The sequence below is a fragment of the uncultured Ruegeria sp. genome (assembly GCF_947500045.1).
Taxonomy (GTDB): domain Bacteria; phylum Pseudomonadota; class Alphaproteobacteria; order Rhodobacterales; family Rhodobacteraceae; genus Ruegeria.
The window spans coordinates 1-113,391 of the sequence record NZ_CANMQQ010000005.1 but is presented as its reverse complement, the minus strand read 5'-3'; the positions used below and the strand labels follow the sequence as shown (position 1 = coordinate 113,391).

Here is a 113,391-nt window from a genome sequence, read left to right as displayed (position 1 = left end):
GGCGCATCAGCTGGGCGAGATGCTGAACCTGTCGGCCAGTCAGGCGGGTCGCCGCCGGCAACGGCTAGAGGCCGAGGGTTATATCACAGGATACACTGCCCGGCTGGACCCATTGAAACTGGGTCTACAGGTGCAAGGCTTTATTCAGGTGCATCTGGGCACCCATGGCCCCGAACAATCCGCAAGCTTTGCCCGCATGGTCAACACGCGCCCCGAAATTACCAGCGCGTGGACGATGACCGGAGAGGCAGATTACCTGCTTCACGTCTATTGTGACGACTTATCCGCACTCAACAGCTTGCTTCACGAAGTGATCCTGCCGCATCCTGCGGTGGCACGGGTACAAAGCCAAATCGTGATGGACCAATTAAAACGCGACGCGCCGCTCCCGACCTGAGCGGATAAGAAAGAACGATAATGAACGAGTTCCTTTATCAGGCATCGATCTATCTGGCCGCTGCGGTGATCGCAGTACCACTTTCAGCGCGCCTGGGGCTGGGATCAGTTCTGGGATATCTGGCCGCCGGAATTGCAATCGGGCCGGTTCTGGGCCTTGTCGGCGCCGAGACAGAAAGCCTGCAGCATGTCGCCGAGTTCGGCGTTGTTATGATGCTGTTCCTGATCGGGCTGGAACTGGAACCCCGCGCCTTGTGGGACATGCGCGACAAGCTGTTGGGCCTGGGCGGGTTGCAGGTCGGCCTGTCCACCTTCGCCATTGCAGCGGTTGCGTTTTATGCTGGCCACGCATGGTCGGTTGCACTGGCTGTCGGCCTGACCTTATCGCTGTCTTCAACCGCGATCGTCCTGCAAACATTGTCCGAGAGAGGTTTGATGCAAACCAATGGCGGGCGCGCCACCTTCTCGGTTCTGCTGACGCAGGATATCGCCGTTATCCCAATCCTCGCGTTCCTGCCGCTCCTGGCCCTGCCCGCAAGTATCCATATTGAAGATGACGGCTCGATCCAGCGCGGACATGGTGCGGCACAAGGCGCGGATCACCACGCCACGCTGTCGCTGGTCGAAGGGTTGCCCGGCTGGGCCGTTACGTTGGTCACAATCGGAGCGGTTGCCTTTGTCGTATTGGCGGGCATCTATTTAACCCGTCCCTTGTTTCGCTTTATCCACGCCACTCGCCTGCGCGAGATGTACACTGCGCTGGCGCTGATGATCGTGGTGGGCATCTCATTCCTGATGACGCTGGTGGGTCTATCCCCTGCCCTTGGGGCGTTTCTGGCTGGTGTCGTTCTGGCCAGTTCGGAGTTTCGGCACGAAATGGAAAGCGACCTTGAGCCCTTCAAAGGGTTGCTGTTGGGCCTTTTCTTTATCACCGTCGGTGCCGGGATCGATGTGGGGTACTTCTTCGCTGATCCGTTTGACCTGATCGGTCTGGCCCTTCTGGTGATTCTGGCTAAGGGGATTATTCTGTTCATTGTCGGGCGGGCATTCAATCTGCGCGGGCGCGATCACTGGCTGTTCACACTGGGGTTGGCTCAGGCCGGTGAGTTCGGTTTCGTATTGTTGGCGTTTTCGACGCAGCAGAACGTGATCCCCCCGGGCCTTTCGCAGAAATTGCTGATGATCATCGCGCTGACGATGCTGATCACGCCACTGCTGTTCATTCTCTACGATCTGCTTTCGCGCTACGTCGGCGATCACAAACCGCAGGTGGAACCGGACCAGATCGACGAGAAAGGTCCGGTCATCATCGCCGGGATCGGTCGGTTTGGGCAGATCGTAAACCGGCTGGTGCAGGCCAGTGGGTTCAAGACAGTGGTCCTGGACCATGACATCGAAACAATCCAGCTAATGCGCCGCTTTGGGGTCAAGGGCTTTCTTGGTGATCCCACACGCCCCGAACTGCTACGCGCGGCAGGGATCGACAAGGCCGCTGTCCTTGTCGCGGCCATGGATGACTATAAACAGGTCACGCGACTGGTCGGCTATGCCCGCCGTCAAAGGCCCGATCTACACATCATCGCCCGGGCCCGTGACCGCACTCATGTCTACGAGCTCTATCAGGCTGGTGCCAATGATATCGTGCGCGAGATGTTCGACGGATCGCTACGCGCGGGGCGCTATGTTCTGGAAAACATCGGTCTCAGCGAATACGAGGCTGCACAGGCGGAGCAGACGTTCTATCACCATGATCGTGGATCGGTCCGCGAATTGGCCGAGCTGTGGATACCCGGCATGCCAACCGCCGAAAACAAGAAGTATATCGAGCGGGCTCGGCAACTGGAAAAAGATCTGGAAACCGCGCTGCTGGAATTGGCGGAAGAGCACGCAAAAAAATCGGCGTGATCCACCACTTATCTTTAGGCGTCGCCTTACCAGGCTAGAGCGCGCTCTAGCCGCGTCTTCTGTTCAAAAGTACCTCGGGTGGGCCACCCGCTGCGACCGAGGCCGCGACCCCTCTCTAAGCTTCAGCTGTCCGAGACCCCAGCCTCAGCAAAGGTAGCCATGCCGGAATGACAGGCCACCGCGCTTTTCAGGATGTTGATTGCCAACGCACCGCCCGATCCTTCACCTAACCGTAGGCCGAGGCTCAGCAACGGTTCTTTGCCAAGCTTGCCCAGCATCGCCGCATGCGCGCCCTCGGCGCTTTGGTGGCCAGCAACGGCGTGATCGAGAGCCGAGTCAGATACCTGTGCCAAACAAGCCGCGGCAGCAGTACAGATGAAGCCGTCCAGAATTACCGGAATGCGCAACACGCGGGCCGCAGCAATGGCCCCCGCCATGGCAGCAATCTCGCGCCCGCCCAAACAACGCAGGACGTGCAGCCCGTCGCCTTGCCCGTGCAGGGCCACCCCTTCCGCAACAACCCGGGTTTTGTTTGCCAACCCGGCATCATCCACCCCGGTCCCACGTCCGGTCCAGTCAGCGGCGACACCACCGAACAAAGCGCAGGCGATTGCCGCCGCAGGTGTTGTGTTGCCAATCCCCATCTCTCCGACAACCAACAAATCAGCTTTCGGATCAACCGCTTGCCATCCTGTGCGGAGCGCCTGCAGCAGTTCTTCTTCGCTCATCGCCGGACCTTGCGTGAAATCCGCAGTTGGGCGATCCAGTTCAAGCGCATGAACATCCATCTTTGCGCCTGCAGCCTTGGCCAATTGGTTAATTGCTGCGCCGCCATGTTCGAAATTCATAACCATCTGCACTGTGACCTCAGGTGGAAATGCAGAAACCCCCTGCGCCGTGACACCGTGATTGCCCGCAAACACAATAACCTGAGGCGCACTGATCTGAGGCCGCGCGTTCCCGCGCCAGCCCGCATACCAAATCGCCAAATCCTCGAGCCGCCCAAGCGCACCGGGCGGTTTGGTCAGTTGGCCATTACGCTCTTCCGCGCCTTGCGCGGCAGATGTGTCCGGACCGGTCGCGCCGGTCAGCGCGTCGCGGAAACTGTTCAGATCGTTGAATTCAGGCAGCATTGAAAGCCTCGTTGCATCAGAGTGGTCCTGCGTGTTTAACCAAACTTGTCAAAGCAACAAGACCCTGAAAGGCCTGGGAGTGACCAAAAACGACACCACCCCTATTTCCATGTGGGATATTCCCGTGGCCTTGGTCCTGCTGACCCGGTTGCCCTTGCCGCGCTTGCCCAAAGATGCGTTTGCCCGACAGTCGCGCGCCACATGGGCTTTTCCCATCGTGGGCATCATCGTTGGTGCACTTGCATGCGGTATTGCGTGGATTGCAATCTGGGCGCAATTGCCCACCTTTGCGGTCGCAGGCCTGATCGTTGCCGCGCTGATCATCACGACAGGGGCCATGCACGAGGATGGATTGGCCGACACAGTCGACGGGCTTTGGGGAGGGTTCAAGGCAGAACGGCGGCTTGAGATCATGAAAGACAGCCATATCGGTACCTACGGTGTGCTGGCATTGCTGCTATCTCAGCTTCTGCGGGTCACTGCCATAGCAGCCCTTGTTGGTGCTGAGCTGATGACAGGTGTGCTGGCTGCATGTGTATTTTCCCGAGCCCTCATGCCTGCTTTGATGAACATGCTTGAAAATGCCCGGCATTCAGGGCTGAGTCATTCGGTTGGCGCGCCGCCAGTATCTGCAGTTCTGATCGGTTTGATGTTGGCGGCAGTGCTTGCCTTGGGGTTGTTGGGTGGCCTCGCGTTGTTCCCTATGCTTTTTGCAATGATCGCCTGCGGGATTGTGGCCAAGATCGCAAAAGCCAAGATCGGAGGCCAAACCGGTGACATTCTGGGGGCCACACAACAGGTCTGCGAAATTACATTTCTGCTGACGCTAATCGCACTGATTTAACCAGCACCACCCGTTTCGATCCGCAGCGTTGCGCCACAATGTTTGCAATGTACAGCATCTGGATCATGCCGGAACAAACCGCAACTAGGGCATTTGTACCGCACTTTCTGTGGCATAAAGATCGCCTGCGCCAGTCGCACGAACAGCGCCACGCCAACGACCATGATGAAAACCGAAAACAGCTTTCCCGCCGGGGTCGCCAACGTGATGTCGCCAAACCCGGTAGTCGTTAGGGTCGCCATCGTGAAATACAGCGCGTCGATATAGGGCGTCTGAGTGTCCTCGGGCGTGAAAAAGACAAGCACTGCGGTAGCGGTCGCAAAGACAAAAACCAACAGGTTTATCGCGGCAATCACCGCGTCTTCATGGGTTCGGAAAAACCTGCTGTCCCGTCGCAAATCCCGCAGCAAATGGTACGAGTGGATCAGGCGCAAAGCGCGTAGAATACGCAGAAACGCCAGGTTACCGGTCAGGAACGGATCGAGGAAAAGTGACACGATAACAACGATGTCTGCCATCGTATAAATCTTGCGCAATAGCTTCCAACGATCTTTCGCGATCCAAAGACGAGCCGAAAAATCCATGAGAATAAGAAATCCGACGCCAAAACTGGCCACCGTAATTCCCGGGCCGTGCGGAATATGCGCGGTTGCGACAAAGAACACGATGGTCGCGATGTCGAACAGGATCAGGCCATATCGAAACCAGACCGAAATCGGGTCGTGGCTGATGTATAAGAACTTAACAGCCTGCTTCATCCTAAGCTCGCATCCCCTTATTAATGATAAGAAATACCCCTAAACCGGCGGCATACCAAGCGTCAGCTTACAAAAAAGCCGCCCCGGTTACGGAGCGGCTTTGAAATTGGTTGCACCTTTGGTCAAGCAGCGGCGCGCGAGGTCAGTACCTCGTCGACCTGCTTGGCCGCCGAGATTTCATCCGCGCCTGAAACAGCAGCGACCTCTCGCGTCAGACGCTCAAGCGCTGCCTCATAAAGCTGACGCTCGGAATAGCTCTGCTCGCGCTGATCATCGGTGCGGTGCAGGTCACGAACCACTTCGGCGATCGAGATCAGGTCACCCGAATTAATCTTTTGCTCATACTCCTGCGCCCGTCGCGACCACATGGCGCGTTTGACCTTGGCCTTACCCTTCAGGGTTTTCATTGCCTGGCTGATCACATCGGGCGAGCTGAGCGAACGAAGACCGGATTCGGTTGCTTTGTTGGTCGGCACACGCAGTGTCATCTTGTCTTTTTCAAAGGAGATCACGAACAGCTCAAGCGAGAAGCCAGCGACTTCCTGCTCTTCGATCGATACGATCTGACCTACACCATGAGCCGGGTAGACAACATAATCGTTCGGGCGGAACTCAAGCTTTTTCGATTTCGACATTCAGATTCTTCCTTGGTTACGAGACCGGGCTGCGAGACGACAAAATACCCATCCGTGGCCTTATCTGGCCCCGGCAGGTGGCTGTTTTGTCAATAATTTAGAACTCCAAAGCGAGTATACTTACGGAGCACATCCCAATCTCAGTCATCATTCAGGTATTGAGTATATCACAAAACTGAGACACTCAAAAGACCGACCCCCACTAAGCGGTATAATATCCATCTACTTCAGGATGATACGAGAACGTGTTGTACCAAAATCCGGGTGGGGTAAAGCCGAATCGCTTATCCGCCTTCGCCGGGCGCTTCGGAGAAATACTTCTCCATTTTACCCTCTTCACCATCGCGTTCTTCAGCTCCGGGCAACGGGTCTTTCTTGGTGATAATAACCGGCCATTGCTCTGAGAATTTGCGGTTGAACTCGACCCATTGCTCCATTCCCGGCTCAGTGTCGGGGCGGATCGCGTCGGCAGGGCATTCGGGTTCGCACACGCCGCAGTCGATGCATTCGTCGGGATGAATGACCAGCGTGTTTTCACCTTCATAAAAACAATCCACCGGGCATACCTCGACACAATCGGTGTATTTACAGGCGATGCAGTTTTCGGTGACGACATAGGTCATGGTTGGAATTCCCGTTTGCGCATTTGGGCGTCTAGCTAATTCAGTCTGGCCCTCTCTTCAAGGTGGGATCAGTCATCTTGCGTACGAGAAAGATCAAGCGCACGGCGATCTTTCTTGGTTGGACGACCTTTTCCCTCAAATCCGGGGTTTCTGGGCGGTGCGTCCTGCTTTTCCGTCATATCGAAGTACAACGTTTGCGCTTCGGGTGCCGGGCCGCGGCGTTCGCCCAGTTTTTCGATGCGAACGACCCGAACGATCCGCCCCTGAGGGAAAGTCAGAACGTCCCCGGGCGCCACGGCTTGCGCCGGTTTTAGCACCCGGTTTCCATTCAATCGGACATGACCGCCGCTGACCTGTTTGGTGGCCAGGCTACGGGTCTTGAAGAACCGCGCCTGCCATAACCATTTGTCGATCCGCAGCTTGGCCTCTGCCATGGGCGATCAGTTGCCGTCCTTCAAACCCATCAGTGCCGCAGCAAACGGGTTGTCGGGATCGATAGCCTTTTCCTTTTTCGGAGGCCGCGACGAGAAGGATTTGGCCCCTTGTGGTTTGCCCCCCTTCTTGCCCTGCGGTTTGCGCCCGTCCTGAGGTTTACCGCGCGGCTTGCCTTTGCCCTGCCCTTGTTCGCGACGCGGACCACGGTTCTGCTGGCGCTGGCGACCCCAGGTGAAGGTGAAGAACACCTCGACCTCGGGCTCGTCCGATGTGGGTTCTGATGCAGGAGCCTCGACTGTCGCCTTGGTGCTTTCAGTGGCCTCGGCTGGCGCCTCGGCGGTCGCGACAACCTCATCCGTCACACTGTCTGTTGCCAGGGTTTCTTCGGCGACAGAGGCTTCCGGCGCATCAGCAGCAGGTTGTGTAGCCACTGCGGACTTTACCTTTTCCCGCTCGCCGCGTTCAGCCTTATAGCCCAGCCCTTGCATCAGGTCGGCAAACTGTTCCAGCGTCATACCCGTAATCGAAAGCATGTCGGGCTTGGCTTCAAAGCCACCCCGGCTGTCCTCGGACCGCAGCATATCAGCCAGACGTTCCAGCATGTCGATGCGGATCGAACGCTCGCCCGCATCACGGTAGCCACACATGGTATCATACCCTTGCGGCGCGTCCTTGGCGACGGGAACTGTGACCAGACCCGGAGGCGGTGCATCGGGGAATTCCTGCAAACCGCCAGCCAGCGCCCACAGCACCAGACGCAGGCGCGTAGGTGCGGGTTTCAGCAGCAGCGGCATGAATATGGTGAATTGACCGAAGCGGATGCCGTGTTTGCGCAATGCACCACGGGCGTCCTGATCCAGATCCTTGACCTCTTGTGCGACAACAGCGCGGGGCAGCACGCCCAGCGCCTCGACCATGCGGAAGGCAAAACCTCTGGCCAGACCAGTCAGTTCCTCGTCCCGAGACAGGTTCAACAGCGGCTCAAACAGTGCGGCAACTTTGCGGTCGATGAAATGCTGCAGGCGGCGCTGCACTTTCTGCTCGACATCGGGCCCTGCGGCCTCATCCACAAAAACCTCGACCATCGGGTTGAGAGGCTCAGCGCCGGCAACCAGTTTGCCGACGGCATATTCGCCCCACATCAGGCCACCCTGATCAGTGAAATCAATCTCGGTATCGGGCGCGTTATAGAAGCGATCCGCACGCAGATGGAATTGCGGCGCAAGTGCTTGCAGCGAGGCCGATTTCAAAGCTTTCGCCTCGGTTCCCTGCGCGGCTTTGTCCGGCGTGAACCGGAACCCTTCCAGACGACCGACGAATTCGCCTTCGACGGTCACTTCACCCTTGTCATTTACTTCGGCCAAAAGGGCCTCCTTCTGTTTGAGCCGGCGCAGCAACACTGACGTGCGCCGGTCCACAAATCGTTGGGTCAAACGGTCATGCAGAGCGTCCGACAGCCTGTCTTCTACAGTGCGCGTTTCCTCGCGCCAATGGGATTCGTCACGCACCCAGCCGTTTCGTTGCGCAACATATGTCCAGGTGCGAATATATGCCAACCTTTTGGACAGCGCATCAATATCTCCATCTGTCCGGTCGATTCGGCGGATTTGCCGCGCCAAGAAATCATCCGGAATATTCCCCCGCTCGTGCAGGTGGCCATAGATCACTTCAAGCAGGCTGGCATGTTCAGCGTGGCTTATGCCGCGAAAATCGGGGATTCGGCAGACATCCCACAGCAATCGGACCGATGGAGCGTCGCTGGCGCGAGCCATGACTTCGGTGACCTGAGACAGAGATTTCAGCGCATTCAGGTCGTCAGCGGGCCGCGCTTTGATCAGGCTTTCGTTGTCTGGGCTGACCTCAAGCGAGTCGATCAGCGCCTCGATCGAGCCGAACCGCAAAGCGGCATTCCGCCAGTTCAGTTTCTTCATTGGCGTAAAACGGCTGTCCATGATTGCCTGAACGACACCATCGTCCAGCGGTGGGGCCTCACCCGTTACACCGAACGTGCCGTCCGCCATGCCGCGCCCTGCCCGGCCTGCAATCTGTGCCAATTCGTTTGGGGCCAAGGGGCGCATGCGTCGGCCATCGAATTTGGACAGCGATGAAAACGCAACATGGTTCACATCAAGGTTCAAACCCATGCCAATGGCATCGGTTGCCACCAGATAATCAACCTCGCCATTCTGGTAGAGGTCCACCTGCGCATTCCGCGTGCGCGGGCTGAGTGCCCCCATGACCACCGCCGCCCCGCCCTTTTGACGGCGCAGCAATTCGGCGATGGCATAGACATTGTCGACCGAGAACCCAACAATCGCACTGCGCGCGGGCATCCGACTGATCTTTTTGGAGCCGGAATAAACCAGCTGCGACATCCGTTCGCGCCGAACAAACTGCGCCTCTGGCACAAGCGCTGCAATCGCGCCGCGCAGAGTATCGGAGCCCAGAAACAGCGTTTCATGCGTCCCGCGCGCGCGCAGCAGTCGGTCGGTGAACACATGGCCGCGTTCGGGGTCCGTACAGAGCTGAATTTCGTCAATCGCCACAAAATCCGCGCCCATCCCTTCGGGCATCGCTTCGACGGTGCAAACCCAATACTGGGTGCGCGGTGGTACGATACGTTCCTCTCCGGTCACCAGCGCGACGACAGAAGGGCCGCGAATGGCGACGATCTTATCATAGACCTCGCGCGCCAGAAGACGCAGCGGCAGGCCAATGACACCAGTCCGGTATCCCAGCATACGTTCGATTGCGTAATGGGTTTTGCCTGTGTTCGTCGGGCCAAGTACGGCCACTACCCGGGATGACCCGTTCACCTTTGCCCCCTGCGCCCTGAGACCTACAGCGCCTTGCCTTCAACCTGAGGCTTCAGCCGATTCACGGCATTGGTTACTTCTTCGTGATGGGGATGTATAGCCAGCGCGCGCGAATAGGCGTTGAACGCCTGTTCAGGTTTGCCCACGATCTCGAAGATCAGTCCAAGGCCGTAAATCGCCTCATAATTACTGGGGTTCAGGGTCAAGGCGTGTTCCAGATCAGCGGCAGCCATACCGAACCGTTCGATCCCAAAGAAGGCCGAGGCACGTACATGCCAGCCCTCGGCAAACTCGGGCGCGTGATCCGTTAGTGCCGTCAGATGATCAAGCGCAGCTTCGACATCACCGTCCTCAAGCGCTTCGCGCCCACGCTCCAGCAGTAAATCCGCCGAGGCTGATCCCGACTGCGCCCACAGCGCCTGCAACTGCCGGTCCAAACCGATGGACTGCGCGGGCGTGGATTGTGCCAGTTGCTGCAACAGCGTCGCTTCGTCGCGCAAATCCGCCTGCTGCGCAGCGCAACTGGTGGAAAACGTGACTATCGCAGCAAGTGCCGCGACGGTATCTTTGAGATTGTTGATTGCAATACCCATAACAATGCTCAGTGTAGCGTAGCGACCGGGGATGTCCATTCACGGCGCATGAACAATATGAGGAAGACCATGAGCGATATTCTGGAAAAAGCCGCGGCGGCATTGAATGAAAAACTGTCGGGTGGCGATTTTGACGCATCGGCCAAATTCGCAATTGCCGATCTGGGGTCAATCATTCTGGATGCAAGCGGCGCACGGGTCAGCGACGAAGAGGCTGATGTGACCCTTAGCGCTGATGCGGATACGTTCGAACAGATCCTCAGCGGCGACTTGAACCCGACAGGCGCGTTTATGTCCGGCAAGCTGAGCGTGGATGGGGATATGGGAATTGCCATGAAACTTGCTTCGGTGCTGGCCTGATGGAGTACACGCCGGCCCCCTTGTTCGAAGACGTGGCCGGCGGCCCTGCCGGTGGTGCAGCGCATTGGCTGACCACCGAAGACGGCAAACGCATTCGGGTGGCGCATTGGCTGCCCAAAGGTGACGCACGCGGTACGGTGATGCTGTTCCCCGGCCGTACGGAATATGTTGAGAAATACGGCGACACGGCTAAAGAGTTCGTGAACCGTGGCTATGCCAGCCTGTCGGTTGACTGGCGCGGCCAAGGGCTTGCAGACCGCCCGCTGGATGATCCCCGCATCGGTCATGTTGAACAGTTCACCGACTATCAGCATGACGTACGCGCCGTACTTGAACTGGCCGGGCAATTGGACCTGCCCAAACCGTGGTATGTGATCGGCCATTCAATGGGCGGAGCGATTGGGCTGCGTGCCGTTCTGGAAGGGGCCGATTTCGCGGCCTGCGCCTTCACGGGTCCGATGTGGGGCATTTTCTTCACGCCGATCATGAAACCGCTCAGCCAGTTGACGGCCTATTGGGGGCCACGTCTGGGTCTGGGTGAGAAAACACCCCCTACAACATCTCTGGACAGCTATGTGATCTCGCAACCGTTCGAAGGCAACGTGCTGACCCGCGACCCCGAGATGTACCAGATGATGCGCGATCAACTGGCTGCGCATCCGGAACTGGCTTTGGGTGCACCGTCGACGATCTGGCTGCGCGAAGCGTTGGATGAATGCGCCTGGCTGATGGAACAGACCGCACCTGATATCCCTACGCTGACCTTCCTTGGCAGCCATGAACAGATCGTGGACCGCAAGGCAATCCGTGCCCGCATGGCGAACTGGCCCAGCGGCACTCTGATCGAGATACCCGACGGCGAACACGAGGTTCTGATGGAAGGACCCGAAGTTCGCGGCCCGGTCTTCGACCAACTGGCCACGCATTTTGCGGCAGCCACGGCAAAGCCCAAACCTGAACAGTGTCACTAGGGTCTGATCAGACAGGCTGCTTGTGATCCGGGCGTGCCGCGCCTAAATGTTTGCCAACACAGTTTATTCGAGGTGATCCATGCGCGACCTTCCCTTCCCCGTCCGTGACGTAAACGCTGGCGGCGGTGCCGATGATCTGGGCAACTTGCCAGAATGGGATTTGACGGATCTCTATACCTCGGAAGACGCCAAAGAGCTGTCGCGCGATCTGGACTGGCTGGAACAGGAATGTGCCTCTTTTGCCGCCGATTACGAAGGCAAGCTGGCCGAACTGGATGCCAATGGCCTGCTGACTTGCGTGCATCGCAATGAAAAAATCAACGCCATTGCCGGGCGCATCATGTCTTTTGCAGGTCTGCGCTATTACCAGCTGACCACAGATGCGGACCGCGCCAAATTCCTGTCGGATATGCAGGAAAAGATCACTGTCTTCACCACGCCGCTGGTGTTCTTCACGCTTGAGATCAACCGTATCGATGATGACGGGCTGAATGCTCATTTCGATGCCAATGCTGATCTGGCCCGGTATGAACCCGTCTTCCGCCGCATCCGTGCAATGAAGCCTTATCAGTTGTCGGACGAGTTGGAAAAGTTCCTGCACGATCTGGGCGTGGTCGGTGACGCGTGGGAGCGTCTGTTCGATGAAACCATCGCAGGGCTGACCTTTACCGTCGACGGAGAAGAGCTGAACATCGAAGGCACGCTGAACCTGTTGACCGAGCAGGATCGCACCAAACGCGAAGCCGCCGCGCGTGAACTTGCTGAGGTATTTCAGCACAATATCAAAACTTTCGCGCGCGTTCACAATACGCAAGCGAAGGAAAAAGAGATTGTAGATCGCTGGCGCAAAATGCCAACTGCCCAGACCGGTCGCCATCTGTCAAATGATGTCGAGCCAGAAGTAGTCGAAGCCCTGCGCGAAGCGGTTGTGGCCGCTTATCCCAAGCTCAGCCACCGGTATTACGAGTTGAAACGCAAATGGCTGGGTCTGGACGTGATGCAGGTCTGGGATCGCAACGCGCCCCTGCCGATGGAAGATACTCGGATTGTCGGTTGGAACGAGGCCGAGAAGACTGTGATGGACGCATATGACGCGTTTGACCCTCGTATGGGTGAAATCGCAGCGCCCTTCTTTTCAAAAGGGTGGATCGACGCGGCGGTGAAACCAGGCAAAGCGCCCGGCGCCTTTGCACACCCCACCGTCACCGATGTTCATCCTTATGTGATGCTCAACTATCTGGGCAAACCGCGCGACGTGATGACACTGGCACACGAACTGGGTCACGGTGTGCATCAGGTACTAGCAGCCGATCAGGGTGAGATGCTGTCATCCACCCCGCTGACCTTGGCCGAAACCGCCAGCGTGTTTGGCGAAATGCTGACCTTCCGAAAAATGCTGGATCAGGCGGAAACCCCGCAGCAGCGTAAAGTACTGCTAGCCGGGAAGGTCGAGGATATGATCAACACCGTCGTCCGGCAAATCGCCTTCTACGACTTCGAATGCAAGCTCCACGCTGCCCGCCGCGAAGGTGAGTTGACACCGGACGACATCAACGCCCTGTGGATGAGCGTTCAGGCCGAAAGCCTTGGCCCCGCGTTCGAATTCATGGACGGGTATGAGACCTTCTGGGCCTATATCCCCCATTTCGTCCATTCACCCTTCTACGTTTATGCCTATGCCTTTGGCGACGGCCTCGTGAATGCGCTCTATTCGGTTTACGAAAGCGGTGCCGAAGGTTTCGAAGACAAATATTTCGAAATGCTGCGCGCCGGTGGCTCAAAGCACCACAAGGAATTGCTTGCGCCGTTCGGGCTGGATGCCAGCGATCCGGAATTTTGGGACAAAGGCCTGTCCATGATCTCGGGCTTCATCGACGAGCTGGAGGCGATGGAGCGCTAATTGATCAGGGGCAGCCGACAGGGGCTGCCCTTGCTAGGTTCGGGTTTTTTTCAATGTGGTCAGGAAGATGGCCGCAACGATCAAAAGTGCCCCAACAACAGCAGGTGGTGTAATGGTGGCCCCCAGAAACAGCGCCGAGTTTATGAACGTAAATACGACCGACGCGGCGAACATCAACGTCGCCGTCAATGTCGAGACCCGTGCTGCCGCCTCGTACCAGAGGTAATAGGCCAGCGCTGTTGGAAATACACCCAGCAGGATCAGGAAAACCACGTCAATTGCGGTGGGTATCTGTAGCGAAAACGCCGCCAACGGCACCAACAGAATGCCGGAACACAGGAAGATGCCGAACAGGAAATTCAACCGCTCGGGCGTTGTTTTCGACGTCTGCATCGCCCGACTGCTTGAAATCAGAAACACGGCCCAGCTAAGCCCTGCCCCAATTTCCATCAGATCGCCGATCAAGGGTTCCCCGCCACCCTCAAAATCCTGGTAAACCGTCAGAAAAACGCCGAAAATTGCCAGCAAAGTTGCAAGAATTTCGGTGCGACCAATCATTGCATCTGCGAAAAAATACAAGAAGATCAGAACGAAGAATGGCGCGGTATTCTCTAACACCATCGCATTCGCAGCGCCTGTGTGCTCAAGCCCAATATGGAACAGGATGTAATTTACGACCGTTGACAGCACAGCAAGGCGGAAATTCCAATCTCTGAACCGGATCGAGATCCGCGCATCCATCACACGCAACATGCAGAAAATAGCAAGTGCGGCTATGAACAAGCGCGAGACGGCAATCTGTAACCCACCGAGATCACTGGTCAGGTAACGCACGATGACACTGTGCGTGCCCCAGAGAAACGCAGCCAGAAACCCAAGGACCAACCCATTGTGCAGCAGTGATAATCTCTGCGGTTGATCCTGCACCAGATGCTCCTCGCGCTACTTTAACTGGCTGTCTTTCGAACCGCGCCGATTGATCCCACCACGTATCTTAAAGTTACCGTCCCGTTCCTGTTGACACTCCAGACACAGTTTTACCCCCGGCAAAGCGGTGCGGCGTTTTTCAGGGATCGGCTCTTCGCATTCGGCGCAGTGGGTCAAGCTTTCGCCTACGAGCCGCTTTTTCGCCTGCATCCGCGCCAGTTCATCAGAGATCGACGCTTCGATTTGTTCACTTACCGCGCCGTCACGCGCCCAACCGCCCGCCATTGAACCCTCCTGATCCGGTCAGAACAGGTTAATCGAGACACCACAGGCGTGGCAAGCTAGAGCGAAGTTGCGCTGTCAAACACGCGATCAATTACTTCTTGCGTGCCGCGTGCAAATTCAAGCGTACAGGGATAGTCGTCCCCGTCGCGGACCGAGCGGCAAAACGCCTCGACCTGTGTCTTATAGTGGTCATCCCCTGGGAACCGCGTCACCTGCACTTCAAGTCCAGGTCGGTGCAATTCAACCCGTGCCTCGCCAAATACACGCGCATTGAACGGAGCGGTCATGCGGATAACGCCGCCTTCGCCATGAAACACCATCTCCTGATGGGGGTGCATTCGGGTCGACACGTAAGTTGTGTAGGTAAAGCCGGGAAACTGCGCGCTAATTTCAGTGAAGACGTCGACGTCATTCTCCCATCGGATCGCACCACTGACCGAGGTCGGCTCTTGCCCGGTCGCAAAGCGCGCGCTTCCTATGACGTAAACCCCAATATCCCGCAGCCCTCCGCCGCCGGTTTCGGGCCTATTGCGAATGTTGCCCGTATCGGCGCGATTGTCATAGCTGAACGCGCCGGTCACATGCACAAGTTTTCCAATCGCGCCATCGGCGATCAATCTGCGAACCAGTTGCCATTGGGGGTGGTGCACGATCATGTAGGCCTCAGCCGCAAGCAAGCCGGTTTGATCGCGTTTGGCTATCAACGTGTCAAACTCGTCCGCGCGCATCGTCATCGGCTTTTCGCACAGTACATGCTTGCCCGCATCTAACGCCCTAAGGCTCCATTCCACATGCAGGTGATTGGGCAGCGGGATATAGACCGCTTCGATAACTGGATCGGCCAGCAAATCGTCATAACCTTGATAGACGCGGACATCCGGGCAGAACTGTTGAAAGGGTGCCGCCTTGGCCGAATCTGACGTGGCCAGCCCGGCAAGCCGTGCGCCATGGGCGGCGTGTATGGCTGGCCCCATTTGCTGAGCTGCGAATTTCGAGGCACCCAGAACACCCCATTGAACCGGTTTGTGCATGATTGTCTTCTTCCTGCTTGTTAGCGCCACCACCCACTTACCAGCGCAAGCGTGGCCTGTCATACCCCAAGCGCAAGAAAAAACCGGCCTGACAATGGTCAGACCGGTTCTGGAAACGGCATGATGGGTTCAGCTTGATCCCAGCATGCCTTTTTCGCGCGCCAGCTCGCGCATCTTCTTCTGCAGTTTTTCAAACGCACGCACTTCGATTTGGCGAATGCGTTCACGGCTGACATTGTATTGCGTGCTCAGTTCTTCAAGCGTGACAGCCTGATCCATCAGACGTCGCTGAGTCAGGATATCTTTCTCGCGGTCGTTCAGAACATCCAAGGCAGCAGAAAGCAGCTCGCGCCGGGCTTCCAATTCATCGCGCGCCTCGTAATCACCAGCCTGATCGGCATCTTCATCTTCCAGCCAATCCTGCCATTGCATCGTACCTTCGCCTTCGGACCCGACGGTCGCGTTCAGCGAGGCATCGCCACCAGACATCCGGCGGTTCATACTGATCACTTCGGCTTCGGTTACGCCCAGATCGGTGGCGATCCTCGCCACGTTCTCGGGACGCAGATCACCCTCTTCCAGTGCTCCAATGCGAGCTTTGGCCTTGCGCAGGTTAAAGAACAGCTTTTTCTGCGCCGAAGTCGTACCCAGTTTCACCATCGACCACGACCGCAGGACATATTCCTGGATCGAGGCGCGAATCCACCACATGGCATAAGTCGCCAGCCGGAAACCTTTTTCCGGGTCGAATTTCTTGACCGCCTGCATCAGGCCAACGTTGGCCTCGGAAATCACCTCGGCCTGTGGCAGACCATAGCCGCGATATCCCATGGCGATCTTAGCTGCCAGACGCAGATGAGACGTGACCATCTTATGCGCAGCCTCGGTATCCTGTTCCTCGACCCAGCGCTTGGCCAGCATGTATTCTTCTTCCGGCTCAAGCAGAGGAAATTTGCGAATCTCCTGCATATAGCGGTTCAGCCCACCCTCGGGTGTTGGCGCTGGAAGAGTTGTGTAATTTGCCATCTATTTCCGCCCCTTGGACAAATGTTTAAGCCCTTAACATGGGATATGGGTATCTGACCCGATACATTCAAGAGGATCAACTACCAGTCTGAAATTAACCTGATGTAAAGAAAAGCTGAAACTGCCACATTCACAAGCCTTTGCAGATTATTTCATAGGCCTTCTAAGGCTTTCCAGCAGTGCGGTCATATCCTGCGGCAGCGGCGCTTCAAACCGCAAAGCCTCGCCCGTGACCGGATGCTCGAACCCAAGCACCGCAGCGTGCAGTGCCTGCCGGGGGAACGTCCGCACCGCATCAGCGGCCTCGGGCGTGAACGCACGCGCGGCGAGCTTGCGCCGGCCACCATAGACCGGGTCCCCGACAAGACCGTGACCGGCATGGGCCATATGGACACGAATTTGATGCGTCCGACCGGTCTCAAGCCAGCATTCGATCAACGACAGGCCGCCGGGGGTGCCGAAAACCTCGACGATCCTTGCCCGTGTCACGGCATGACGGCCACCGTGAAACAGCACAGCCTGCCTTTGACGATCCGTCTTGTGCCGCGCCAATTGCGTGGTCAGACGCATGATATTTCCCGGCTCGAAACTGACGCCCTTTATCCCGCGTAACCGAGGATCATTGGCATCGGGAACCCCGTAGCACACAGCGCGATAATATCGCTCGACACTATGCGCTTCGAACTGGGCAGCCAGTCCGTGATGCGCCGCGTCCGACTTGGCGACCACCAGCAAACCGCTGGTTTCCTTGTCGATCCGGTGCACAATCCCCGGGCGTTTGACGCCCCCGACGCCCGAAAGGTCATCGCCACAGTGATGCAGCAGCGCATTGACCAGCGTCCCGTTCGGAGACCCCGGCGCCGGATGCACAACCATCCCCGCAGGTTTGTTGACAACGATCAGATCGTCATCCTCATGGACAACCTCAAGCGGGATGTCCTCGGGGCCGATATGGCTGTCTTCGGCCTCGGCCACCGCGATCGCGACCTGCGCGCCCTCGGCTATCCGGGCTTTGGGATCGTTGATGACCGCACCATCAACCATGACAGCCCCTTCGCCGATCAGACGAGCCAGCCGGGTGCGCGATAGGCTCTCTTCCGCTGGCACATCCCGCGCAAGCGCCTTATCAAGGCGAGAAGGCGGCGCAGCCGCGATTTGAAACTCTATCAGGCGGGTGCCCATGACTGTCCCTTCCGAACCTCAGGAACCGCAGGAAACACCGCAGCTTCGGTTGCTGCGGCGCATGGTCATGCTGTTGACCGCGGTGATGATTGGCGGGGTTCTAGTGACATTCGCTTTGATTGTCATCCGCCTATCGGATCGCACCCCAACGCTGCCCGATCAGATTGAGCTACCAGATGGTGCACGCGCGCAGGCACTGACCATCGGCAACAACTGGTATGCGGTTGTGACCGACGACAATCGGCTTCTGATCTTTGACAAGACAACCGGAAAACTAAAGCAAGAGATTGCGCTGAACTAAAGTTACGTCTTGCCCGACAGCCTGTTCAGCTGATTCGTAAACCGTTTGTAGGGCGGATAGAGGTCGCTCGCTTTCTCAAGATAAGGCCGGGCCTTGTTCTTGTTCCCACGCCGCATGTGTATCTGACCCGCCATACCCTGAATGGCGACGGTTACCTCATCCTGATCCGCAGCTTGCAAGATCAGGCTCTCGCCCTTCCCGGTTTTACCCGACCGCTCTAGCATGCGGCCCATTGCAAACAGAAGAAACGGGCTTTCCGGGTCGCAAGCCAATGCCTCGGCCATTGTTCGATGCGCGGCTTCGGTATCCCCTTCTGCTTCATAAAGCTCAGCAAGACGTTTTTGATACAGCGTGCTTTCCGGTACTTCAGCCACGATCTGACGGGTTGTGTCGATGGCTTGGCCACTGGAAATTTCGCCCAGATGTTTTTGCAGAATTACCCGTGCCCCCAGTAGACGCGGATCATCTGTTGGCACGTCCGGCAGATCATCCAAGGCCACATTCAATGCCTCCAACCTTTTGCGTTGGTCAAAAAGCCGTTTAGCGCGTTGATCCAGCGCCAGTTCGGCCCAATCCAGCAGGATGAAATCAAAGTTGCACGGACGCCATGAAACCACCTTGTGCTGAACCAGATACAGGTTGTTGAACGGTGGAAAGCGTCGCTGCCGCACGATCCGTTGCAGCGACCAGTCCACAGGTGGCAGCAGCCTGAGCGCCAGATGAGAGCGGTAGAGCATTCTGGACCCAAGTACGACAACATCAGGTCGTAACGGTTTGGCCCAAAACGCTTTTGCAAAATGACGCGTCGCGGCCCAGCGCTTGCCCTGCACACCCAGAATGGCACCACGCAAGGCACACATGACGGCGTAATCCTCGGGCCAGAGATGCGGGTTTTGCAACCCTTCACTGGCAAGCGTTTCGCTTTCCTGCCACATCTCCAGGTAAAAGCAGTTCAGGGATTGAAGCAGCGGCATAAAGGCGTTGTCGGCCCCAGCATCCAGAATGGGTTTCGCGCTATCATAAGCCTCATCGCAGCGGTCCTGCGCCGCGAGGTATTGTGCCGCCTTTGAGTATATATGAGCGGCCTCGGAAGGGTTCAGAAACGCGTCTGGCCCTCGCGCAACGCGTTCAATGACCCGTGCATTGGCCTCCTTCAGCTCTTCCTCGGTCAGGACATCACGAAACACCTTACGCTGCTGCCCCGATATCCGGGCCGCTGCCATCGAAAAGGCGGAAATGTAAGGTGCAATGACCTGATCCGCCCGCGACATCGCATAGAGCTCTAGAAAATCCCGTTGCGCACGCGTCAAATTCGACAAGTCAGCAATATCCGACATTTGCATGAGCTGCGGAAACCGTTTTTTGAAGCGAACAATCAGCTCAGGCTGGTCCGAGAACATGATCGCCGTCAGGCCCTCGGATTTCTCCAGATGGGCTTCATAAAATTCCTCAGGCTCGACTTTGGCGGGCCAGGTCGAATGCTTCCACGGTAGCCCGTTCAGGATATCACCGCGCCGGATATGGTAGGCAGAAACGCCCTGCCCCGAGAGTTTCTCATCTGCACGATCCATAATCTGGCGTATCGCGTCTATAAACCCGACGCTGCGGATGAAATCGCGGTATCGCGGGCGTATGGCTTCGATATCTTCCCAAGGAAAGGCCAGAACCTCGAATCCCTCTTCTACCAGAACCGAACGGCCAGACGCCAAATGATCAACCAGCCGCTCTGGCGAAGGGTCATTTTGGAAGGCCCAAATCGGCAGGGCGGTTTTGTTCAGCTTGTCGAACTGTGCCTGATCAAGGAAATGCGCATCCATCCAGTCAGAGGTGAACAGCTCATCTGGCTGATCCAGTTCCGGCGCATCCGCACCCTGCGGGAACCAGTTCACCTTGTAGTCGGTCCCAAAATCTTCAGCGAGACGTATGCAAGTCAGGATCATCAGCAGGCGCGCGCCCATCCGATCCTTGCGCTGACCGATGAAGACCCCGCGCTTTCCGCTCATAGCGACATCCGGGCCATCGATCCTAAACCGACTGTGCCAATCACCTGAAACATTAGGGCATTCCCAAACCGCATTCGCCTAATGTCATACACAACCGCAGCAGCGGCGACGAGGTGTGAAATGCGCCACGCTTCGAGATTTGCACCAAACGGATGTCAGATCGACACGACGGGACAGGCCCGTGACAGGTCCGGGGAAATTCGAATAGCTTGCGAGATCATGTTCAGGCGCGAGATCGGGTTTTGTGAAATAAGTTCTGCCGGAATGCGCGTGGCCGCCGCCAACGCGTCAGGCAGCGAAACACCCACGTTCTTCGTCAGAACGCGCAGCGCTGTGGTCAGGTCAAGATCAGCCCCGGCCAGCGTTCCATCCTGCAAGGTCAACCTGCCGTTTTCACGCTGAATGATCCGCCCTTCCAAGCTGAAATCTTTCAGTTCCGTTCCGGCGACAGCCATCGCATCACTGACCAGAAACAGGCACCCGGGACCCTGTTTGGAGGCAAAGGCCGACCGCATCGTCTGGGGATGAACATGGATTGCATCCGCGATCAGTCCGGCAGACATGGCCCCGTTCGACAGGACCGCGCCCACAAGACCGGGCTCTCGATTGCCCAACTGGCTCATGGCGTTGAACAAATGCGTGGCACAATGCGCGCCTGCTTGGGCATAGGCAACGCAGGTTTCGTATGCAGCATCGCTGTGCCCCAGCGAAACCATCACCCCTGCATTGGCGAGCGTTTCAACCTGAGCGATCGTGACACTCTCAGGTGCAAGCGTGACCATCAGCGCAGGCAGCGCCTTGGCCGCATCCAACAACTGCGCCAGATCGGCATCTTCCATCGGCCGGATCAACGCAGCATCATGAGCCCCCTTGCGCCGCTCGGACAGATACGGCCCCTCCAGATGCAGGCCGACAATCCCGGGAACACCGCGCTGGATGGCCTGCATGGCAGCCGCGATGGCAGCGGTCGTCTTCTCTGGTGTGTCTGTGATCAGCGTCGGAAGAATAGAAGTCGCGCCCAGCCCGCGATGTGCCCCGGCGATACACTGTAAGGTTTCTACCGACGGATCATCATTGAACATGACACCTCCGCCGCCATTGACCTGCAGGTCGACATAGCCGGGGCTAAGGATATCGCCCGAAAGATCCTCGACCGCTTCACCCGAAGACAACTGAGCTTCGGGCAGAATTGAATCCAACATACCATCGACGAAACGGACGGCCTGACCGTTCAGCAATGTCTCGCCGTCAAAGATCGGTCCACCGGTGAAAGTGATGGTTGTGCCGGTCATACCGTTTCCGTCACTTTCCGCAGGTGGCGTGGCGCATCTGGGTTAATACCCCTGCGGGTGGCAACCGTTTCGACCAAACCGTAGAATGACGCGATCGAGGCCACCGGGTCTGTCATCCAATGTGATGTGCGCACATGCGGCAGCGATACGGCATCTGAAACCTTGTTGGTCGTCGCAAATACCATTGCGCCCTTGGCCGCAAGCGCATCTGCGACCTCGGCAATGTTGGCCTCGGCCGCGTCACCAGACGCAAAGGCAATCACCGGAAAGCCCTGATCGACTATTGAAACCGGACCATGCAGCACTTCGGCCGAGGAATAGCTTTCAGCGTGGATCTGGCAGGTTTCCTTGAATTTCAGCGCCGCCTCATTCGAAATTGCCCAGGACATCCCCCGCCCCAACGTGAACAGGGATTGTCCGTCAACGGCTTCCACGACGGCACCCCAGTCGCATGTGATCGCCTGCGCCAAAGCTTCTGGCAATTTGTGAACCGCGGACAACAATTCATCATCGCCTTTAACTTCGGCCAGCAGCCATAGCCCGGCAATCAGTGAGGTCACGAAGGTCTTTGTGGCCGCCACACTTAGTTCGGGGCCCGCATGAATCGACAGCGCCGATGAGGCTGCATTGGCCAATGCCGAACCCGTGTTGTTCGTGATTGCAACCGAATATGCGCCGCCTTCTGTTAAGGACTGCGTCAGTTGCACAATGTCGGGGCTTTGGCCCGATTGCGACACCGAGATACACAGTGCGCCGGGGCAGCGCATGTCCACGCCGTAAATCGATTTCACACTCGGCCCGACCGAGGCCATGGGCAAGCCCAGCAGCAATTCGGATGCGTATTTCAGGTAGCTACAGGCATGATCCGACGATCCGCGCGCGACTGAGATCAGAAAGCTGGGATCGTGCGCGCGTACCGCGCTTGCTGTCTTTGCAATGGTATTGGCGCCATCGGTTAGAAGTCGTTCAACAGCAAGAGGTATCTCGTTGATTTCTCGCCGCATTTGAGTGGTTTCGGTGGACATTTGTCCTGCCTTTCAGGTTGACAGACGCAGCTCTGCCACGAAATCGTAGGCCTCGCCGTGATAGATGGATCGGGTTAGTTCAGCGACACGCCCGCTTTCAAGATAAGACGTGCGCTGAATGCGCAGCCCTGCCGTGCCCTCGGCAACGTCCAGTAGACCTGCCTCGGTCGCCTCAAGATTAATGGCTGAAATCTTCTGGATCGCGCGTACAGGGCGGTGCCCGGATTGTTCGAGAAACGCATAAAGCGACCCGGTGACTTCGGTGGGATTTGGCAGGATATCCAGCGGTAGTGCAGCGCGCTCCAGTGCCATCGGCCGCCCTCCGGCTGCACGTAGACGGTGAATGCGGGCGACCTGATCATTGGCTGACAATCCCAGCGCAAGCATCTCATCAGGCGAGGGCAAAAAAACCCCGCGTTCCAACCATGTCGAGGTCGTCTCGAACCCCCGCCGTTCCATGTCTTCGGTGAACGAAGTCAGATGAGAAAGCGATTGCTCGACCCGTGCCACAGGCTGGCGCACGAACGAGCCCGACCCCTGTCGCTGTTCGATGGCGCCCTTGCGTACCAGTTCCTGTATGGCCTTGCGGACTGTCACACGCGACAGATCGGTCAGCTCGGCAATCTCACGCTCGGGTGGAAGTGAACTGTTGGGGGGCAGAATGCCCTCTTCGATCCCTTTCTCAAGCCGTTGGCGCAGTTGCACGTAACGCGGCCCGGCGGTCTGACCCAGCCAACCCTCGGGTCGCAGGAAGTCAGCAACGCTCATGTTCGATCTCCTCTTGAAACGCGCGGGCCAGCGCGATTGCACCATCTAACGGATCGCCCAATGGTTTGGTCAGGTCCTGTTGCATGACTTCTGGTAAATACGCGGCATAGTGTGGACCGATGCCACCCGTCAGGCAGATCGATTGACCGGGCACCCACCCCATCGCTTCCATTTGACCCGCCAGATACCGCGTACTGGCATCCATGATCGAAACTGCAAGCTCATCCCCTCGCCCTGCATGAAGCGTCACGACGGGTGCCAGCGCACCAAAGTCAGTCGGAGACATCCCGGACGCAGCTTTGACAACGCCCGCGGCGTCACCAAAGCGTGACAACAGATCCTCCGCCATCACAGACACCGGCCTTAGATCATCAACGCAATCCAGCGTGCGCGACAGAGCCAGTCGCCCGACCCATTGTGCCGAGGCCTGATCCCCAAGGACCGGCCCCCATCCGCCTGCAAAGATCCTTTGATCGCCCAGCTGTGCCGCCAGAAATGACCCCGTTCCACAATGCGCAACAAACCCGTCTTGCGACCCCAGCGCACCGCGCAAGGCGGCAGGCCTGTCATCTTCGATGCGCACATGATCAAACGGCAGCACAGCCGCCAGACGATCTGCAATTGCTGATCCGGTAACTCCGGCCAATCCCAAATAGGCTGGCGCACGGGCGATCTGCACCGCATCCAATCCGCAATGTTCCGTCAAACTGGCAATACCGCGATTCAACTCGGCGCAGGCCGCGTCGAAATCGGTCGAGACATTCGCCGCTCCGACCTCAAGCTGTTGCGCGAGCGCGCCGCCAGAAACAGCGATACGGCAACGCGTACCGCCGCCATCAACAGCCACAACAATGGTATCAGTGGAACGACTCATGAAGATACCTTTATAATACCTATCTAAGATTTAGAAGAGCCAATTGTACATAAACTTAAGAATTTCCGCTCAATTATTGAAATATACTGACATAAAAAGAAAATGGTAGACTAATGGTATCTAAAAGGTATGATATCTGAAACCGGGGGAGAATCACGTGACAACGCCAGTAACGGAACAGCTACATCAGGAAGCGATCGGGCTTGATGCCCGCCCGCTGACCGAGGTTGCGAATCTACTGGCCCGGTCACAATCCGATGCGGCAGCCGCCCCCCTTGCCTCACTCCCCTCTATTTGCGCCGGCGCAAAGGAAATGGCGCAAACAATCCGCTCTGGTGGGATTCTGCACTACCTCGCGGCAGGCTCGTCTGGTCTTATGGCGGCCGCGGACGCGCTAGAGCTTGGTGGGACATTCTCGATACCGGCAAGCCAGATTCGCATTCACATGGCAGGCGGCTTGCCTTCCGGGGTCGAGATGCCCGGCGATACGGAAGATGCAACCGGCACCCTTGCCCACGATCTTGCCGATCTATCGCCCAAAGACACCCTGATCACCGTTTCCGCCAGTGGAAGCACGCCCTACACGGTCGCTGCAGCCCGTATCGCGCGCGACAAAGGTGCGACGATCATCGGGATAGCAAACAACGACGGCACCGACCTACTACGGTTATCCGACCACTCGATTCTGCTTGCCACACCGCCCGAACTGATTTCGGGCTCGACCCGCATGGGCGCGGGCACGGCGCAGAAAATCGCGCTGAACATGCTGTCTACGCTGATGGCGGTAGAGTTGGGGCATATTCAGGACGGCATGATGATCAACCTGCGCGCTGACAATGACAAACTGCGCGCCCGCGCCAACGGGATTGTTTGCCAACTGACACATGTGAGCCCCGAACAGGCTGCTTCAGCCCTGACTTCAGCAGGTGGAAACCTCAAATGCGCGGCTCTTTTGGCGGCAGGCGCCCAAACGCTGGCGCAGGCGCAAGCCTTGCTGCACGAGACTAACGATCACCTCCGCCCTGCACTGGAGCGGATTAAAAACAAAGAAACAATCAACCTGGGAGACACTAAATGACACGCAAAGTATTAAGCATTGCTTTAATGAGTACGGCGCTCGTCACAAGCGCCTATGCGCAAGAAGCGACGTTAACCATTGAAAGTTGGCGCAATGATGATCTGACCCTGTGGCAGGATAAGATCATTCCAGCGTTCGAAGCCGAACATCCCGGCATCAAGGTGATTTTCTCACCCTCTGCCCCGGCTGAGTATAACGCCGTGCTGAACTCCAAGCTTGAGGCCGGTTCGGCTGGCGATCTGATCACTTGCCGCCCGTTTGACGCCTCGCTCGCACTGTATGACGGGGGTCACTTGTCAGATCTGTCTGATCTTGAGGCCATGGGCAATTTCTCGGATGTTGCCAAATCCGCATGGCAAACAGATGACGGCTCGGCCAGCTTCTGCGTCCCGATGGCGTCAGTGATCCACGGCTTCATTTACAACAAGGATGCCTTCAACGAGTTGGGGATCGAAGTCCCAAGCACCGAGGCCGAGTTTTTTGCCGCTTTGGACAAGATCAAAGAAGATGGCACCTACATTCCAATGGCAATGGGCACCAACGACCAATGGGAAGCCGCCACCATGGGCTATAACAATATCGGCCCGAATTACTGGAAAGGTGAGGAAGGCCGTCAGGCGCTGATCAGGGGTGAACAGAAACTGACCGATCCTCAGTGGGTTGCACCCTATGCGACGCTGGCCAAATGGGCGGATTATCTGGGTGACGGATACGAAGCACAGACATATCCCGACAGCCAAAACCTGTTCACGTTGGGCCGCGCAGCGATCTATCCGGCAGGTAGCTGGGAAATCGCAGGCTTCAACACGCAAGCCGACTTTGAGATGGGTGCCTTCAAGCCTCCGGTACAGAATGCCGGTGACACCTGCTATATCTCGGACCATACCGATATTGGCATCGGCCTGAATGCTGCGAGTGAGAACCAAGAGGCGGCGCGCACCTTCCTGGCCTGGGTTGCAAGCCCGGAATTTGCCAGCATATTCGGCAACGCCGTTCCGGGTTTCTTCCCCCTTTCCAATGAACCGGTTGAGTTGGAAGATCCGCTTGCCAAGGAAATCGTCGGTTGGCGCGATGAGTGCGAAAGCACGATCCGCTCGACCTATCAGATCCTGTCACGCGGGACGCCGAACCTTGAGAACGAAACCTGGGGCGCATCCGTTGCTGCCATCAAGGGTGCCGAGACACCCGAAGCACTAGGTCAGCAACTGCAGGACGGTCTGGCCACCTGGTATGCACCGCATCAGTAACACCTAGGCCACTCACACCGGACGCGGCCAATCGCGCCGCGTCCGGCACTTTTCCCCGGAGATTCCCATGCAAACCCGCCGCATCCGCTGGCACATCGCCGTTTTCCTCGCCCCTGCGGTGCTGGTCTACACGGCGGTGATGATCTTCCCCTTGTTCAACACGCTGCGCCTCGCATTGTTCACCGAGGTCGATCAAACACGCGTTTATGTCGGGTTGCAAAATTTCCGCACCCTGTTTTTCGATCCGATCTGGTCCGAGCAGTTCTGGAACGCTTTGGGCAACAACTTCTGGTTCTTCCTGGTCCACATGCTGGTACAGAACCCGATTGGTGTTGCGCTTGCGGCGATCCTGTCGCATCCCCGCCTGCGCTTTGCTGCGCTCTATCGGTCGGCGATCTTCATCCCTACGATCCTAAGTTTCGTGATCGTGGGATTTGCCTGGAAACTGATCCTGTCGCCACTGTGGGGCATCGCCCCCTCGATGCTGGATGCCGTTGGTCTGAAGTCGCTGTTTGCGCCCTGGCTCGGCAAGGAAGAATACGCGCTAACGACACTGGCGCTTGTCTCGGTCTGGCAATTCGTCGGCATCCCGATGATGTTGATCTACGCCGCCCTGCTGTCGATCCCCGAAGAAATCCTTGAAGCTGGAGAGATCGACGGCATCACCGGAGCCTCTGCTTTCTGGAAGATCAAACTACCGTTGATTCTGCCTTCGATCGGGATCATCTCGATCCTGACATTTGTTGGCAATTTCAACGCGTTTGACCTGATATATGTATCTCAGGGCGCACTGGCGGGGCCGGATTTCTCAACCGATATTCTCGGCACCTTCATGTACCGCACCTTCTTTGGCTTCCAGTTGCAATTGGGTGATCCGCATATGGGATCGGCCATCGCCGGGGCCATGTTCGCGATCATCCTCGTGGGTGTCTGCATCTACCTCTTTGGCATCCAGACCCGGATGCGCCGGTATCAGCTGTAAGGGTATGACGATGAACAAAGCACGCCAAAACCCGCTGAACACAGCCGCCATGCACGGGGCGCTGATCCTATATACACTGATCGCCCTGTTCCCGGTCTTCGTGATTATCATCAACAGCTTCAAAACCCGCCGCGCCATCTTTCGTGAGCCGCTCGCCCTGCCCGACGCCGAGAGCTTTTCTCTGATCGGTTACCAGACAGTGATGAAGCAAGGGGACTTTTTCCTGTACTTCCAAAATTCACTGATCGTCACTGTTGTATCGCTGGCGTTTGTCCTTCTGTTCGGCGCCATGGCCGCCTTTGCGCTCAGCGAATACCGATTCAAGGGCAACATGATTATGGGCCTCTACCTGGCGCTTGGCATCATGATCCCGATCCGCATCGGCACCGTTGCCATTCTGGAAATGATGGTCGCGACTGGTCTGGTGAACACACTATGGGCCCTGATCCTCGTCTACACGGCGCAAGGCTTGCCTCTGGCGGTGTTCATTCTGTCTGAATTCATGCGACAGGTCTCGGACGATCTAAAGAATGCGGGCCGCGTCGATGGCCTGTCCGAATACACGATCTTCTTCCGCTTGGTCCTGCCCCTCGTGCGCCCCGCCATGGCGACCGTTGCTGTGTTCAACATGATCCCGATCTGGAACGACCTCTGGTTCCCACTGATCCTCGCCCCGGCTGAGGAAACCAAAACGCTGACGCTGGGCAGCCAGGTGTTTATTGGCCAGTTCGTGACTGACTGGAATGCGGTTCTGTCGGCGCTCAGCATGGCGATCCTGCCGGTACTGGTGCTCTATGTCATCTTCTCGCGCCAGTTGATCCGTGGCATCACTTCAGGAGCTGTCAAATGACCAAAGTTCTGATCGCTGGCCTTGGCAATATGGGGCTGAGCCACGCGTTGGCCCATCACCACCACCCGGACACGCAGATCGTAGGACTGGTGAACCGGTCTGGTCGCGTGGACCATCCTGATCTGTCAGGTTACCCAGCCTATTCGGATTTTCAGGCCGCTCTGGCCGCGACAAACCCTGATCTGGTCGTGGTCGCCACCTACTCCGACAGCCATGCCGACTTCGCCTGTGCGGCGATAGAGGCCGGGGCCCACGTCTTCGTCGAAAAACCACTCGCCACGACTGTAACAGACGCCAAACGAGTCGTCGCGAAGGCGATCGAGACGAACCGCAAACTGGTGATTGGGTACATCCTGCGTCACCACCCCTCATGGATGCGCCTGATTTCCGAGGCACGCGACCTCGGCGGGCCTTATGTCTTCCGCCTGAACCTCAACCAGCAAAGCAGCGGGGCTGAATGGGAAACGCATAAGGCCCTGATGCAAACCACCTCGCCCATTGTTGATTGCGGCGTACACTATGTCGACGTGATGTGTCAGATCACTGACTCTGACCCGGTTCGCGTCCATGGCATGGGCCTGCGCCTGAGTGATGAGATCGCCGAAGACATGTATAACTACGGCCAGTTTCAGGTGATCTTCGAGGATGGCTCGGTCGGCTGGTACGAGGCCGGTTGGGGCCCGATGATCTCTGAGACCGCGTTCTTCGTGAAAGACATCGTGTCGCCCAACGGCTCGGTTTCGATCACCGACGGCAACAAAGGTGCGTCGGCCGATATCGATGGCCACACCAAAGTCGGAGGCATTCTGGTCCATCGCCCCGAGGGCGACGAGACCATCAACATGCCGTGCGAGCCCGGCCATCAGGAGCTCTGCGACGCCGAGCAAGCCTATATGCTGCGCGCCATAGCCGAAGACATCGACCTGACCCGCCACATGAACGACGCCGTGCAATCACTGGCCATCTGCCTCGCTGCAGATGAAAGCATCCGCACCGGCCAACCCATTTCGCTGAAAGAGGCACGCACATGACCGCCCTGACGCTTACGAACGTGAACAAGTCCTTCGGCACGGTCGAAGTTCTTAGGGATATCAACATCGAAGTCGAAGATGGCGAGTTCGTCGTATTCGTCGGCCCCTCGGGCTGCGGCAAGTCCACCCTCTTGCGTGTGATCGCGGGGCTCGAGGATGTGACATCAGGCGAAGTACGTATCGGCGGAGAGCTGATGAACCTCACGCCCCCCTCTAAACGCGGCATCGCGATGGTGTTTCAAAGCTATGCGCTTTATCCGCATCTGAATGTGCGCAAGAACATGTCACTGGCACTGAAACAGGAAGGCCAAAGCAAACAGGTCATCGAAGAGCGCGTCACCAAGGCGAGCAGGATGTTGAATCTGGAGCCTTACATCGACCGCTACCCGTCCGAGCTGTCTGGCGGTCAACGCCAACGCGTCGCCATCGGTCGCGCCATTGTGCGCGAGCCCAAACTGTTCCTGTTCGACGAACCGCTGTCCAACTTGGACGCAGCCCTGCGCATGAATACACGGATTGAAATCGCCAACCTGCACCAGCAGCTTGATGCCTCGATGATCTACGTCACCCACGACCAGACCGAAGCGATGACGCTGGCCGACAAGATCGTCGTCCTGCGCGACGGACGCGTCGAACAGGTCGGCAGCCCTATGGAGCTGTACAACAACCCCGCCAACCAGTTTGTCGCTGGTTTCCTTGGCGCACCATCGATGAATTTCTTCCCCGCCAGCGTGATCGGAGACAGCGCGGACACGACTCTCGGTATACGCCCTGAAGACCTGTACCTGACCGACGAGGGCCCCCTGACCGCGAACGTAACCCATGTCGAGCATCTGGGCGGGGACACCAACGTGATCGCGATGATGCAAGACCACCAGATCACCGCGCGCCTGTTCGGCCAACACCAGGTCAACGCAGGTCAGGCTGTCCAGTTTGGCTACGCCCAAGACCGAACCTATCGTTTCGACCAGCTCGGCGCGCGCCTTGGTTGATAAAACACGTATCAATTTTTTGGGAGTTTGGTGCGGTCGAGAAGACTCGAACTTCCACGGGTGTTACCCCACAGCGACCTCAACGCTGCGCGTCTACCAATTCCGCCACGACCGCACTGCCAATGACTTGGTAGAAGGGCGTATAGACGCTGATCCGCGCGATGTGAAGAGGCAAAAATACAAGCAATTGAATTCGTGTGTCGCACCCATATCTAAGTTCAACACGAAGACTATCTGGAGCTGCGAATGCCCTCGCCCGATCCCCGCCCCACCCTGCAAATCGATGTGGTATCTGATGTGGTTTGCCCCTGGTGCATTGTTGGCTTTCGCCAGCTTGATGCGGCCCTGAAGCAAGAGAATGTGCTAGCCCAACTACGTTGGCACCCTTTCGAACTGAACCCGACCATGGGCCCTGAGGGACAAAACCTGCGCGAACATATCGCTGAGAAATATGGCTCAACCCCGGACCAGAGTCAGCAGGCGCGTGATCGGCTGACCTCTTTGGGGGCCGAACTTGGTTTTGCTTTCAATTTCAACGATGACAGCAGAATCGTAAACACCTTTGCCGCGCATCAACTGCTGGATTGGGCGGAAACACAGGGGCGCCAACACCCGCTGAAGCTGGCCTTGTTCGAGGCCTATTTTACCAATCAGTTGGACGTCTCGGATCCAGAGGTGTTGCTGGGTGCGGTCGCGGCAGCCGGACTAGATCCGAACACGGCCCGTGCCGCGCTTGTATCGGGTGCACATGTCCAGCCGGTGCGGGAGAAACAACAGTTCTGGACCAGCCGGGGTATCTCGGGTGTGCCCTCGATTGTATTCAGTGGGAAATACCTGCTAACCGGTGCGCAGGGCACCGACACCTACGCACAGGTCCTGCAACGCTGTCTGGCTGAGGCCGCCTGACCTCTTCCCCCTGCCCGGAAGACGGTCTAAGGAATTGACATGGAATGGAAGACCACTGACAGCCTTGTCGACTACGAAGACGCCACTGCATTCATGGAGGCGCGCGTCGCTGCGATTGCAGCGGGTGACGCGGATGAGTGCATTTGGCTGGTGGAACATCCACCGCTTTATACTGCCGGGACCTCTGCAAAGCGTGAAGATCTGACCGATCCGGATCGCTTTCCTGTTTACGAAAGCAAGCGTGGAGGTCAGTACACCTATCACGGACCCGGCCAGCGCGTGGTTTATGTTATGCTGGATGTGGGTAAACGTGGCCATGATGTGCGTCGCTTTGTGCAGCAGCTTGAGGAATGGGTGATTGCTGCCCTGGCCGAGTTCAATGTCAACGGAGAGATACGTGAAGGTCGCGTTGGTGTCTGGGTGCAGCGGCAGGACAAACCCCTGACGGTGACGGACCAGCCTGCCGAGGACAAGATCGCGGCAATCGGGATACGCTTGCGGAAGTGGGTTAGCTTCCACGGCATTTCGATCAATGTGGAGCCTGATCTGTCTCATTTCACCGGCATCGTGCCCTGCGGCATTCAGGAGCATGGGGTGACATCATTGGTCGATTTGGGCTTGCCGGTGACGATGGATGACGTCGACATCGCATTGAAAAAGACATTTGATGATGTGTTCGCAACCGAAGGTGTCTGACGAATAGGTGATTCCACGTAGCGGAAGCGATGCGAGGAAAACGCCCAAACAACAATGCCGAGATTCCGGGCACTCTGTTTCGCTATCCCAGCGGAGATTTCCCTTGAATCACCCCAATTCGTCTCAAATTCAGGGATTCTTCACATCCGCTCCTTACAAACGCCATCCAACCACATAGTATGTAATGACCGTTCATGAGTGAGTGGTGTGTTAACCGGTGATCGCAGGGCTGCCCAGCGAAATCCGTGATTGTGTTTGGTTACGAGTCTGCCGTTCCGACCCCATAATCGGAACGGCAATTCTCGTTTTAGGGCACCCCTATTCCTGCTGATGGCCAAACCGGGACAATCCAACGCAGGCATGATCCCTTCCTTCGATCTCCAGCGTGATATGGCCAAGACCGAATTTATCGCGCAGGGCCTGCTTTACCGAGATGCGGATATCCTCGGCCTGATCCCAAGCGTCAGGCGCAATGACCACATGCGCGGTCAGGGCTGGCTCGCGCTCCTGCATGCTCCACAGATGGACATGGTGCACCCCAGCGACGCCAGTGATGCGTTCGATGGCACAGGCCACCTCTTCCGGGTCAAGTTCCGGGGGCGCGCCCAACATCAGGACACGAACCGTTTCACCGATCTCGGATTTGACGTGCCATAGAATATAGACTGAAATCATGATCGTGACTGCGGGGTCTACCCATGTCCAGTTGAACAGGATGACAGCCGTACCTGCGATGATCACGGCGACAGATCCCAATGCATCGGCCACGTTGTGCAGGAAAGCCGCACGGATATTCATGCTGTCCTTGGCCATGGAATAGGTCAGAGCAGCGGTGATCAGGTCAACCACAAGGGCGATCCCTGCAATCCAGACGACGATCCAGCCGTTGACCGGCTCGGGCTCGAAGAACCGCATCACGCCTTCGTACATCAGATAGACCGACAGGACGACCAGTATCGTGTAATTGACAAGCGCCGCGACCACCTCGGCGCGGCCATATCCGAAGCTCATGCGTGAGTCGGCAGGACGGCGGGCGATCTTGCGGGCAAAGAACGCGATGACCAGTGCAACCGCATCCGACAGATTGTGCAGCGCATCTGCGATCAGGGCGAGCGAGCCGGAAAGAACCCCGCCAACGATCTGCGCCAACGTCAGAAACACATTCACGGCAATGGCCCAGGCAACACGGACATCTCCCGCCTGCGGGTCAATGTGGGTGTGACTGTGCCCGGAATGAGAATGCTGATGTGCCATGTGAATCGCCGTCCTTGTTTTGGTTCACAATGCAAAGTAATTCCTCTAGTCACTAGAGGTTCAAGGGGGGCTGCCGAAAAATGTATTCGATCGGAGAACTATCCCGTCAGACTGGCGTCAAAGTTCCCACCATCCGGTTTTATGAGGATAAAGGGCTGCTGCCCAGACCAGCGCGGACTGCAGGTAATCAACGCCGCTATGACGGGGCTGCACTGCAGCGCTTGCAGTTCATTCGACACACGCGTGATTTGGGTCTGCCGCTTGCGGATATCGAAGCGCTGCTAACGCTTGAGGGCGCGCAAGGGGACGATCTGAACCGAGCCCACGAAATTGCCGAGCAGCAGCTGTCCGAACTACGCGGCCGGATTGCTCGGTTGAGAAAGCTGGAAAAAGAACTGGCCCGTATCGCCAAAGCCTGCAACGGGCAGCACGATCACGTCTGCGCCGTACTACATGCATTTGCCGATCACGGCACTTGCGCGGGGTCGCATTAACCTCAGGCCAGCGCCGCCCGAATTTTCTCGGCATGTTCGGCAATCAAATCAAAATCGCCCATATTCCCGGGAGGGCGCATTGAAATGCCTTCATGCCGCGGCAACACATGGACATGCAGGTGAAACACTTCCTGCCCTCCTGCAGCCTCGTTGAACTGCTGGACCGTGACGCCATCCGCGTCAAATGCTGATTTCACCGCATGCGCCATTTTCTGGACCGTCGCCATCACCGCCGCCAATTGTTCTGGCGAGGCATCCAGTATGTTGCGGCACGGTGTTTTCGGTATGACCAGAACGTGCCCGTCGGAACGCGGCATGATATCCATGAGGGCGACGGTATGATCATCTTCATAAACCCGATTTGACGGGATTTCCCCGCGCAAGATCTTGGCAAAGACGTTTTCGGGATCATAGGCGGTCATCTGAGGCCTCCGGTAATGTGACTTTCTCTTGTTCTGATCCTCAGTCCAGAGGGGGTCAAGCGGGTTTCCCCTGGCGACACTTGAAATCATGGATAGAACACCCGAATCCTTCGCATCTGAGATTAGATCGTGGCGCAACACAGCCTGCCCGCGACAATTAATCTTGATCCAGATCAAACTCGACCATTGAAGGTCGCCCCTACGCCCTCTAAAACCAGCAGGAATCCCGCGCGTTGGAGAGGTCCGACTGCGCGGTGCAGTTGCAACAGGAGGCACCTAATGGCAGACGCAGCCATTCATGGTCATGATCATGAAGACCAGCGCGGGTTCTTTACCCGTTGGTTCATGTCGACCAACCACAAGGATATCGGGATTCTGTACCTGATCGTTTCGGCTATTGTCGGTCTGATCTCGGTTCTGATGACCATAGTCATGCGGATCGAGTTGATGGAACCGGGGGTGCAGCACATGTGCCTGGAAGGATTCCGACTGTTCGGCAGCGGTGCCGAGCTTTGTACGCCCAACGGGCACCTGTGGAACGTGATGATCACCTACCACGGTGTTCTGATGATGTTCTTTGTGGTCATCCCTGCCCTATTTGGTGGATTTGGCAACTATTTCATGCCGTTACAGATCGGCGCGCCGGATATGGCGTTCCCGCGGATGAACAACCTGTCCTTCTGGCTCTATGTTGCTGGTACGTCGCTGGGTGTGGCCTCGCTGCTCAGCCCCGGTGGTAACGACCAGCTTGGTTCGGGCGTGGGTTGGGTTCTGTACCCGCCCCTGTCCACGACCGAGGGCGGCATGTCCATGGACCTTGCGATTTTCGCTGTGCACGTATCGGGCGCCTCCTCGATCCTCGGCGCGATCAACATGATCACCACCTTCCTGAACATGCGTGCCCCGGGCATGACCCTGTTCAAGGTCCCGCTGTTCAGCTGGTCGATCTTCATCACTGCATGGCTGATTCTTCTGTCGCTGCCGGTTCTGGCGGGTGCCATCACCATGTTGCTGATGGACCGCAACTTTGGTTTCACCTTCTTTGATCCGGCTGGTGGCGGCGATCCGATCCTGTATCAGCACATCCTGTGGTTCTTTGGCCACCCGGAAGTGTACATCGTGATCCTACCGGGATTTGGCCTTATCAGCCATGTCATTGCTACATTCTCACGCAAACCGATCTTTGGCTATCTGCCGATGGTCTGGGCGTTGATTGCGATCGGTGTTCTGGGCTTCGTCGTATGGGCGCACCACATGTACACCGTTGGCATGTCGCTGCGTCAGCAGGCCTATTTCATGCTGGCGACGATGGTCATCGCGGTTCCAACCGGAGTTAAGGTCTTCTCTTGGATCGCGACCATGTGGGGCGGCTCGATCGAGTTCAAGACGCCGATGCTGTTCGCCTTCGGCTTCCTGTTCCTGTTCACCGTTGGCGGTGTGACCGGCGTTGTGCTGTCACAGGCCGGTGTGGACCGTGCCTATCACGACACATACTACGTGGTTGCACACTTCCACTACGTGATGAGCTTGGGTGCCGTCTTTGCGATCTTCGCGGGCGTGTACTTCTACTTCTCGAAGATGACAGGCCGTCAGTATTCCGAGTTCTGGGGCAAGGTTCACTTCTGGCTGTTCTTCATCGGCGCCAACCTGACCTTCTTCCCGCAGCACTTCCTGGGCCGTCAGGGCATGCCACGTCGATACATCGATTACCCTGAGGCTTTCGCCCAGTGGAACTATGTATCGTCGATTGGTGCATTTATCTCGTTTGCTTCGTTCCTGCTGTTCTTCGGCATCGTGATCTACGCCCTGCTGCGCGGCGCGAAAGAAACACGTCCGAACCCGTGGAACGAATACGCAGATACACTGGAATGGACCCTGCCCACCCCGCCGCCTGAACACACGTTCGAGCAGCTGCCCAAGCAGGAAGACTGGGACAAGGGCCACGCCCACTGATCCCACCAACCAATCCGAATACATCAAAGCCCCGACCCGCGCGGGGCTTTGTGCTTGAAAACGCGCAGTTTCAAAATTGCTGTCCGGTGATCGTGGACAGGCAAAAGAACGGGTCGCTAATATCCCGGCATCCGCTTTCTGATCCTGATTGTTTATGAAGACCCACATCCCATGATACTCCATAACGGCATCACCATCCGGCAAATGGCCAAAGGGTCTGTTGGCTTCATCTGCATTGTTCTGGTGTGGATATTCCTGCTCGAACTGCTGGATGCACTCACGCAAATTGATCTGATTTCCGGCTCTAGCCCTCCGGTCACGGTTTTGGGTTTGGCGGTGGCGTTCTTTCTGGGCTTCAAGAACACCTCGGCCTATGGCCGTTGGGTCGAGGCACGCAAGATTTGGGGGGATCTGGTCAATGCCAGCCGGGACTGGGGCAATACGATCAGCAATCTGGTGCAGACCGACGGAACACCGATTGATGCCGAAATCCGCCGCGAACTGCTGGAACGTCATGTCGCGTGGCTGAACCTGTTGGCGTTTCAGCTGCGCCAGCCCTCGGCAACAGGCCGAACCCGCAGGCCGTGGATGTTCGGGCACAAGCCCGTCGCGGACAAGGCCGCGCTGCATCAGGACCCCGATTGTTGGCGCAGCAGCCAGCTTGCCGCCGACCTGCCGAGGCTTGAAGGGAAATCCAACCGCGCGACCTATCTGCTGTATCTGCAGGGCGAGCGTATCTCGACCCTGGCACAATCCGGCAAGATCGATTCCTACTGGCACGTCGCGCTGATGAATCGATTGGCACGCCTTGCAGACGATCAGGGCCAGAGTGAGCGCATCAAGAACACTCCCTTCCCCCGGCAGGTGGCCGAGGTGGGCCGAATCTTCAGCTATGTCTTCATCTTCCTGCTGCCGCTGGCGTTCAACGACGAACGCTCGATCACAATCGGGTTGGACCTGCCGGTGATGCAATCGGTGCTGCTGGACTGGCTGGTCTTTGCTCCTGTGGGCGCGTTGGTGTGTTGGATTTTCTTCGTCACGGAACGGGTCAGCGCCTCGATGGAGGACCCGTTCGAGGGCGACGTGACCGATGTGCCGATCTCGGCCATCTGCCGCATGATCGAGATTGACCTGCGCCAGATGACCGCATTCGGTACCGCACCGCCACCGGCAAAACCCATCGACAGGGCGCTGCTCTGACCACCTGCATCGGGCAAAGATCGTAAAAACCTCCATTTTGCTGTATTCTGGATGGCAACGCCCCTTTTGACAGGAGCTTTGTTATGCCCGAATTCAATTTTTGGTACTCAATTGGCAGCACTTATAGTTATCTGACGGTCATGCGTCTGGATGACTGGTGCGAAGATAATGATGCGACGGTGGTCTGGCGACCGTTCAATGTGCGCACAATAATGTCAGAACAACAAAACATCCCGTTTGCGGGCAAACCGGTCAAATCGGCCTATATGTGGCGCGATATCGAGCGGCGGGCGGCAAAGTACCATATCCACGCCAAACTGCCTGCCCCCTATCCAATTTCGGATCTGGCTCTTGCCAATCAGGTGGCTCTGCTCGGGATGCAAGATGGTTGGGGTAAAGCGTTCACACAGAACCTGTATCGGATCTGGTTCGAAGACGGTCTCGAGGCTGGCCATGAGAACGCCATGTCCGAGGCGTTGCATCGCTGCCAGCAGGACCCGCGACTGGTTTTATCCCGAGCCCGAAGCCCGGAGATTGCGACAGCGCTTGAGGCTGAGACGAATACAGCGATCCAACTAGGCGTTTTTGGCGCACCCAGCTTTGTCGTCCGGGATGAGGTGTTCTGGGGCGATGACCGGCTTGACGACGCCCTTTCATGGGTCCGCGTCGGCCACGTTATCTGAATGTTTTTTGCTTAGACTTCAGCGCTTGCTGCGCTAGGTTCCGGCCATGCCCTATCGATGGACACAGAACTCGGATGCTGAACAGGAGTTGCGGCTCTGGCCGCACAACTCCCTTCCTCCGCGCGGCGCTATGATCGTGATCCTGTCGGTGTTCCTGTTCGGGCTGATCCCACTTCTGGCTATGTTGGGCTCGGTCGTGCTGTGGGGGCTGCTGCCCTTCCTGCTTCTGACAGTGCTGGGCCTCTGGCTGGCGATCCAAACAAATTATCGCGCGCGCAGTGTGTTCGAAGTGCTGACACTAGACCAGACGCAGGCGCGTCTTGTGCACCACCATCCGCAAACGGGGGATCAGGAATGGACCTGCAACCGCTATTGGGCCCGCCCCGAGATGCACACAAGCGGCGGGCCGGTGCCCCACTACGTAACACTCGTCGGTGACGGACGTGAGGTCGAAATCGGTGCATTTTTGTCCGAAGACGAACGGATCGCGCTGTTCGATGATCTCAACCAGAAACTGCGCGATCCGGCGTGATCAGCCGCCGTTCGAGGCCGCGCACAGATGGTCTTTGACCATCGGTCCTACCTTGCCGAAATCCATCTGACCGGTATAGCGCGTTTTCAGTTCGCCCATCACCTTGCCCATATCGCGGATCGAGCCCGCTCCGGTGGACGTGATGGCGGTCAGAATGGCTTTACTCACCTCGTCATCATCCAGCTGTTTGGGCAGGAACTCCTCGATCACTTCGACTTCGCGCAGTTCCCGCTCGGCCAGATCCAGGCGTCCGCCCTCTTCATAGGCGCGCGCGCTTTCCTTGCGTTGTTTGGTCATTTTTCCAAGGATCTCAAGCACCTCGGCATCGCCGCAGCCCTTGACCTCTTCATTGTCAGACGCGCGTGAGGCGATGTCACGATCCTTGATCGCTGCATTGATCAGGCGCAGTGTCGACAGGCGCTCGGCGGCTTTGTCTTTCATTGCTTGCTTCAGGGCGGCATTCACCCGTGATCGCATATCCATATGGTCTGTCCATCCCCATGGCAAAGGAACCCCGACCATATCGAAACAAAAAGGCGGGCACAACAGCGGCGATTACTGTTAAGTCATTGATTTTTAACGGTAGCGTAAAAAATTGAACAGGCTTGACCCGGGCCTGTAACCCCCTTAGGTATGCGTCCGTTTACCTTGCAGGAGAGTCGCGCCATGGCCCAGAACGCCCAGTCCAAGCCCACCGCATGTCTGGCATTGGCTGATGGAACACTGTTCTACGGTGCTGGCTTCGGTGCAACCGGCCAAACCGTGGCCGAGCTGTGCTTTAACACCGCCATGACCGGCTATCAGGAGATCATGACCGATCCGTCCTACGCGGGCCAGATCGTGACCTTCACTTTCCCCCATATCGGTAATGTCGGCGTTAACCCCGATGATGATGAAACCGGTGATCCGGTTGCTGCCGGCATGGTCGTCAAATGGGACCCGACTGAACCGTCCAACTGGCGCTCTGCAGAAGAGTTGAAAACATGGCTGGCCCGTCGCGGCCGGATCGCAATCGGCGGCATTGACACGCGGCGCTTGACCCGCGCGATCCGCCAGCAGGGCGCGCCGCATGTTGCGCTGGCCCATGACCCCGAGGGCAATTTCGATATCGAGGCGCTGGTCGCCGAAGCGCGTGGCTTTGCCGGGCTGGAAGGCATGGATCTGGCCAAGGAGGTCACCTGCGCCCAAAGCTATCGTTGGGATGAGATGCGTTGGGCATGGCCCGACGGCTACCAAAGACAGGAAGCCCCTGCGCATAAAGTCGTCGCATTGGATTTTGGCGCCAAGCGCAACATCCTGCGTTGCCTTGCTTCGGCCGGTTGCGACGTGACTGTTCTGCCCGCTACTGCTACCGCTGCCGAGATTCTGGCGCATGACCCTGATGGCGTGTTTCTGTCCAACGGCCCCGGCGATCCGGCGGCCACGGGCGAATACGCAGTACCGATGATCAAAGAGGTCTTGGAGACCACCAGCCTGCCCGTCTTTGGCATCTGCCTTGGTCATCAGATGCTGGCGTTGGCCCTGGGCGGTCAAACCGTCAAGATGAACCACGGCCACCACGGTGCCAATCACCCGGTCAAGGATCTGGAGACCGGCAAGGTCGAGATCACCTCGATGAACCACGGGTTCGCGGTCGACGCACAGTCGTTACCCGATGGCGTGGTCGAGACGCACCGCTCACTGTTTGACGGCTCGAACTGCGGAATTCGTATGACAAACCGCCCGGTCTATTCAGTACAGTACCACCCAGAAGCCTCGCCCGGCCCGCAGGACAGTTTTTATCTGTTCGAACGCTTTTCTGCTGCGATGGCAGACCAAAAAGCACAGGCATAAGATCAGTTTACCAGAGTTAACTGTGCGTTAACCTTGTTCAAGCCACCCTGCCGTTCGTTACTTGCGGCAGGGTTTGTTTATGGTCGAATTGAATTTCCAACGCCAGACATCGGCTCTGCCGGTGCCCGGACCTCATTCGCGCAAACCCCTCGGGGCCTGCCTGCGGGATCAAGGCGTGATCTCGGATATCCAATTGCAACATGCCCTTCAGATGCAGGTGCGCCAAAGGGCACCCTTGGGTGAGATACTCGTCGGCGAAGGCTGGACCAGCCGGGCTCAGGTTCTGGCCGCGCTCTCTGAACAGACCGGCCTACAGATCGCCGACCTGGTGGAAACACCGCCCAGTGCCGAACTTTGCGCGTTGAAACCGGTGGAGTTCTGGCTGGCGCATAACGTCCTGCCCTGGATGCGCGTGGGGCCGATCTTGCTTGTTGCCACAGCTCGACCCGATCTTTTTGATCCGGTGGTCAAAGGGCTTGGCAACACTGATCTGACCATCGTACCCGTACTGGCAGGCCCCGAACAAATCGACGCTGCAATTGCGCGCAGCTATGCCAAGCCTCTGGCGTGGGCTGCGGAAACCCGTGTTGATGCCCAACAAAGCTGCCGCAACTGGTCGCCCAAAACCCATACCGTTCCGATTTCCGCCTGTATTCTGATCTGCGGCCTGTTCGCGGCCTTCCCGCACATCGGGCTGTCGGTATTGCTTTGGGCGACGTTAATGACGCTGGTACTATTCCTCATTCTCAGGCTCTCGGGCGTTGTGGCCTTTCTGTTGCCCCGTAGATCCCATCGGTCGGACGGTGCCCCGCCGCCGCTGCCCTGCGTCTCGATCCTGGTGCCACTGTATAAAGAGCGTGAGATCGCGGATGTGCTGATCACACGTCTGCGGCGGCTGAGCTATCCCAAGGCCTTGCTCGATGTCATTCTTGTGCTTGAAGAACAGGATGAGGTGACCAAGGCAGCACTGCACGATGTCGAGTTGCCCAGTTGGATACGCGCGATCGAAGTACCACAGATGGGTGCATTGACCACCAAACCCCGCGCCATGAACTATGCGCTGGATTTCTGCCGGGGCGAGATTCTGGGCGTGTGGGACGCCGAAGATGCGCCCGTGCCCGATCAGATCGAAGCTGTTGTTCAACATTTTGCAACCGCGCCCGAAGATGTGGTCTGCCTGCAGGGTGTACTGGACTATTACAACCCCCGCACCAACTGGCGTTCACGGTGTTTCACCATAGAATACAGTGGCTGGTTCCGGGTCGTCCTGAAGGGTATCGCGCGATTGGGCCTCGTGGTTCCGTTGGGTGGGACCACCTTCTTCTTTCGCCGCGACAAACTGATCGAGCTGGGCGGTTGGGACGCCCATAACGTCACCGAAGATGCCGATCTGGGCGTCCGCCTCAGCCGCGCAGGTTACAGAACCGAGATCGTGAACACCGCCACCTATGAAGAGGCCAATTTCCGCGCCTGGCCATGGGTCAAGCAACGCTCGCGCTGGCTGAAGGGGTTCATGATCACCTATCTCGTCCACATGCGGGCGCCACGGCAATTGCTGCGCGATTTGGGGTTTCTGCGCTTTTTGGGCGTTCAAGCGTTCTTTGTTGGCACCTTGGGTCAGTTCCTTCTGGCCCCGGTCCTTTGGGTATTCTGGCTTGCCTACCTTGGCCTACCTCATCCTTTTCAACCTGTTATGACGCCGGGGTTTTTGACCGCCTGCGTCTATCTGTTCCTGATCGCCGAGGCCGCGAATATTCTGGTTGGTATGCTTGGGGTTATTGCCGGAAACCGACGGTTCCTGCTGCCTTGGGTGCCGACGATGGTGCTTTATTACCCTTTGGGCGTTCTAGCAGCCTACAAAGGGCTTTGGGAATTGGCGGTTAACCCGTTCTTCTGGGACAAGACACAACACGGCCACGCCGCCGAAGAAACCGAGGTTTCTATTTCTCGCGCCGGATCGCATCCTGTTTCAACCGGGTCATGAATGCGACTGAGATATGGTCTTGTAACGCCCGTGCCGCGCCCTCTTCGTCGCGTGCGGCGATGGCATCCACAATTCCCTTGTGCTCACTTTGTGCGATCTCACCCCGCCCTTCTGCCGCAAGGGAAGTGGTTGCCATCAAAGCCATGGTCCGGTGCACCAAATCCAGTTGCTGCACCAAATAGCGATTGTGCGAGGCCAGGTGAATCTGCTCGTGAAACCGCCGGTTGGCGCGCGACAAGGCTGTCGGATCATTCACCAGCGCATCGTCGGCTGCCACCATTTCCTGCAAAACCTGAATTTCTTCTGCGGTGGCATGTTTCGCTGCCAATCTTGCGGCCAGCCCCTCTAATTCGCGCCGCACGACATAAAGCTCTGCCATCTGGTTATGATCCAACGACGCCACGATCAAAGATCGCCCATCGCGTTCCAGAAGGGACTGCGTTTCAAGCCGCTGCAATGCCTCGCGAATCGGGGTGCGCGACACGCCAAATCGCTCGGCCAGTTCGCTTTCCACCAATCTGTCGCCCGGTTTGTAGACGCCCACATCGATCGCTTCGAGTATCAGGCTATAGGCATCCGTATGGGACTGTTTGAATTGGGGCATCGGCTGTCAGATCTCCTCGTTCGGACATGTCTAGCCGCCTCGCACCCCCGCAATCAAGTGCAGCATTGAAAACCACCGCCCATCACCCTAAACCCAAAGCATGGTCAAACCTGATTTTGCTCACGTCACCCAATGGGTGTTCGACCTCGACAACACGCTCTATCCGCCGCATATGCGCCTGTTCGACCAGATCGAGGTGCTGATGACGGATTACGTTGTACGGGCCATTGGTGTCGACCGGCCCGAGGCTGATCGGCTGCGCTCGCACTATTGGCGGGAATACGGCACCACGCTGGCAGGTCTGATGGCCGAGCACGATCTGGATCCCGACCCCTATCTGCACGCGGTCCATCAAGTGGACATGAGCCATATGGAGCCGGACGCGGTACTTGCAGGGCATATCAAGGCCCTTCCCGGTCGGTGCATCGTCTATACCAATGGGTCAGCGCCCTATGCTGAACGTGTTTTGGCGGCACGTGGGTTGGATGATCTGTTCGATGCCATCTATGGGGTTGAGCATGCAGGCTATCGCCCCAAACCGCAAAAGGCCGCGTTTGAAGCCATTTTTGCGCTAGACGGGATCCATGCCCAAAAGGCCGCCATGTTCGAAGACGATCCGCGCAATCTGGCCGCCCCGCATGAATTGGGAATGCGCACTGTTCACGTCGCGCCAGACCCGCATGAGGCAGATCATATCCACCATCACACAGTCGATTTGACCGGGTTTCTGGGCCGGCTGCGCTAGGCTGTCACACTGCGACGATCTGTGCGTTTCGCAGGTGCAGCATTGCCCCCATATGCACCTCAGCGACGAACAGAATCGGAGACCCCAATGACCGCGCTTGAGATGCCACAGCGCCTGCCCCTTTGGCAGCGCCTTTTGTTTGCAGTTCCCCTGTTTGGCTGGATGGCCCGAGATGCGGCCAATGCCGAGGCCGACGATTGGTATTACACGGCGGGCGCAATCTTCAGCATGTGGGGGTGTTCCACCCTGCTGTTCGGCCTGCCCGGCCTTTACATCCCCGCGCTGATGATGGTGCCCGTGATGTTCCTGATCCTCATCCTGATTTCACGGGGATAAGACACGAGACAGGATGTCACTTGGCGGGCGGTGCCCAACGGCACTAGTGTTTGCGGCAACGGAGACTTGCCCCAATGACTGACAGCTGTGACATCCTAATCTCCGGCGGAGGAATCGCCGGTCTGACCGCCGCCGCCGCCTTTGGCGCCGCCGGGTTCGACGTGATCTGCGTTGACCCGACCCCGCCGATCACCGAACGGGATGTGGACGGATCAGACCTGCGTACCACCGCATTCCTGCAGCCCGCCCGTGGGTTGCTGGACCAATGCGGCCTTTGGACCCGGCTCGGCACCCATGCCGCACCTTTGCAGATCATGCGCATCGTGGACGCAGGTGGCGATGTGCCCGAACCCCGGGTGGTGCGCGATTTCAACGCCGCTGATATCTCGGACCAGCCGTTCGGCTGGAACCTGCCCAATTGGCTGCTGAGGCGCGAAATGGTGGCGCGATTGGCCGAGTTGCCAAATGTCGACTTTCGGCCCGGCACTGGCACAGTCAGCCTGTTTACCCGAACCAACGAGGCTCGCGTGGGCCTGAGCGATGGCAGCCGCGTCCACTGCAATCTGGTGATTGCCGCTGATGGACGCAATTCTCCGATGCGCGAGGCCGCTGGGATCACCGTCCGCACTACCCGCTACGGCCAGAAGGCGCTGGCCTTTGCTGTCACGCATCCCATCCCGCATGAAAACATCTCGACCGAGATCCACCGATCGGGCGGGCCGTTCACCCTGGTGCCTCTGCCCGACTGGCAAGGCCAGCCCTCTTCAGCAATTGTATGGATGGAGCGTGGCCCCCGCGCAATTGAACTGCTGAACTTAGATGCCGAGGCGTTTGAGGCCGCGATGACCGAACGGTCCTGCGGGTTATTCGGCCCACTGAAGCTGGCCTCGCGCAAGACGATCTGGCCGATCATCAGCCAGTCAGCGGAACGACTGTCAGGTGAACGGATCGCCCTAATGGCCGAGGCCGCGCATGTGGTGCCCCCCATTGGTGCGCAGGGGTTGAACATGTCGCTGGGCGACCTGCGCTATCTGCTGGACCTTGCGCAGGCCCGCCCCGACGGTTTGGGCGATACTCAAATGCTGGATGCCTATCACAAGGCCCGCCATACCGAGATTGAGCTGCGCGTCAAAGGCATTGACCTGCTGAACCGCGCCTCGATGATCGAGGCGCGTCCGCTGCGTGATGCACGGGCGATGGGGCTGAACGCGCTCTATTCCCTGCCGCCCGTGCGCAAAACGCTGATGCAGATGGGTCTGGGCGTCCGATAAACCATTGGGCGGGCTGTGGCCCGCCCCCGATCAAAGCACCTGATCCAGTACCCGGCTCAACCGTGCGATCGTGGCATCCACATCATAGAGCTTATCGAGGCCGAACAGACCAAGACGGAATGTGCTGAACCCTGCGGGCTCATCACATTGCAGCGGCACACCGGCGGCGATCTGCATGCCTAGGGCCGCAAATTTCTTACCATTTTGAACTTCGGGATCCGCTGTGTAGCTGACCACTACACCGGGCGCACCAAACCCTTCGGCGGCAACCGACATGATCCCCTTGCTTTTCAAATAGGCCCGCACGCCATCGCCCAGGGCCCATTGCGCTGTACGCAGTTTCTCGAACCCATAGTCACGCGTTTCGATCATGGTATCCCTGAATTCACGCAGCGAATCCGTGGGCATCGTGGCGTGATAGGCATGACCGCCATTCTCATAAGCCTGCATAATCTGTCGCCATTTCTTCAGATCAATCGCAAAACTGTCCGAGTTCGTCTGCTCCAACCGCGCTTCGGCCCGTTCGGACAACATGACAAGACCAGCACATGGCGTCGCGCTCCACCCCTTTTGTGGGGCAGATATCAGGACGTCCACACCGGTCGCTTTCATATCAATCCAGGCACAGCCCGAGGCGATACAATCCAGCACCATCAATGCCCCGACTTCATGCGCCGCTGACGCCATCGCGGTTACATAGTCATCGGGCAAGATTACCCCAGCAGACGTTTCAACATGCGGGGCGAAAACGATATCCGGGCGTTGTTCACGGACCGTCGCCACGACCTCTTCGATTGGTGCAGGGGCAAAAGGCGAAGGACTGGCATTCCCGGTCTCGCGCGCCTTTAGAACCGTGGTCGAACCCGTCAGGTCGGCGGATTCGATGATCTGGCTCCAACGATAGGAAAACCATCCGTTGCGGACCACCAGAACATTTGCCCCACGGGCGAATTGCCGGGCGACCGCCTCCATCCCATAGGTACCACCGCCCGGAACAATGGCGACGCCATCTGCGTTGTAGACCTCACGCAGCATGCCAGAGATATCGCGCATAACCTGTTGAAAACTGGCAGACATATGGTTTAGCGAGCGATCCGTGAAAACAACCGAGAACTCCTCAAGGCCGTCGGGGTCAACGGTTTCGAGTAATGCGGGCATTATGCATCCTTTCCTATGATCCCTTGTTTCTGCCCTTTCCCGTCCCTTGGGTAAAGGATCAAAGCGCTGGGCTGAGTTGACCTAAAGTCATCTTCAACCTTAAGTTTCACTTCGAGATTTTACATGCAACAATTAGCGGAAATGACGCCAACTAGTGTCAGCCTCTCTTTACACTCTGACGTGTTTCTGACCAGATACACTCACTTTGAACAAGAATGGACTTTTCAACTCGTGACTGCGCAAAAGCGGATTAGTTTTCAGGTCGTCCGGGACGAAGTTAAACGGCGTATTGAATGCCGAACCTGGCCTCAGGGCTCACTTCTACCCACCGAAACCCAACTGGCGGAAGAGTTCAACTGCGCGCGCGCCACGGTGAACCGGGCGCTGCGGGAACTGGCCGAACAGGGCTTCGTTGAACGCAAGCGAAAAAGCGGAACGCGGGTCAAAAAAGAACCACGCAAGCAGGCCAAGATCGAGATTTCGCTTGCACGGCAAGCTGTCGAAAATCAGAACTCTGCCTATCGCTATGCGCTGGTGGAACGGAACGTGGTGTACAGCCCCGGCTGGCTGACCTCGCAGTTGAATGTCGAACCGGACGCGCGCGTTTTGCACGTGATCTGCATGCACTACGCCGACAACCGCCCCTTTCAGCTGGAAGAACGCTGGATCAACATCGAAGCCGTACCCGAGGTTGAGCACGCGGATCTGAACAAAAGTGGCCCGCATGAATGGCTACTGAATGCCTCGCCTTTTACCGAGGCCGAGATCGCCTTTTGTGCAATCTCGGCTGACAATCGTCTGGCCGACTTCATGGGTACGACCACCGGCACCTCGATGATCCAGCTAGAGCGGACGACGTGGAAAGACGGGCATCCGATGACATTCGCCCGCATGACGCATCATCCCGGCTTCCGCATCCGTTCCAAATATTAACCGATCGGACCCGGCAGGCGCTCCTCGCTAAGCAGTACATTGGCCTCGACCTCTCCGGCCCCAGGCAAGGTCATTACGCGCCGCCGGAGAACACGCTCAAAATCAGCGAGATCACGCGCCACGACCCTCAGGCGATAGTCATAGAGGCCCAATACGTGTTCGACCGTCTGAACCTCGGGGATAGCGCTGACGGCACGTTCGAAATCCTCAAGGCTGACCTGCCCTTTGCGCGCCAGTTTCACACCCAGAAACACGGTCACGCCAAAACCCAAGGCCTCAGCATTCAGCCGTAACCGACGCCCCTTGATCACACCTGCATCTTCCAGCCGTCTGATGCGACGCCATGTGGCGGGTTGAGACAATCCAAACTTGCGACCCAGCGCCCCGGCACTTTGGGTCGCGTCCTGCGCCAGAGCCCGCAGTAAGTTTCGGTCAATTTCATCCAGCTCGATCATACCGGCAATGCCTCGTCCCGTTTGACCCGCGCAATATGCATCAGCGCCTCGATATCCGCGATATGAGGCAGGGTGAGGATGCGATCCCGATAGACTTGCTGATAATGCCCCATGTCGCGCGCCAGCACAGACAGCCGCACATCCACGCGGCCCAAAAAGGTCTGAATCTCGATGACTTCTGCCACCTCGCGGGCGGCAGCGGTAAAGTCATCAAAAGCGCGGGCCTGTGTTTTATCCAACGTCACACGCAGCGACACCTCGACCGCATAGCCAAGCGCAGCCCAGTCGATCACGGCCTCCTGCCCTTCGATAATGCCCGCCGCTTGCATCTTCTCAATCCGCCGCCAACACACGCCCGGGCTGATGCGGCAGCGTTCGGCCAGTTCCGCCGTTGTCAGGCTGGGCTCGGATTGGAAATGGCGCAGGATACGCCGGTCAACGTCATCAAGCATGATTATTTCAGTATTTCCCAAACCAGAGAATTATTCTTCATCTTTTTCTTGAATACTCAATCCCTGCGCTATCGCCAATACCAAAGTCTCAGGATAAAAGCACTGCAATCGAAACTGAAAGGACCAGCGAAATGCGCGTCTATTACGATCGCGATTGCGACATCAACCTGATTAAAGACAAGAAAGTGGCAATTCTGGGCTATGGCAGCCAAGGCCACGCACATGCGCTGAACCTGCGCGACTCGGGTGCGAAAAACCTTGTCGTCGCCCTGCGCGAAGGATCCGCATCGGCCAAAAAAGCCGAAGGTGAAGGCCTGCAGGTGATGGGTATTGCCGAGGCCGCAGCCTGGTGCGACGTCATCATGTTCACCATGCCCGACGAACTGCAGGCCGAGACCTACAAGAAATACGTGCATGACAACATTAAGCCGGGTGCGGCAATCGCGTTCGCCCATGGTCTGAACGTGCATTTCGGCCTGATCGAGCCGAAAGAAGGCGTTGACGTCATCATGATGGCCCCCAAAGGCCCCGGCCACACAGTGCGCGGTGAATACACCAAAGGCGGCGGCGTGCCCTGCTTGGTGGCAGTGGACAACGACGCAACCGGCAAGGCGCTGGAAATCGGCCTGTCCTATTGCTCGGCCATCGGTGGCGGCCGTTCAGGCATCATCGAAACCAACTTCCGTGAAGAATGCGAAACCGACCTGTTCGGCGAACAGGCCGTTCTGTGCGGCGGTCTGGTCGAACTGATCCGCTGCGGCTTTGAAACTCTGGTCGAAGCAGGCTATGCGCCCGAGATGGCCTATTTCGAATGTCTGCACGAAGTGAAGCTGATCGTTGACCTGATCTATGAAGGCGGCATCGCCAACATGGATTACTCGATCTCGAACACTGCCGAGTACGGCCAGTACGTCACCGGCCCTCGCATCCTGAAATACGAAGAGACCAAAGCGCGCATGAAGGCCGTTCTGGACGACATCCAGCAGGGTAAATTCGTCCGCGACTTCATGCTGGAAAATGCTGTTGGCCAGCCGACCATCAAAGCGTCACGTCGTGCCAACGATGAACACATGATCGAGGAAACCGGTGCGAAACTGCGCGCCATGATGCCCTGGATCTCGGCCGGTAAAATGGTCGATAAAGAAAAGAACTAAGCCTGACATCTGTCAGCGAAAGGGCGGCCACAGTGGCCGCCCTTTTCATTTCGCAACGGCATTTGCGTAGCATTCGCCCAATACATGATCCCAGCCGCTATCGTAGCCGGTGCGCTTACCTGTTGCCTCCGTTGCCCAAACCTCCCAGCCGGAATGTGTCAATGTCACTTTGGTTTGTCCGTCTCCATGGGTCTCAAACCAGACTTCGACATGCGTTGGTCGGTCTTTGTTTGTGCCGGGGTGCCAGCTAAAGGCCAGCCGGGTACCCTCTTCAAAGACCAACACCTTGCCCCAGTCTACACGCGTGCCGTCGAACATGGTCTCATACACCGCACCGCCAACGCGTGGTTCGATCGTAACCGCCAGCGCAGGCTGACCTTGTGCAGCAGACACGGCGTGCCCGTCCAAAGGCCACCATTTGGCGATCCGGTTTACGAAAATATCAAAAGCGCGCTCTGGCACCGCGTTCACGACAATTGTCTTGATGATTGGATCAATCATGCGTCTCGTCCCTTGTTAACCTCGGCGGCGAAGCTCTCCAATGCGTCCGACCAGTACCGCTCAAGCCAGGTGCGCAACTCCGCCAGCCCTTCGGGCCGTGCCGCATAGATCCGCCGCGTACCTTCGGCCCGGCAAACCACCAGTCCAGCATCAGACAGCACCTTCAGATGTTGCGAGACCGCTGGGCGGCTCACAGGCAAATCCGCAGCCAGATCACCAACGGCCCGAGGGCGATCGGCGACGGCTTCAAAGACCTGACGGCGGGTAGAATCGCCAAGTGCTGAGAACATATTTTCGTAAGTCATGACCTACGGTAAGTCACAGCTAACTTAAAGTCAAGATCAACGCGTGACACCCTTAAATTCGCACGATAAGGGGATGGAATGGTTCAACAACCGACGAAACAAGATTGGAGCGGAGTATTTACGCTCGGCCTCATATGGGGTGGTACGTTCATGGTGGTGGCCATGGCGCTTGAAGGATATGGGCCGGTCACAGTTGCCACTTCGCGAACAACATTAGGGGCCGTAATGCTCCTGATATTGATGCGCCTCACCGGGCGGCGCATCCCTGCGTTGACCCCACCTCTGATCAGTTCAATTTTCTCGATCGGCATTCTGTCGACAGCGGTGCCCTTCATGCTGCTCAGCTGGGGCCAACAATATGTCCCATCAGCCTTTGCAGGCCTGTCTATGGCCGCGATTCCGCTGATGGTGTTGCCACTGGCGCATTTCTTCTCGGACGAACCAATGAACCTGCGGCGCTTGATCGGCGTCTGCCTTGGCTTCTCTGGTGCGCTTGTGTTGATTGGGCCCGGATTGGCGCAGCTAGGTCAAGGTACCCAACCACTGGCGCAACTGGCCTGCGTAACGGCGGCACTGTGCTATGCCTGCTCGTCAATCCTGACCCGTCGGTGCCCACCGATTGACCCGATGGTACTGGCCGCTCTGATGTTGCTGGTTGGTGCCATACTGTTGATTCCCATCATGCTGCTGACCGAGGGTCTGCCATCCTGGCAGGGCACCCGGCCCAGCGTGGCATTGATCGTTTTGGGCCTTGTGCCCACAGCCTTCGCCAACCTGCTACGCGTTTCCATCACCCGCAGCGCCGGGTCGGTTTTTCTGACACTGGTAAACTACCAGGTGCCCATCTGGTCGATGGTCTTCGGGGCATTGGTACTGTCCGAGGCCCTGCCGCTGCGATTTTACATCGCGCTAGCCATGATTCTGACCGGGCTGGCTATCAGCCAGTGGTTCACCTTGCAGAAAATGCTTTTAAGGCGTTAACCGGCGACCGCTTCAACCTCGGCAACGATCCCGTCGACCACTTGGTTCAGCAGATCGGCATCCTCGCACTCGGCCATGACACGGATCAGTGGCTCGGTCCCCGATTTGCGGATCAACAAACGCCCCTGCCCGTTCAACTGCGCTTCGGCCTGGGAAATGGCACTTTTGACTGCAGCCGCCTCAAGTGGTGTTTGCCCGGCGGCAAAACGCACATTCTTCAGCAATTGCGGCACCGTTTCGAATTGCCGTGACAATTCCGAGGCCTTCTTCCCGGACTGGACCATTTCGGCCAGAAAATGCAACCCGGCCATCAACCCGTCGCCAGTTGTCGCATAGTCGCTCATCACGATATGGCCCGACTGTTCGCCACCAAGGTTAAAACCGCCCTCGCGCATCCGTTCAACCACATAACGATCACCAACCGCGGTCCGTTCCAGCCGCAGCCCCTGCCCAGCCAAATGCCGTTCCAGCCCAAGGTTCGACATAACAGTCGCCACCAGCGCGCCACCTTTGAGCTGGTCCGCCCTGGACCACGAAGAAGCCAAAAGGGCCATCAACTGATCCCCATCGGCAACGGCACCTGTTTCGTCGATCACAACCACCCGGTCTGCATCACCATCCAGACAGATGCCGACATCTGCACCGTGCGACACCACAGTTTCCGCCGCGACACGCGGCTGCGTCGAACCGCAACCAAGGTTGATATTTTTGCCGTCAGGTGCGGTGCCAACCGGGATCACATCTGCGCCCAGTTCCCAAAGAACCTCGGGCGCGGTGCGGTGCGCTGCACCATTGGCGCAGTCGATGACCACCTTCAGCCCATCCAGCCGCAGATTACGTGGCAACGAAGATTTTACCCGCTCGCCATAGCGAAACCGTGCATCATCCACCCGGCGTGCGCGGCCAATGTTCTGCGCTTGTGCGGGGCTCACGCCCTCTTCGATCAGCGCTTCAATATCGATCTCTGCCTGATCTGACAGTTTGAACCCATCTGGCCCAAAGAACTTGATCCCGTTATCGATCGCCGGATTATGGCTGGCCGAGATCATTACTCCCAGATCTGCCCGCATCGACCGCGTCATCAGCCCGACCGCAGGCGTAGGCACCGGCCCCAGCAGCAGTACATTCATGCCGGTCGAGGTCAGACCCGCCGTCAGTGCATTTTCCAGCATATAGCCCGACAGCCGCGTATCCTTGCCAATGACCACCCGGTGAACGCCCGAAGCATCCCTGCGGAAATATCGACCCACGGAGGCTCCGATGCGCAATGCCATTTCCGCCGTCATCGGGTGCGTGTTGGCGGTGCCCCGCACCCCGTCGGTTCCAAACAGCTTGCGCATAAGTCGTTCTCCAGTAAATTCCTTGTGCCCGGATTATCGGACGGCAGCCCATAGACGCAAGGCCTGAGCCGTTTCGGCCACGTCATGGACCCGCACAATTTGCACGCCCTGTGACAATCCCGCCAGTGCAACCGCGATTGACCCCGGTGCCCGCGCATCTTTGCGCGGCTCTTTGCCGACCTGACCGATGATTCCTTTGCGCGAAACGCCCAGCAGGATCGGGCAGCCCAACCCGTGAAACAGGCTGAGATTGCGCAGAAGCGTCAGGTTATGATCCGTGTTCTTGCCAAACCCGATGCCCGGGTCGACAACAATCAAATCACGGCTCAGACCAAGCCCCTCAAGATGCGCGATCTGTCCCTCGAGAAAATCGTATACGTCCAACAAAACGTCGTCGTATTGCGGATCATCCTGCATCGTGGCCGGATCACCCTGCATATGCATCACACAGACCGGAGTTCCGATCTGCGCGCAAAATGGCGCAAGCTGAGGATCAAAAGTGAAGCCTGAAACATCGTTGATCAACCCCGCACCCGCCGCGTGCGCCGCTTTGGCGACGCCGACTTTACGGGTGTCTATCGAGATCAGCGCATCTGTTTCGGCCCGTATCGCCTGAATCAGCGGGCGCGTGCGGGCAATCTCTTCGTCTTCGGGCACGAAGTCCGCGCCGGGGCGTGTGGATTCACCGCCGATGTCCAGAATGCTTGCGCCATGCGCCACCATGTTCACGGCAGCGGTCCGAGCAGCCTCAACCGAGTTGTGCAGCCCGCCATCCGAGAAACTGTCCGGCGTTGCATTCAGAATGCCCATGATCTGAGGTTGCGCCATATCTATCCCAGCTATTGCTGCGCGTGGACGGGTCAGACGATCCAATTGTTCACTCGGGATGTCAGCGGCATCCACGATCTGCGGGTTTTGCCCGCGTTCGATCAGTTCGGCCTGCGAAAACCAAAGGTTCTGGCCAGCCAAAGTCATCGATTCTATCGGGCGAACATCCCCATGCTGTACCAGTGGGCGGTAATAGGCGGTCACAGTTGCGCCTGCTCCACCGGAACCGCGCGCAATGGTGTTTTGGGGGATTCTGGCAGGGCTCCGCCAATCACCAGCATCTCGCTGGCTTCAAAGGTTGCAGCAAACCAGGCTGCAAGCGCCACCGCATCTGATGGCGCGGCAGATGGGCCGTCCACGGCATCCAGCACGATTTTGGAAGGGGCCCAGACGCAAATCTGGCCGTTTTTCATCGCCCAATCCAGCTCGGTCCGGGTTGATACCACCACACAGCGATGATCGCGCGCGGCCAAAACCCAAGCGTTCTGTTCAATGGCCAGCAGATTGATCCGGCGCTGCGTCATTGCGTGACCCGTCTGCGGAACATTCAGATCCGAAGCTCCCACGCACAGGATCAGAGGGCGCTGGCGGTTTTCAAGCTGATCGATCCAGCCGGTCAGATTGTCGGAATCAATCGCGCTGTTCGACAGGAAAACCAGCCGTGGATGCGGCCGTTCTTCTTCGGTCACATCATGGTGTACCGCATCCTTACCACGCACGATCTCAACCCCAAGGGCACCGGGACCACGATCCAATTTTTCAATGCGAACAAAGGCCCTTACAGCCTGAGGCTCAAGTAAAATTCTTTCAGCCACGCGGTCGGCCAGTGTCTCTAGCAGGTTCAGACGTTCTGCCGCCAGCTCGAACGCGATCGCTTCGGTCACCCGATCGTAGGACAGAATGCGATCAACATCATCGTCAATGGGATCGCTCAGCGGACGTACCTCGACCACGATGTTGAAGCAAATCCGCTGCGTCGTACCGCGTTCGGCCTGAAACGCACCGATCTCGACCTCAACGATATGATCCCTCAAAGAGATACGATCCAACGGACCAAGAGATGCGGTGGCCTCGGACCGTTCAGATGGGTGCGCAAAGGCGAGGCGGATTTCAGAGCTCATGCGACAGACCTTTTCGGGCTGGGTGGGCTGATCAGCCCAATTTAGGCGATTTGCTGGCGTATAGCACCGCAGCATAGGCCTTTCCAGCTATTGAATGCGGCATAACGGGGATCGGCAACACCCGGCGCTTTAGCAACGTCCGAGCGGCCAAATACACGCCAAAGATGCCATTTCAACGATCAGTTGCTGGCGGTGCGATAGTTGTGCTGGTAAAAGATATGCACGCCGATCCGCGCAGTTTCTTTATAGACACGAGACCAGGACGGACGGACCGCCTTGGTATGATAATGCGTGGCACCCGCAGTCATCTCTTCAGCAACACCATCAAGCGCCGCACGCGCGACCTTAGCGACACGTTCGTAAGCGCGCTTTTCGTTGATCACCTCTTTTTGGCCATCGCAGGTATAGGTGAACTGGCACTGATATTTCTTGCCTGTCCCTTGATTGATTACACCACAGAGCGAGTCCGGAAAGCGACCGCTTTCAACACGGTTCATGATCACTTCGGCAACGGCGAACTGGCCGCGCACGCTTTCGCCGCGCGCTTCGAAATACAGTGCTTCGGCAAGACACCGAAAATGATCATCTCCGGTTGCCTTTGGCTGTTGGTCCAGCCAGGTTTTGGTATATGAAATCTCTGTCTTTTCCAGCGACTTCCGAGGCTTGAACAACTTCAAATAGTCACGGAAATTCTGCGCCGGTAGCTCATTTCTGGCAACCAGCTCAACAGAATTGTCTTCGTCCTGCCTTTCGGCAAAGGACAAATTCGGCAGCAAGGCTGTGGCCCCCACGGCAACAGCCAATATGTAGCGTCTCATCAGATAACCTCGTACAGGCACTTACGCGCCAAACCCTCCCCCGGCGGGCGCGACGAGGCTGATACCTCACTTGGAGGCAAACGTCCAGCTTTCTGAAAAATGCAAGTAAAAAATCGCTCACGCAGTCGATTTTCATCGACAGCGACGCAATTCTTTAGCCACTATTTCTAGGGAGTGGACAGTTAGTCAACCCCCAAGTTTGGAGGAAATCGCCAGTTGAGCGGCAGACAGCCGAGCAACCGGCACCCGGAAGGGCGAACACGATACGTAATCGAATCCAAGCTCCCGGCAAATGGCGATTGATTCGGGATTGCCACCGTGTTCCCCACAAACAGAAAGTGTGACATCTGGCTGTGCTTCGCGCCCACGTTCAGCACCAAGTTTCAAGAGCTCGCCCACTCCATCGCTGTCAAGGACGTGAAACGGATCTTCGTTGAAAACGCCCAGTCGTACATATGCCGACATGAACCGGCCCGCATCGTCACGAGACAGCCCATAAGTCATCTGGGTCAGGTCGTTGGTTCCGAAGCTGAGGAAAGCAGAATGCGGCGCGATCTCATTTGCGCGCAGACATGCCCGTGGGGTCTCAACCATCACGCCCAATCGATAATCGAACTCCTGCCCCTGTTCCGAGGCGACCTCGGCCGCGACAGTATCGATGCGGGCTTTGACCAGCTCAACCTCGCGTTTGGTGGACACCAGCGGGATCATCACCTCGGGCACAACCGGCGCGCCTTCCTTGCTGGCCTCAAGCGTTGCTTCAAAAATGGCGCGCGCCTGCATGTCGTAGATTTCCGGAACGGTTACGCCCAGACGCACCCCGCGCAAACCCAGCATTGGGTTGTACTCGCTCATTGCCTCGACCCGGCGTTCGACGTCCGAAACCGGCAGGTCCAGCGCCTCGGCCAGTTCTCGCTGTCCGGTGCGGGTTGTGGGCAGAAATTCATGTAGCGGTGGATCGAACAGGCGGATACAGACCGGCTGCCCCTCCATGATCCGAAACAATTGCACGAAATCCTGCCGCTGCATCGGCAGTAGGCGCTCCAGAACAGCGGCCCGACCCGATGGCGTCTGCGCAAAGATCATCTCGCGCATCACGGTCAGGCGACCTGGATCAAAGAACATGTGCTCAGTCCGGCACAGACCAATACCCTGCGCTTGAAAGTTCCGCGCCGTCTGTGCATCGGCAGGCGTATCGGCATTGGCCCTGATGGCGATGTCCCGCTCAGCATCGGCCCACCCCATAAGGGTTTGAAAACAGTCATCCAACGCGGCTTCAAGCATCTCGGGCTGTCCGGCCAGAACCTGCCCGGACGTGCCATCAATGGTCATGATATCGCCTGTCTTGAAAATCCGCCCGTCAGGTGCATTCAGCAGCTTTTTCTTGGTCTGAAACCGCATCTCGGACGCGCCGACGATACAAGGCAGACCCAGACCCCGGCCAATCACTGCCGCGTGGCTTGTGATCCCGCCTTTTTCGGTTAGCACCGCCACGGCGGCGTGCATCCCGCGCACATCTTCGGGTGAAGTCTCGCGGCGCACAAGAATACAAGGCTCACCACGTGCGGCGCTGGCCTGCGCTTCGGTCGCTGTAAAGACGATCCGCCCCGTAGCAGCGCCGGGACTGGCGGCAATGGCCGTGGTCAACACATCACGTTCAGCCTCGGGGTGAACCTGACGGTGCAGAAGTTCATTCAGCGAATGCGGATCAATCCGCATCACAGCTTCCTGTGGCGGGATGATCCCGTCTTCGGCCAGCCGCACCGCGATCCGCATGCCCGCCCGCGACCCGCGCGGGACCCGCACACCGTCGAGAATATGCACTTGTCCATTTTGCACCACGAACTCGACCTGCATTTCTTCGCGCAGTTTCTCACGCATCAGCGCGGCGTTGGCCTTGAGGTCCGCGAACGCTTCCGGTGCCACATCCTCCAACGACGCTCCGCGCTCGTCTTTTTCCAGATACAACGCGGCAACACCTTCACCCAGTGCATCGCGCCCCTGACTCTGGCTCAGGTACCGGCCCGTGATCTGGGGCATACCCGTTGCCGGATCAATAAGTTGCAACACGCCCGAGCCGCACTCGCCCTGCCCGACGCCTGGGATCATCTCTTGAATGACCAGCCCAAGCCCTGCATCTGCAGGTGCGCCCTTAGCCTGACGCAACAACCGGGCCGAGGTCCCGTCCCATGCCCGCGCCATCGACCGCAGCACGCCGATCAGCTGCTCACCCCGATCCTGAGGGAACGCTTCGTCGGTTTCATCTTCATAGGCGCGCAAGGACAAGCTCAGCCCTTCGCGCCCGTCGGCCTCGATATCATCGAACACATCCGGGTCCAGACGTGCCACATGCAGCGCATGGCTTTGAACAAACCGCAGGTAAAGTGCCGCCGCCGCATCCGCACCCATGTCTGCCGACAGGTCCAGATAGCGGGCATCGTTCATACCGATATTCAGCACTGCCCCCGGCCCGCCCCAATCGGGATCTTCCGAGCTGGGTCGCACACATAACAGCGCCTCGGCATCGAACTGTTCCAGAATGGCCGCGATGTCCGGCACCTGCCCTTCCGCTATTCGCTGCACCGCGTCAAAGGACAGCGCAACCGTACGCGGCACGGGCATGTCCAGCCGGACCAGCCGTTGCAGGCATTTCGCACGCCCACCATGGGTGTTGGCGGCGATGGGTCCTTGCGAAGTGATAAGCGTGGTATGCGGATTATTCTGCACTGCGGCACCTTTTGATTTCACCGCAGCATAAGCCCCTGCGCCCTTGGCGCAAGGGCGTTATCCCTCGATCCGGGACAGATCGGCAACGCTCGAGCAGACCTTGCGGATCTGGCTCAGCAGATTCAGGCGATTGCGGCGCAGAATGTCATTGTCGGTATTGACTTGCACATCCTCAAAGAACGCATCAACCGGCCCGCGCAGCGCAGCCATGGCGGCCATTGCTGTTGGGAAATCCTCGGCCTTCAGCGCCGGATTGATCTTGGCCTCAGCCGCATCGAGCGCCGCAAACAGAGCCTTTTCGCTGTCCGTCTCGGCAAACTTCACATCGGCACCATAGGAGTATTCCACCCCATCCTTCTCTTCCGCCTGAGACAGAATGTTGTTGGCCCGCTTGAACCCTTGCACGAGGTTTTCCCCGTCCTCAGTTGCAATAACCGCGTTTAGAGCGCGGGCGCGTTTAACCAGCAGGTTGAGGTCGTCATTTCCCTCCATCGCGATGCAAGCATCGATGATGTCATGGCGGATGCCCTCGTCGCGGAGGAAGACCTTGAGGCGGTCGTGGAAGAAAGAAAGGAGATCGTCAAGAAGACTCAATACTCGCTTCTGGTATAGATGTTGATCTTTCTGAAAATCGATTTCCGATAATCCATGTTTAATTGCCGCAATTCTCGCATCCAAGACAGCTTGTTTGACGCCGCTATTACTTGTTTCAGGCAGACTACCTACAATCTTCAGATACTCATTTGATGCGAATGACAAACTCACGACGTGATTCACTAGCGGTCCAACGAAAGCATGCGACATTTTCAGCGGCAGTTCATTCTCCAGCACCAACCGAATAACCCCCAACGCCGCACGACGCAGCGCAAACGGGTCTTTCGACCCAGTCGGCTTCTCATCAATCGCCCAGAACCCGGTCAGCGTGTCTAGCTTATCGGCCAGCGCCACGGTCACCGACAGCGGCGCGGTGGGCACGTCATCCGACGGTCCCAATGGAGAGTAATGCTCCTGCGCCACAGCGGCGACGGCGGCGTCTTCGCCTGCGGCCTCGATGTAATAGCGGCCCATAAGCCCCTGAAGTTCGGGGAATTCATAGACCATTTCCGAGTTCAGATCAGCCTTGGCCAGACGCGCCGCATTCTCGGCCTGATCCGCATCTGCTCCGACCACCGGGGCCAGTTCACGGGCAAGTGCTGCAATGCGGTCGATCCGGTCTGCCTGTGTGCCTAGCTTGTTGTAGAAGGTCACATTCTCCAGCGCGCGGGTCCATTGGGTCATATCCGACTTGGCAACGCGCAGGTCATTCTCCCAAAAGAATTTCGCATCCGCCAGACGAGCTGAAAGCACCTTCTGGTTCCCCGCCAGAATGGTCGCGCCATTGTCGGCGGTCTCACGGTTGGCAACGGTGATAAATCGTTCAATCCGGCCGGTTTTAGGGTTCTTCACAGAAAAGAACTTTTGATGCTCTTTCATCGAGGTTTGCAACACCTCGGGCGGCAGTTCGAGGAATTCCTCGTCAATCTGCCCCATCAGCACCACGGGCCATTCCACCAGCCCCGCAACCTCGGCCAGCAGGCCCTTATCGTCGACCAACTCCAAGCCTGCCGCAAAGGCCATGTTCTGGGCGTCATTCCAGATATGCTCGGCCCGTTCCTCGGGTGACAGCACCACAAAGGCGCGTTTCAGCTTGGCGGCGTAATCCTCGAAGGACGAAACAGAGAACCGGTTTGGGGCCATGAAGCGATGACCCTCAGTCGTGTCGCCTGATGTGATCCCTTCGACCTCAAGCGGAACGACCTGCGTGCCAGCCTCATCCGTCAGGATGCACAGGATCGAGTGCAGCGGACGCACCCAGCGCATTGACCCAGCCCCCCAGCGCATCGATTTGGGCCAGGGGAAATTGCGGATCGTCGCTTCCAGCACTTCGGCCACAATCTCGGCCGCCGGGCGACCCGCCTTCTCGATGGTCGCAAAATAGACCGCGCCCTTCGGCGTTTCACGCTCTTCCAATTGGTCGCGGGTCAGACCTGCGCCGCGCAGGAACCCTTCGATGGCTTTGTCGGGCGCGCCGACCTTGGGGCCTTTTCGCTCTTCCCGGATGGTGGGGCTTTCCGCCAGCAGCCCCTCAATCGCCAGCGTCAGGCGGCGCGGCGTGGTCAGCGCAGCGGCAGAGGCATAGGTCAGACCGCCCTCGACCAAGCCATCCGTGATCCGCTTTTTCAGGTCTTCACCGGCACGGGCTTGCATCCGCGCGGGGATCTCTTCGGAGAACAGTTCGATCAGCAGGTCGGGCATAGTCGGTCCTTAGAAACTCACAATCATCTGAATGACGATGGCATTGGCGATATCCACAAAGAAGGCGGATACAAGGGGCAGTACAATAAAGGCAATAGGCGACGGGCCATATCGCTTGGTCACTGCAGTCATATTTGCAATCGCGGTGGGGGTTGCGCCCAAGGCGAAACCGCCAAAACCCGCCGCCAGCACCGCAGCGCGATAATTTGATCCCATCATCGGGAACAGGACCCAGATCACGAACACCACAGCAAAAAGCGTCTGAGCGGTCATGATCACCGCAATCGCAAGGCCCAGTTCGGCAATGGTCCAGAGCTGCAAGCTCATCAATGACATCGCCAGGAACGCGCCGAGCGCAAACTCCGATATCAGGGCCAGCGACGGCGTGCGCGATACAGGTTTTGCATTCGGGGCGAACGTGGCTCGAATGTTGGCAATCACAATGCCCATAATCAGGCAGGGTACGAACAGCGGCAGCTTCAGCCCTGCGGCGCTGATGGCTTCACTCAGGATCGCCCCCGATATGATCGCGAGATTGAGGTACAGCAGAACCCGCATGATCGTTTGATGATCTATTTCGGATTTCTGGTCGGCCTCGCTGGGCAAACCCACCGTGTGTTCTTCTTCGGGTCGCGCGGGGCTAAGCTTTCGCCCCTCGATCAGCAGCCGCGCGATCGGTCCCCCGACCAAAGCAGCCAATACAAGGCCCAACGTGGCCACGGCGACGCCCAATTCGACCGCGCCATCAAGCCCGGTGGCCTGCGCAACCTCAGGTGCCCAAGCGATCGCGGTCCCATGCCCCCCGATCAACGCAGCAGAGCCGAACAGAACCCCCGCTTGTGCCGGATAGCCGAACAAAGCCGCCCCGGCGGTGCCGATCACGTTCTGCGCGACGATGGTGACAAGCGTCAGAATCAGAAGCAACAGCAAGGGTTTGCCGCCTGAAATCAAATCGGAAAGACGGGCGTTCAGCCCAATGCCCGCAAAGAACAACACCAGCAGGAAGTCCCGTGCAGTCAGACCAAAGGACAGTTCAACGCCGAAGAGCCGATACAGCGCCAACACCACCAGAGAGGCCAGAAGACCTCCGGTCACCGGCTCAGGAATGTTGAAGCTGCGCAAGGGGGCGACACGAGCATTGATCTCGGCTCCCAGCAGATAGACAGCAAAGCCCAGCGTCGCGGTCAGAAAGTCTGGTATGTCGACGACATGCCCCATCTGCATCAGTTCTCGGGTTTGGGTGGGCATGTCTCACCCACCACGGTTCCGTCATAGGCTTTCTCGCCGCAATTGTTCAGCGCGTGCCAGACATAACCTTTGCCATCTTGTGTCACTGCCACGATACGGTCGACGCCATAGTGTATGTTCTTGGTACCCATGAACGCCTTCGCCTGCCCCGCTTCCAACGCATCGGCCAAACCAACCGCATCGTAGCAATCAAACCATCCAGGTGCGTTCAGCGGTTCCGGATTTTCTACTGGCAGAAATTCCACCATTTGATCGGGTACCAGATCAGTCTCAAAACACGCCCTGTAGCGGATCGGAGAGCTATCGGCATCAATCGCCTGAAATGCTGTGTATTCAATCGGCTCGGGCGTATCAGACCCTTGGGCCAGCAAGGCCACATCATGACCCGGTTGCGGCTCGACCTCATAGTAAAAGCCATAGACCTGCAGGTAATACATCCCGACGCCCGCCAACAAGGCTGAAAACAAAAGGATCAGGGCAAGCAGTTTCCCGGTCATTGTCTATGCTGCCTCTTTTAAGTTAACAAAAAATAGGACAGGTTCCCGACCGAAACAGGCAGAAACAAGGCTACAAGCATGGATACCACCCTTGCCGTCGGATTCTTCGGCGCGCTGTTCGCGATCATGAACCCGATTACCAACCTGCCGGTGTTTCTGAGCGTTACGCAAGACCTGCCCACCGCGGATCAGCGCAAGGTCGCGATCAAAACCGCGCTCTATTGCCTGATATTGGGAGGCGCCTTCGCCGCGATTGGCAGTCAGGCACTTGGGTTGTTCGGTATCAGCGTCGATGACCTGCGCGTCGCCGGTGGATTGGTCGTTTTGATGATTGGCCTGAATATGCTGAACGGTAACGAAAGCAGTTCGCACCACGGCACCGACGGGGAAAAGAAATCTTACCCGGCACCCGAGACGGTGGCGTTTTACCCTCTGGCCTTTCCCATTCTGGTTGGCCCCGGAACGATTACAACGTTGATCCTGTACGCGCATCACATCAAAACCCCCGCAGAAGCCATTGGCTATGCAGCAGTTTTCCTCTTCGTCGTAGCCTTGCTTTTGGTCACATTCTGGAACGCTTCGGCGCTGGCCAAACGTCTGTCGGCCAATGCCCGCGTGATCATGAGCCGCTTCATGGGTATGATCCTGGCAGCCATTGCCATCAGCATGATTGCAGACGGTCTCAAGGCGCTGTTGCCGGGATTGGCCTGAGCGCCGCATCAAGCTTTGAGCCCGGCGGCCTCGGTCAAAACGAACGCATCGGCGCATTGTTTGGCCAGTGCCCGGACACGGCCGATATAGGCTTGCCGTTCGGTAACCGAGATCACCCCGCGCGCGTCCAGCAAGTTGAAGATATGGCTTGCCTTGATGCACTGATCGTAGGCCGGGTGCGCCATGATGATACGCTTGCCGGTCTTTGGATCGTCATGTTCCTGTGCCAGAATATTCGCGCATTCAACTTCGGCCTCTTCAAAATGGCGCAGCAGAACCTCGGTATTGGCTACGTCAAAATTCCAGCGGGCGTATTCTTCTTCGGTCTGCTTGAAGATATCGCCATAGGTCAGCGGGCTGGGGGATTGGGGATCATTGAACGGCATATCCATCACATGATCGATGCCCAACACATACATGGCCAGACGCTCCAGGCCGTAGGTCAACTCACCCGAAACCGGTGCACAATCATGGCCGCCAACCTGCTGGAAATAGGTGAATTGGCTGACTTCCATGCCATCGCACCAGACCTCCCATCCCAGGCCCCAGGCTCCAAGGGTCGGGCTTTCCCAGTCATCCTCGACGAACCTGATGTCGTGCAAGTCCATATCGATGCCGATGGCTTCGAGCGAACCCAGATAAAGCTCTTGCAGGTCCGGCGGGCTGGGTTTGATCAGAACCTGGTATTGATAGTAATGCTGCAACCGGTTCGGGTTCTCGCCGTATCGCCCATCAGTTGGGCGGCGTGAAGGCTGAACATAGGCCGCGGCCCAAGCCTTCGACCCCAATGAGCGCAGCGTGGTCGCCGGGTGGAATGTACCTGCCCCGACCTCCATGTCGTAAGGCTGCAGGATCGCACACCCTTTCGAGGCCCAATAGGACTGAAGCCGCAGGATGATCTCCTGAAATGAACGTGGTGCGCTTTTGGGTTCGGTCATGACATTCCCCTTGGGCGCCCCAAGCGCCCGGTTCCGATGGGTTTGGCCCTTCCTATGCAAGCCACCAAGGGGCGTCAACGGGCCAATCGGCTACCTCTGTCTCTGAGCAGCCACACCCAGAATTCCCCGTATTCCGGGCATGGCAATCATGGCTCGATTCCGCGTAATCTGCGGCAAAGTGAAAACACTGCATAAAACGGGCAGACAATGACACGCGTATTTACAGTTATTACATTCTTTCTTCTTTTCGGCCTGCGCGCCGCTTTCGCCCAACAGGACGCTGGCGTCTGGGTTCAGATCGAGGCGCAGCCTTCGCTGCGCCAAGCGCAAGATCGCGCTCAGGCCTATGCAAACACGCTGCCCGACGTGAACGGGTTTCGCCTGAACTCGGGCTGGTATGCCATTGTTGTTGGACCATATCTTCGCGATGATGCCGAGCAGGTTCTGCGGGTCTACCAGGCCGAACGCCAGATACCATCGGACAGCTTCATCGCCTTCTCCAGCGCTCTGGGGCAGCAGTTCTGGCCGGTTGGGGCCAACATCCTTGATCGGGGCGTGATCAATGCACCTGTCCAGCCAGAGCAACAACCGGAACAGTCACTGGCTGGTCTGAGCCCGCAAGACGCAGACGAAACCCGCGCACAAGCCCTGCAGGGCGAGCGTCTTCTGACAGCACAGGAACGCAAAAACCTGCAAACTGCTCTGCAAGCGGCTGGTTTTTACAACTCGACCATCGACGGAGCGTTTGGGCAAGGCACCCGTCGCTCGATGAGCGATTGGCAACGGTTCAATGGGTTCGAGGCAACGGGCGTTCTGACCACGCTGCAGCGTAAGACCCTGATGGATAACTATAACGCCCCGCTGATCAGCGTCGGGATGGAACGGTATTCTGACCCACAGGCCGGAATCGAAATGGATATGCCGCTGGGCGTTCTCGCGTTTGATCGCTATGAGGCCCCGTTTGCCCATTTCAAACCCACCTCCGATGTTGACGCCAAAGCACTGTTGATCAGCCAGGATGGAACTCCGGCCACGTTGCGCGCGCTGTATCAAGTGATGCAATCGCTTGAGATTATTCCGCTGGGCGGAGAACGTGCATTGCGGGGCAACAGTTTTACCATCGAAGGGCGCGGCAAGGGGATTGTATCGTATACTCAGGCCGCTCTGAAAGATGGTAAGATCAAAGGGTTCACTCTGGTCTGGCCGGATGGAGACGAGGCCCGCCGCGCCCGTGTTCTGGCCGCTATGCGCGCCAGCTTTACCCCCACCGACGCCGTGCTGGATGCTGGCGCTGGGGCGGATGCGGACCAACGTATTGATCTGGTTTCAGGCCTGCAAATCCGCAAACCGCGCCTGTCGCGATCCGGTTTTTTTGCCGACGCCAGCGGCACGGTTCTGACCGTCGCAGAGGCTGCTGAAAGCTGCACCCGCATGACGCTGGACGGTGGTCAAGAGGTTCAGGTCGCATGGCAGGATACCGATCTTGGCGTCGCCGTCCTGCGCCCCCGTCAGACACTGGCCCCGATCAGCGTCGCCGAGTTCCGTGCAGACGTTCCGCGCATTCAGTCCCAGATTGCCGTTTCGGGCTTTTCCTACGAAGGCGCGCTGGGTGCCCCCACCCTGACCTTCGGTGAGATTGCCGACATTCGCGGCCTGAATGGCGAAGATGGTGTCAAACGCCTGGCATTGGCCGCCCAACCCGGTGATGCAGGCGGGCCGGTCTTTGATGACAGTGGCAACGTGGTCGGCATGCTGCTGCCCAACCCTGCTGATGGTCGCACGCTCCCCGGGTCGGTCAGCCTCGCGGTAAATGTCGAACGCCTGTCCGACGTTTTGACAAAGGCAGGTGTTTCCGGTGTCTCCGCGCAGTCTTCGGCCCAGATTTCGCCAAACGAGCTGAGCCGTCGCGCCAACGGGATGACAGTTCTGGTTCATTGCTGGGACTGATTTCTGACATCAATGCAAAGGCGCTGTACCAAAGTGCAGCGCCTTTTCGCACAGCTTACAAAATATCCGGCGTGATCCGGATCAGAGTCGGCCCGTCGGCCTTAAAGGCATCACGAACAGCGACCTGCATCTCTTCCAGATTTTCCGGCTTTGCCGACTGGGCACCGAACGCCTCGGCCAATTTGCAGAAATCCGGGTTGCGCGCGATCACGGCTTTGGGCGCAATCTGACCGCGCACCATACTGTCTTCGATTTCTTTCAACTTGCCATTGTCCCAAAGGATGATGGGCAATGACAGGCCAAGTTCCACTGCCACGCCAAGCTCTTGCATCGTGTAGTGAAACCCATGATCACCGGCTATCACTGCCGTGGGCTTACCACGTCGTGCGACTGCCCCGCCGATACCTGCGGGCACGGCATATCCCAGCGTGCCAAACCCTGTCGGGTGGTGCCAGTGATAAGGATAGTGCATGTTCCAGATCTCTTTTGCGACATAGGCGAACTGCGTCATGTCCGAATAGATCATGGTCTCAACCGGCATAGCCTCACGCAGCGCGTCTATGACCGGTACAATACCGGGGCGCTCGGCATCGATTTCCGCCCGCCAGCGTTTGCGCGCCTCACTCACTTCGTCTTCGGACCATCCGCTTGCAGATTGGATTTGTTCAACCGTGTTCCACAACGCGTACGCAAAGCTCTCGCCATCGGCCTGTAGCTTAACGGTCGCCCTATGGTGGTCCGACAAGACCTCAGGGTCGAGATCAACGCGGACAAGTTGGGCGGAATGGCCCAATTCATCACGCCACAAATCGACATCACCCAGTTCTGCCCCCACAACGACCACAAGGTCGGCTGAGGCGATGACCTCGGCGCTACCTGGACGGGGTAGCATGGAACCGAAATCCAATGGATAGTTGGCCCCGACAAGCCCGCGCCCGGCATAGGTCGTGAAACAGGCGGCACCTAGCTCCGTCAAAATCTGCCGCCACAGGTTCGACCGGCAGCCACCACCCAAAATAAACAACGGTCGCTGCGCGATATTGAGTAACGACAACACCGGAGCCACGTCCGGCGGCGACGCCTTATTGCGCAAAGCGGGTTGGTTGGGAAATGGTGCGGGCTCAGCTTCGCTCACAAGTTGGGCAATCGGGATCTGGATATGCTTGGGGCGCGGTCGCGACATTTCGAAATCTTCGAAGGCCCGTTCGACCAACCTGTAGGCCGCCTGCGCATCCTGTGCCTGACAAGACCAGTCCGCGACGGTTTCCGCTGCTGCGCGTTGATCTTTCATCTGGTGCAACTGCCCGCGCCGCGACTGAACATCGTCAAGGCACGAGGACAACACCAGCATCGGTACCGAATCCGAATAAGCCTGCCCCATCGGTGTCATGATATTGCACAAGCCAGGTCCCGTGATCACATACGCCACCCCCGGCTTGCCCGTGGCGCGCGCATACCCATCGGCCATGAAGCCAGCGCCTTGCTCGTGACGGGCAAGAACATGCATGATCCCGGCTTCTTCGATGCCGCGATACATTTCCTGATTATGAACGCCAGGAATGCCAAAGATCACATCGACGCCGCGATCTTTCAACATGTGCGATATCTGCGCACCAAGCGGTCGCTTCATCAGCCTCTCCAGAATTGAACGGTAAATATTGCGTATACGGCCAACAACTCCAGCCGCCCGACAAGCATGCCTATGATCAGCATCCATTTCGCGTTATCGTTAAGTCCGGCAAAGTTTCCGGCAGGTCCGATCTGATCGCCCAGCCCGGGCCCCACGTTGGCCAACGCGGTCGCAGCACCGGAAACCGAAGTGATAAAATCCAACCCGGTCAGCGCCAGGGCCCAGGACAGCACGCCCATCGACAGCGCAAAAAACATGAAATAGCTCATGACCGAGGTCAAAACATCTCGACCTATGGCGCGTCCGTCATAACGTGGCACGAACACACCATGAGGCGACCGGATACGGCGTATCTGGGTTTTGATCGAAGCAAACAAAAGCTGATAGCGAAAGACCTTGATAGAGCAAGCCGTAGATCCCGCGCAGCCCCCAATCAAGCCGATCAGGAAGAACAGCATAACCGGAAAACTGCCCCAGCCCATGTAGTCGACACTGGCATAGCCTGTGCCAGAAATGATCGAGGTTATATTGAATAGCGACTCGCGAAAGGCCTGTTCCCAGTGGTGCGGAAAAACCGATGTCAGGAATATCGACATGATGATCACCAGGATCGCTATCGTGGTCAAAAACGCCCTGATCTGGCTGTCTTTCCAAAGCGAACTGGTATTGCCATTGGCAAATTGCACGTAGCGTACAAAAGGCAGTGCCGCGAGGATCATAAAGACGGCGGCGGCATATTCCGCAGGCCCCGAGAATGTCCCGAACGACGCGTCATAGTTGGAAAATCCGCCGGTGGATATCGTGGTCAGCGCGTGCACCAAAGCGTCAAAGAAACTCATCCCGAGGCCTGCGTAAACCATGATGCAGGCCAACGTGAGGACTATGTAGATCAGAGAAATCTGACCTGCAATCTCCTGCGCACGCGGAAGGATTTTCCCCATGGTTTCAAACCCCTCCGAGCGGAATATCTGCATCCCGCCCACGCGCAGTTCGGGTAAGAACACCATGGCGACAACAATAATGCCAATGCCGCCCAGCCATTGCAGCACACCGCGCCACAAAAGCAGGCCTTGAGGCAGATCATCAAGCCCAGATATTACAGTCGATCCGGTGGTTGTCAGGCCCGACATCGCCTCGAAATAGGCATCGACAAAGCGCAGCTCGGTCTCGCCAAACAGAAACGGGATGGCGCCGAAAACCGGCAACGCCACCCACACGCCGGAGGTCAGTAAAAAGGTCTGACGGATGGTCAGACCCTCTCCAACGCCGTTTGCACAGCTCATCGCAAGCACGCTGCCGGTCAGAACGGTGAGGACCGCGCTTTCCAGGAAAACATGCCACTCACCCCGCCCTTCGATCAGGTCGGCAAGCATCGGCAGCAGCATGGTCGCCCCTAGAATGGCGACCAGCAAGCCAATCACATATCCGACCGGGCGAAGATCCATCATGACGGGCAGCGTTGGCGCGCCAACCCGAAAGTGTCAAGCAGATGATCCGTCTTACGTGTCGGATTTCGCAGCGGCAGTCGGCATTACAGGTGGTTTTGACGGCGCGCGCGTAGCACCTGCAGCCGTCTTGGCCTGCGCTGGATTTGCCGCAGCAGCTGGGCTGGGAGGCGTGATTTTGGTTGGCGCCGGCATGTCCGGAGCGGCCTTTGCCTGCACCGGTTTCGCCGCTGCGGGTTTGACCGGAGCAGGCTTCGCTGCGGCCACTTTCGGGGCCACCGCTTTGACCGGAGCTGCCTTTGTGACCACAGGTTTCACCTTGGGTGTGGCCTTTACCTTTTGGGCCACTTTGGGCTTTGCTGCTGTTTTGGGCTTGGAGGCTACCACCTTCGGCTTTGCCGCTGGTTTTGCCTTCGGTGCCGCAGGTTTCGCCGCTGCGACCTTGCGAGCCACAGGCGCAGGCGCACTGGACGGCGCCGCCTTTAGCGTAGCCATTGGCAGCTCAAGCGCTGCGCGGGTCATGATCTGCATGATCTCCATCTGGCTGACCATCGCATAACCGGCCATACGGATGGCTGCGGCCTGAAACTCAAGCGGTTGAGAAATCGGGTTCATTGCATGTCTCTCCTGATAAAACCGAAGCAGCCGACACAAGAATACAGGACCCCGCCTGCCCCAATCGTCTGGACAGGTTTGCAGGTCCGCGATCCAAGGCATCGCACGTCCCGGCTTCCTTTCGGGCCGCGTCCCCTGAAAATTCGGTCACGCAGCAGCTGCACTCGGGCCGAGTTTAGCGCGAATCACAACGCAGGTGCAGCATTTCTTGCTGCATTGCGGCAATAAAGCGCCCATGCGAGAATTTTGGTTGTTTTTCCAGCAGCTTCCGCAGGGGCAATCAGCCTACATGGAACAAAGTCGTGAATAATCGCGGGTCCAGACTGGCGGAATCGAATGTGGGGCCTTGGGTCAGAATCGATACCGCATCATGGCTGTGCAGGCTTTCCTGATGGCTCGCGATTACACGAAAATCACCGACGTGATGGTCCGCCTGCAACTCGGCACAGAACAGACGCGCGGCATCCTCAACAAAGATCGGATTGGCAGCGTTCAATTCGGCAAAGGCCTGTTCATCCTCACGTTTGACCATCACCTGAGTCTCGGTCGGAACCGCACGGCGGCACAGTGCGATCAGATCTTCGAACCACAAGCAATCCGCATTGCAATCGACCACAACCGAAATTCGGGCAACCGAGCGCTGCGAATGCGGTGTCGCCAACTGCCCGCGCGTCGCGCGTGCATGTTCGCTCAGTTCCAGTGAGCAGGGACAGGTCGAGGAATAGACATAGTCCAGATGCATGATCTTCAGACGCTCACCCCCGCGCTCTACCAGCTCCAACGCGATATCATAGTACTGATACCCGCTTAGGCTGGAACGCAGGCTTTCGATCCGATCTGGATAAGAAAACCGCATCTGAATGCGCGCATCAAAGCTGTCCAGATCAGTCATGTAATCGCTAAGCGCAGATTCCATGACCTCAAAGCTGAACGTACGCTCGGCGTGTTTATAGAACGAACGCATGATGCGGGACATGTTGATGCCCTTCTTTTCGGCCTCAAGACTGACTGAACCGGTGATCGAAGTCTCAAGCGTCAGGTCCGCCCCGTCCTTGCGATGGAACCGGATCGGCAGGCGGAAATTCGAGATGCCAACATGCTGAATCTGCTGTTTCGCCCCCCGGATCAGGCTGGATGGCCCATTTTGCAAATCGGGCAGCGTGGCCCGGTACTCTGCATCAGCCTTAAACCCTTCGGGGTACTCGCGCGACAAGGCAGGATAGTTTGATTGCGTCAGGCCCGGAACCAGCTGCGCCACTGCAGGGTCAAGCTGGCTGATTTCCGCAGCCGTGGCCGTTTTCGCCCACTCACGCAAAACCTTCAGGGCCTCGGCGGCCTGATCGTGATCAGGGGTGTCGTCGATATCGCGCGGATGAACATTCATTGGCACGTGTCCCTTTCTAGGCCGCAAGACTATATACGACCAAGCTTATTTTTCCAGCCCAAGGTGATGCGCGAGAATAGCAGCCCGGATCGAATTTTGGGTGCGAAAACCGCCGTTTTTCAACCAAAATCGTCCGACCAAGCGGTTCAGCGCCATCTGGCCACACTTCATGGCAACGTCTCTAACCCTGAGAGGTCGCCAATGCGCGTTTAATATCCGCCAACAAATCGCCCGCATCTTCAAGCCCAACAGACAGCCGGATCAGGCCCGGAGTGATGCCCAGCTCATCCCGTTGTTCGTCGCTCAGGCGCTGATGTGTGGTCGTGGCCGGATGGGTTGCAATCGACTTGGAATCGCCGAGGTTGTTTGAGATCACCGGGATGGTCAACGCATTCAGGAATGCAAACGCCCCGGCTTTGCCGCCCTTGATATCAAGCGACAGCACAGTCCCCCCATTGCCGCCCAGCTGATCCTGCACCAACGCGTTCTGCGCATGGGTTTTCAAGCCGGGATACAACGTCCGCGCAAGCGCTGGATGCCCTTCAAGCGCCTCAGCAATCTTCTGCGCGCTCTGCGTTTGTGCGTTCACGCGCAGGGCCATGGTCTCAATCCCCTTGAGCATGATCCAGGCGTTAAACGGGCTCAGCGCGCCGCCGGTATGTTTCAGATAAGGTTCGACCGTGCCGCGAATGAATTCTTTGGTGCCGATGATCACGCCGCCCAGCGCACGGCCCTGCCCGTCGATGTGCTTGGTGGCCGAATATACGACCACATCCGCGCCCTGCTCGATAGCGCGGGAAAACACTGGCGTGGAAAAAACGTTATCCACGACGACAACGGCGCCAACCGCATGGGCAATTTTTGATACAGAAGCAATATCGATGACTTCAAGCGTCGGATTCGACATGGATTCGAAGAACACGGCCTTGGTATCGGGCCGCATCGCAGCTTCCCAGGCGTCCAGATCGGTGCCGTCAACAAAAGTCACCTCAACGCCGTATCGGGTCAGGATATTCTCAAGGATATACAGGCACGATCCGAACAGCGCTTTGGCTGAAACAACGTGGTCCCCCGCTTTCAGCATCGATGTCAGCGCCCCATTCACCGCAGCCATGCCCGATGCGGTTGCAAAGGCGTCCTCGCCCCCTTCCAGGGCCGCGATACGCTGCTCGAACATTGAAACCGTGGGGTTGCCATAGCGGGCATAGATGAACTCATCTGGGCCGCATTCCAAAAAACGGGCTTCGGCCTGTTCGGCATTTTCGTACACAAAACCTTGCGTCAGAAAGATCGCCTCGCTGACTTCGTTATACTGGCTCCGGCGGATGCCGCCATGGATGGCTTGGGTGCGTTTGTTCCAGCTCTCGCTCATGTCATTCCTTTCAGCCCCGCTTGGGAGGCAAACAAAAAACCCCAGACGCGGCCAAGCGAAAGGGGTCTTTCATCCTGACCTTTTAGCGGTGTTGTTTAACGTGGCCCGCAATCCGGTAACAAATCGCCACTTGATGAGGATGCATTTACGCCCGGTCCCAGATCACGTCAAGACCGGCTGCACCAAGGTCACGCTTTCGTAACACACCTGCGCGCCCTCTTGCCGAACGCGCTGAAACCTCCATGATCGCGTCCAGTTTGAGGAGATGACATGATCGACTTATATTTCTGGCCCACGCCCAACGGCTGGAAAGTGTCCATCGCTTTGGAAGAGATGGAGCTGCCCTATAAAACCCACCTGATCAACATCGGCCAGGGCGACCAGTTCGCCCCCGAGTTCCTTAAGATCGCCCCCAATAACCGGATGCCCGCCATCGTCGATCCAAATGGACCCGGAGGGACGCCGGTATCTGTATTCGAAAGCGGCGCGATCCTGATGTACCTCGCCCGAAAAACCGGACGCTTCTATGGTGAAACTGAACGTGACCGGATCGCTGTCGAAGAATGGCTGATGTGGCAGATGGGCGGTGTCGGCCCGATGGCGGGACAAGCGCACCATTTCCTGAAATACGCACCCCAGCTGGACCCGCCGCAAGACCTGCCCTACCCCAAGGATCGCTATCGGGCCGAAGTCGGACGTCTTTACGGCGTTCTGGATCGCAGGCTGGCCGAGAACGAGTATGTGGCGGGAAATTTCTACTCCATCGCCGACATGTCAATTTGGGGCTGGGCCAGCCTTTGGGAAGGGCAACAACAGGTGCTGGAAGACAAGCCTCACTTTACCCGCTGGTTGGAAACCGTAAGCTCCCGCCCCGGTGTGCAAGCAGGCCGCGCCTTGCACGCTGAATTGCGGGGCGACCATCGGGATAAACATGCTCAGGGGTTTTTATTCAAACGATAAATGTTATCAACATCCATTGGACATTTCCTACCAAGGTAAAGGAACTGAGTACCCGACATGCTGCGCATCGTCCTGATCTTCGCCATCACAGCGATTGGCATATTGATTTGGGCAAACCCCAAATCCCTGATGTCCTCTCCAGGTTTCGAACCAGGAACCCTGCGCCTAGAAGACATGACCTGGCCCGAGGTTCACGCGGCAATCGAGGCTGGCTACCGGACTGCAATCATTCCCACCGGAGGAACCGAACAAAACGGCCCACATGCGATTCTGGGCAAACACAATTATGTGGTTGCCCACACCAGTGACCGGATCGCCCGGACGCTGGGGCATACTCTGATCGCGCCCGTCATCGCTTATGTACCGGAAGGCGAGTATGGACCGAACCCTACAGGCCATATGAAGTGGCCCGGCACCTTGACCCTGCCTGAACCCGTATTCGAACAGGTGTTGGAAGCCACCGTTCACAGCCTTGCCACCCATGGTTTCAACGAAATCCTGCTACTGGGTGACAGCGGTGGGAATCAGCGAGCACAAGCCAACGTCGCCGCATCGCTGAACCATAACTTCGCCGAAGAAGGCATTACCATACGCCATGTCTCGGACTATTACGGCAACAATGGGCAGGCTACGTATCTGCTGCAGAACGGCTTTGCCGAAGCCGAAATCGGCGATCATGCCGGGTTAAGAGATACATCTGAATTGCAATTCACCCACCCCGCCGGGATTCACACCGAAACGACTCCCGTGCCACCCAAGTATGTGGCGGGGCATAGTGGCAGACCTGATCTGGCAACCCGCAGCCTTGGCGAAATCATGATCCAATTCAAAATAGACGCGGCCCTTGCTCAAATCTCACTTATGCGCGCAGCCGCGCCCTGATCGCGCATGAGACCAAGTCGTATCTGGAATTCTGCACGGAATGCGCATTCACAACATCTTTGATCGCAATTCCCACTGGAAACACTCAACGCCCTTCACTAAGGAAGAAATCGACAATCGCAAAAGGAAGACGCACGCAATGGCAAAGATCACCTATGTCGAGCATGGCGGTACCGAACATACAGTCGAGGTCGCCAACGGACTGACCGTCATGGAAGGGGCCCGTGACAACAATATTCCCGGCATCGAAGCCGATTGCGGCGGGGCCTGCGCCTGCTCAACCTGTCATGTCTACATCCACCCGGATTGGGTCGAGAAAATCCCGGCAAAGGACGACATGGAAGAAGACATGCTGGATTTCGCCTACGAGCCTGACCCGGCCCGCTCGCGCCTGACCTGTCAGATCAAGGTCACCGACGCGCTGGAAGGTTTGATCGTTCAGATGCCGGAAAAACAAATCTGATGCCTCTCAAAGCGCCGCGTCTGCCCATCCACCTAAGGCAAGGTTGGGCACGCGGCGCGCTATTGGCGTTTTGTCTATGGATGGCGGGATCATGGCCCATGGCCAGCGCTAACACCATAGTATCCGCCCGTTTCACCGAACCGACAACACGCTATACACACGGCGTTCTGGGCGACGCCATCGAATACGGTTCCTTGGAAATCATCGTCGACACTGAATCTTCTCTGAGCACCTCACGGACAAACGCGATCTCGAATCGTTCGGTTATAACCATTCATTTGCCCGAAGACCGTGTGTTCGAAGATCTTTCACCTCGTTTGGCCGACGTTGATCAGGATGGATTGCCAGAGATCATCGTGGTGGAAGCACACCAACAAACCGGTGCACAACTGGCAATCTACGACACCAGAGGTCAAAAAATCGCCGCCACGCCGCATATCGGCACGCGCAATCGCTGGCTCGCCCCCATCGGCGCCGCCGATCTGGATGGCGACGGCCATATCGAAATAGCTTATATCGACCGCCCGCATCTCGCCAAAACCTTGCGCATCTGGCGCTACGATAATGGCGCACTCACTGAAATCGCCAGTTTACCCGGTCTCACCAATCACCGGATCGGAGAGGATTTTATCTCCGGCGGCCTACGCCTGTGCGAAACGACCCCCGAATTGATCCTGGCCAACTCAGACTGGTCGCGGATCATCGGCATTTCGTACAATAATGCCTGGCAACGCAAAGACCTCGGCCCCCTCAACGCCCGCCAAAACCTCGCCTCTGCACTAGAGTGCTGATCCGCACTTCATCTGGCTAAAAATACCTTGGGGGTGAGGCCATGGCCGAGGGGGCAAAGCCCCCTACACCTGAAATTTCAAGGCAGGCGCAGCCCGGCAATCAAATCACAGAGCGCGCCAACCAATATCGCGCCGATAGAAACCTTCGGGCCAATCCACCCGGTCGACCATCGCATAAGCCCGGTCGCGCGCCTCTTGCAGAGTGTCGCCACGCGCGGTCACATTCAGAACGCGGCCACCCGAAGCCTGAATCTGCCCATCAACCGCCTTAGTCCCTGCATGAAAAACCATATTGCGGCTGTCCTCGACCAGCCCATCCAGCCCATTGATCACGCTGCCTTTTTCATAAGATCCGGGATAACCCTTTGCGGCCAACACAACGGTGATCGCGTGATCATCAGCCCAGTTCACGCGCGTTTCAGCCAATCGGCCCTCAGCCGCAGCATGCAACAGATCCATGGCCTGCGCCCCCAACCGCATCATCAGAACCTGGCATTCCGGATCCCCAAAACGCACATTGTATTCCACCAACCGTGGTTGACCATCCTTGATCATCAGCCCTGCATAAAGCACCCCCTGAAAAGGGGTGTCACGCCGCTTCATCTCGGCCACTGTCGGGCGTACGATCTGGTCCATTGCAAGCGCCTCAATCTCGGCACTCAAAACCGGGGCAGGAGAATATGCCCCCATACCGCCGGTATTCAACCCGGTATCTCCTTCACCGACACGCTTATGATCCTGAGCAGTGCCAATCGACAGGATATCCTCACCATCACAAAGCACGAAAAGCGAAGCCTCTTCGCCTTCCATGAACTCTTCTATGACGACCTCAGCCCCAGCACCGCCAAAGGCACCGCCGAACATATCGTCAATGGCATCCAGCGCGGATTGCTCATCCATTGCGACAATCACGCCCTTGCCGGCGGCCAGACCATCAGCCTTGACCACAATCGGGGCACCTTGTGCACGGATATAGGCCTTGGCAGGCTCTGCCTCTGTGAACCGGGCATAAGCTGCCGTCGGTGCACCTGACGCGTCACAGATTTCCTTCGTGAAACTTTTCGAGGCCTCCAGCCGCGCGGCCTCGGCGGACGGTCCAAAGACCAAAACGCCCGCTTCGCGCAAACGATCGGCAACCCCCGCCGCCAAAGGCGCCTCGGGGCCAACGATGACGAAATCAATGGCGTTTTCCTCGGCAAAGCTGACGACCGTCCCACCATTCTCGATATCCAGCACGGCGCACTCCGCTATCTGGGCGATCCCGGCATTGCCCGGTGCCACGATCAGTCGATCACATTTCGGGTTCTGCATCACTGCCCAAGCCAGGCTGTGTTCGCGTCCACCGCTGCCGAGGATGAGGATATTCATGAAACGCTCCGATCTGCTTGGCCTTGCCGTCGCGGCGTTCTAAGCTGCGCAGACATCTGACACAAGGCGCTGAAATGTCCGACCTGCTCGACGATCCCATTCCCGGCCAAAATACCCCCGAATATACAGTCTCGGACATCTCGGGTGAGGTGAAACGCACGCTGGAAGGCACCTTTGGACGAATCCGTGTGCGTGGTGAGGTCGGGCGCGTGTTCAAGGCACGCTCAGGGCATCTCTATTACGACATAAAGGACGACCGGAATGTTCTGGCCTGCACCACTTGGAAAGGTCAGGTCTCGGCGCTGTCGGTTGTCCCTGAAGAAGGGCTCGAAGTTGTCGTCACCGGACGCCTGACCGCCTTTGGAGCCCAATCAAAGTACAATTTGAACGTCGATGAGGTCGCGGTTGCCGGGCAAGGCGCGCTGATGGCGTTGCTGGAAAAGCGTAAGAAACAGCTTGAAGCCGAAGGTTTGTTTGCACCCGAGCGCAAGCAACCCCTGCCCTATTTGCCGCAAATCATCGGCGTGGTCACCTCGCCCTCTGGTGCGGTGATCCGAGATATCCTGCATCGCCTGCGTGATCGCTTTCCGCGTAAGGTCCTGATCTGGCCTGTCGCGGTTCAGGGTGCAAATTGCGCCCCTGAAGTGACCCGTGCCATCGAAGGGTTCAACCAGCTGACCCCAGGAGGGGGTCTTCCCCGACCGGATTTGATCATCGTCGCGCGCGGAGGCGGCTCGATCGAAGACCTGTGGGGATTCAACGAAGAAAGCGTCGCCCGTGCCGCTGCAACCTCGGATATCCCACTCATCTCAGCCGTGGGCCACGAGACCGACACCACCTTGATCGATTATGTCTCGGACCGCCGCGCACCGACACCAACCGCCGCCGCCGAACTCGCTGTGCCCGTCCGCATTGAGCTGCTTGCGTGGACCGGCGAACAAGGTGCGCGCTTGTCGCGTTCTGCTACGGACGCCGTGCAACGCCGCAGCCAGCGACTGCGCGACTTGTCCCGCGCATTGCCGCGCCCTGATACATTGCTAGAGAACCCACGCCAAAGGCTCGATCAAATCTCGGAACGCCTGCCCAACGCGCTGATCCGGGGTGTTCAGAACCGCCGCGTCAAATTGCTGGACAGCGCGGCCCGCCTGCGCCCCGCGACGCTGCGCAGCTTCGTCGAAACTCGCCGCGACCGCTGGCGCAACCTGTCCTCACGCCTGTCGCTGCGTCCGATCCAGCGCGAGGTGGAAACGCGCCGCGATAGCCTGAACCGGTTGACCGAACGCTTGAACGCAGCGCAAACCACAAGGCTGGAACGTCTGCGCCAGCAAATTGAGGCCACCGATCGTTTGCGCGAAACGCTCAGCTACAAAGCAACACTCGGGCGTGGTTACGCCGTCGTACGCGCCGAGGGCGAGGTTATCACCACCAAGTCTCAGGCCGCGGGCCACACGGTGCTTGAGATCGAATTCACCGATGGTCGCCTCCAGACCGGAGCGCAGGGCAAAACACCATCCAAAAAAACCAAACAAGCACCACCAGATCAGGGGTCGTTGTTCTGACCGATGCTGACAATCTGGGGCCGCAAAACATCATCCAATGTTCAGGCCCTGATGTGGTGCGTGGGTGAGCTTGGCCTTGAATACCAACGCCACGATCTGGGCCACCGGTTCGGTGGTCTGGACAGCCCCGCGTTTCAAGCTCTGAACCCAAATCGAACCATTCCTGTCCTGCAGGACGGCAACAACGCACCACTTTGGGAAACCGGAGCCATCCTGCGCTATCTGGCTGCCCAATACGGCGATGAGGTCTTCTGGCCATCTGAACCCCCGCGCCGCGCCGAGATCGACAAATGGGCCGAGTGGGCGAAACTCAACATTGCAATGGCGTTCACCGTACCGGTGTTCTGGCGTTTGGTCAGAACACCCACAGCACAGCGAGACGAAACAGCAATCCTGCAAGCCGTCACTGATTTGGAATCCAAGTTGAAGATCGCGGACGCACAGCTGGGTGAAACGCGTTATTTGTCGGGTGACGAGTTTACTCTGGCAGATATTCAGCTTGGCCACATTCTTTACCGATATTATGACATCGACATAGACCGCGCTGCCCTGCCTCATCTTCGTCGGTACTACGAAACACTGACCGAAAGACCGGAATTTCAGCGCCATGTCATGATTGAATATGAAGAATTGCGACCACGCGAATCCTGATTTCAGACCCCGACATCCGGCCCATAACACAGCATTTCTTCCCCGACATCCTCGGCCTCATACAGTTCTGTTGCCGTGGGATCGCCCTCAAACTGTGCCGTCAACCCGCCACCGGATTGCGAAAACACCCAACATTGCGGGTCCAGCCGATCCTCGTACAGGAAACAAATCTGGTTTTCTTGTTCATACCAGACCCCCTCAACGCAATTGCCATCCAGAAAAGACCAGATGACACGGCGATTGGGAAGATACCGCTCGACCCCATAGACCCGCCCGTCGAACCCGTAAAACAAGGTCTTTCCGCGCGTATACGCATCGAACTCGGCGCCAGACAAAGGCGACTGCGCCGCAACCGGTTGCGTGACAAGCGTCAATAGAATCAAAGCAGTCCTGAACATGCTCATATTCTGTCAGATGCTGCCCCCCGGTGCCATTCAACCTTTCAGGATCCCGCTGTTTCCAGATAACTCAACGTCACACCTTGATGCGCCGCCATGATCACGGCGAGATTGCTGAATAAATATCGTGGGATCATCGGGGACACAGTATGACAACATTCCTCTTCTGGGCCGCAACGGCCTGCGCGCTGGCATACTGGCCTCTAACCGCGCGCCCTGCGGGATCCCTGCGCAGCGCATTGAAAACCGCATCTGTCGCCCTGCTTGCCGGTGTCGCCGTGTTGGGAAACGCCCCATGGCTGCTGGTTCTTGCCCTCGCGCTCTGCGCAATCGGCGATGCGCTCCTCTCGCAGGAAACTGATGCCACCTTCATGGCAGGCATTGGCGCATTCGCCACAGGGCACCTGGCCTATGTCGCCCTGTTCCTCACCTACCCCGACAGCAACCCCACCCTGATCTTCGATCAGCCTGTGATCTTCTGGTCGCTCATCGTTTTGGGCATCGTGATGGCCACACTTCTGGCCCCCCGCGCCGGAGACCTCAAGGCCCCCGTCCTTGCCTATATTCCGATCATCCTTGGCATGGGCATCACGGTTCTGGCCCTTCCCGATACCGGCGCGTTACGCTGGGCGCTACCCGCGGCATTGGCCTTCATTGCATCAGACCTGATACTCGCGACCGAAAAGTTCCTGCTGCCCGCCGATCACCCGTCCCTGAAACTCACGCCTTACATGGTCTGGCCGCTTTATTGGGGGGCACAAGCCGGGTTCCTGATCGCCTTCACCTGACCCTTTGCAACTGCCGCCATTCCGCATTAGGTGAGGGGAACACCTGCGGAGACCAAAAATGGCGTTTTTCTCAAAGCTCAAGGACAAGCTGTTCAAATCTTCATCGCGCCTCGAAGAGGGGTTGGATGCGATTATCGAAGACGGCGGCGAGGAAACCCCAACACCCGACCCGGTGATCCCCGAGCCAGAGCCCGAACCGCAACCGGTCCCCGAAGTGCCAGTGCCCGCGCCCGCGCCACTACCGGTCGAACCTCCCACACCTATCCCGGCTGATCCCACACCACCTCCACCACCGCCAGAGGTTTCGGATTCCAAGGGTTTGCTGGGTCGACTGTTCAGCCGAAACGAGTCCAAATCCGTTGTCCGCCGCACGCTGGACGACGACATGCTGGAACAGCTCGAAGAGCTTCTGATCGCATCCGACATGGGTGTCGATACCGCCTTGCGCGTCACCGCCAACATGGCCGAAGGACGCTTTGGCCGCAAACTCTCGACCCAGGAAGTCAAACAGTTGCTGGCACAGGAAGTCGCCCGCGTGATGGAGCCCGTGGCCAAACCGATGCCCATCTATCCCAAACGCCCACAAGTGGTGCTGGTTGTCGGCGTCAACGGCTCGGGCAAAACCACGACCATCGGCAAACTCGCCAGCCAGTTCAAAGCCGCAGGCAAAAAGGTCGTCATCGCCGCCGGAGATACCTTCCGCGCCGCCGCCGTCGAACAGCTACAGGTCTGGGGCGACCGCGCGGGCGTGCCGGTTCTAACCGCCCCCGAAGGCTCTGACCCAGCCTCGCTCGCATTTGACGCCCTGACCAAAGCGCAGAACGAAGGTGCCGATCTGTTGATGATCGACACCGCAGGTCGCCTGCAGAACCGCGCCGATTTGATGGAGGAGCTGGCCAAAATCGTCCGGGTCATCCGCAAGGTCGACGACACAGCCCCCCACAACACTTTGCTGGTTCTCGACGCGACCACTGGCCAGAATGCCCTCAGCCAAGTTGAAACCTTCCGCAAACTCGCGGACGTCTCGGGCCTCGTGATGACCAAACTGGACGGCACTGCCAAAGGTGGCGTGCTGGTAGCGCTCGCCGATAAGTTCGGCCTGCCGATCCACGCCATTGGCGTTGGCGAACAGATCGACGACCTCGCGCCCTTTGACCCCGAAGAATTCGCCGCTGCCCTTACTGGTCTGCAAACCTGATCCGACACTTCATCTGGCCCAAAATACCTCAGGGGTCGCCAATGTTGCGCCATTGGTTCAAGAAACAAGGGCGACGGGCAGAGCCCCCGGCCTCTCCACCCAAGCGAAGGCCCTGATTTGAGCGACTGGCTAATCTCACTAGAAGGTACCGAATCCGGTCACCAACTCGCTCTCGGCCTGGCGCTGATGGCCGCCTTCCTGCACGCCGTCTTCGGCGCGCTGCAAAAGGGCCGTCACGACCCTTGGATGTCACGTGGCGCCATCGACGCCTGCTATTGCCTGATGGCCGCCCCTTTTGCGTTCTTCGTTGTCCCGTGGCCCGAACCTTATATGTGGCCTATCTTCGGCGTCGTCTGGGTGATCCACATTGGCTACAAAGTCCTGCAGGCCATGGCCTACACCAAAGGCTCTTATACCGTCGTCTACCCGGTCGTCCGCGGCACCGGTCCACTGTTCACCGTGATTGGGGCCTACCTGCTGTTCGGCGAAACCTTTTCAGCCGTCCAATGGCTAGGAGTTGCAACGCTGCTTGCAGGTATCTTCGGGCTCGCCGCCTATAACTTGCGCTATCTCGAAACCAACCGCGAAACGCTGCACATCGCCCTGTTGCTGGCCCTCGCGACCGGCCTCTTTGTTGCGCTCTACACCACCTATGACGCCTATGGCATTCGCGCCACAGCCGACCCATTCACCTTTCTTGCGTGGTTTTTCATGATCGACGGGGCTGTCATGCCGATCTATGCCGCGCTCAGATATCGCGCCATGACCCACCGCCCCGCACTCGGCCCGCTCATGCTACGCGGGCTGGCAGGTGGCATTATCGCCCCGTTGTCCTTCGGCTCCATCATGCTCGCCACCCGGCTCGACAAAGTCGGAGAGGCGGCGGTGCTGCGCGAAACCTCCACCGTCTTTGCCGCCCTCATCGGCTGGTTGGTACTGAAAGAAACCGTCGGCCCCAGACGCGTCGCATTGATGGCATTGATTGCACTCGGCGCAGTAATAGTTGAAATGGGCGGGTAAACAGCAGGTCGGAATCATGGCAGAGAAAAAAGACATCAACCCTTTCCTCAAACAAGTGTTGGAACTTGGGCCTCCGCTCGCCTTCTTCTTCATCTACCTGCGCCTGCGCGATGACACTTTCGTGATCGGCGGCACCGAGTATTCGGGTTTCATCGTCGCCACAATCCTGTTCGTACCGCTGATGCTGGCCGCAATGGGCATCCTGTGGTACCTCACGGGCAAGCTCAGCCGGATGCAGATCTTCACCGCGTTCATGGTGATTTTCTTCGGCGGCCTTACCGCCTGGTTCAATGACGAGCGGTTCTTCAAGATGAAAACCACCCTGGTCTATGGCTTCTTTTCCATCATCCTCGGCATCGGCCTTTTACAGGGAAAGTCCTACCTGGCTTACGTTCTGGACGAAATGCTGCCTATGCGCGATGAGGGCTGGATGATCCTCACCCGTCGCCTGAGCGCTTGCTTTGCGGTGCTGGCCGTCGCCAACGAGCTTGTCTGGCGCACGATGTCGACGGACCTCTGGGTCAAGATCGAGACATTCGGCTTTCCCATCGCGCTGATGGCGTTCCTGATGATGCAGTTCAACGTGCTGCAAAGCTACATGGATGATCCCGATCAGCAATAAGCACCCTGCCTAAACGTAACATGCGAACAAAATTTCTTGGCATAAAGGTCAAGCTGTGGAAAGCTGGGTCACCACCCACACCACTCAACTACCGGAGACGATCGCCCGCATGATGGCCTTTCCCAATAGTGGTTTCCTGTCCGAAGCCTCTGAAGAGCTGCGCGCAATGCTGGCAGCCCTGGCCACCGAGGTCAAACTTGACCGAGCCCAAACACTGTTTGAACAGGGCGATGAAGGTGACGCACTTTATGCGATCCTCGGAGGCACACTTGAAGTTTCTTTTCTTGCCATGAGTGGGCGGAAACTGTCGCTCAGCCTGATGCGCCCCGGTGAGGTTTTTGGGGAAATCGCCCTTTTTGACAACGGCCCTCGCACCGCAACGGTAATGGCTGCCGAACCTGCCGAGGTGCTCAGGGTCAGGCGGCGGGATGTGATGGCCCAAATCCGGCAGCATCCTGACCTTGCCGTCGATCTGATCCGGCTCGCTGGGGTGCGCATGCGATGGATGGGTGGTCAATTGAACGAGCAGGTATTCCTGCCCATGCCCATCCGACTCGCACGCAAACTGCTGCATCTGGTGGGGCAGCAGGACACACCCAATGCACGGATCACGCTGTCGCAAAGTGAACTAGCTGAATTCGTCGGTGCGACACGCGAAGCTGTGTCAAAGACCATATCGGCATGGAAACGCGACAATGTGGTCGAGGCTTCGCGCGGAGGGCTGCAGATCCACGACTTCGATGCGCTACGTCAACTGGCCGAATCCGACTTGATCTAAAACCCATGCAGATGTGATCCGCTTCACATACGCGGCTTCACGATTGCCGTAAGGTCAATCCTGTTACCGTAGGAGGTCGGTTTTATCATCCCCGATATCTGTCCACCGACCTCTCCCTGTACAAGAGCCATATGCCTTCCCCGGCATATGGCTTCTTTCTTAACAAAGTATTAAATCGCGCCCAATTAATGTTGGATCACTTCTTCGTATCCTCTCTGTTCGGTCGAATGCGAAAACAGATGCGCCTGTTTCAATCATTTCCGGAAACGCCGTAAAAAAAGGCCGGGGTCATCGCCCGGCCTTTTGATTCCACATGTGTTGTCAGGGTCTATTCTTCCAGACTCAGCGCCACGAACCGAGGTTCCCCACCGCGCCGCACAAGCAGCAGCAGTGATTTGCGACCAGCCTCACGCGCCTCTTCCATCCGCGCTTCAAGATCAGCGATCGAGGTCACCTTCTGCTGCCCCGCCTCGGTGATCAGGTCACCGGCGCGCAGGCCTTTCTCAAAGGCTTCTGAAGAATCATCGACATTGGTGACCACCAGACCCTCGGCGTCAGCATCCAGACCCAGCTCTTCGCGCTGGCTGTCACTTATGGGGGCGATGGTCAGGCCCAGAATATCCTTGTCTTCTTCTGCAGGCGCTTCGGCTTCTGGTTCATCACCGTCTTCTTCGGCACGCTCGGCGTCCTCGCGGCGGCCCAACGTCACCAGTACGGTTTGGGTGCCACCCTCACGATGCACGACGATACGTACGGATTTGCCGACCGTGGTCTCACCAACCTGCCGCACTAGGCCGCGCGTATCTTCCACATCGACACCGTCGAAGCTGATGATCACATCTCCGGCCAGCAAACCCGCTTCCTTGGCCGGGCCTTCAGGCACATCACTGATCAAGGCGCCGCCGGGTTTATCAAGACCCATTGCTTCGGCCATGTCCTCTGTAACGTCCTGAATACGCACGCCCAGCCAGCCACGGCGGGTTTCCCCAAATTCGCGCAGCTGATCCACGACCTTGATCACCACGTTCGAAGCCATCGAAAACCCGATCCCGATCGAGCCGCCATTGGGTGACAGGATCGCCGTGTTCACACCGATCACTTCGCCATTCATGTTGAACAACGGACCGCCCGAATTCCCTCGGTTGATCGCAGCATCGGTCTGAATGTAATCGTCATATGACCCGCTCAGCGCCCGGTTCCGGGCCGAAACGATCCCGGCCGAGACCGAAAACCCCTGCCCCAACGGGTTGCCCATCGCGATCACCCAGTCACCCACACGGGCAATGTCGCTATCGCCGAATTGAACATATTTCAGAGGCCCGTCAGCCTCGACTTTCAGCAAGGCGATATCGGTTTTTTCATCTTTTCCGATGACCTTGGCGACCAGTTCTTCAGCAGGCTGTCCATCACCGGGAAAGAACTCGACCAGAATCTCATCAGCTTCGGCAATGACGTGATTGTTCGTAACGATATAGCCATCCTCCGAGATCACAAAACCTGATCCCAGCGCATTGCTGCGGCGCGGACGGTTTTCGTTATCACCGCCATCGCGATCCTGAAACTCGCGGAAAAAGTCCTCGAACGGAGAGCCTTCGGGCACGATCCCCTGAGGGCCGGTCTGTCCTTCGATCAGAGTGGAGGTGGTGATATTGACCACTGCCGGACTGATCTGCTCGGCCAATGGCGCCAGGCTTTCATTGCGCGCCTGCGCAGCCACGGATTGCGCCAGAACCAGCAGCACTCCCACAAAGGCCAGCCACATAAGCCGCATCATAACTAAAACATCGTCCCGCCGGACGGACACACTGCGCGCTTTCGCCTGCACTTGGGGTCTCCTTGTCGACAATTCTTTTGCGGGCGACCAATTTTCACCCTTCTTGGCAACCAATGTAGTCAGTTTGACCCAGCCCGCAACTCGGGATCGCGGGGAAATCACCGGCAAGTGAAGCACCTGCATCAAAATCCAACCTGATAAGCACCCCACAGCAGGATCAGCCCGCTGATTACACAAAGCAGCCCAGCCAGGCGTCGCGCCTGTTCCGGCAGGGTCCGCAGTGCTTCTAACATGCGTTCAATAAGCGAAGGGGCCAGCGCATAGGCCAGCCCCTCGACAATCAGCACCAGCCCAAAGGCCAGAAGGATCATTCCCATTACTCAGATACCGGGGCCGCAGCCCGCCCTGTGGGCGATCCAAGATAGTTGAAGAACTCTGAATCCGGGCTCAGTACCAGCGAACTGTTTCCGCCCTGCAGGGCATTTTCGTAGGCTGTCAGCGAGCGGTAGAACTCAAAGAACTCGGGATCGGCACCGTAAGCTTCGGCAAAGATCGCGTTCCGTTCAGCGTCAGCCTCACCACGGGTAATCTCAGCCTCACGCCGCGCATCCGACACCAGTTCGACCACGGTCCGGTCGGCCTGCGCACGCACACGCTGCGCCGCCTCGTTACCACGGGCACGTTCGTCTGTCGCTTCACGCTCCCGCTCGGCCTTCATACGGTCAAAGGTCGCTTCAAGGTTGGCCTGTGGCAGATCAGTTGCCTTCAGCCGCACGTCGATGACGGTCACACCCAGCGCGCGTGCCTCGGCAATCGCGCTATTACGGATACGCAACATCAGCGCGGCCCGGTCAGAGCTCAGGATATCGCGGGATGAAACCGAACCCAGCACTTCGCGGGTTTCGGCACGCAGAATGCGATCCAGACGATCCTCGGCCACCGAGATGCCGCCGACACCAACGGCTTGACGGAACTGCTCAAGATCCGAAATCCGGTAGCGTGCGAAGGCATCGACCACCAGACGGCGATCATCAAGCGGCGTGACCTCCAGCGGCTGCACGTCGATAGATAGGATACGGTCATCATAGCGGACAACTTCCTGAATAAGCGGAAGCTTGAATGCAAGTCCCGGCTCTTCCTTGACCGCCACGACCCGACCAAATTGCAGAACCAGAGCACGCTCGCGTTCGTCCACAATGAAAATCGAGGACAAGAGACCGACGATAGCGATGAAAACGATCGGTAGAATAAATGTCGCTTTACGCATCAGTTCCCCTCCCCGGCTGAGTTACGACGCAGCTCGTTCAGCGGCAGATAAGGCACGACGCCCTGCCCTTGACCGCCCGAGTTCTGGTCCAGAATAATCTTGTCGACGTCACCCAGAATCTGCTCCATCCGCTCCAGATACAGACGCTTTCGGGTCACATCTGGCGCTTTGGAATATTCTTCGAGAACCGCGCTAAAGCGGCTGGCCTCACCCTGAGCACTGTTGATCTGCTGGGCACGATACCCTTCGGCTTCTTCCAGAATCTGTGCCGCTTCACCACGCGCCTCGGCCAGCACGCGGTTGGCATAGGCGTCAGCGACGTTTTGCAGTCGGTCACGTTCTTGCGCGGCGGCCTGAACATCCCGGAACGCAGCAATCACGTCCTGCGGTGGATCAGCTTTATCAAAGTTCACGCGGACAATGTTTACGCCAGAGTTATAGCTGTCCATTGTGGACTGTATCAACTCTTGCAGGCGCTCAGCGATGATGCCGCGATCTCGGTTGAGGATCGGTGCCAGCTCACTTTGCGCGATAATTTCGCGCATAGCTGATTCCGACACGGCCTGGATCGTAAGTTGCGGATTACGCAGGTTGAACAGATATTTCGCTGGATCGTTGATGTTCCAGACAACCTGGTAATCGATATCGACGACGTTTTCATCACCTGTCAGCATCAGGCCATCGTCGCTGCCGCGCGCACCACCCATATCTTCGTTTCGTTCACTGGTCACCGCGATAACCTCGGCGGTCACAAGCGGCCACGGCGCGAAGTTCAGACCCGGATTTCCAACGGCCGAGAATTCACCCAGGAACAACTCAACCGACTGCTCTTCAGGCTTGACGGTATAAAAACTCGCCAGCCCCCACAAACCGGCCGCTACAAGCAATCCGATTGCAATGGTCCCTTTAGTAAACGCCGGACCACCGCCGCCGCCCGAACCATTGGTGCCTCGGCCACCGCCGCCACGACCGCCCATCAGGACGCGCAGCTGCTCTTGGCCTTTCTTCATCAGCTCATCGATCTCGGGGATCTGCGGGCCATCGTTTTCAGGGGGCTTGCGCCCATCCCCGTTGTTACCCCGATTTCCTCCGCCACCAGAAGAGCCTCCGCCCCCCCAGGGGCCGCCGCTGTTGCCCGCCATTTGTGTCTTTTCCTTTGTCTAGGCCCGTGTGATCACGGGGTCCCTTGTAACGTGTGTGCGCGCGCTTGCAAATCAAGCCGTGCGTACAGGTTGCCGCATTGTCACCAGTTCTTCGGCCATCACCGGATGAACCGCAACCGTACGATCGAAATCTTCCTTGGTCGCGCCCATCTTAACGGCGATACCGGCCATCTGGATCATCTCACCTGCGCCAGGTGCCACGATATGACATCCCAACACCTTGCGCGTCGCCTGCGACACGATGAGCTTCATCAACACCCGCTGCGAGCCGCCCGCAAATGACTTTTGCATAGGCTTGAACGATGTCGCATAGACCTCGATCGGTTCCTGCGCCGCAGCCTCTTCTTCGCTCAGACCCACGGTGCCCATTTCCGGCTGGGTGAAAATCGCGGTTGGGATTAGTTCGTGATCCACTGGTGTCGGATTGCCTTTGAAGACGGTTTCAACAAAGGCCATGCCTTCGCGGATCGCGACCGGTGTCAGGTTCACCCGATCCGTCACATCACCAATCGCATAGATCGAAGGTACGCCGGTCTGGCTGTACGCATCCACGATGATCTCGCCCTTGCGACCGCGTGCAACGCCCAAGGATTCAAGCCCCAGATCATCCGCATTGGGTGCGCGACCCGTCGCATACATCACCACATCGAACCGGTCTTCGCTGCCATCGGTGGCTTTGACACGGACTTTGTCGCCGTCCTTGGCCATCTCAACGACGTTGGTTTCCAGCCGGACATCGATGCCATTATTGCGCATCTCATCGCAGATCAGGCCACGGGCCTCTTCGTCAAAACCGCGCAGGATTTGCGTGCCGCGATAGAACTGAGTGGTCTTCACCCCCAACCCATTCATGATCCCGGCAAACTCACTGGCGATGTACCCGCCACCAACGATCAAGATGGATTCGGGCAGTTTCTCCAGATGGAAAATCTCATTCGAGGTGATCGCCAGGTCCGAGCCCGGAAATTCGGGCACAACCGGGCGTCCGCCGGTGGCGATCAGAATGTGTTTGGCGGTCTTGCGGGTGCCATCAGCCAATTCGACAGTATGCGGATCAACCACGCGGGCCCGCTGATCAAAGCTTTCGACGCCATTGTTCTTAAGGATATTGCGATAGACACTTTCCAGCCGGTCCAACTCGGCCACCAGCTTGTCGTGGAAGATATTCCAGTCGAAGGCGCCGGCCCGGATGTCCCAGCCAAAGGCCTGTGCATCGCCAACCATCCCGGAAAATTCGCTGGCAAAAACCATCAGTTTCTTGGGCACACACCCCCGGATCACGCATGTTCCGCCGTAACGATCCTCTTCCGCCAGCGCCACCTTGGCCCCGTTCTCGCCCGCCGCCACGCGTGCCGCGCGGACCCCGCCCGAGCCACCTCCGATGACGAACAGATCATAGTCAAAGCTCATACATACGTTCCTTTATTTACCGCTTGGCAATATTTCATTGGATATCTGGGCGCGAAATCCAAACAGCCAACCCCCCAAGGGTCGAAATAGCGTTTTTTCTTCCGCTGCTTACCGCAACACTTGTTCCAACCCTAGTCCGCCAGATCAGAAAACAGGTTGTCCCCGCCTTCACCCGGCATATCTGTTAGAACGGTGCCTTCATTAAGGTCGCGGAGCTCTACCCGACCATCACCATAGCCGACAATGACCTTGTCACAGATATCGATGAACAACCCGTTCTCAACCACGCCAGGGATCTGGTTCATCACCAGCGCCAACTGCCGCGCGTTGCCGATCCGCTTGAGATGCAGATCCAGAATGTGATTGCCTTCATCCGTGACCTTGGGGGCCTCTCCATTCATACGCAGCGTGACCGAAGTGCCAAGAACATCCATCGTGTCCAGTGTCTCTTCGATCAGCGTGCGTGTGGTCTGCCAGCCAAATGGGATCACCTCTACCGGTAAGGGGAACGCGCCCAGCGTTTCCACCTCTTTACCTGCGTCGGCGATCACCACCATCTGATCACTGGCCGTGGCCACGATCTTTTCCTGCAGTAACGCGGCACCGCCACCTTTGATCAGGTTGAATTCCCCATCGAACTCATCCGCGCCATCGATTGTCAGATCCAGCCATCCGGCCTGATCCAATGAGATCACCTCGATCCCCTCTTCCCGCGCCAATTGTGCTGTCGCGGTCGAGGTTGGAACACCTCTGATCGTCAACCCCTCGTCGCGCACCCGCTCACCCAGGCGCTGAACCAGCCATGCAGCGGTCGATCCGGTCCCCAGACCCACGCGCATTCCACTTTGAACAAGTTCAGCAGCGTGGCAGGCCGCAACGTATTTCGCTTTGTCGATGGGCGACAAATCCTTGGTCATAGCAGCTTCCCCTCAGAATACTGACGGACTTATACGGAATGCCCAGCACAACTGCGAGAGGCAATTCACCCCGCAACTGCGCAATCATGTCGCTGAGCGACGAGTTTCCTATAGGAAACGTCGCAATCAGCCCCTATACTGCGCATCAAACACCCTAGATAGACGCCATGGATTCGCCTTACCGCCTTCATTATGCCCCCGACAACGCCTCGCTGGTGATCCGACTGGCGTTGGAGGAGATGGATTTACCCTACGAGACCGCGCTGGTCGATCGTACCCTTAACGTACAGGACAGTGTGGCCTACCGCGCCTTGAATCCCAACGGGCTGATTCCTGTATTGGAAACCTCGCAGGGACCGCTTTTTGAGACTGCCGCAATCCTGCTGTGGCTGGCCGATGCCCATGGGGCTATGGCACCCGCTGCAGGCAGCCCTGATCGGGCGGCGTTCCTGAAATGGCTGTTCTTCGCTTCCAACACGGTGCACGCGGATTTACGTATCCTCTTCTACCCTGAGAAATACGTCGCCGCAGCACAGGCCGAGACATTGCGCGCCGGAATTCGCCCCCGGTTGCGCCAACATCTGCGTCTGCTGGATGCCCTGGCCCAAGAGGCACCTGATTGGTTCAGTGCGCAGCAGCCCTCGGCTCTGACAATATACATTGCCTGCATGATGCGCTGGATGGCGCTTTATCCGACGCAGGCTGATCGCAGCTGGTTTCAACTGGCTGATACGCCGTATCTGCAAAAAATACTGCAGCAACTTGAAATGCGCCCGGCAACCCGCGCGGCCATCGCCGCCGAGGGGCTGGGGGTGACACCCTTCACTTCTCCGACTTACGCCAATCCTCCAGAAGGTTCAGCTACCTGACATGTTTCTCTCTGTATTCGATATGTTCAAAGTGGGCATCGGCCCGTCCTCGTCACACACCATGGGCCCCATGGTGGCTGCCGCGCGGTTCCTTGACCTCATGCGCGCCTCGCCGTTTGAATTCGCGGGCCTGCGCGGGTCGTTGCACGGCTCGCTGGCCTTTACAGGTGTGGGGCACGCCACAGATCGCGCCACGATACTGGGGCTCGCCGGATTTGTTCCCGATACCTATGACAGCAACAAAGCTGAGGCCGCGCTGGCTGCAATAGCCGAGACGCACACGGTGACACCCGAAGGTCTTCCAACCCTGAGCTTCGACCCCAAGACCGACCTGATCTTTGACTACGATACCAACCTACCCGGCCACGCCAACGGCATGATCCTGATGGCCACCGACGCGCAGGGCGATGTCATCCTACGACAGGTCTACTACTCGATCGGTGGCGGATTTGTCCTGACCGAAGAAGAACTGGCCGAAGGTAAAGCGACCGAAGAGGGCGATCCGATCCCTTTCCCGTTCAAATCGGCTGCCGAAATGCTGCAGATGGCCAAGGACACCGGCAAGTCCATCGCGCAGATGAAGCGCGAAAATGAAATTGCACGCGGGTGCCCGGACAGTTTTGCCAAGGGCTCGGCCCGTCTGTGGCAGGTCATGAACGATTGCATCGAACGCGGCCTGAAAACCGATGGCATCTTGCCCGGAGGCCTCAGCGTGCGCCGTCGCGCCAAGGGGATTCACGATGCCCTGCTGGCGGAACGTGGCATGAACCTGAACGCGCCACACACGATCAACGACTGGATGAGCGTCTATGCGATGGCGGTGAACGAGGAAAACGCAGCCGGCGGCCAAGTCGTCACGGCACCTACCAATGGTGCAGCGGGCGTTTTGCCATCGGTTCTGCGGTATTATCTCGACCACGTTCCGGGCGCATCTGAAAACCATATCGAGGACTTCCTGCTTACGGCGGCAGCCATTGGCGGGTTGGTCAAGTTCAACGCTTCGATCTCGGGGGCCGAGGCAGGATGTCAGGCCGAGGTCGGCAGCGCCTCTGCCATGGCGGCGGCTGGTATGTGTGCCGTCATGGGCGGTACGCCCGAGCAGGTGGAGAACGCCGCTGAAATCGCGCTGGAACATCATCTCGGCATGACGTGCGATCCGGTGGCGGGTCTTGTGCAAGTGCCCTGTATCGAACGCAACGGCCTTGGCGCGATCAAAGCTGTCTCGGCGGCATCGCTTGCCTTGCGCGGTGATGGCAAGCACTTCATGCCGCTGGATTCTGCCATCGAAACCATGCGCCAGACCGGCGAAGACATGCACAAGAAATACAAAGAAACATCGTTGGGTGGTCTGGCCGTCAACGTGCCGAACTGCTGAACTTAGCTGATACTTAGATATTTTCAGGCGTTGGGCACGCACCTTCAGTGCGCACCGCCTGAGCATCGTTTCAATCCTTTCCACCTTGCCGCGAAACCGCTAGCGTCGCGCGCATGACACAGGATCGTCCCGTTTTTGGCATCGTCTTGATGCTTGGTTTTTGCGTGCTCGCACCGCTTGGTGACGGGATGGCAAAGCTGTTGGGCGAAACCACGGCCTTGGGCCTGCTGGTCCTCGTTCGGTTCGGGATACAGGCGGTAATCCTCATTCCGCTGATCGCGGCTACCGCCAGGCCCTGGCGCATGACACCGCGGCTTGTGCGATTGATCGCGATCCGAACGGCCCTCCACATCGTCGGGATCGCTGCGATGTTCACAGCACTCAGGTACATGCCATTGGCTGACACTGTTGCAATCGCCTTTGTCATGCCATTCATCATGCTGTTGCTCGGAAAATACGTGTTGGGAGAACAGGTCGGTCCCCGTCGGCTGGCCGCTTGCGTTGTTGGCTTTGTTGGCACCCTGCTTGTCATCCAGCCCAGCTTTGCAGAGGTGGGCGCACCTGCGCTGCTGCCCCTGATTGTTGCGGTCGTCTTTTCCCTGTTCATGCTGGTAACTCGACAGATCGCCAAAGAAACTGACCCGATCTCGCTTCAGGCTGTTTCCGGCGCAATGGCAACCGCTTTCCTGCTGCCGATCATTCTTTTGGGATCGTGGGCTGACTTGCCGGGGTTCTCCCTGTCCATGCCATCAGGAGACACGTTCTGGCTGTTGCTGGGCATCGGCGTACTGGGCACCGTTGCGCATTTGCTGATGACGTGGTCGCTGCGCTATGCACCGTCGGCCACATTGGCACCTATGCAGTATCTTGAAATCCCGGTCGCCACCCTCATCGGTTGGCTGATCTTTCACGACCTGCCCAACGGACTGGCAGCACTTGGCATTGGTATCACAATCGCCGCCGGTCTTTATGTCATCCTGCACGAGCGGGCCAACGCCCGGTCTGGCCCGACTGAAACGCCTGCATGACCTGATCCAGCGCGGCGCGCGGCAGAATCGTCAGCAGGCCCGGCCCGTCCACCTCAAGCGTGACGGAACCCAGCGCCCGGTTTGAGGTTCCAACCTGCCCGTCAGGCATCAACACCAGATCGTCGATCGACCATTCCAACCCGTTGCTGCGCCCGGTCACCCGGCGCAACGGGAACAGGGACACCGTATTTCCGGCAGTCAGGTCCAGACTGATCCGAGGCGGTGCATGAAAAATCACCTCGCGTGCGCCCAGCAAAATGCACGGCCGGTCCTGCAATCGAACCAGCGTGCTGAATGCGGCCAACTGATGATCGACGCGCGCGCCCAGAAACCCGGCGGCCAGCACTACGGGTGAACAGATGCTACGCAGCGCCTTGTCAAAATCTGTGCTGTTCTGCTCGGAAATCGGGAACAGCCGATCACACGGAATTTGCGCCCGATACTCTGCCGTAATCGAGTCGAAATCGCCGATCACAGCGTCCGGAACCCGACCCGAATCAATCAGCGCAGCCGCGCCTCCATCTGCTGCTACGGCGCATTTGACGCGATTCAGCACCAGATTCACGTCCTCAGAGTTGATTTCACCGCCGCCAAACAGCCCAATTGGCTCGTTATCCCGAACAATCACCCCAGATTTCACAAGATTGACCATAATTCCCGGTTTTGGACATAATGAAACCACAAAATGGTAGCTTCATGGCTAGAGTTTCGAGTCGGTTGCTGCTGTGTCTGGCAGTCGGCTTGGTAGTTTGTAAAGGACATGCGTCTGATGGTACAGAACAACAAGGTGCTTACCGTTTCATATGGAACCTTCTCGTGCACCCTCGAAGGCTTCGACGATTCATTTGAAACGATGAAAGCCATTGCCGAGTATTTCCGGGATCTTGCGGCGGATGACCGCTATTTTGGTTCTGAACCTCCGCAGCCCGATGCCGAAATGCTGACCCGCATCGCCCAGCGCGATGTCGCACGCAAGGTGGAAGCCAGCCAGCATGATACCGGCCTGCTGCTGCGAGCCACTGAAACCAATGCGCCCTCAGCACCGACCCCCGCCGCGGTCGCGCCCGCATCAAAGCCCGCGCCCGTTCAAACCGCCGATATGGTGCCCCCTACCCCTGCACCGGCCGAAGCTGAACCCGCACCTGCGGCTGACAGTATCGCGGCCAAGCTCCAGCGCATCCGGGCTGTTGTTTCGCATTCCGATGAAGCCCCGGCTGCCTATTCAGAAGACGAAGACACCAGCTATCTGCAGCCAGTGAAACCGCAGGTTGATGCGATTTCTGCCGCGTTCGAGGCAGGCGCGCTAGACCCTGCTGATCTGGAAGAAACCACCGAGGCCGAGGACAGCATCCCGACGCCCGAGCCCGACCTGACAACCGAACCGGAGCAGGCGGAAGACATTGTCGAACCGACAGCTCTGGAAGAAACGCATGTTGCTGAGTTTGAGGCCACCGATGTCACTGACGAGGAAATCGAAGATGATGTGACTGCTTTGGTTGCTGAGGTCGATGCTGAAGACAGTGCCGAAGAAACCGATGCGGCAGAGCCCGCCGCGGTCGAGGTCACAGAAAACGACGTGCTGTTTTCGGACCTTGATGAAGAAACAGCCGAAACCCAAGAAGAAGACCCGTCGAACATTCTTGGTGAAGATGACGGCAACGTCACGACCGAGGCTTTGGACGGCTTGGATCATGGCATCATCTCGGTTGAAGAAGAAGCGCTTTTACTGGATGAGATCGCACTGGTCGAATCCGAGCTGGAGGCAAACATCGCCGACCTGCCCGATATCTCCGAACCAGATCAGGACGTCTCGCGCCTGATGGACAAGGCGGAAGTTCAACTGGACGATCCCGCGACAACCGATCAGCGTGAAACATATTCGCATCTGCGCACGGCTGTTGCTGCGACCGAAGCGGAACGTGCAAAAGGTGGCGACGAGACACAGACGCCAGAGGATGAGTATCGCGGCGATTTGGCCTCGGTCGTCAATCCGCGCCGTCCCGCAGTCGAAGTCACCAGCAAGCGTCCAAGCGCCGAATCGACCGCTCCTTTAAAGCTGGTTGCTGAACAGCGCATCGATACCGAGGATGCTGATACCGGCCCTGTCACTCCGCGTCGCGTCACCTCAAGCGAAGATGACCCGGCCGGAGAAGAAGGTGGTTTTGCCACTTTCGCGCAGGAACAAGGCGCACAATCTTTGCCGGACCTGCTGGAGGCCGCCGCTGCCTATCTCTCCTTCATCGAAGGTCAGGAGCAGTTCTCGCGCCCGCAGCTGATGAACAAGGTCCGCTCTCTCAAGCAAGACTCGTTCAATCGCGAGGAAAGCTTGCGCTCATTCGGTCAGTTGCTGCGCGATGGTAAGATCGAAAAAGCCGGAGGTGGCCGTTTCGCCGCCTCAACCGAAATCGGCTTCCGCCCGAATGACGACGAACGCGCCGCAGGCTAACGCCGGGCGCACCCAATCCCCCCTCGAGACGCGACAGGGCCAGAGAACACTCTGGCCCTGTTTCTTTGGGAATAAGCACAACCATTTTTCCTTGGCTCATCTGTATCGCGTTTCGCGTTCAACCGAACGAAGAGACAGCGATCAAGCAAGCCAACCAAAACCGCAAATGCGTTAGTTCTGGTTCTGGTCCGGATCTTCCTTGCCAACACCGCGGAAGACGAACTTGAACGGCAAGGCCCAAAGGACGCCCAACACGACGTAGACCAGTAATTCCAACCAAATTGGCGGGCGATCCAGCCAGTTCACGATTGTCACAACCGCAACGATATAGGCTGGCAATCCGATCAACAGCAGCACCAGCGACCAGCGCCGCCGCGCCTTGTAGCTGAGGCCGGGTTTATCGCCGCTCATCAGTCTGCAAACGGGTCGGTCACCAGAATGGTATCCTCCCGCTCCGGGCTGGTGGACAACAGGGCCACCGGGCAATCGATCAGTTCTTCGACCCGGCGTACATATTTGATCGCATTGGCAGGCAATTCCGCCCAGCTGCGCGCGCCTTCGGTAGATTCGCTCCAGCCTGGCATCTCTTCGTAGATGGGTGTGCAGCGTGCCTGCTGGTCGGCAGCGGTGGGCAAGTAATCCAGACGGGTGCCATCCAATTCATAGCCCACACAGATTTTCAGCGTCTCAAATCCATCCAATACATCTAGCTTGGTCAACGAAATCCCGTTGACGCCGCTTGTAGCACAGGTCTGGCGCACCAGGCAGGCATCGAACCAGCCGCAACGGCGCTTTCGGCCCGTCGTTGTGCCAAACTCATGGCCACGCTCACCCAGGCGCTGTCCGTCCGCATCATCCAGTTCGGTCGGGAACGGCCCCTCACCCACACGGGTGGTATAGGCTTTGACGATCCCCAGCACAAAATCGATCGACCCCGGCCCGATCCCGACACCGGTCGAAGCTTGCCCTGCAATCACGTTCGAAGATGTCACAAATGGATAGGTCCCGAAATCAATGTCCAGCAACGCGCCTTGCGCGCCTTCAAACAGGATACGTTTGCCCGCCTTGCGCTTCTCGTTCAGTATCTTCCATACGGGGGCTGCGAAGGGCAGGATCTGCGGTGCAATCTGCTGCAACTGGGCGATCAACGCATCCCGGTCAATCGGCTCCAGCCCCAGACCATTTCGCAGAGCGTTATGGTGGACCAAGGCCCGGTCCACTCGCAATGCCAGCGTCGCATCATCCGCCAAATCAGCCACCCGGATCACACGGCGGCCAACCTTGTCTTCGTAGCATGGGCCGATCCCACGACCGGTCGTCCCGATCTTTGCCACTGAATTCTGGCTCTCTCGTGCCCGATCCAGCTCGCCATGGAACGGCAGAATCAGTGGGGTATTTTCGGCGATCATCAGCGTCTCAGGTGTGATCTCGACACCTTGTGCGCGGATCGTGCCGATCTCTTTCATCAAATGCCACGGGTCGAGAACGACGCCATTGCCGATTACACTCAGTTTGCCACCACGCACAACGCCCGAAGGCAGAGCGTGAAGCTTGTAAACCTCACCATCAATGACCAGCGTGTGACCGGCATTATGCCCGCCCTGAAAGCGCGCGATCACGTCGGCGCGCTCGCTGAGCCAGTCGACGATCTTGCCTTTTCCTTCGTCACCCCACTGGGCGCCGACAACAACCACATTGGCCATATCCGGTCCTTTTGCGCTGAGTATTCAAACCCGGCTCGTATAACGAGGCTCTGACCGCAGGGAAACCGATATTTCGCCGCAGATGACAATCGCGCCAAGGCGCGATGCCTCCGGCGGAGGTATTTGTAGCCAGATGAAGCACGGACCACCTGTTCATCTGGCTCAAAATACCTCGGGGGAGTCGCCCGGTACGGGCGGCGGGGGCAGCGCCCCCTCTACTCTTGCCTCAAACGGACAGGTTTTCCGTGTGACGTGGTCAGATAAGCCTCTTCCCACGCGTTGCGCAGGGCACTGATGCGATCAGGCGATGCTTCACCCAACTCGATCAGCAACGCCTCAAGCGTTTCCAGCCAGGCGGTGAAGTAATCCTCACCACCGTCCAATTCCCGGCTCAGGCCGTGACGCTTTAGCGTTTTGGAAAACCGCTCGGCCCAATCGGGCCAATCAAACCGGCCTGCTTCGTTCAGCGCAACCGTGACTGCAAAGACCTGCGCGTGCCAGGGCTCGGCAAAAACCGGTTCGGGGGCCGCATATGTGATGCAATCGTTCATGCGGGTTCCAGATAGGATTGCCAAAGATCCAGCACGACCTCGTCCGCCGGATTCTCAGGGTTGGCCCAAAGCTCCGAGGCCGGAAACACTACCGCGTAGAGCGGTTCGGGGGCCTCGCCCAGCCCATGGGCGTTGGAATCCGGTAACACATGAGTGCCATGCAGCCTGAGGATGCGCCCGTTGGCACCGGCAGCATAGATCGGTAGGCGGGTGTGACCGCCATCGACCAAACGGTTCGCCGTAGACCGTAACGTGCGTACCGCCTGCCCGGCTTCAAACCGTACTGCGACATTCGAAGGGCGATCCGCAGGCCCGCCCTTTGCCAATGCGTTCGCAACCGCCTCGGCCTTCAATGCACGCTCCGCCAGTGGATGCGCGCTTTCTCCGCCTGCCTCGCCCAGGTCATCCAAAGTCAAAACTCCCCTATCGACAAGAAGATCGGCCAAGCCGGATATCCATTTTTCATAGTAGGAAAACCGCGTGTAGTCCGTTGGCGACAGTTTTTCCCGTGCATGACGCGAAACATCGATATTCCATTGCCCCAGAAACCCCGAGGCCAGAGTGACCGCCAAAGCGCGGGCATGCCAATCTTCAGCAAAGACCGGTGCATCCTGGGGTTCCGGGTTTACCGGGCCATCGCCAAAGCGCCCGCCCATATCATGAACCCGCGTCATGCGGGCACCTTGGGCAATCCGGTGCCAATCATACTGTCGCGCGTGACCAGAACGGCGAGTTCATCCTCACTCATGCCTTCGGAACCCGCAGGGCGCATTGGCAGGATGAGATAGCGAATCTCGGCCGTCGAATCCCACACGCGTACGGTAGTGGTTTCGGGCAAGGTGACGCTGAACTCGGCCAGAACTTTGCGCGGTTCACGAACGGCGCGGGCGCGATAGGCATCAGATTTGTACCAACCCGGCGGAATACCCAGCAGCGGCCATGGATAGCAGCTGCACAAGGTACAGACGACCATGTTGTGCTGTTCCGGAGTGTTTTCGACGACCACCAGATGCTCGCCCTGACGCCCGTAATAGCCCAATTCAGCCACGACCGAGGTGGCATCTTCCAGCAAGGCCGCCTTGAAGGCGGGATCGCTCCAGGCTTTGGCAACGACATGCGCGCCGTTCTGCGGGCCGATCTTGTTTTGATAGGTGTCTATGATCTCATCCAAGGCGGCCGGATCGATCAGACCCTTACGGGTTAGAATCGTTTCGAGCGCTTTGACGCGCAGCGCGGGTTCGGGGGGCAACAGGGCGTGCGGGTGGTCGTGATCATCATGTGGCATGAGGCATAGCCTGCGCGACAGAACTGCCCCCTGTCCAGTCTCTTTGGTGTGATATGAATTATCACCGCATTTGATGCGAACTCCTGACTTGCCCCCGCTGGCAAACTTGCATAAGTACCACGCGATACACGCCACGCTGTACAGGACCACCATGGAAAACGTCGTTCTTATCATCCACCTTCTTCTGGCTCTGGGCCTGATTGTCGTTGTGCTGATGCAACGCTCGGAAGGCGGTGGCCTTGGAATGGGCGGCGGCGGTGGCGGTGCCATGACCGGACGCGCAGCAGCGACCGCTTTGGGCAAACTGACCTGGATTCTGGCCGCGTGTTTTATCGTGACGTCGATCACGCTGACGATTCTCGCCGCTCAAAAATCTTCGGGCAGCTCGGTGATTGATCGTTTGGGTGTGCCTGCCCCAGCCCCGGCTGAGGAGAGCGCACCGGCGGTTCCGTCAGCGGATGAATTGCTGCCGCCCTCACAGGGTGACAACGCTCCGCTGATCCCACAAGCTGCCGACTAGGCCACAAAACCTAGAATTTCGGAGGAGAACTGCAACAGCATCTTGCGGTTCTCTTGCGCTATGCGCGCGAATCCTTTATATGTGAAGTCCCGTGATGCAGCGGTTTTTTGTAAACCGCCGGGCACTGATTTTGACGTCTCACGGGAGCAGCCGAACAACATGGCGCGTTTTATATTCATCACTGGTGGTGTGGTTTCATCCTTGGGTAAAGGACTGGCTTCGGCGGCTCTGGGATCGCTGTTGCAGGCCCGGGGATACTCGGTGCGCTTGCGCAAGCTAGACCCCTATCTGAACGTCGATCCGGGCACGATGTCGCCCTTTGAACATGGTGAGGTGTTCGTCACCGATGACGGGGCCGAAACCGATCTGGACCTAGGCCATTACGAGCGTTTCACCGGTGTTGCGGCGCGCAAGACCGACTCGGTTAGCTCGGGCCGGATCTATTCCAACGTGCTCGAGAAAGAACGCCGTGGCGATTATCTCGGCAAGACCATTCAGGTGATCCCGCACGTCACCAACGAGATCAAGGATTTCATCGCCATTGGCGAGGATGAAGTTGATTTCATGCTGTGTGAAATCGGCGGCACCGTTGGCGATATCGAAGGCCTGCCCTTCTTTGAAGCGATCCGCCAGTTCAGTCAGGACAAGCCGCGCGGTCAGTGCCTGTTTATGCACCTGACCCTGCTGCCTTACATCAAGGCCTCGGGCGAGTTGAAAACCAAGCCGACCCAGCACTCCGTGAAAGAGCTGCGCTCGATCGGTCTGGCCCCCGACATTCTGGTTTGCCGCTCTGAGGGTCCGATTCCAACCAAGGAACGTGAGAAACTGGCGCTGTTCTGCAACGTCCGCCCCGACAGCGTGATTGCAGCGCAGGACCTCAGCACCATCTACGACGCGCCACTGGCCTATCACCGCGAAGGTCTGGATCAGGCGGTTCTGGACGCGTTCCAGATCAGCCCTGCCCCGAAACCTGATCTCACCAAATGGGAAGATGTCAGCGATCGCATCCATAATGCTGAAGGCGAAGTAAAGGTCGCTATCGTCGGCAAATACACCCAATTGGAAGACGCCTATAAATCAATCGCCGAGGCGCTAACCCATGGCGGCATGGCCAACCGGGTCCGCGTCAAGGTCGAATGGGTCGATGCCGAAGTGTTCGATACCGAAGACGCCGCCCCGCATCTGGAAGGTTTTCACGCAATTCTCGTACCGGGTGGGTTCGGCGAACGCGGCACCGAAGGCAAGATCAAAGCCGCGCAATACGCCCGCGAACACAAAGTGCCTTATCTGGGCATCTGTCTTGGAATGCAGATGGCTGTAATCGAAGCGGCCCGGAATGTGGCAGGCATCACCGAGGCGGGATCAGAAGAATTTGACCACGAGGCCGGTAAAAAGCGTTTCGAACCCGTGGTTTACCACCTGAAAGAATGGGTGCAAGGCAACCACAAGGTTGAACGCAAAGTGGGCGACGACAAAGGCGGCACCATGCGTCTGGGCGCGTATGATGCCGTTCTCGCCGACGGTTCGACGGTGGCCGAAGTTTATGGTGGCACAGCGATCGAGGAACGCCATCGCCACCGCTATGAGGTCGATATCAAGTATCGCGACAAACTGGAAAAAGCGGGCCTGAACTTCTCTGGCATGTCGCCGGATGGCCGCCTGCCGGAAATCGTCGAATGGTCAGACCACCCGTGGTTCATAGGCGTTCAGTACCATCCGGAGCTGAAATCCAAGCCCTTCGATCCACATCCCCTGTTCCGCGACTTCGTGCGCGCCGCTAAAGACACCTCGCGTCTGGTCTAAGTCACCGCAAAGTGAGGGCCGCTGTGAAAAAAACTGTACGCGGCAGCCTCTGACGCGGATAACTGTCGGAAACAACTTACAGGAGCCCGGCCATGACCGACCAAATCACCCAAGCTGAATCCTTTGCTGCCCTGCACAAAAAGGGCGATCCGGTCATCCTCTACAATATCTGGGACGCGGGCAGTGCCGGGGCAGTACGCGACGCAGGTGCCAAAGCAGTTGCCACGGGCAGCGCGCCGGTTGCGATGGCACAAGGCTTCACCGACGGGCAGAACATCCCGATGGAAGCCGCACTGGACAATGCGCGCCGAATCGTCGAGGCGGTCGACCTGCCCGTCACACTGGATTTCGAAGGTGGTTATGCCGAAACTCCTGTCGATATCGCAACCAATGCGCAGCGCGCGTTGGAAACCGGTGTTGTCGGCTTCAACTTCGAAGACCAAATTGTTGGCACAAAAGAGCTTTATGACATTGAGACACAAGCCGCACGTGTCGCCGCCCTGCGCGAAGGCTGCAATGTTGCGGGCGTCCCCGCCTTCATCAACGCCCGCACCGATATCTTCCTGAAAGCCGTCCCCGACACCCATGACGAGGCGATGCTGGATGACGCCATGGCGCGCGCGCAGGCCTATGCCGATGCCGGGGCCAGCGGGTTCTTCGCCCCCGGCCTTAAGGACGAGGCTATGATCAAGCGCCTTTGTGACGCCACCGACCTACCGGTCAACATCATCGCCCTGCCCGGCACACCCGATACGGCCACTCTGGCCGGGCTTGGCGTGGCGCGGATCAGCTACGGCCCGGTGCCCTATCGGCAGATGCTCGCTTGGCTGCAGGACAAGGCGCGCGAGGCTTTGCAATCCGGCGATTGATCCACTTTTAGGGGATTGCATTCTGAGACATTCCTCCGCACCTTGCGCGTAACACCGCAGGAGGATGCATCGTGGCCAAAGGATATTGGGTTGCCCATGTCGATGTAGACGACATTGAAACCTATCAATCATATATCGATGCCAACGCGGCCCCATTTGCCGAAAACGGCGCAAAATTTCTCGTACGCGGCGGTGAACGGGTCGAGGTCGAAGGCAATGCCCGCGCCCGCACCGTTGTGATCGAGTTTCCAAGCTATGAGCAAGCGCTGGCTTGTTATGACAGCAAAGACTATCAGGCCGCCAAAGCGTTGCGCGATCCGGTTTCGACCGGCGATCTTGTGATTATTCGGGGCTATGAAGGCTAGCACCGCTTGGCGCGCTTCGAAATACGGAATATCCTGTCACTATGTTGAAAAAACTCTTTCAGGCCTTTCGGCCACCGCAACATGATAAGTTGCCCGACCCCGATGCTGAATTGGCCTTGGGTGCGTTACTGGTGCGCGTCGCGCAGGCGGACCGCGACTATAAGCTGGAAGAGATCAGCCTGATTGATCGCATCCTCGCGCGACTATATCAGCACAACGCGATCGAGGCCGCCAAAGTCCGCGCCACGTGCGAGAAACTGCACGCGGCCGCCCCCGAAACCGATACGTTCGGCAAACTGATCCGCGAAACCACCAATCTGAATGAACGTCTGGCAGCGCTGGACGCCCTGTGGGAGGTGGTGCTGGCCGACGGCGACTCGGATGAGGGTGAAGTCAAGATCGTTGAAGAAGCCCGCATTGCCATGGGCCTCAGCTTCAATGACAGCAAGGCCGCGCGCGCGCGCATACAAAGCCGTCTGGAAGCGACTTGAACTTAAGCTTAGGGCGCGCAATTTAACCGAAAACCGGTTCCCACTTTTCGGATCGCACTTCAGGTAATTGACGCGCAATTTAGACCGAAAACCGGTTCCCACTTTTCGGATCGCGCTCTATATTCCTGACCATGTTCAGTGATTTCCTTTCCCGGCTCACGCAGCCGCAGCCCGACCCGCTTGTCGAAGACGATGCCCGTTTGGCCCTGACCGCCCTGTTGGTACGTATCGCGCGTTCTGACAACGATTATGCCGATACCGAAATGGCCCGAATCGACCGCATCTCGGCCGAGCGCTATGACCTGTCCCCGTTCGAGGCCGCCGCCCTGCGCGCCCGTGCCGAAGATCTTGAAGCCGAGGCCCCAGACACCGTCCGCTTCACACGCGCCATCAAAGAGGCAATCGCCTATGATCACCGTCTGGCGGTGGTTCAGGCGATGTGGTCAGTCGCGCTCGCTGATGGACAGCGAAGCGGCGAAGAAGACTCGCTGCTGCGCCTTGTGGTCAGCCTGCTGGGTGTCAGTGATGTGGATTCAGCGATGGCGAGGCAGAGGGCGGCCAAGGCCTGAGCCAATTACACCAAATCCGAGCGGAAAACCTAGAACCAACCTGCTCGAGAATTTTATGTGAGCCGTAGCGGCCTAATGTCGGCTTCGAGCCCTTTTTGACCAATGCTGCGCGCGCCACAAATGGGGGATAAGTTCACTAACCTGCCATTTTCAATCAAACGAACGAACCTTGGCCGCCCTTCTCGACTTTGCGATGTAGATCATTTCTGCAAATGCGTCAGCGTAGAGCCTGACGCATTCAATGGCGATCGAACCCCGAGCATCGAGTCATCGAATGGTCCTAATCCAGGACCACTTCCAACGTTGGGCTTTGACCTGCCAGTTCCCGAACCACGTCGCGCAAAACTGTTTCAAAACGGCAAAGAGCTTCAGTTCTGTCCTGCGAGACGGGGTACAACAAGCCGAATGTCATCCATTTTTCGGGAACAACCGGCACCAGGACCAAGTTCTCAAGGCCGATCTGAGCCGAGACCAATTCATCTGCGATTGTGATGCCCGCCCCTTCCGCAACAAGCGAGCAAGCCAGTTGGGAAGACGCAACTTCGCAAGACTGGCCGGGAGAAACGCCAGCGGAATGAAAGATGTCATCCAGTTGATCTCGAAGTAACAACCCCTGCATCAAACGGATGATAGGTTCATTCACCAGCTCGGTCGCTGCAAGTTCCTGCCGTTTGGCAAGTTTGTGATCAGCAGGCAGGATCGCCTGTGCCCGAACTCTCAATAACGGTTGTGTGCGAATGCCCGGATGTTCAACGGGCAACGCTCCAATACCGATGTCGTATTCGCGCCCTGCTAACCACTTTCCAGCTTCGCGCCGTGCCCGGACATCCAGGCTGATGTTGACGTGGGGATTTCCCTTGAAGAACTTTGCCACTGCGGGTGCCGATAAGGTTTGGGCAATTCGTGGCATCGTGACAATGCGCAGCGATTCCGTTCGACCAGCACGAATTTCCGCCGCGATCCTGGGCACTTCATCCAGATTTTCCAGAATTCGCCCTGCCTCGCGGTAGAATGCGAACCCTTCTGGCGTAGGGGTAAGGTTGCGGCCGCTTCGATCAAATAATGTGAGCCTTAGTTCTGCTTCCAATCCCGATATCAATCGGCTGACAGCTGGTTGGCTCAGGTGCAGGATTTCCGATGCGGCAATCAGAGAGCCTTCGGACAAAGTGATACTAAAAGCGCGCAAGGCTTTGATGTTCATCGCTACTGACTTTCATATTTTGCAAGAGTAAATGCTATCTTTGCATTTTTTTCAATTCCCAAACTTGGATAGTCTAGGATCGAATTTATGGGAGGACCCGATGAAACGCAGAACTTTACTGAACACGGCCATTGCCGCCATTGCCGTCGCCACTACAGCAACGGCCAGCTTTGCCGCCGACTGGCCTAAGCGCCCTATCAATCTGATCGTGCCATACAAGGCGGGTGGTGGCACAGATGCCTATGCCCGCGCCATCTCGGCGGCGGCGGAAGGCATTTTGGATGTACCGGTCGTAGTTGTGAACAAGCCCGGCTCGGGCGGCTTGAACGGTGCGAACTCTGTCGTCGGTGCACGCCCCGATGGATATACGATGATGATGACGTCGGGCGGGTCGTTTCTTTTGTCGACCATGACACGAGACACAGACATTGACGCGCTGGACAGTTTCAATTTTGTCGCTCAGGTCGGTCAGTTGCAGACATCGCTGATGGTGCCAAAGGATAGCCCATTCGAAAGCGTGCAGGACGTAATCGATGCGGCAAAGGCTGATCCAGGATCCCTTCGTTGGGCGCATTCGGGACGCGGCGGGTTTCACCATGTTGGCGGCCTGGGCTTTCTGGCCAGCAACGGCATTGAAGCACAGGATGTACCTTTCAAAGGTGGTGGCCCGACCCGTGCAGCGCTGATTGGCGAACAAGCTGATTTTGGCTTCCTCGGTGTACAACAACTAGCCGGGTTTGAGGATCAGCTGCGCGCGCTGGCAGTCAACAGTCAGGACCGCGACGGGATCATGTCGGATGTGCCTTCGTTCGGTGAACTAGGGATACCTTTCGCGGCCGTATCGTCCCCGGTGATTGTATTCGCGCCAAAAGACACGCCGCCCGAGGTGGTTGCGGCCATGGAAGCCGCGCTGGAACAGATCGCAGCAAAACCTGAGTTTGCCGAACTTCTGGCCTCGCGCGGGACCGGCCCGGTCTATCAAAACGGCGCAGATGCCAAGGCAACACTTTCGGCGATGAAAGAAGACGCCGCGCCTTTGGTGGATAGCCTGACGAACTGAGACTGACAGGATCAGGTGGCGATATCGCCACCCGATCTCTCTCAATGACCAATGTGTGACGGAGGGAATTATGCGTGCTTATGCCGAAGGACTGGTTTTGGCAGCCATTTCATGTGTTGCCATCTGGGGTGCCTGGCAAGTGCCAGCGGCCTCGCCCGGTGATACATGGGCTGGCATTGTGCCATTTGCTGCAGCTGTTGCGCTGCTTGCTCTGTCCGGATTCCTGATCATCGGGGCCACACGTCAGAGCGCAGGTGAAGCGCAAAGCGACCCTGACAATGGGGCCACACTTGAGATCGTCGGCCTTTTCATCATTGCACTGATCTATCAGCAATCTTTCCGATGGTTCGGATATCTTGTTCCGACCGCGATTGTTGCTCCGCTGGTTCTCTACATTTTTGGCGTCCGTAGTCGGATCGGATTGGCGCTGTCAGTCATTCTGTGCCCGCTGGTCTTTCACGTCATCTTTTTCGTGCTGCTCGGCGTATTCCCACCCTATGGCGAGGTCTTTGATCTGCTGAACTGGATTCAGGGGTAACAAATTATGGAAATCTTTCCCGCTCTTCTTACGGTGATTACAGATCCGATGCTGCTTTTCGCCATCGTATTGGCGGCGTTTGTTGGCATGATCGTGGGTGCGACCCCCGGATTGACCGCATCAGCCGCCATCGCAATGCTGTTGCCGATCACATTCTATATGTCGCCCCTTTTTGCCTTGGCGTTTCTTTACGTGATTGGCAAATCCGGGCGCTATGGTGGGTCTATCGCGGCCATTCTGTTCAACACTCCGGGCACCGCCGCCAGTGCTGCCACACAGATCGATGGCTATCCATTGGCGCGCGCTGGCAAGGCGGGAAAGGCGATGAAGGTTGCCACCATCTCGTCGATTATTGGCGACCTGATGGGCGATATCCTGTTGGTCATCGGTGTTGGTTTCATTGCGTCCATCGCACTAAAACTGGGTCCGCCGGAGACGTTCGCAATCTACTTTGCCGCCTTCGTCGTGATCGGATCGGTCATTGGCAAATCCATAGTCAGAGGATTGGCGTCGGCCCTGATGGGAATTCTGGTCGCAATGGTTGGGCTCGATCCGATTTCGAGCGAGGAACGCTACACCTTCGGGTCGTTCGATTTGTCCAATGGCATCGGACTGGTTCCCCTGATGATCGGCGTCTTTGTATTGGGTGAAGTCTTTGCCCAGTTGGAAGACCGTCGGAAAAACCCGGGCGAAACCAAAGAGAACGACAGCTCACAAGACGGGAATAATCTGACCTGGGATGAATACAAACCTTGCCTGCCGCACGCCTTGCGCGGTGGGTTCATCGGCGCAGGTATTGGTGTCTTGCCGGGGCTGGGCTCAGCGATTGCCGCTTTCATTTCCTATGGTGAAGGGAAACGCCGGGCGAAAAACCCTGATCAATGGGGCAAAGGCGCGTTGGAAGGTGTTGCCGCACCCGAAGCGGCAAATAACGCGGTGTCCGGCCCTTCGATGGCACCGCTGTTGACGTTGGGCATTCCGGGGTCGACCATTGGCGCCATTCTTCTGGGTGTTTTCCTGATCCATGGCATTCAGGTTGGACCAACACTTTTCCTGACCGACAAAGAATTGGTCTACAAGCTGTTCGCCTGCGGCATGCTGGGGATCATTGCGTATGGCGTGATCGGCTATTTCGGGGCGACGCAAGTGGCCCGGTTGATCCTGAAAATCCCGACCAACGTCCTCTATCCGATGATCTTCATGACCGCCTTTGTCGCCGCCTATTCTGCACGCGGGTCGATGTTCGACGTGACCGTGATGACCGTGGCGGGGTTTGTTGGTTGGCTGATGCGAAAGCACGACTTTAATATCGCCGCATTTGTCATCTCATTTGTGCTGGCAAAAGGCGCCGAAGAGACCTTTCGCCAATCGCTATTGATGTCGGATGGGGGCGCTCTGATTTTTGTAGAACGCCCAATCGCGCTGGCTTTCATAATCATCGGTGCAGGCGCGATAGCGTTCCGTGTCCGGGGTGTCCTAAAAGACCGAAAGCTTGCGGCGGGAGGGCTGGGTGATGCTTGATTTCGGTCTTTATCGCGACTGTTTCTCGACCAGCGACATGCGCGTCATTTGGTCAGAACACAGCACGATTTCAGCGTGGTTGAAGGTTGAACAAACCCTGGCTCGATGTCAGGCCGAGGCGGGACTTATTCCTAATGATGCAGCCTGTGCGATTGAGGCTTTGTCGCCCCAGATGCTCGACAAGGACCAAATGCACGCGGACATGTTGATTGTGGGTCGACCGATTGTTGGGCTTATTCAGCAGATGCGCGAAACGCTTGGCGATCATGCGAAGTACTTTCACTTTCGTGCAACGACGCAAGACATCATGGACACGGCTCTTGCAATGCAAATGAAGATCGGACTCGCAGAGATCGGTCTGGACGTGCAGCGGCTCCTTACATTGCTGGATCAGCAGATCGATCGTCATGGGGGCACGATGATGATGGGGCGCACCAACGGCCAGCACGCCGTTCCGATGTGCTTCGCCACCAAGCTGCAGGTCTGGAAATCCGAGCTGGTTCGTCGACAGAACGCAATTGATGACGCTGTGCTGCGAGGGGTGAATGTTCAAATCGGAGGACCAGTTGGGGATCTGAGAGCCTATGACAATGATGATGGGTCACAGATCAAACGTACTGTTGCACATGCGTTGGGACTGGGCGTCATCGACCCGCACTGGCAAAATGCGAGGGATGGAATAGCAGACATCGTGACAGCGCTTGGTGCGCTGTGTGCAACCATTTGCAAAATCTCACATAACGTGAATTTGTTGTCCTCAACCGACATTGCCGAAATCGCGGAAACTCACGAAACGGGTCGGGGTGCCTCATCTGCAATGGCGCATAAGCAGAACCAACGGGCGTCAGAATTTGGCGAGGCTGTCGGAAGACTGGGACGTCAACGCGCCGAGCAGATTGGTGAATTGACTTTGCACCAGCATGAGCGTTCCGGCGGTGTCTGGATTGGCGAGTGGATTGTGGTGCCAGAGGTTTTTCTTTTGACATCCGGGGCCGTCCATTGGGCCGGAAAACTATTTGGCAAACTTGAAGTCGACACCGATTCAATGCGGCGAAAAATACCGGAAGCGACAATAAACACTGAAACCTTAGTGCATTGAAGTAACCTCTCAGGGTTGTGGGCGCACCGACTCTTGCAGAGATTTATTAATTGTCATTATTGACAATATACTTTGAATGGTTATTTGTCAGATGTGACAATAAACGAGAGAAGCGATGCCCCGTCCCAGCCTCAAAGACCAGCGCTCAGAACAGATTCTTGATGCATATCTCACATGTGTGTCCCGTTTCGGATTGGAGGGGGCCACCCAAGAGCACGTCGCGACTGAGGCTGGTGTCAAACGACCCATCCTGCGTCACTATTTGGGCAACAAAGACCAGATGACCGGGGCCCTTATAAGCCATGTTGTAGACAGGTTTGCGCGGGCGACAACTGCCCTTCAGGACGCATTGGAACCAACGGGCACACCCGCTGATCTGATCGATCTGTTGTTTGATAAATCTGTCCCTAATGATCCGCGTGTAATGCTGGCCTACCAGTCGCTTGTCACATCTGTCGCCAATCACCCGTCAATGCGACAACCCCTTGTCAACAGCTTGGAACAGTTCTTTGAAGTGATCGAAGCCGTGTTGAAACGCGCCTTTCCGAACGCCCCGGCGGACCAGATCCGTGCGGTTTCGCAGGGGATTTCCGCAACATATGTGAACCTGGATTCGCTGACCCCGCTAAATCCGCCCGAGGTCTGGCGCGCGGAGCTGAAACAGGCTGCAACGATCCTTGCCGCCAGCTTGGAGGCGACCGCATGAACAACCGGCGCCTAGTCAATTATATCGCGTTACCAATTCTTTTGGTTGCGGCTGTGCTGGGACTCTACTGGGTTTGGGGCATGCTGTTTCTGTGGTGGTTGGTGCCATCAGTTATGACGGGCCAGACTGCACTTGTATTTGACATCCAACGCGAAGACGATCCGATCCTTTTCTGGGCAGTAGCGATCCTTTGGGCTGTGTTCGGCCTGATGATGATCGCGGCCAGCCTGTTTCCGACCTACGCCATCTGGCTTGTTTAAGAGGTTGACATGACCCAAATGTACCACCGCCTTCCCGTTGACGCCTATACGTCGCAAGACTGGTTTGATCGCGAACAGCGGCTGATTTTCTCACGCACTTGGCGCTATGCAGGTTTGGCTGAAGACGTGCCAGAGCCCGGTCATTTTGTTTCGGTGCAGGCCGGGTTGAACAACATCTTTATCGTGATGGGGCGCGATCACCGTCTGCGGGCGTTTCACAACATCTGCCGTCATCGTGGCACCCAGTTGATCCGGGCGGTCGGGAAAACGCAAAAGGCGCTGACTTGCCCCTATCATGACTGGACCTATGATCTGGAGGGCAACCTGATTTCTGTTCCGGATGAGGCAAAGGAATACCCCAATGGTGTCGACAAATCCTGCCTTGGCCTCAAACCCGCCAGTGTGGATATCTGGCGCGGTATGCTCTTTGTGCATCCTGATCCAAATCCACCAAGTCTTGCTGAGTGGTTTGGTGCGGTTGATCCGCTGTTGGGGCCACACAAACCGGAAGACCTGGTGGAATATCCCGATGCGCGACAAAGCTATGAGATCAAGGCCAACTGGAAGATCGTGGTCGAAAACTATATCGACGTCTATCACCTGAGCCATCTTCATTCGAACACGCTGCACATGTATGATCATGCGCGGGCGGAATACGGCTGGAAAGGTCCGCACTATCACTTCTGGGAACCGCCCGCGCCCGATTATGCCAAGGATTTGGAGAAAAACCTGCCTACACCACGGGCTATACCAGAACCCCATATTGGGGCCTGGGTGCCAATGCTGTTTCCCGGTATCGGGCTTGGCGCGGGCGAAGATAGCTGGAACATCTTCATTATCACGCCCTTGGGTCCTGATCTGACGCGCGTGGAGAACCGCACCAAACTGGCGAATGCCTCAGGGTGGGAATTTCAGAAACAGGAATGGAGCAGTTGGAGTTTCTGGAAGGATTTCGGCGGTCCAAAATATCCGGACAGCGACGCAATCGGCGAAGATGATCCAATGGCGTCGGGTGATTTCACAGCCGAAGATATTTACGCCTGTGAGCAACAGCAGAAATCACTGACCAGCCCGTTTTTTGAGGTCGGCCCTGCCGCCAACGGAGAAAGCCCGGTTGTCAGACACCAACAAGCAATCCTGGACTTCCTTGCGACACAAGAGGCCGGAACTTAGCCAGATGCCTTGGTCAATATCGGATCACTCCTTCAATTTCCCGGTCGTACACCTCCATCCACTCCGCCAAATTTGGAAAGTAAATGAAACGCATTCTTGCAACATTGATCGGTACGATCCTGGCAACCGGACTGGTCTTGGCCAGCCCGTCAGACGAACCCGAGGACCTGGCGGCGCGCTATATCAATGCAACAGATGAGACAGCAATCGCCGCGACGTGGAAAGACTGGCACCCGAAGGCAGTACATACTGTCACAATCAAATTCGGGCTTGGGCAGCCAGATGAGAGGTTTTCCTATCCGGTGGCCGATTGGGAAACACTTCCTGATTGGCATCAGGATCCCACATTGGCCGACGCGATGCAGGGATACAGGGAAACAAGGCGTGGTGCGCCCACGTTTTCCTCGGAATTCACCGACGGCGGCACGCGTGTCACCGCCAAGACCCGTGTTGATTACATCTGGGACGACACAACTGGAACGATGAACCAGACGGATAGGTTTTTCATCGCCCCGCAAGCTGGTCAGCTGGCAATCCGAGCTCTCGACACCACGTTTGATTATCGTTGAGGAAACCATGAACCCAGATTTCTTTTCCCTGAAAATTTCTGAAATCCGGCCTGAGATCAAAGGCAAAGCCACAAGCGTGACCTTTGATCTACCGACCAGTCTGGCAGAAACCTTTTGCTGGCAAGCCGGTCAGCATGTCACTCTTCGTTTTCACCTCGACGAGAAAGAGCAACGTCGCAGCTACACTATTTCTAACCCGCCAGGTGCCCCTTTGCGCATCACGGTAAAACGGGTGGCCAGTGGGCTGGTGTCCAATCATATCGGGGACCACCTAAAGCCCGGCGATACGATTGATGTCATGCCGCCATTCGGTCAGTTCTCCCTGACGCCGGATCCGCTGAAACGCCGCACCCACTATTTCTTTGGCGCAGGCAGCGGCATCACGCCGCTTTTTGCAATGATCAACGCGGTCCTCGGAGAAGAACCTCATTCAGTGGCTCATCTGATTTATGGCAACGCCGATGGCGAAAGCATCATCTTTGGCGAAGAACTGGACAAGCTGAAAACTGATCATGCCGTCCGGTTCACATTGCGCCATGTCCTGTCTGCACCCGCGCTGTGGAGTTGGTCCAGCCCGTGGCGAAAAGGGCGCGTGGATGCAGATGCCATAAAGGTCGCCGTGATGGGAATCCCGCCTGTGGCGCAAGATGTCCAATATTGGATTTGCGGACCCGGAGCTATGAATACGGACGTGAGCAACGCGCTGTTGGCACTGGACGTACCTGCGAACCGAATTCATATGGAAAGCTTCGGCGGGGCTACAGTCACAGCTTCCAGCGTGACGGGTATCGCCGCCAATGCACGAGTTGAATTGGGCGGGGCGACATACGAGGTTCCTGTTGCCGCAAATCAAACCCTCCTGAATGCAATATTGTCGGCTGGCTTAACACCACCTTTCAGTTGCCAATCCGGAGTATGCGGCGCTTGCAAAGCGCGTCTGAAAAATGGTCGGGTTCACATGCATGCTCGAATGGCGCTTGAAGATAACGACGTCGCCCGTGGAGATATACTATCCTGCCAGAGTGTCGCTGCTTCGGATGAACTGAGCATTAGATTCGACAATTAGAGGCGTGGTTCTGGTATTAAGCTTGCTACAAATTTCGATAAAAAACTTAACTTGAAAGCAGTAAGTTCATCCGACGTCGACTTGAATAAACACCGGGTAACCCATTTCGAATTGAACGAAGTGATTGGCCTGTATCCAGTTTTGCCTCGTTCTCTTTGCGACAGACACGATGCGTAAATAGCCGCCAATGGGACACGTGCAGCGAAAGTCAGCTGTGAGCCGATTCTGTTGAAAAACAACGTGTTGCTGACGCAGAAAGTGATGAGCTGAACAGAGCGCGAGCG

115 protein-coding genes, 1 tRNA gene and 1 riboswitch (1 of these 117 only partly in view) are annotated in these 113,391 nt (G+C 57.6%); of the genes, 61 read left to right on the top strand and 55 right to left on the bottom strand.

What is annotated here, in order from left to right:
* Positions 1-397 carry the 3' portion of an Lrp/AsnC family transcriptional regulator gene (locus Q1B46_RS10600; protein ID WP_074735033.1) on the top strand. 59 nt of this gene lie to the left of the window's left edge, so 397 of the gene's 456 nt are visible here — the last part of the coding sequence; the start codon falls outside the window, past its left edge; its stop codon occupies positions 395-397.
* 20 nt (positions 398-417) lie between these two features.
* On the top strand, positions 418-2,301 hold the full coding sequence (locus Q1B46_RS10595) for a monovalent cation:proton antiporter-2 (CPA2) family protein (RefSeq protein WP_299663291.1): 1,884 nt from the start codon (positions 418-420) through the stop codon (positions 2,299-2,301).
* A gap of 122 nt (positions 2,302-2,423) precedes the next feature.
* On the opposite strand, the gene cobT is transcribed toward Q1B46_RS10595, so the two are convergent.
* Positions 2,424-3,434, bottom strand: coding sequence for a nicotinate-nucleotide--dimethylbenzimidazole phosphoribosyltransferase (gene cobT / locus Q1B46_RS10590; RefSeq protein ID WP_299947762.1), 1,011 nt, complete (start codon positions 3,432-3,434; stop codon positions 2,424-2,426).
* A 79-nt stretch (positions 3,435-3,513) separates the two neighbouring features.
* Between cobT and cobS the strand changes: the two genes are divergently transcribed.
* The gene (gene cobS / locus Q1B46_RS10585; RefSeq protein ID WP_299947760.1) at positions 3,514-4,278 is read left to right on the top strand and encodes an adenosylcobinamide-GDP ribazoletransferase; all 765 of its coding nucleotides are present in this window, start codon (positions 3,514-3,516) and stop codon (positions 4,276-4,278) included.
* Here cobS and Q1B46_RS10580 read toward each other — a convergent pair.
* The 6 genes from Q1B46_RS10580 to Q1B46_RS10555 form a co-directional block, all read right to left on the bottom strand.
* Positions 4,275-5,036 (bottom strand): ion channel, encoded by a 762-nt coding sequence (locus tag Q1B46_RS10580; protein WP_299947758.1) that lies wholly within the window; start codon positions 5,034-5,036, stop codon positions 4,275-4,277. The two genes, cobS and Q1B46_RS10580, sit on opposite strands and share 4 nt — an antisense overlap.
* Positions 5,037-5,158: 122 nt before the next feature.
* Positions 5,159-5,671 carry a CarD family transcriptional regulator gene (locus Q1B46_RS10575; RefSeq protein ID WP_299663286.1) on the bottom strand — a complete coding sequence of 171 codons (513 nt, stop codon included), beginning with the start codon at positions 5,669-5,671 and terminating at the stop codon, positions 5,159-5,161.
* 284 nt (positions 5,672-5,955) lie between these two features.
* A complete protein-coding gene (gene fdxA / locus Q1B46_RS10570; RefSeq protein WP_299663285.1) occupies positions 5,956-6,294 on the bottom strand; it encodes a ferredoxin FdxA in 339 nt (112 codons plus the stop codon).
* A 68-nt stretch (positions 6,295-6,362) separates the two neighbouring features.
* Positions 6,363-6,728 carry an RNA-binding S4 domain-containing protein gene (locus Q1B46_RS10565; RefSeq protein ID WP_299663284.1) on the bottom strand — a complete coding sequence of 122 codons (366 nt, stop codon included), beginning with the start codon at positions 6,726-6,728 and terminating at the stop codon, positions 6,363-6,365.
* 6 nt (positions 6,729-6,734) lie between these two features.
* Entirely contained in the window at positions 6,735-9,545 is a 2,811-nt protein-coding gene (locus Q1B46_RS10560) for a helicase-related protein (RefSeq protein WP_299947755.1), read from the bottom strand.
* 23 nt (positions 9,546-9,568) lie between these two features.
* On the bottom strand, positions 9,569-10,177 hold the full coding sequence (locus Q1B46_RS10555) for a tetratricopeptide repeat protein (RefSeq protein ID WP_299947753.1): 609 nt from the start codon (positions 10,175-10,177) through the stop codon (positions 9,569-9,571).
* A 30-nt stretch (positions 10,178-10,207) separates the two neighbouring features.
* Between Q1B46_RS10555 and Q1B46_RS10550 the strand changes: the two genes are divergently transcribed.
* The 3 genes from Q1B46_RS10550 (at position 10,208) to Q1B46_RS10540 (ending at position 13,369) form a co-directional block, all read left to right on the top strand.
* Positions 10,208-10,498, top strand: a complete 291-nt coding sequence (locus tag Q1B46_RS10550; RefSeq protein WP_299663279.1) for an SCP2 sterol-binding domain-containing protein — start codon at positions 10,208-10,210, stop codon at positions 10,496-10,498.
* The gene (locus tag Q1B46_RS10545; RefSeq protein WP_299947751.1) at positions 10,498-11,469 is read left to right on the top strand and encodes an alpha/beta hydrolase; all 972 of its coding nucleotides are present in this window, start codon (positions 10,498-10,500) and stop codon (positions 11,467-11,469) included. The genes Q1B46_RS10550 and Q1B46_RS10545 overlap by 1 nt, the downstream gene beginning before the upstream one ends.
* Before the next feature lie 79 nt (positions 11,470-11,548).
* On the top strand, positions 11,549-13,369 hold the full coding sequence (locus Q1B46_RS10540) for a M3 family oligoendopeptidase (RefSeq protein ID WP_299947749.1): 1,821 nt from the start codon (positions 11,549-11,551) through the stop codon (positions 13,367-13,369).
* A gap of 33 nt (positions 13,370-13,402) precedes the next feature.
* Here the strand turns inward: Q1B46_RS10540 and Q1B46_RS10535 are convergent, their stop codons facing one another.
* The 5 genes from Q1B46_RS10535 to Q1B46_RS10515 form a co-directional block, all read right to left on the bottom strand.
* Positions 13,403-14,296 (bottom strand): DMT family transporter, encoded by an 894-nt coding sequence (locus Q1B46_RS10535; protein WP_299947747.1) that lies wholly within the window; start codon positions 14,294-14,296, stop codon positions 13,403-13,405.
* A 15-nt stretch (positions 14,297-14,311) separates the two neighbouring features.
* The gene (locus tag Q1B46_RS10530) at positions 14,312-14,581 is read right to left on the bottom strand and encodes a DksA/TraR family C4-type zinc finger protein (RefSeq protein ID WP_299947745.1); all 270 of its coding nucleotides are present in this window, start codon (positions 14,579-14,581) and stop codon (positions 14,312-14,314) included.
* Positions 14,582-14,637: 56 nt separating this feature from the next.
* Positions 14,638-15,612 (bottom strand): Gfo/Idh/MocA family oxidoreductase, encoded by a 975-nt coding sequence (locus tag Q1B46_RS10525; protein ID WP_299947743.1) that lies wholly within the window; start codon positions 15,610-15,612, stop codon positions 14,638-14,640.
* A 129-nt stretch (positions 15,613-15,741) separates the two neighbouring features.
* Positions 15,742-16,638: an RNA polymerase sigma factor RpoH gene (gene rpoH / locus Q1B46_RS10520; RefSeq protein WP_299947741.1), complete on the bottom strand. Its 897-nt coding sequence runs from the start codon at positions 16,636-16,638 to the stop codon at positions 15,742-15,744.
* 147 nt (positions 16,639-16,785) lie between these two features.
* Positions 16,786-17,820, bottom strand: a complete 1,035-nt coding sequence (locus Q1B46_RS10515; protein ID WP_299947739.1) for an RluA family pseudouridine synthase — start codon at positions 17,818-17,820, stop codon at positions 16,786-16,788.
* On the opposite strand from Q1B46_RS10515, the gene Q1B46_RS10510 reads away from it, so the two are divergent.
* Positions 17,819-18,121, top strand: coding sequence for a DUF6476 family protein (locus Q1B46_RS10510; RefSeq protein WP_299947737.1), 303 nt, complete (start codon positions 17,819-17,821; stop codon positions 18,119-18,121). The two genes, Q1B46_RS10515 and Q1B46_RS10510, sit on opposite strands and share 2 nt — an antisense overlap.
* A 2-nt stretch (positions 18,122-18,123) precedes the next feature.
* Here Q1B46_RS10510 and Q1B46_RS10505 read toward each other — a convergent pair whose 3' ends face one another.
* From Q1B46_RS10505 to Q1B46_RS10485, 5 genes are all read right to left on the bottom strand, one after another.
* Complete coding sequence (locus tag Q1B46_RS10505) at positions 18,124-20,124, bottom strand: hypothetical protein (RefSeq protein ID WP_299947735.1); 2,001 nt, start codon at positions 20,122-20,124, stop codon at positions 18,124-18,126.
* A 155-nt stretch (positions 20,125-20,279) separates the two neighbouring features.
* Positions 20,280-21,416, bottom strand: a complete 1,137-nt coding sequence (gene nagA, locus Q1B46_RS10500; protein ID WP_299947733.1) for an N-acetylglucosamine-6-phosphate deacetylase — start codon at positions 21,414-21,416, stop codon at positions 20,280-20,282.
* Entirely contained in the window at positions 21,413-22,441 is a 1,029-nt protein-coding gene (locus Q1B46_RS10495) for an SIS domain-containing protein (RefSeq protein WP_299947731.1), read from the bottom strand. Before Q1B46_RS10495 ends, nagA begins: the two co-directional genes overlap by 4 nt.
* 12 nt (positions 22,442-22,453) lie before the next feature.
* Positions 22,454-23,209, bottom strand: a complete 756-nt coding sequence (locus Q1B46_RS10490; RefSeq protein WP_299663255.1) for a GntR family transcriptional regulator — start codon at positions 23,207-23,209, stop codon at positions 22,454-22,456.
* Positions 23,196-24,083: a BadF/BadG/BcrA/BcrD ATPase family protein gene (locus Q1B46_RS10485; protein WP_299947729.1), complete on the bottom strand. Its 888-nt coding sequence runs from the start codon at positions 24,081-24,083 to the stop codon at positions 23,196-23,198. Before Q1B46_RS10485 ends, Q1B46_RS10490 begins: the two co-directional genes overlap by 14 nt.
* A gap of 157 nt (positions 24,084-24,240) precedes the next feature.
* On the opposite strand from Q1B46_RS10485, the gene Q1B46_RS10480 reads away from it, so the two are divergent.
* The 6 genes from Q1B46_RS10480 (at position 24,241) to Q1B46_RS10455 (ending at position 30,263) form a co-directional block, all read left to right on the top strand.
* The gene (locus Q1B46_RS10480) at positions 24,241-25,161 is read left to right on the top strand and encodes an N-acetylmuramic acid 6-phosphate etherase (RefSeq protein ID WP_299947727.1); all 921 of its coding nucleotides are present in this window, start codon (positions 24,241-24,243) and stop codon (positions 25,159-25,161) included.
* Entirely contained in the window at positions 25,158-26,408 is a 1,251-nt protein-coding gene (locus Q1B46_RS10475) for an ABC transporter substrate-binding protein (protein WP_299947725.1), read from the top strand. The genes Q1B46_RS10480 and Q1B46_RS10475 overlap by 4 nt, the downstream gene beginning before the upstream one ends.
* A 67-nt stretch (positions 26,409-26,475) precedes the next feature.
* Positions 26,476-27,390, top strand: a complete 915-nt coding sequence (locus Q1B46_RS10470) for a sugar ABC transporter permease (protein WP_299947723.1) — start codon at positions 26,476-26,478, stop codon at positions 27,388-27,390.
* A 10-nt stretch (positions 27,391-27,400) separates the two neighbouring features.
* Positions 27,401-28,240: a carbohydrate ABC transporter permease gene (locus tag Q1B46_RS10465; protein WP_299947721.1), complete on the top strand. Its 840-nt coding sequence runs from the start codon at positions 27,401-27,403 to the stop codon at positions 28,238-28,240.
* Positions 28,237-29,271 carry a Gfo/Idh/MocA family oxidoreductase gene (locus tag Q1B46_RS10460; RefSeq protein ID WP_299947718.1) on the top strand — a complete coding sequence of 345 codons (1,035 nt, stop codon included), beginning with the start codon at positions 28,237-28,239 and terminating at the stop codon, positions 29,269-29,271. The genes Q1B46_RS10465 and Q1B46_RS10460 overlap by 4 nt, the downstream gene beginning before the upstream one ends.
* Positions 29,268-30,263 carry an ABC transporter ATP-binding protein gene (locus Q1B46_RS10455; protein ID WP_299947715.1) on the top strand — a complete coding sequence of 332 codons (996 nt, stop codon included), beginning with the start codon at positions 29,268-29,270 and terminating at the stop codon, positions 30,261-30,263. The genes Q1B46_RS10460 and Q1B46_RS10455 overlap by 4 nt, the downstream gene beginning before the upstream one ends.
* A 28-nt stretch (positions 30,264-30,291) precedes the next feature.
* Here Q1B46_RS10455 and Q1B46_RS10450 read toward each other — a convergent pair.
* A tRNA-Leu gene (locus Q1B46_RS10450) sits at positions 30,292-30,378 on the bottom strand.
* 131 nt (positions 30,379-30,509) lie between these two features.
* Here Q1B46_RS10450 and Q1B46_RS10445 point away from each other — a divergent pair.
* Positions 30,510-31,169, top strand: a complete 660-nt coding sequence (locus tag Q1B46_RS10445; RefSeq protein WP_299947713.1) for a DsbA family oxidoreductase — start codon at positions 30,510-30,512, stop codon at positions 31,167-31,169.
* A gap of 39 nt (positions 31,170-31,208) precedes the next feature.
* The gene (lipB, locus tag Q1B46_RS10440) at positions 31,209-31,865 is read left to right on the top strand and encodes a lipoyl(octanoyl) transferase LipB (RefSeq protein WP_299947711.1); all 657 of its coding nucleotides are present in this window, start codon (positions 31,209-31,211) and stop codon (positions 31,863-31,865) included.
* Positions 31,866-32,183: 318 nt separating this feature from the next.
* Here the strand turns inward: lipB and Q1B46_RS10435 are convergent, their stop codons facing one another.
* Positions 32,184-33,119, bottom strand: coding sequence for a cation diffusion facilitator family transporter (locus tag Q1B46_RS10435; protein WP_299947709.1), 936 nt, complete (start codon positions 33,117-33,119; stop codon positions 32,184-32,186).
* Positions 33,120-33,199: 80 nt separating this feature from the next.
* Between Q1B46_RS10435 and Q1B46_RS10430 the strand changes: the two genes are divergently transcribed.
* Positions 33,200-33,613, top strand: a complete 414-nt coding sequence (locus Q1B46_RS10430; protein ID WP_299947707.1) for a helix-turn-helix domain-containing protein — start codon at positions 33,200-33,202, stop codon at positions 33,611-33,613.
* A gap of 2 nt (positions 33,614-33,615) precedes the next feature.
* Here the strand turns inward: Q1B46_RS10430 and Q1B46_RS10425 are convergent, their stop codons facing one another.
* Positions 33,616-34,035 (bottom strand): HIT family protein, encoded by a 420-nt coding sequence (locus tag Q1B46_RS10425; RefSeq protein ID WP_299947706.1) that lies wholly within the window; start codon positions 34,033-34,035, stop codon positions 33,616-33,618.
* 279 nt (positions 34,036-34,314) lie between these two features.
* On the opposite strand from Q1B46_RS10425, the gene ctaD reads away from it, so the two are divergent.
* From ctaD to Q1B46_RS10405, 4 genes are all read left to right on the top strand, one after another.
* Complete coding sequence (gene ctaD / locus Q1B46_RS10420; protein ID WP_299947704.1) at positions 34,315-35,988, top strand: cytochrome c oxidase subunit I; 1,674 nt, start codon at positions 34,315-34,317, stop codon at positions 35,986-35,988.
* Between the two features lie 171 nt (positions 35,989-36,159).
* On the top strand, positions 36,160-37,188 hold the full coding sequence (locus Q1B46_RS10415) for a bestrophin family ion channel (protein ID WP_299947703.1): 1,029 nt from the start codon (positions 36,160-36,162) through the stop codon (positions 37,186-37,188).
* An 83-nt stretch (positions 37,189-37,271) separates the two neighbouring features.
* A complete protein-coding gene (locus tag Q1B46_RS10410; protein WP_299947701.1) occupies positions 37,272-37,871 on the top strand; it encodes a 2-hydroxychromene-2-carboxylate isomerase in 600 nt (199 codons plus the stop codon).
* Between the two features lie 46 nt (positions 37,872-37,917).
* Entirely contained in the window at positions 37,918-38,403 is a 486-nt protein-coding gene (locus tag Q1B46_RS10405) for a DUF2244 domain-containing protein (RefSeq protein WP_299947699.1), read from the top strand.
* Here the strand turns inward: Q1B46_RS10405 and Q1B46_RS10400 are convergent, their stop codons facing one another.
* Positions 38,404-38,886, bottom strand: coding sequence for a GatB/YqeY domain-containing protein (locus Q1B46_RS10400; protein ID WP_299947697.1), 483 nt, complete (start codon positions 38,884-38,886; stop codon positions 38,404-38,406). It abuts the gene before it with no gap.
* Positions 38,887-39,069: 183 nt separating this feature from the next.
* On the opposite strand from Q1B46_RS10400, the gene carA reads away from it, so the two are divergent.
* Both carA and Q1B46_RS10390 read left to right on the top strand, forming a co-directional pair.
* Positions 39,070-40,236: a glutamine-hydrolyzing carbamoyl-phosphate synthase small subunit gene (gene carA, locus Q1B46_RS10395; protein ID WP_299947695.1), complete on the top strand. Its 1,167-nt coding sequence runs from the start codon at positions 39,070-39,072 to the stop codon at positions 40,234-40,236.
* A gap of 79 nt (positions 40,237-40,315) precedes the next feature.
* Positions 40,316-42,220, top strand: a complete 1,905-nt coding sequence (locus Q1B46_RS10390) for a glycosyltransferase family 2 protein (RefSeq protein ID WP_299947693.1) — start codon at positions 40,316-40,318, stop codon at positions 42,218-42,220.
* Here Q1B46_RS10390 and Q1B46_RS10385 read toward each other — a convergent pair.
* Positions 42,177-42,824 (bottom strand): GntR family transcriptional regulator, encoded by a 648-nt coding sequence (locus Q1B46_RS10385; RefSeq protein ID WP_299663612.1) that lies wholly within the window; start codon positions 42,822-42,824, stop codon positions 42,177-42,179. The two genes, Q1B46_RS10390 and Q1B46_RS10385, sit on opposite strands and share 44 nt — an antisense overlap.
* Positions 42,825-42,924: 100 nt before the next feature.
* Between Q1B46_RS10385 and Q1B46_RS10380 the strand changes: the two genes are divergently transcribed.
* The 3 genes from Q1B46_RS10380 to Q1B46_RS10370 all read left to right on the top strand — a co-directional run bounded on the left by Q1B46_RS10380 (position 42,925) and on the right by Q1B46_RS10370 (position 45,176).
* Positions 42,925-43,569 carry a pyrimidine 5'-nucleotidase gene (locus Q1B46_RS10380; RefSeq protein ID WP_299947691.1) on the top strand — a complete coding sequence of 215 codons (645 nt, stop codon included), beginning with the start codon at positions 42,925-42,927 and terminating at the stop codon, positions 43,567-43,569.
* 87 nt (positions 43,570-43,656) lie between these two features.
* Entirely contained in the window at positions 43,657-43,905 is a 249-nt protein-coding gene (locus Q1B46_RS10375) for a hypothetical protein (RefSeq protein ID WP_299947689.1), read from the top strand.
* 74 nt (positions 43,906-43,979) lie between these two features.
* Positions 43,980-45,176 (top strand): UbiH/UbiF family hydroxylase, encoded by a 1,197-nt coding sequence (locus Q1B46_RS10370; protein ID WP_299947687.1) that lies wholly within the window; start codon positions 43,980-43,982, stop codon positions 45,174-45,176.
* A gap of 30 nt (positions 45,177-45,206) precedes the next feature.
* Here Q1B46_RS10370 and Q1B46_RS10365 read toward each other — a convergent pair whose 3' ends face one another.
* Positions 45,207-46,334 (bottom strand): aminotransferase class V-fold PLP-dependent enzyme, encoded by a 1,128-nt coding sequence (locus tag Q1B46_RS10365; protein WP_299947685.1) that lies wholly within the window; start codon positions 46,332-46,334, stop codon positions 45,207-45,209.
* A gap of 231 nt (positions 46,335-46,565) precedes the next feature.
* On the opposite strand from Q1B46_RS10365, the gene Q1B46_RS10360 reads away from it, so the two are divergent.
* On the top strand, positions 46,566-47,267 hold the full coding sequence (locus tag Q1B46_RS10360) for a GntR family transcriptional regulator (RefSeq protein WP_299947683.1): 702 nt from the start codon (positions 46,566-46,568) through the stop codon (positions 47,265-47,267).
* Here the strand turns inward: Q1B46_RS10360 and Q1B46_RS10355 are convergent.
* Both Q1B46_RS10355 and Q1B46_RS10350 read right to left on the bottom strand, forming a co-directional pair.
* Positions 47,264-47,722 carry an Lrp/AsnC family transcriptional regulator gene (locus tag Q1B46_RS10355; protein ID WP_299663623.1) on the bottom strand — a complete coding sequence of 153 codons (459 nt, stop codon included), beginning with the start codon at positions 47,720-47,722 and terminating at the stop codon, positions 47,264-47,266. The genes Q1B46_RS10360 and Q1B46_RS10355 overlap by 4 nt on opposite strands.
* Positions 47,719-48,174 (bottom strand): Lrp/AsnC family transcriptional regulator, encoded by a 456-nt coding sequence (locus Q1B46_RS10350; protein ID WP_299947681.1) that lies wholly within the window; start codon positions 48,172-48,174, stop codon positions 47,719-47,721. The genes Q1B46_RS10355 and Q1B46_RS10350 overlap by 4 nt, the downstream gene beginning before the upstream one ends.
* 131 nt (positions 48,175-48,305) lie before the next feature.
* Between Q1B46_RS10350 and ilvC the strand changes: the two genes are divergently transcribed.
* On the top strand, positions 48,306-49,328 hold the full coding sequence (gene ilvC, locus Q1B46_RS10345; protein WP_299663625.1) for a ketol-acid reductoisomerase: 1,023 nt from the start codon (positions 48,306-48,308) through the stop codon (positions 49,326-49,328).
* A gap of 45 nt (positions 49,329-49,373) precedes the next feature.
* On the opposite strand, the gene Q1B46_RS10340 is transcribed toward ilvC, so the two are convergent.
* Positions 49,374-49,829, bottom strand: coding sequence for an SRPBCC domain-containing protein (locus tag Q1B46_RS10340; protein WP_299947679.1), 456 nt, complete (start codon positions 49,827-49,829; stop codon positions 49,374-49,376).
* On the bottom strand, positions 49,826-50,134 hold the full coding sequence (locus Q1B46_RS10335) for a metalloregulator ArsR/SmtB family transcription factor (RefSeq protein ID WP_299947677.1): 309 nt from the start codon (positions 50,132-50,134) through the stop codon (positions 49,826-49,828). Before Q1B46_RS10335 ends, Q1B46_RS10340 begins: the two co-directional genes overlap by 4 nt.
* 78 nt (positions 50,135-50,212) lie before the next feature.
* Between Q1B46_RS10335 and Q1B46_RS10330 the strand changes: the two genes are divergently transcribed.
* The gene (locus Q1B46_RS10330) at positions 50,213-51,115 is read left to right on the top strand and encodes a DMT family transporter (protein ID WP_299947675.1); all 903 of its coding nucleotides are present in this window, start codon (positions 50,213-50,215) and stop codon (positions 51,113-51,115) included.
* Here Q1B46_RS10330 and glmM read toward each other — a convergent pair.
* The 8 genes from glmM to Q1B46_RS10290 form a co-directional block, all read right to left on the bottom strand.
* The gene (gene glmM, locus Q1B46_RS10325; protein ID WP_299947673.1) at positions 51,112-52,455 is read right to left on the bottom strand and encodes a phosphoglucosamine mutase; all 1,344 of its coding nucleotides are present in this window, start codon (positions 52,453-52,455) and stop codon (positions 51,112-51,114) included. The two genes, Q1B46_RS10330 and glmM, sit on opposite strands and share 4 nt — an antisense overlap.
* A gap of 33 nt (positions 52,456-52,488) precedes the next feature.
* Positions 52,489-53,487: a dihydropteroate synthase gene (gene folP, locus Q1B46_RS10320; protein WP_299947671.1), complete on the bottom strand. Its 999-nt coding sequence runs from the start codon at positions 53,485-53,487 to the stop codon at positions 52,489-52,491.
* A complete protein-coding gene (locus tag Q1B46_RS10315; protein WP_299947669.1) occupies positions 53,484-54,404 on the bottom strand; it encodes a dihydroneopterin aldolase in 921 nt (306 codons plus the stop codon). The genes folP and Q1B46_RS10315 overlap by 4 nt, the downstream gene beginning before the upstream one ends.
* Before the next feature lie 179 nt (positions 54,405-54,583).
* Positions 54,584-55,222 (bottom strand): cell wall hydrolase, encoded by a 639-nt coding sequence (locus tag Q1B46_RS10310; RefSeq protein ID WP_299947667.1) that lies wholly within the window; start codon positions 55,220-55,222, stop codon positions 54,584-54,586.
* 186 nt (positions 55,223-55,408) lie between these two features.
* Entirely contained in the window at positions 55,409-57,949 is a 2,541-nt protein-coding gene (locus Q1B46_RS10305) for a putative PEP-binding protein (protein WP_299947665.1), read from the bottom strand.
* A gap of 57 nt (positions 57,950-58,006) precedes the next feature.
* The gene (gene glyS / locus Q1B46_RS10300) at positions 58,007-60,244 is read right to left on the bottom strand and encodes a glycine--tRNA ligase subunit beta (RefSeq protein ID WP_299947663.1); all 2,238 of its coding nucleotides are present in this window, start codon (positions 60,242-60,244) and stop codon (positions 58,007-58,009) included.
* A 9-nt stretch (positions 60,245-60,253) separates the two neighbouring features.
* The gene (gltS, locus tag Q1B46_RS10295; protein ID WP_299948013.1) at positions 60,254-61,462 is read right to left on the bottom strand and encodes a sodium/glutamate symporter; all 1,209 of its coding nucleotides are present in this window, start codon (positions 61,460-61,462) and stop codon (positions 60,254-60,256) included.
* Positions 61,463-61,467: 5 nt separating this feature from the next.
* Positions 61,468-61,989 (bottom strand): DUF6446 family protein, encoded by a 522-nt coding sequence (locus Q1B46_RS10290; protein WP_299947661.1) that lies wholly within the window; start codon positions 61,987-61,989, stop codon positions 61,468-61,470.
* Positions 61,990-62,067: 78 nt separating this feature from the next.
* On the opposite strand from Q1B46_RS10290, the gene Q1B46_RS10285 reads away from it, so the two are divergent.
* Positions 62,068-62,700: a MarC family protein gene (locus Q1B46_RS10285; RefSeq protein ID WP_299947659.1), complete on the top strand. Its 633-nt coding sequence runs from the start codon at positions 62,068-62,070 to the stop codon at positions 62,698-62,700.
* An 8-nt stretch (positions 62,701-62,708) separates the two neighbouring features.
* Here Q1B46_RS10285 and Q1B46_RS10280 read toward each other — a convergent pair whose 3' ends face one another.
* On the bottom strand, positions 62,709-63,638 hold the full coding sequence (locus tag Q1B46_RS10280) for a glycine--tRNA ligase subunit alpha (protein ID WP_299947657.1): 930 nt from the start codon (positions 63,636-63,638) through the stop codon (positions 62,709-62,711).
* Positions 63,639-63,845: 207 nt separating this feature from the next.
* On the opposite strand from Q1B46_RS10280, the gene Q1B46_RS10275 reads away from it, so the two are divergent.
* The gene (locus Q1B46_RS10275) at positions 63,846-65,585 is read left to right on the top strand and encodes a serine protease (protein ID WP_299947655.1); all 1,740 of its coding nucleotides are present in this window, start codon (positions 63,846-63,848) and stop codon (positions 65,583-65,585) included.
* A gap of 55 nt (positions 65,586-65,640) precedes the next feature.
* On the opposite strand, the gene Q1B46_RS10270 is transcribed toward Q1B46_RS10275, so the two are convergent.
* A complete protein-coding gene (locus tag Q1B46_RS10270) occupies positions 65,641-67,215 on the bottom strand; it encodes a 5-guanidino-2-oxopentanoate decarboxylase (protein WP_299947653.1) in 1,575 nt (524 codons plus the stop codon).
* Positions 67,215-68,663 carry a TrkH family potassium uptake protein gene (locus tag Q1B46_RS10265; RefSeq protein WP_299663645.1) on the bottom strand — a complete coding sequence of 483 codons (1,449 nt, stop codon included), beginning with the start codon at positions 68,661-68,663 and terminating at the stop codon, positions 67,215-67,217. Before Q1B46_RS10265 ends, Q1B46_RS10270 begins: the two co-directional genes overlap by 1 nt.
* On the opposite strand from Q1B46_RS10265, the gene Q1B46_RS10260 reads away from it, so the two are divergent.
* Positions 68,662-69,219 (top strand): hypothetical protein, encoded by a 558-nt coding sequence (locus tag Q1B46_RS10260; RefSeq protein WP_299947651.1) that lies wholly within the window; start codon positions 68,662-68,664, stop codon positions 69,217-69,219. The genes Q1B46_RS10265 and Q1B46_RS10260 overlap by 2 nt on opposite strands.
* Before the next feature lie 336 nt (positions 69,220-69,555).
* Here the strand turns inward: Q1B46_RS10260 and folE2 are convergent, their stop codons facing one another.
* Together folE2 and metZ are read right to left on the bottom strand one after the other, a co-directional pair.
* Positions 69,556-70,659 carry a GTP cyclohydrolase FolE2 gene (folE2, locus tag Q1B46_RS10255; RefSeq protein ID WP_299663647.1) on the bottom strand — a complete coding sequence of 368 codons (1,104 nt, stop codon included), beginning with the start codon at positions 70,657-70,659 and terminating at the stop codon, positions 69,556-69,558.
* A gap of 181 nt (positions 70,660-70,840) precedes the next feature.
* On the bottom strand, positions 70,841-72,031 hold the full coding sequence (gene metZ / locus Q1B46_RS10250; protein WP_299947648.1) for an O-succinylhomoserine sulfhydrylase: 1,191 nt from the start codon (positions 72,029-72,031) through the stop codon (positions 70,841-70,843).
* A 62-nt stretch (positions 72,032-72,093) separates the two neighbouring features.
* Positions 72,094-72,171, bottom strand: a riboswitch (SAM riboswitch).
* Positions 72,172-72,301: 130 nt separating this feature from the next.
* Here metZ and Q1B46_RS10245 point away from each other — a divergent pair.
* From Q1B46_RS10245 to Q1B46_RS10230, 4 genes are all read left to right on the top strand, one after another.
* Complete coding sequence (locus Q1B46_RS10245; protein WP_299947646.1) at positions 72,302-72,991, top strand: glutathione S-transferase N-terminal domain-containing protein; 690 nt, start codon at positions 72,302-72,304, stop codon at positions 72,989-72,991.
* 57 nt (positions 72,992-73,048) lie between these two features.
* Positions 73,049-73,873, top strand: a complete 825-nt coding sequence (locus Q1B46_RS10240) for a creatininase family protein (protein WP_299947644.1) — start codon at positions 73,049-73,051, stop codon at positions 73,871-73,873.
* A 139-nt stretch (positions 73,874-74,012) separates the two neighbouring features.
* Positions 74,013-74,336: a 2Fe-2S iron-sulfur cluster-binding protein gene (locus Q1B46_RS10235; protein WP_299947642.1), complete on the top strand. Its 324-nt coding sequence runs from the start codon at positions 74,013-74,015 to the stop codon at positions 74,334-74,336.
* Between the two features lie 80 nt (positions 74,337-74,416).
* Positions 74,417-75,127: a VCBS repeat-containing protein gene (locus Q1B46_RS10230; RefSeq protein ID WP_299948011.1), complete on the top strand. Its 711-nt coding sequence runs from the start codon at positions 74,417-74,419 to the stop codon at positions 75,125-75,127.
* 105 nt (positions 75,128-75,232) lie between these two features.
* Here the strand turns inward: Q1B46_RS10230 and purD are convergent, their stop codons facing one another.
* Positions 75,233-76,495 carry a phosphoribosylamine--glycine ligase gene (purD, locus tag Q1B46_RS10225; protein WP_299947640.1) on the bottom strand — a complete coding sequence of 421 codons (1,263 nt, stop codon included), beginning with the start codon at positions 76,493-76,495 and terminating at the stop codon, positions 75,233-75,235.
* Positions 76,496-76,569: 74 nt separating this feature from the next.
* Between purD and xseA the strand changes: the two genes are divergently transcribed.
* The gene (gene xseA, locus Q1B46_RS10220; protein ID WP_299947638.1) at positions 76,570-78,054 is read left to right on the top strand and encodes an exodeoxyribonuclease VII large subunit; all 1,485 of its coding nucleotides are present in this window, start codon (positions 76,570-76,572) and stop codon (positions 78,052-78,054) included.
* Positions 78,055-78,057: 3 nt separating this feature from the next.
* Positions 78,058-78,705, top strand: a complete 648-nt coding sequence (locus Q1B46_RS10215; protein ID WP_299947636.1) for a glutathione S-transferase family protein — start codon at positions 78,058-78,060, stop codon at positions 78,703-78,705.
* A gap of 2 nt (positions 78,706-78,707) precedes the next feature.
* Here the strand turns inward: Q1B46_RS10215 and Q1B46_RS10210 are convergent, their stop codons facing one another.
* Entirely contained in the window at positions 78,708-79,103 is a 396-nt protein-coding gene (locus Q1B46_RS10210; protein WP_299947634.1) for a hypothetical protein, read from the bottom strand.
* 149 nt (positions 79,104-79,252) lie between these two features.
* Here Q1B46_RS10210 and Q1B46_RS10205 point away from each other — a divergent pair, with 149 nt between their 5' ends.
* From Q1B46_RS10205 to Q1B46_RS10185, 5 genes are all read left to right on the top strand, one after another.
* Positions 79,253-79,891, top strand: a complete 639-nt coding sequence (locus Q1B46_RS10205) for a lysoplasmalogenase (protein WP_299947632.1) — start codon at positions 79,253-79,255, stop codon at positions 79,889-79,891.
* A gap of 58 nt (positions 79,892-79,949) precedes the next feature.
* Positions 79,950-81,089 carry a signal recognition particle-docking protein FtsY gene (ftsY, locus tag Q1B46_RS10200; protein ID WP_299947630.1) on the top strand — a complete coding sequence of 380 codons (1,140 nt, stop codon included), beginning with the start codon at positions 79,950-79,952 and terminating at the stop codon, positions 81,087-81,089.
* A 117-nt stretch (positions 81,090-81,206) separates the two neighbouring features.
* Positions 81,207-82,109 carry an EamA family transporter gene (locus Q1B46_RS10195; RefSeq protein WP_299947628.1) on the top strand — a complete coding sequence of 301 codons (903 nt, stop codon included), beginning with the start codon at positions 81,207-81,209 and terminating at the stop codon, positions 82,107-82,109.
* 16 nt (positions 82,110-82,125) lie between these two features.
* Positions 82,126-82,731 (top strand): inner membrane-spanning protein YciB, encoded by a 606-nt coding sequence (locus tag Q1B46_RS10190; RefSeq protein WP_299663666.1) that lies wholly within the window; start codon positions 82,126-82,128, stop codon positions 82,729-82,731.
* A 109-nt stretch (positions 82,732-82,840) separates the two neighbouring features.
* Complete coding sequence (locus Q1B46_RS10185; protein ID WP_299947626.1) at positions 82,841-83,509, top strand: Crp/Fnr family transcriptional regulator; 669 nt, start codon at positions 82,841-82,843, stop codon at positions 83,507-83,509.
* 328 nt (positions 83,510-83,837) lie between these two features.
* Here Q1B46_RS10185 and Q1B46_RS10180 read toward each other — a convergent pair whose 3' ends face one another.
* From Q1B46_RS10180 to rpiA, 6 genes are all read right to left on the bottom strand, one after another.
* Positions 83,838-85,283 (bottom strand): Do family serine endopeptidase, encoded by a 1,446-nt coding sequence (locus tag Q1B46_RS10180; RefSeq protein WP_299948009.1) that lies wholly within the window; start codon positions 85,281-85,283, stop codon positions 83,838-83,840.
* 182 nt (positions 85,284-85,465) lie between these two features.
* Complete coding sequence (locus Q1B46_RS10175) at positions 85,466-85,660, bottom strand: DUF2065 domain-containing protein (RefSeq protein WP_299663668.1); 195 nt, start codon at positions 85,658-85,660, stop codon at positions 85,466-85,468.
* On the bottom strand, positions 85,660-86,550 hold the full coding sequence (locus tag Q1B46_RS10170; RefSeq protein WP_299947624.1) for a protease modulator HflC: 891 nt from the start codon (positions 86,548-86,550) through the stop codon (positions 85,660-85,662). The genes Q1B46_RS10175 and Q1B46_RS10170 overlap by 1 nt, the downstream gene beginning before the upstream one ends.
* Positions 86,550-87,692 carry an FtsH protease activity modulator HflK gene (hflK, locus tag Q1B46_RS10165; protein WP_299947622.1) on the bottom strand — a complete coding sequence of 381 codons (1,143 nt, stop codon included), beginning with the start codon at positions 87,690-87,692 and terminating at the stop codon, positions 86,550-86,552. The genes Q1B46_RS10170 and hflK overlap by 1 nt, the downstream gene beginning before the upstream one ends.
* A 72-nt stretch (positions 87,693-87,764) precedes the next feature.
* Positions 87,765-89,123, bottom strand: coding sequence for a glutathione-disulfide reductase (gene gor / locus Q1B46_RS10160; protein WP_299947620.1), 1,359 nt, complete (start codon positions 89,121-89,123; stop codon positions 87,765-87,767).
* 131 nt (positions 89,124-89,254) lie between these two features.
* A complete protein-coding gene (rpiA, locus tag Q1B46_RS10155) occupies positions 89,255-90,040 on the bottom strand; it encodes a ribose-5-phosphate isomerase RpiA (protein WP_299947618.1) in 786 nt (261 codons plus the stop codon).
* 167 nt (positions 90,041-90,207) lie between these two features.
* Here rpiA and Q1B46_RS10150 point away from each other — a divergent pair, with 167 nt between their 5' ends.
* From Q1B46_RS10150 to Q1B46_RS10140, 3 genes are all read left to right on the top strand, one after another.
* Positions 90,208-90,909 (top strand): glutathione S-transferase family protein, encoded by a 702-nt coding sequence (locus Q1B46_RS10150; RefSeq protein WP_299947616.1) that lies wholly within the window; start codon positions 90,208-90,210, stop codon positions 90,907-90,909.
* Position 90,910: 1 nt separating this feature from the next.
* Complete coding sequence (locus Q1B46_RS10145; protein ID WP_299947614.1) at positions 90,911-92,284, top strand: L-serine ammonia-lyase; 1,374 nt, start codon at positions 90,911-90,913, stop codon at positions 92,282-92,284.
* Between the two features lie 113 nt (positions 92,285-92,397).
* Positions 92,398-93,312, top strand: coding sequence for a DMT family transporter (locus Q1B46_RS10140; protein ID WP_299947613.1), 915 nt, complete (start codon positions 92,398-92,400; stop codon positions 93,310-93,312).
* On the opposite strand, the gene Q1B46_RS10135 is transcribed toward Q1B46_RS10140, so the two are convergent.
* A complete protein-coding gene (locus Q1B46_RS10135; RefSeq protein WP_299947611.1) occupies positions 93,257-93,964 on the bottom strand; it encodes a thiamine diphosphokinase in 708 nt (235 codons plus the stop codon). The two genes, Q1B46_RS10140 and Q1B46_RS10135, sit on opposite strands and share 56 nt — an antisense overlap.
* A 117-nt stretch (positions 93,965-94,081) precedes the next feature.
* Here Q1B46_RS10135 and Q1B46_RS10130 point away from each other — a divergent pair, with 117 nt between their 5' ends.
* Complete coding sequence (locus Q1B46_RS10130; RefSeq protein ID WP_299947609.1) at positions 94,082-95,758, top strand: hypothetical protein; 1,677 nt, start codon at positions 94,082-94,084, stop codon at positions 95,756-95,758.
* Positions 95,759-95,929: 171 nt separating this feature from the next.
* Here Q1B46_RS10130 and Q1B46_RS10125 read toward each other — a convergent pair whose 3' ends face one another.
* From Q1B46_RS10125 to nthA, 5 genes are all read right to left on the bottom strand, one after another.
* Positions 95,930-96,169: a DUF2842 domain-containing protein gene (locus tag Q1B46_RS10125; protein ID WP_299947607.1), complete on the bottom strand. Its 240-nt coding sequence runs from the start codon at positions 96,167-96,169 to the stop codon at positions 95,930-95,932.
* A complete protein-coding gene (locus Q1B46_RS10120; protein ID WP_299663684.1) occupies positions 96,169-97,461 on the bottom strand; it encodes an adenylosuccinate synthase in 1,293 nt (430 codons plus the stop codon). The genes Q1B46_RS10125 and Q1B46_RS10120 overlap by 1 nt, the downstream gene beginning before the upstream one ends.
* Positions 97,462-97,676: 215 nt before the next feature.
* Positions 97,677-98,012: a nitrile hydratase accessory protein gene (locus Q1B46_RS10115; protein WP_299947605.1), complete on the bottom strand. Its 336-nt coding sequence runs from the start codon at positions 98,010-98,012 to the stop codon at positions 97,677-97,679.
* Positions 98,009-98,686: a nitrile hydratase subunit beta gene (gene nthB / locus Q1B46_RS10110; RefSeq protein ID WP_299947603.1), complete on the bottom strand. Its 678-nt coding sequence runs from the start codon at positions 98,684-98,686 to the stop codon at positions 98,009-98,011. The genes Q1B46_RS10115 and nthB overlap by 4 nt, the downstream gene beginning before the upstream one ends.
* Positions 98,683-99,297 (bottom strand): nitrile hydratase subunit alpha, encoded by a 615-nt coding sequence (gene nthA / locus Q1B46_RS10105; protein ID WP_299947601.1) that lies wholly within the window; start codon positions 99,295-99,297, stop codon positions 98,683-98,685. The genes nthB and nthA overlap by 4 nt, the downstream gene beginning before the upstream one ends.
* A 151-nt stretch (positions 99,298-99,448) precedes the next feature.
* Here nthA and secG point away from each other — a divergent pair, with 151 nt between their 5' ends.
* From secG to Q1B46_RS10075, 6 genes are all read left to right on the top strand, one after another.
* Positions 99,449-99,817, top strand: a complete 369-nt coding sequence (gene secG / locus Q1B46_RS10100) for a preprotein translocase subunit SecG (RefSeq protein WP_299663690.1) — start codon at positions 99,449-99,451, stop codon at positions 99,815-99,817.
* A gap of 159 nt (positions 99,818-99,976) precedes the next feature.
* Positions 99,977-101,620, top strand: a complete 1,644-nt coding sequence (locus Q1B46_RS10095) for a CTP synthase (RefSeq protein ID WP_299947598.1) — start codon at positions 99,977-99,979, stop codon at positions 101,618-101,620.
* Between the two features lie 92 nt (positions 101,621-101,712).
* A complete protein-coding gene (locus Q1B46_RS10090) occupies positions 101,713-102,489 on the top strand; it encodes an isocitrate lyase/phosphoenolpyruvate mutase family protein (protein WP_299947596.1) in 777 nt (258 codons plus the stop codon).
* A gap of 71 nt (positions 102,490-102,560) precedes the next feature.
* Positions 102,561-102,854: a DUF1330 domain-containing protein gene (locus Q1B46_RS10085; protein WP_299947594.1), complete on the top strand. Its 294-nt coding sequence runs from the start codon at positions 102,561-102,563 to the stop codon at positions 102,852-102,854.
* A 41-nt stretch (positions 102,855-102,895) separates the two neighbouring features.
* Positions 102,896-103,345 (top strand): TerB family tellurite resistance protein, encoded by a 450-nt coding sequence (locus tag Q1B46_RS10080; RefSeq protein WP_299663698.1) that lies wholly within the window; start codon positions 102,896-102,898, stop codon positions 103,343-103,345.
* Positions 103,346-103,476: 131 nt separating this feature from the next.
* Complete coding sequence (locus tag Q1B46_RS10075) at positions 103,477-103,914, top strand: TerB family tellurite resistance protein (protein ID WP_299947592.1); 438 nt, start codon at positions 103,477-103,479, stop codon at positions 103,912-103,914.
* Between the two features lie 280 nt (positions 103,915-104,194).
* Here the strand turns inward: Q1B46_RS10075 and Q1B46_RS10070 are convergent, their stop codons facing one another.
* Positions 104,195-105,115 carry a LysR family transcriptional regulator gene (locus Q1B46_RS10070; RefSeq protein WP_299947590.1) on the bottom strand — a complete coding sequence of 307 codons (921 nt, stop codon included), beginning with the start codon at positions 105,113-105,115 and terminating at the stop codon, positions 104,195-104,197.
* Between the two features lie 100 nt (positions 105,116-105,215).
* Between Q1B46_RS10070 and Q1B46_RS10065 the strand changes: the two genes are divergently transcribed.
* The 9 genes from Q1B46_RS10065 to Q1B46_RS10025 all read left to right on the top strand — a co-directional run bounded on the left by Q1B46_RS10065 (position 105,216) and on the right by Q1B46_RS10025 (position 113,107).
* Complete coding sequence (locus Q1B46_RS10065) at positions 105,216-106,175, top strand: tripartite tricarboxylate transporter substrate binding protein (protein ID WP_299947589.1); 960 nt, start codon at positions 105,216-105,218, stop codon at positions 106,173-106,175.
* Between the two features lie 70 nt (positions 106,176-106,245).
* Positions 106,246-106,713: a tripartite tricarboxylate transporter TctB family protein gene (locus tag Q1B46_RS10060; protein ID WP_299947587.1), complete on the top strand. Its 468-nt coding sequence runs from the start codon at positions 106,246-106,248 to the stop codon at positions 106,711-106,713.
* Between the two features lie 6 nt (positions 106,714-106,719).
* A complete protein-coding gene (locus Q1B46_RS10055) occupies positions 106,720-108,234 on the top strand; it encodes a tripartite tricarboxylate transporter permease (RefSeq protein ID WP_299947585.1) in 1,515 nt (504 codons plus the stop codon).
* Positions 108,227-109,333: a lyase family protein gene (locus Q1B46_RS10050; protein ID WP_299947583.1), complete on the top strand. Its 1,107-nt coding sequence runs from the start codon at positions 108,227-108,229 to the stop codon at positions 109,331-109,333. Before Q1B46_RS10055 ends, Q1B46_RS10050 begins: the two co-directional genes overlap by 8 nt.
* A gap of 115 nt (positions 109,334-109,448) precedes the next feature.
* On the top strand, positions 109,449-110,039 hold the full coding sequence (locus Q1B46_RS10045) for a TetR/AcrR family transcriptional regulator (protein ID WP_299947581.1): 591 nt from the start codon (positions 109,449-109,451) through the stop codon (positions 110,037-110,039).
* Positions 110,036-110,299 (top strand): hypothetical protein, encoded by a 264-nt coding sequence (locus Q1B46_RS10040; protein ID WP_299947579.1) that lies wholly within the window; start codon positions 110,036-110,038, stop codon positions 110,297-110,299. Before Q1B46_RS10045 ends, Q1B46_RS10040 begins: the two co-directional genes overlap by 4 nt.
* Positions 110,300-110,308: 9 nt before the next feature.
* On the top strand, positions 110,309-111,472 hold the full coding sequence (locus Q1B46_RS10035) for an aromatic ring-hydroxylating dioxygenase subunit alpha (protein WP_299947577.1): 1,164 nt from the start codon (positions 110,309-110,311) through the stop codon (positions 111,470-111,472).
* A gap of 83 nt (positions 111,473-111,555) precedes the next feature.
* Positions 111,556-112,041 carry a hypothetical protein gene (locus Q1B46_RS10030; protein WP_299947575.1) on the top strand — a complete coding sequence of 162 codons (486 nt, stop codon included), beginning with the start codon at positions 111,556-111,558 and terminating at the stop codon, positions 112,039-112,041.
* Positions 112,042-112,048: 7 nt separating this feature from the next.
* Complete coding sequence (locus Q1B46_RS10025; protein ID WP_299947573.1) at positions 112,049-113,107, top strand: ferredoxin--NADP reductase; 1,059 nt, start codon at positions 112,049-112,051, stop codon at positions 113,105-113,107.
* Positions 113,108-113,391: the final 284 nt, after the last annotated feature.

Coding starts and splice junctions, on each gene's coding strand:
- Q1B46_RS10595 (WP_299663291.1), top strand. CDS start 418: ATGAACGAGTTCCTTTATCAGGCATCGATCTATCTGGCCGCTGCGGTG.
- cobT (WP_299947762.1), bottom strand. CDS start 3,434: ATGCTGCCTGAATTCAACGATCTGAACAGTTTCCGCGACGCGCTGACC.
- Q1B46_RS10580 (WP_299947758.1), bottom strand. CDS start 5,036: ATGAAGCAGGCTGTTAAGTTCTTATACATCAGCCACGACCCGATTTCG.
- Q1B46_RS10575 (WP_299663286.1), bottom strand. CDS start 5,671: ATGTCGAAATCGAAAAAGCTTGAGTTCCGCCCGAACGATTATGTTGTC.
- fdxA (WP_299663285.1), bottom strand. CDS start 6,294: ATGACCTATGTCGTCACCGAAAACTGCATCGCCTGTAAATACACCGAT.
- Q1B46_RS10565 (WP_299663284.1), bottom strand. CDS start 6,728: ATGGCAGAGGCCAAGCTGCGGATCGACAAATGGTTATGGCAGGCGCGG.
- Q1B46_RS10555 (WP_299947753.1), bottom strand. CDS start 10,177: ATGGACATCCCCGGTCGCTACGCTACACTGAGCATTGTTATGGGTATT.
- Q1B46_RS10550 (WP_299663279.1), top strand. CDS start 10,208: ATGAGCGATATTCTGGAAAAAGCCGCGGCGGCATTGAATGAAAAACTG.
- Q1B46_RS10545 (WP_299947751.1), top strand. CDS start 10,498: ATGGAGTACACGCCGGCCCCCTTGTTCGAAGACGTGGCCGGCGGCCCT.
- Q1B46_RS10540 (WP_299947749.1), top strand. CDS start 11,549: ATGCGCGACCTTCCCTTCCCCGTCCGTGACGTAAACGCTGGCGGCGGT.
- Q1B46_RS10530 (WP_299947745.1), bottom strand. CDS start 14,581: ATGGCGGGCGGTTGGGCGCGTGACGGCGCGGTAAGTGAACAAATCGAA.
- Q1B46_RS10525 (WP_299947743.1), bottom strand. CDS start 15,612: ATGCACAAACCGGTTCAATGGGGTGTTCTGGGTGCCTCGAAATTCGCA.
- rpoH (WP_299947741.1), bottom strand. CDS start 16,638: ATGGCAAATTACACAACTCTTCCAGCGCCAACACCCGAGGGTGGGCTG.
- Q1B46_RS10510 (WP_299947737.1), top strand. CDS start 17,819: ATGACTGTCCCTTCCGAACCTCAGGAACCGCAGGAAACACCGCAGCTT.
- Q1B46_RS10515 (WP_299947739.1), bottom strand. CDS start 17,820: ATGGGCACCCGCCTGATAGAGTTTCAAATCGCGGCTGCGCCGCCTTCT.
- Q1B46_RS10505 (WP_299947735.1), bottom strand. CDS start 20,124: ATGAGCGGAAAGCGCGGGGTCTTCATCGGTCAGCGCAAGGATCGGATG.
- nagA (WP_299947733.1), bottom strand. CDS start 21,416: ATGACCGGCACAACCATCACTTTCACCGGTGGACCGATCTTTGACGGC.
- Q1B46_RS10495 (WP_299947731.1), bottom strand. CDS start 22,441: ATGTCCACCGAAACCACTCAAATGCGGCGAGAAATCAACGAGATACCT.
- Q1B46_RS10490 (WP_299663255.1), bottom strand. CDS start 23,209: ATGAGCGTTGCTGACTTCCTGCGACCCGAGGGTTGGCTGGGTCAGACC.
- Q1B46_RS10485 (WP_299947729.1), bottom strand. CDS start 24,083: ATGAGTCGTTCCACTGATACCATTGTTGTGGCTGTTGATGGCGGCGGT.
- Q1B46_RS10475 (WP_299947725.1), top strand. CDS start 25,158: ATGACACGCAAAGTATTAAGCATTGCTTTAATGAGTACGGCGCTCGTC.
- Q1B46_RS10470 (WP_299947723.1), top strand. CDS start 26,476: ATGCAAACCCGCCGCATCCGCTGGCACATCGCCGTTTTCCTCGCCCCT.
- Q1B46_RS10465 (WP_299947721.1), top strand. CDS start 27,401: ATGAACAAAGCACGCCAAAACCCGCTGAACACAGCCGCCATGCACGGG.
- Q1B46_RS10460 (WP_299947718.1), top strand. CDS start 28,237: ATGACCAAAGTTCTGATCGCTGGCCTTGGCAATATGGGGCTGAGCCAC.
- Q1B46_RS10455 (WP_299947715.1), top strand. CDS start 29,268: ATGACCGCCCTGACGCTTACGAACGTGAACAAGTCCTTCGGCACGGTC.
- Q1B46_RS10445 (WP_299947713.1), top strand. CDS start 30,510: ATGCCCTCGCCCGATCCCCGCCCCACCCTGCAAATCGATGTGGTATCT.
- lipB (WP_299947711.1), top strand. CDS start 31,209: ATGGAATGGAAGACCACTGACAGCCTTGTCGACTACGAAGACGCCACT.
- Q1B46_RS10435 (WP_299947709.1), bottom strand. CDS start 33,119: ATGGCACATCAGCATTCTCATTCCGGGCACAGTCACACCCACATTGAC.
- Q1B46_RS10430 (WP_299947707.1), top strand. CDS start 33,200: ATGTATTCGATCGGAGAACTATCCCGTCAGACTGGCGTCAAAGTTCCC.
- Q1B46_RS10425 (WP_299947706.1), bottom strand. CDS start 34,035: ATGACCGCCTATGATCCCGAAAACGTCTTTGCCAAGATCTTGCGCGGG.
- ctaD (WP_299947704.1), top strand. CDS start 34,315: ATGGCAGACGCAGCCATTCATGGTCATGATCATGAAGACCAGCGCGGG.
- Q1B46_RS10415 (WP_299947703.1), top strand. CDS start 36,160: ATGATACTCCATAACGGCATCACCATCCGGCAAATGGCCAAAGGGTCT.
- Q1B46_RS10410 (WP_299947701.1), top strand. CDS start 37,272: ATGCCCGAATTCAATTTTTGGTACTCAATTGGCAGCACTTATAGTTAT.
- Q1B46_RS10405 (WP_299947699.1), top strand. CDS start 37,918: ATGCCCTATCGATGGACACAGAACTCGGATGCTGAACAGGAGTTGCGG.
- Q1B46_RS10400 (WP_299947697.1), bottom strand. CDS start 38,886: ATGGATATGCGATCACGGGTGAATGCCGCCCTGAAGCAAGCAATGAAA.
- carA (WP_299947695.1), top strand. CDS start 39,070: ATGGCCCAGAACGCCCAGTCCAAGCCCACCGCATGTCTGGCATTGGCT.
- Q1B46_RS10390 (WP_299947693.1), top strand. CDS start 40,316: ATGGTCGAATTGAATTTCCAACGCCAGACATCGGCTCTGCCGGTGCCC.
- Q1B46_RS10385 (WP_299663612.1), bottom strand. CDS start 42,824: ATGCCCCAATTCAAACAGTCCCATACGGATGCCTATAGCCTGATACTC.
- Q1B46_RS10380 (WP_299947691.1), top strand. CDS start 42,925: ATGGTCAAACCTGATTTTGCTCACGTCACCCAATGGGTGTTCGACCTC.
- Q1B46_RS10375 (WP_299947689.1), top strand. CDS start 43,657: ATGACCGCGCTTGAGATGCCACAGCGCCTGCCCCTTTGGCAGCGCCTT.
- Q1B46_RS10370 (WP_299947687.1), top strand. CDS start 43,980: ATGACTGACAGCTGTGACATCCTAATCTCCGGCGGAGGAATCGCCGGT.
- Q1B46_RS10365 (WP_299947685.1), bottom strand. CDS start 46,334: ATGCCCGCATTACTCGAAACCGTTGACCCCGACGGCCTTGAGGAGTTC.
- Q1B46_RS10355 (WP_299663623.1), bottom strand. CDS start 47,722: ATGATCGAGCTGGATGAAATTGACCGAAACTTACTGCGGGCTCTGGCG.
- Q1B46_RS10350 (WP_299947681.1), bottom strand. CDS start 48,174: ATGCTTGATGACGTTGACCGGCGTATCCTGCGCCATTTCCAATCCGAG.
- ilvC (WP_299663625.1), top strand. CDS start 48,306: ATGCGCGTCTATTACGATCGCGATTGCGACATCAACCTGATTAAAGAC.
- Q1B46_RS10340 (WP_299947679.1), bottom strand. CDS start 49,829: ATGATTGATCCAATCATCAAGACAATTGTCGTGAACGCGGTGCCAGAG.
- Q1B46_RS10335 (WP_299947677.1), bottom strand. CDS start 50,134: ATGACTTACGAAAATATGTTCTCAGCACTTGGCGATTCTACCCGCCGT.
- Q1B46_RS10330 (WP_299947675.1), top strand. CDS start 50,213: ATGGTTCAACAACCGACGAAACAAGATTGGAGCGGAGTATTTACGCTC.
- glmM (WP_299947673.1), bottom strand. CDS start 52,455: ATGCGCAAGCTGTTTGGAACCGACGGGGTGCGGGGCACCGCCAACACG.
- Q1B46_RS10315 (WP_299947669.1), bottom strand. CDS start 54,404: ATGAGCTCTGAAATCCGCCTCGCCTTTGCGCACCCATCTGAACGGTCC.
- Q1B46_RS10310 (WP_299947667.1), bottom strand. CDS start 55,222: ATGAGACGCTACATATTGGCTGTTGCCGTGGGGGCCACAGCCTTGCTG.
- glyS (WP_299947663.1), bottom strand. CDS start 60,244: ATGCCCGACCTGCTGATCGAACTGTTCTCCGAAGAGATCCCCGCGCGG.
- gltS (WP_299948013.1), bottom strand. CDS start 61,462: ATGGGGCATGTCGTCGACATACCAGACTTTCTGACCGCGACGCTGGGC.
- Q1B46_RS10290 (WP_299947661.1), bottom strand. CDS start 61,989: ATGACCGGGAAACTGCTTGCCCTGATCCTTTTGTTTTCAGCCTTGTTG.
- Q1B46_RS10285 (WP_299947659.1), top strand. CDS start 62,068: ATGGATACCACCCTTGCCGTCGGATTCTTCGGCGCGCTGTTCGCGATC.
- Q1B46_RS10280 (WP_299947657.1), bottom strand. CDS start 63,638: ATGACCGAACCCAAAAGCGCACCACGTTCATTTCAGGAGATCATCCTG.
- Q1B46_RS10275 (WP_299947655.1), top strand. CDS start 63,846: ATGACACGCGTATTTACAGTTATTACATTCTTTCTTCTTTTCGGCCTG.
- Q1B46_RS10270 (WP_299947653.1), bottom strand. CDS start 67,215: ATGAAGCGACCGCTTGGTGCGCAGATATCGCACATGTTGAAAGATCGC.
- Q1B46_RS10260 (WP_299947651.1), top strand. CDS start 68,662: ATGACGGGCAGCGTTGGCGCGCCAACCCGAAAGTGTCAAGCAGATGAT.
- Q1B46_RS10265 (WP_299663645.1), bottom strand. CDS start 68,663: ATGATGGATCTTCGCCCGGTCGGATATGTGATTGGCTTGCTGGTCGCC.
- folE2 (WP_299663647.1), bottom strand. CDS start 70,659: ATGAATGTTCATCCGCGCGATATCGACGACACCCCTGATCACGATCAG.
- metZ (WP_299947648.1), bottom strand. CDS start 72,031: ATGAGCGAGAGCTGGAACAAACGCACCCAAGCCATCCATGGCGGCATC.
- Q1B46_RS10245 (WP_299947646.1), top strand. CDS start 72,302: ATGATCGACTTATATTTCTGGCCCACGCCCAACGGCTGGAAAGTGTCC.
- Q1B46_RS10240 (WP_299947644.1), top strand. CDS start 73,049: ATGCTGCGCATCGTCCTGATCTTCGCCATCACAGCGATTGGCATATTG.
- Q1B46_RS10235 (WP_299947642.1), top strand. CDS start 74,013: ATGGCAAAGATCACCTATGTCGAGCATGGCGGTACCGAACATACAGTC.
- Q1B46_RS10230 (WP_299948011.1), top strand. CDS start 74,417: ATGGCGGGATCATGGCCCATGGCCAGCGCTAACACCATAGTATCCGCC.
- purD (WP_299947640.1), bottom strand. CDS start 76,495: ATGAATATCCTCATCCTCGGCAGCGGTGGACGCGAACACAGCCTGGCT.
- xseA (WP_299947638.1), top strand. CDS start 76,570: ATGTCCGACCTGCTCGACGATCCCATTCCCGGCCAAAATACCCCCGAA.
- Q1B46_RS10215 (WP_299947636.1), top strand. CDS start 78,058: ATGCTGACAATCTGGGGCCGCAAAACATCATCCAATGTTCAGGCCCTG.
- Q1B46_RS10210 (WP_299947634.1), bottom strand. CDS start 79,103: ATGTTCAGGACTGCTTTGATTCTATTGACGCTTGTCACGCAACCGGTT.
- Q1B46_RS10205 (WP_299947632.1), top strand. CDS start 79,253: ATGACAACATTCCTCTTCTGGGCCGCAACGGCCTGCGCGCTGGCATAC.
- ftsY (WP_299947630.1), top strand. CDS start 79,950: ATGGCGTTTTTCTCAAAGCTCAAGGACAAGCTGTTCAAATCTTCATCG.
- Q1B46_RS10190 (WP_299663666.1), top strand. CDS start 82,126: ATGGCAGAGAAAAAAGACATCAACCCTTTCCTCAAACAAGTGTTGGAA.
- Q1B46_RS10185 (WP_299947626.1), top strand. CDS start 82,841: ATGATGGCCTTTCCCAATAGTGGTTTCCTGTCCGAAGCCTCTGAAGAG.
- Q1B46_RS10180 (WP_299948009.1), bottom strand. CDS start 85,283: ATGATGCGGCTTATGTGGCTGGCCTTTGTGGGAGTGCTGCTGGTTCTG.
- Q1B46_RS10175 (WP_299663668.1), bottom strand. CDS start 85,660: ATGGGAATGATCCTTCTGGCCTTTGGGCTGGTGCTGATTGTCGAGGGG.
- Q1B46_RS10170 (WP_299947624.1), bottom strand. CDS start 86,550: ATGCGTAAAGCGACATTTATTCTACCGATCGTTTTCATCGCTATCGTC.
- hflK (WP_299947622.1), bottom strand. CDS start 87,692: ATGGCGGGCAACAGCGGCGGCCCCTGGGGGGGCGGAGGCTCTTCTGGT.
- gor (WP_299947620.1), bottom strand. CDS start 89,123: ATGAGCTTTGACTATGATCTGTTCGTCATCGGAGGTGGCTCGGGCGGG.
- rpiA (WP_299947618.1), bottom strand. CDS start 90,040: ATGACCAAGGATTTGTCGCCCATCGACAAAGCGAAATACGTTGCGGCC.
- Q1B46_RS10150 (WP_299947616.1), top strand. CDS start 90,208: ATGGATTCGCCTTACCGCCTTCATTATGCCCCCGACAACGCCTCGCTG.
- Q1B46_RS10145 (WP_299947614.1), top strand. CDS start 90,911: ATGTTTCTCTCTGTATTCGATATGTTCAAAGTGGGCATCGGCCCGTCC.
- Q1B46_RS10140 (WP_299947613.1), top strand. CDS start 92,398: ATGACACAGGATCGTCCCGTTTTTGGCATCGTCTTGATGCTTGGTTTT.
- Q1B46_RS10135 (WP_299947611.1), bottom strand. CDS start 93,964: ATGGTCAATCTTGTGAAATCTGGGGTGATTGTTCGGGATAACGAGCCA.
- Q1B46_RS10130 (WP_299947609.1), top strand. CDS start 94,082: ATGGTACAGAACAACAAGGTGCTTACCGTTTCATATGGAACCTTCTCG.
- Q1B46_RS10125 (WP_299947607.1), bottom strand. CDS start 96,169: ATGAGCGGCGATAAACCCGGCCTCAGCTACAAGGCGCGGCGGCGCTGG.
- Q1B46_RS10120 (WP_299663684.1), bottom strand. CDS start 97,461: ATGGCCAATGTGGTTGTTGTCGGCGCCCAGTGGGGTGACGAAGGAAAA.
- Q1B46_RS10115 (WP_299947605.1), bottom strand. CDS start 98,012: ATGAACGATTGCATCACATATGCGGCCCCCGAACCGGTTTTTGCCGAG.
- nthB (WP_299947603.1), bottom strand. CDS start 98,686: ATGACGCGGGTTCATGATATGGGCGGGCGCTTTGGCGATGGCCCGGTA.
- nthA (WP_299947601.1), bottom strand. CDS start 99,297: ATGCCACATGATGATCACGACCACCCGCACGCCCTGTTGCCCCCCGAA.
- secG (WP_299663690.1), top strand. CDS start 99,449: ATGGAAAACGTCGTTCTTATCATCCACCTTCTTCTGGCTCTGGGCCTG.
- Q1B46_RS10095 (WP_299947598.1), top strand. CDS start 99,977: ATGGCGCGTTTTATATTCATCACTGGTGGTGTGGTTTCATCCTTGGGT.
- Q1B46_RS10090 (WP_299947596.1), top strand. CDS start 101,713: ATGACCGACCAAATCACCCAAGCTGAATCCTTTGCTGCCCTGCACAAA.
- Q1B46_RS10080 (WP_299663698.1), top strand. CDS start 102,896: ATGTTGAAAAAACTCTTTCAGGCCTTTCGGCCACCGCAACATGATAAG.
- Q1B46_RS10075 (WP_299947592.1), top strand. CDS start 103,477: ATGTTCAGTGATTTCCTTTCCCGGCTCACGCAGCCGCAGCCCGACCCG.
- Q1B46_RS10070 (WP_299947590.1), bottom strand. CDS start 105,115: ATGAACATCAAAGCCTTGCGCGCTTTTAGTATCACTTTGTCCGAAGGC.
- Q1B46_RS10065 (WP_299947589.1), top strand. CDS start 105,216: ATGAAACGCAGAACTTTACTGAACACGGCCATTGCCGCCATTGCCGTC.
- Q1B46_RS10060 (WP_299947587.1), top strand. CDS start 106,246: ATGCGTGCTTATGCCGAAGGACTGGTTTTGGCAGCCATTTCATGTGTT.
- Q1B46_RS10055 (WP_299947585.1), top strand. CDS start 106,720: ATGGAAATCTTTCCCGCTCTTCTTACGGTGATTACAGATCCGATGCTG.
- Q1B46_RS10050 (WP_299947583.1), top strand. CDS start 108,227: ATGCTTGATTTCGGTCTTTATCGCGACTGTTTCTCGACCAGCGACATG.
- Q1B46_RS10045 (WP_299947581.1), top strand. CDS start 109,449: ATGCCCCGTCCCAGCCTCAAAGACCAGCGCTCAGAACAGATTCTTGAT.
- Q1B46_RS10040 (WP_299947579.1), top strand. CDS start 110,036: ATGAACAACCGGCGCCTAGTCAATTATATCGCGTTACCAATTCTTTTG.
- Q1B46_RS10035 (WP_299947577.1), top strand. CDS start 110,309: ATGACCCAAATGTACCACCGCCTTCCCGTTGACGCCTATACGTCGCAA.
- Q1B46_RS10030 (WP_299947575.1), top strand. CDS start 111,556: ATGAAACGCATTCTTGCAACATTGATCGGTACGATCCTGGCAACCGGA.
- Q1B46_RS10025 (WP_299947573.1), top strand. CDS start 112,049: ATGAACCCAGATTTCTTTTCCCTGAAAATTTCTGAAATCCGGCCTGAG.